Raw genomic sequence first — 110,612 nt, 5'->3', positions numbered from 1 at the left:
GGGCGTCGGCGACCGCCATCTCCTGCGGCGTCGTGACGATGACGACGCCCGCGACGGGTAGCGACTGGAGCAGGTTCAGCGAGGCGTCGCCGGTGCCCGGCGGCAGGTCGACGACGAGGTAGTCCAGCCGCCCCCACTCCACCTCGTTGACGAACTTCATCATCACGTTGTTTACCATCGGGCCGCGCAGCACCGCCGGCTGGTCGCCGTCGGGCATCAGGTGGTCGGTGCTCATCACGCGGACGCCGTCCGAGGCCGGGGGAACGATCTCCTCGTTCGGCGTGACGCCGGGTTCGTCCTCCGTCGGCAGCAGCCGGGGCACGTTCGGGCCGTGGACGTCGGCGTCGAGGATGCCGACCCGCGAGCCGCGCTCGGAGAGCCCCGCGGCGAGGTTCGCGGCGACGGTCGTCTTGCCGACGCCGCCCTTCCCGGAGGCGACGGCGATCACGTTGCGGACGCCGGGGAGCACGTCGGTCTCGTGGCCGTGCTCCTCGCGGAACTCGGCGCGGAGGTCCGGTTCCAGTCCGGCCTCCTCGATCGCCTCGCGGACCGCGTCGCCGATCTCCATCTCCGCCGGCGCGTGCGGGGCGTTGAACGCGAGCGACACCTCGGCGGTGCCGTCGCTGATCGCTACGTCGTCGACGAGGCCCATCGAGACGATGTCGTCGCCGTTCTCGGGGTCCTCTACCGCGGCGAGTCGGTCGGTGAGTTCGGCTTCGGTGAGTGTCATTGGTCTGAGTCGGGCGTCGAGTCGGTTCGGATTCGGTTCGAGCGGCGAGTCGGTTCGGATTCGGTTCGGGCGGCGAGTCGGTTCGAACGCTGTACGAGTGCCGCCGGGGCCGCGTCAGAAGAACACGGCCCCGATGATCAGCGTCGCCACGAACAGGCTCCCCCACAGCACGGTCGTGAGCCCGGCGAGGTAGCCGACGCCGAGCAGGCCGGCGAACCGGTCGCTCGGGTCGCCGAGGAACCACGCCGCGACCATCGCGTACACCGGCGCGAGGACGATCCCGAAGATCAGGTACGTCCCCGGGCCGACGAACGGGAGCGTGTACTCCGCGGACAGCGGGACCGCGGGCCACGCGGCGGGCGCGAGGGCTGCGACCGCGGCGAGGAGCGCCGGCAGGGGCGCGAGCGCGCTCATGTGTCCACCTCCTCGTGGTCCTCGATCGCGTGGAGCTCGACGACCGGGATCACCTTCGAGACGACGAGGAAGAACAGCGCGACGACGCCGATCGTGCCGAAGACCGCCGACACCTCGACCGCCGAGGGGACGTACTGGCCGGGCACCCCGTCGTAGAGCGCGAAGTGCGCGTGCTGGAGCCCCTCGACGACGAACAGCACCTTCTCGGAGAGCGTGCCGAAGAGGACGCCGACGGAGATCCCGACGAGCGCGCGCAGGTCGAACAGGTCCGGCCGCAGCGCGGTCGCGAAGGCGTACAGCATCGCGAGGACGACGAGCCCGATGGCGACCCAGTACAGCGGGGTCGATATCTTCACTTCGGTCGCGTGCTGGAGCGTCGTCGGCGCCGCGAAGATCCCCGTGATCACCTGCTGGAGCTGGAGCCACAGGAAGATCAGGCTGAAGAAGCCCAGCCACTTGGCGAGCCCTTGGAAGACGGCGCGGGGGATGAGCTCCTCCCAGCCGTACGCGTACCGGAACGCGGCCGCGACGATGATGATCCCCGCGACCGCCGAGGTCAGCGCGATGGAGAGGAACGAGGGGCCCTGGACGCCGCCGGCCCAGCCCGCCATCGACGGCAGCAGCGAGAACAGCCACGGGATCACCCCGCCGTGGAGCAGCAGCGGCGCCATGATGATGATCGCGAACGCGATCCACCAGACCATGCGCTCGACGACCTCGTCCTCTTTCTCCGTGTACCCCACGGTCAGCGCCGCGTACAGGGGTTCGAGGCGGTTCGGCAGCCTGTCGCGGAGCCGGTTCACGTCGTAGCGGATCGTCAGGGCGAGGTACGTCGCGGTCAGCACGAAGTAGGCTGTGATGATGGTCACGTCCCACATCAGCGGCGACCACTGGACGCGCGTCGGCCACGCCGGCAGGACGCTCGTCACCAGCCGGTCCGGGCGACCGACGTGGATGAGGATGAACGTCCCGGCGCAGGTTAACGCGGCGATAGTGAGCAGTTCGGCGAGGCGCGCGACGGGCTGGTAAGTGTCCATCCCGAGCAGGCGCACCGCGGCCGAGAGGATGATCCCCCCGTGGGCGATGCCGACCCACCAGATGAACGCGCCGATGTACAGCCCCCACGGCACGCCGCCGCCGGAGCCCCAGTCGGCGAGGTTCGTGACGATCAGGCCGTGCCGGAGCTGCCGGCTGTAGAAGAACAGCCAGACGCCGATCAGGCCGAGCGCGACCGCGAGCGCCGCGACGTACCGCGTCGAGAACGTCTTGATCGGCCGGACGAGCGCCTCTCGGTCGACGCCGGTCACGTCGACGCCGTCGACGCTCACGCCTCCTCACCCCCGTTCGCGGCCGCGCCCTGATCGAGGACCTCCTTGCGGTCGTCGACGAGCCCCACGTCCTCGTACGCGACCGGCCCCTCGACCTGTTCCGCGTGCGGCGACGGCTCGTTGCCGACGAACCGGACGTTCGGCTCGGTGCCGCGCTCCTCCAGCAGCTTGAACGTCGAGACGGTGTGGCCCTTCCGGTTCGGGTAGTCCGACGTGTCGTTCTCCTGTCCGTCGCGGTACTCGCGGAGGTGCCGGTTGGGGTCGCTCTCCGGGTCGTTGAGGTCGCCGAAGTGGATCGCGTTCATCGTACACGCCTCCTCGCAGGCGGTGGTGCCGACCTTCTCCTCGCCCATCTGCCCGTCCTGCCGGTCGACGCAGAACGTACACTTGCCCATCACGCCCTCCGGGGGGCGGGCGCCGACCCAGCGCCCCCGGTCGTCGATCTGGTGGTCGTCGTCGACCTCGGACTCGGGCACGTCGGGCTCGCCCCACTGGAAGTAGTTGACCCCGTACGGGCACGACACCTCGCAGTAGCGGCAGCCGATACAGATGTCGTAGTCGGTGAGCACGAGGCCGTCCTCCTCGCGGGTGTGGCGGGCGCCGACCGGGCACACCTTCGTACACGGCGAGTCGGTACAGTGCTGGCAGGTCCGGGGGAGGAAGTTCGTCTCGTCGCCCTGCCCCTCGTCCTCGAACGAGAACACGTACATCCAGTTCGCCCCCCGGGAGAGCTTGTGCTCCTGGTTACACGCGACCATACAGGCGAGACACCCGTCGCAGTTGTTGAGGTTGATCGTCATCCCCCATCGGGTCCCCTCGCCGTCGTCGCCGCCGGCGCCGGCCCCTCCGGCGCCGTCGCCGCCGGTGGTCGCGCCCGCGGTGCCGAGCCCGCCGAGCCCGAGCGCGGCCGCCGCGGCGCCCTTCTTCATCACCGACCGACGCGACTCCGCGTCGTCACCGCCGACGCTCCGTAGGGCCTCCCCGACGCCGCCGAACGCCTCTTCGACGCGCTCGACGGCGCTCACGTCCTCCTCGTCGACCTCGTCGGGGTCGGGGATATCCACCTCTCGGTCGTCGACGTCGAACTCCTCGAGGATCCGGTCGTGGTACCGCCGGTAGAACTCGACCTCGGAGAGCTCGTCCGCGGCCACCCGCTGCGCGTCGCGGGCCATCTCCGCGCCGAGGTCGGCGTCGAACCCGGTCTCCTCCAGGAGCCGCCTGTCCTCCTCGTCCACGGTCGTGTACATCGACTCGTCGTCGGTGCTCATGGTGGCTGTGGGGTCGTCTCCCCCCGGCGGTACGCGATCCGAGGGGTCAATCGTGACCCGGGTTCCAACGCCGCGGCAAGAGCGGCGAAGATGTTCGAACCGGCCCACAAGAGGGGCGGGGTCGCCGCCGAGCCGGAACTACTTTTAAAAACCTCGCCAAACGCCGGGGACATGACCGACGAACCAGACGCCGGCGGCTCCGACGTGGACGCCCCGGCCGCGGACGCCGAGAGCGAGGACCCGAACGACGCGGCCGGCTACCACGTCGAGGCCGCGTCCGAGGACGTCGCAGACGCCGTCCTCCTCCCGGGCAACCCCGAGCGGGTCGACAAGATCACCGCGCTGTGGGACGGCCACGAGGAGGTCGCGCGCCACCGCGAGTACCGCACCGCGACCGGCACGTATGACGGCGCGCCCATCTCCGTGACCTCGACCGGAATCGGCTCCCCGTCGGCCGCCATCGCCGTCGAGGAGCTGGCGCGCGTCGGCGTCGACACGTTCATCCGGGTCGGCTCCTGCGGGGCGATCCAGCCGGAGATGGACGTGGGCGACCTCGTCATCACGACCGGCGGCGTCCGGCAGGAGGGGACGAGCGACGAGTACGTCCGCGAGGACTACCCCGCGGCCGCGGACGGCGAGGTCGTCTCCGCGCTGGTCGCGGCCGCCGAGCGGCTGGGCCACGACTACCACACCGGCGTGACGATGAGCGCCGACTCCTTCTACGCCGGGCAGGGCCGCCCCGGATTCGACGGGTTCGAGGCCGCCGGCTCGGACGAGCTGGTCGCCGAGCTCCGGGACGCGAACGTGAAGAACATCGAGATGGAGGCGTCGGCGATCCTCACGGTCGCGAACGTCTACGGGCTCCGGGCGGGCGCGGTCTGCTCCGTCTACGCCAACCGCGTCACCGGCGAGTTCCGGACGGAGGGCGAGTCGCGCGCGGCCGAGACGGCGAGCCTCGCGGTGAAGCTGCTCGCGCGCATGGACGAGGTCAAGCGGGAGGCGGGCGCCGACCGCTGGCACGCCGGGCTCTCGCTGTAACGCGCCGTCCAGCCGGGGGCCGGACCGCCGATCGCGACCGTTCCAAAGCGACTTTACCCGCGGGCCGCGGAGCGACAGGCATGAGTTCACAGGTCGTGGTCGTCGGCTCCGGGTACGCCGGCGCAGGGGCGGTCAAGGCGTTCGAAGACGAGGTCGGCGAGGGCGAGGCCGATCTCACGTGGATCTCGGAACACGACTACCACCTCGTTTTACACGAGGTTCACCGAGCGATCCGCAACCCCGCCGTCGAGGACAAGATCACGATCCCCGTCGACGAGATCAAGTCGCCCGAGTCCGACTTCGTCCAGGGCCGGGTCGTCGACGTCGACACCGACGAGCGCGTCGTCGAGACCGACGACGGCACGACCGTCGACTACGACTACCTCCTCCTCGCGGTCGGCTCCACGACCGCGTTCTTCGGCATCGAGGGCCTGAAGGAGAACGCCCACCAGCTGAAGGGGCTCGACGACGCGAAGGCGATCCACGAGGACGTGCGCGAGGCGGCCGCGGACGCGACCCGCTCGGACCCCGCGCAGGTCATCGTCGGCGGCGCCGGCCTCTCCGGCATCCAGACGGCCGGCGAGATCGCCGAGTACCGCGACAAGCACCGCGCGCCGCTCGACATCAAGCTCGTCGAGGGGCTCGACGAGGTCTTCCCCGGTAACGACCCGCAGATCCAGGGCGCGCTCCGCCAGCGGCTCGAAGACGCCGACATCGACATCCTCACCGGCGACTTCATCTCGGAGGCCGACGAGGACGCGGTCTACCTCGGCGGCGGCGAGGACGAAGAGCCCGAGGAGCTCGGCTACGACGTGCTGATCTGGACCGGCGGCATTACGGGCCAGCCCGAGCTGGAGCACGTCGAGGTCGACAAGGACGACCGCTCGAACCGCGTCCACGCCGGCTCCGACTTCGCCACCAGCGACGACCGCGTGTTCGCCATCGGCGACACCGCCCTCGTCGAGCAGGGCGAGGACGACGTGGCGCCGCCGACCGCGCAGGCCGCCTGGCAGGCCGCCGAGGTCGCCGGCGCCAACCTCGCGCGCGCCGCCCGCGGCGCGCCGCTCCGCTCGTGGACCCACGAGGACAAGGGGACCGTCATCTCCGTCGGCGAGGAGGCGGTCGCCCACGACGTGATGGGCATGCCGATCAAGACGTTCGGCGGCAAGCCCGCGAAGCTGCTGAAGAAGGCCATCGCCACGCGCTGGATCGCCAAGGTCTCCTCCGCGAGCCGCGGCGTCAGCGCGTTCGGCGACATGTAAGCCCGAGCGACGCCCCACGCGCCGTCGGCTCCCGACGCTCGACCTTTCGTCGATGAATCAGTCCGCGTTCTCCGAGGATTTCTCGAACCGGTAGACGAGTCCCGCTTCTAGATCAGTGCTCGGCCGGCTCGTCGGGCGCCCGCATGTCGTCGATCCGCAGGATGAGAATGTTCGCGGTGTCGTCTTTGCCGTCGACGGTGCCGTCGATGACGAGCTTCGAGAGCGGCGTCGGGCCGACGGTGACGCTGTCGCCCTCGTGGAAGTCGCGGACCGAGCCCTGGACGTGGATCTCGGCGCGGCACAGCTCGGGGTGGTGGACGCTGGAGAGGTCGATCCCGTCGACGTTGATCCCCTCGACCTGCTCGCCCTCGTGGGAGATCGGCACGTCGGCCGGCTCGTCCATGCGCTGGATGTCGAGCGCCTCGTAGGCGTTCGAGGTGGGCTTGTAGCCGCCCTTCGGGCCGGGGACGCCCTCGACGAGCTGGAGGGCCTTGAGGCTCTGCATCTGGTTCCGGATCGTCCCGGGATTGCGGTCTACTTCCTCGGCGATCGCCTCGCCTTTCACGGCGTCCTCCTGTTCCCCGTACAGGTTGATGAGGGCCGTGAGGATGCTTTTCTGGCTCGACGTGAGCTCGATCGATGACATGGTGTCGAATACACGACGCCCCCGCTTAAATGCGATGGAATTCGCTTATAAATGATCGTGTGAAACCGCCTCGACGGCCGGGTACAGCCGGCGCTGCGTGTTCCGCGCCTACTCCCCGCGCAGCCGCTTCATGCGCACGTACGCGAGCGGACTCGACAGCGCGACGACCACGCCGACGCCGATCAGCGCGACCCCGAAGTCGACGGCGACGAACGACACCGCGGCGCCGACGAGCCCGATCGCCGTGCCGGTGAACGCGACCGCGATGGTCGCGCCGATCGGCTCGATGTCGCTGGGGTCGACCGAGTAGGAATCGGAACTGCCCATGACCGCCTCGTGGCGGCCCGGGCGCAAAACGGTGTCCGATCCGGCGAGGCGAATCGGGCGTTCGACGTCGACCTCGGAGTCGCGGCCGCGTCGATCCCCACCATTCAAGCGCCGCGGCGTCGCGTACCCGGTATGACCACGGTCAGGATCATCGGCGCGCCGACCGACTACGGGGCGAACCGACGCGGAGTCGACATGGGACCGTCGGCGATCCGGTACGGCGGGCTCGCGGACCAGCTCGCCGGCGCGGGCGTCGAGGCGGTCGACGCGGGCGACCTCCCCGTCCCGCGGGCGGAGGAGCGCGACCCGGACGCGGACGCGCCGAGCGAGGGGAAAGCGAAGTTCCTCCGCGAGACCGCCGACGTCTGCCGGGAACTCGGCGACGAGGTCGCCGCGACGCTCGCCGCCGGCGACGTGCCGCTCGCGCTCGGCGGCGACCACTCGATCGCCATCGGGAGCCTCTCCGGCTCCGCGCGCGACGCGGACATCGGCGCCGTGTGGTTCGACGCGCACGCCGACCTCAACACGCCCGCCACGACGCCGTCTGGCAACGTCCACGGGATGCCGCTGGCGGCCGCCCTCGGGATCGGCGAGTTCGCGGACGCCGAGTGGGCGACCGCGCCGGGGCTCTCGCCGGAGAACGTCGCCCTGGTCGGGCTCCGGTCGGTCGACGGGGCGGAGGCGGAGCTGCTCAGGGAGCGCGGGTTCGCGGCGTACACGATGTCGGACATCGACGAGCGCGGGATCACGGACGTGACCGAGGAGGCGCTGTCGGTCGCCTCGGCCGGCGTCGACGGGATCCACGTCAGCCTCGACCTGGACTTCCTCGACCCGAACGCGGCGCCCGGCGTCGGGACGCCCGTCCGCGGCGGCGCCACCTACCGCGAGGCGCACAGCGCGATGGAGATCGTCGACGAGACGGACGCGCTCCGGTCGATGGAGCTCGTCGAGGTGAACCCGACGCTCGACCAGCACAACGAGACGGCGGAGCTGGCGACGGAGCTCGCGGCGAGCGCGTTCGGGAAGCGGGTGCTGTAAACGGCGGCTCGGGGGACCGAGTCAGACGTTCCGGTCGAGCTCCTCGACGACGCGCTGGAGGTCCGCGGCGGCCTCGATCTCGCCTTTGATCTCCTCGCGGCGCCGGACCGCCGCGGAGTCGGCGTCGTACGCGCGGACGAACTCGGCGCGGGTGTGCTCGTCGAACGCGTGGCGGATCGCGAAGTAGCCGTCCGGGACGATCGTGCCGCACACCTTGCACTCGTGGCGCTGGTGGTCGTTCGTCTGGTGGACGATCGCCGCCTCCACGTCGTCGAAGGCGGCGTCGCAGTCGCCGATGCCGCACGTCCAGCGAGGGGCCATACCCGGAACACTCGCCCGAGGGGGATTAACGGTTTCCCAACTCGGCGGGATCCCGGGACGGGCCGCCGCCCCGCGGTCCGCCCGGCGATCGCGGCACCGTCGTCGTCGAACGATACGCCTTTGCGCGGGCGCGACGACCGTGCGACCGTGACCCGATCGCAAACGCGCGTCGACGCCCACGTCAAGGTGCTCGACGACGAGGTCGTCGCCCGCGCGAAGGCCCGCGGGATCGACGCGCTCGTGTACGCGCCGCACTTCACGCGGCTCCCGACGGTCCGCGAGCGCGCGGCCCGCTACACCGACGACGAGCTGACCGTCGTCCCCGCCCGCGAGGTGTTCACCGGCGACTGGGGGAACCGGCGGCACCTCCTAGCGCTCGGGCTCTCCGACCCGGTCCCCGACTACATCACCTTCGAGGGCGCCATGGCCGAGTTCGAGCGCCAGGACGCGGCCGTCCTCGTCCCGCACCCCGGATTCGCCACCATCTCGCTCACGCGGCCCGAGGTGGACGCGCACGCCGCCCGGATCGACGCCGTCGAGACGTACAACACGAAGCTCCTCCCCCACCAGAACGCCCGCGCCCGTCGGACCGCGAAGGAGACGGGCTGCGCCGGCTTCGGCTCGTCGTACGCGCACCTCCCCGGCACGGTCGGCGAGGCGTGGACCGCCTTCGAGGGCGACCTCGACGACGCCGCGGCGGTCGCCGAGGCGTTCCGCGAGCGCCGCCCGCGGACGGTGATCCACCGCGGCGGCGTCGGCCACCGACTCCGGGGGCTCGTCGAGTTCGCGCACCTCGGCTACGAGAACACGTGGGCGAAGCTCGACCGGATGTTCCTCTCCGGCAACGAGCCCACCCTGCCATCGAACGTCGCCTACGAGGGCCGGTTCGACGACGTGAGCGTCTACGAATAGCGCGTCGCGGTCACAGCCCGAACCCGGCCGCGGCGTCGGAGGCCGCCGAGAGGTCCAGGTCGAGGCTGACGACGTAGGTGTGAATCGCCCAGAACGCGGCCAGCTCTATCGCGGTGATGATCACGGTGACGAGGTCGGCGTACTTGCTGCTCGTCGTCACGCCGCTGGGCAGCCCGAACTCCCGGTCCGAGAGCGGGTGGAACAGCGCGATGCCCCGGCGGCTCCCGACCACGTCGAGGACGTAGTGGGTCAACACGCCGATCCAGACGTACTGGAGGTTCCCGAAGAAGATCGGGTACGCGAGGAACACCGCCAGCACGGGGAGGCTGTGGAGCGTCTTCCGGTGGCGCCCGAAGGCGGTGTCGACGTCGGGGAACAGCGCCCCCAACACGACGGGAACGGTGATCTCGGCGACGGTCGTCGCGGTCGCCGCGTCGAGCCCCGGTTCGACGATGAACCCGAGCCCGAGGGCGAGCAGCAGGCCGTTGAGGACGTGGCCGCGCTTGTTCATACCACCCGCTGTGCGTGTCGGTAGGTCAAACCACCGGATCGCGGTGGCTCAGCGGGACCGGGTCCTGCGTCCCGCGCGCCGGTCGAAAGAGCCACGGCGACCGCGTCCGACCCGACCGTATGGAGTACGAGGAGCCGAAGTTCTTCCACGTGATGCAGTACGCCGCGGCCGCCGACGGCGACGTCATCGACATGGTGAGCGGCAACCCCGACTGGGAGCCGCCCGCCGCGCTCCGGGAGGCGCTCCGCGAGTACGCCGACCTGCCGCCCGCCGACTTCCAGTACCCGCCGAGCGACGGGCTCCGCGAGCTCCGCGAGGCGATCGCCGAACGCCGCGACGTGGCCCCCGAGCGCGTGGTCGTCACTAACGGCACCGGCGAGGCGAACTACCTCGCGATGGCGCGCGCGCTCGACCGCGGCGCCGGCGACGAGGCGCTCCTGATGGACCCGGTGTACCCGTACTACCCGGGGAAGACTCACCTGCTCGGCGGCGAGCCGACGCTCGTGCCCACCGCCCGCGACGGGGGCCTCGACGTCGACGCGGTCCGCGAGGCCGCGAGCGAGGACACCGCGCTGATCGTTCTCAACACGCCGAACAACCCGACCGGCGCCGTCTACGACCTCGACGCGGTCCGCGAGGTCGTCGCGGTCGCCGAGGCGGTCGACGCCGTGGTCGTCGTCGACGAGGTGTACGGTCAGTTCGACCTCGCGGGCTCCTTCGAGTCGGCCCTGACCCTCGACTCCGAGCGCGTGATCGTCACCGGCGGCTTCTCGAAGTCGATGGCGATCACGGGGCTCCGGGTCGGATACGGCGTGTTCCCCGAGGCGCACGTCGGCGACGCGAAGACCCGCCACATGCTCGTGAACGTCACCGGGGCCCGCCCCTCGCAGTACGCGGTCTACCACGCGCTCGCCGAGACGGAGCCGTCGTACTACGCCGAGTCGCGCGACCTGCTCGCCGACCGCGTCGCGGCGTTCACCGACGCGCTCGACGCGGCGGGCGCGGAGTACAGCCGTCCGGAGGGCGCCTTCTACGTCCTCGCGCGGTTCGACGGGTTCCCCGGAACGATGGCGAACGTCAAGCGCCTGATCGACGAGGCGGGCGTCGCCGGCATGCCGGGCGAGGCGTTCGGCACCGCCCGCGACGAGTGGATCCGGTTCGCGCTGGTGACGCCGCGCGCGACCGAGGCGGCCGAGCGGCTCGCGGACTACTTCGCGGACGGCGCGCCCGCCCCGCGGTGAGCGACGGCGTACACGACTACCCGTCGCCCCCGGCGTAGCCCCCCTTCCCCGCCTCGGCCTCCCGCTCGCGGCGGTCCCGGTCGTCGTCCGCGTTCGCGGCCGACCGCTCGGACGCCGACCGCTCCGGCGTCGACTCGGACCGCCGCGCCGCGAGCGCCCAGCCGAGTGCGTACGCCGCGACCGCGGCGGCGACGCCGGCGGCGGTGCCGACGAGCCACGCGCCGGCGGCGAACGCGACGGCGGCCAGCGCCGGGCCGCCGAGGAGCGCGTACCCGAGGTTCTCGCGCACGACTCGCGGCGTCTCCATGTTCGCTGCGTCCGCTTCCCCGGAGAAGTGTCTTGTCCCGCCTCGCCGCCGCTGAACCGTTCCCACGACTCCGCCGTATTCAAATACGCGCGCGCAGACCAACGCGTATGGAGCAGATCGACGACCAGTACGCGCCCGCAGACGTCGAGTCCGCGGTCGACGAGTACTGGGACGACCACGACGCCTACGAGGCGGCGAAGGAGGCGCACGCCGACGACCCGCCGTTCTTCTTCGTGGACGGCCCGCCGTACACCTCCGGGCAGATGCACCTCGGGACGGCCTGGAACAAGACGCTGAAAGACGCCGTCATCCGGTACAAGCGGATGACCGGCCACCGCGTCACCGACCGCCCCGGCTACGACATGCACGGGCTCCCGATCGAGGTCAAAGTCGAGGAGGAGCTCGGCTTCGAGAACAAGCGGGACATCGAGGAGTACGGGATGGAGGCGTTCATCGAGAAGTGTAAGGAGTTCGCCTTGGAGAACCGGGCGGCGATGGACGAGGACTTCGAGTCCATCGGCGCGTGGATGGACTGGAAAGACCCCTACGAGACCATCTCGCCGGAGTACATGGAGGCCGCCTGGTGGGCGTTCTCCGAGGTCGCCGACAACGGCCTCGTCGAGCAGGGGAAGCGGTCCATCTCGCAGTGCCCGCGCTGCGAGACCGGCCTCGCCAACAACGAGGTGGAGTACGAGGACGTCGAGGACCCCTCCATCTACGTGAAGTTCCCGCTCGCCGACCGCGAGGGAAGCCTCGTCATCTGGACGACGACGCCGTGGACCATCCCCGCGAACACCTTCGTCGCCGTCGACGAGGATCTCACCTACAACGCCGTCCGCGCGGAGAAGGACGGCGAGAGCGAACTCATCTACGTCGCCGCCGACTGCGTCGAGGACGTGCTCGGCGAGGGGCGCTACGAGGACTACGAGGTCGAGGCCGAGCTGACGGGCGACGAGCTCGTCGGCTGGGCGTACGACCACCCGCTCGCCGACCGCGTCGCCGAGTACCCCGACTTCGAGGGCGCCGGTCAAGTGTACGCCGCCGACTACGTGGAGGCCGACCGGACCGGACTGGTCCACTCCGCGCCGGGCCACGGGGAGGAGGACTTCCACCGCGGCACGGAGCTCGGGCTCGACATCCACTGCCCCGTGAAGCCGAACGGCGAGTTCACCGAGGCGGCCGGCGAGTACGCCGGCCAGTTCGTGCGCGACGCCAACGACGACATCATCGACGACCTCGTCGCCGACGGACACATGCTCGCGCACGGCACCGTCGACCACAGCTACGGCCACTGCTGGCGGTGTGACACCGGGATCATCCAGCTGGTCACCGACCAGTGGTTCATCTCGATCACGGACGTGAAGGAAGACCTCCTCGACAACATGGAGGACTCGGAGTGGCACCCCGATTGGGCCCGCGACAACCGCTTCCGCGACTTCATCGAGGACGCGCCCGACTGGAACGTCTCCCGCCAGCGCTACTGGGGGATCCCGATCCCCATCTGGGTGCCGGAGGACGCCGACGCCGGCGACCTCGACGAGGACATGATCGTGATCGGCACCCGCGAGGAGCTCGCCGAGCGCGTCGAGGAGGACGTCGACCCCGAGTCGATCGACCTCCACCGCCCCTCCGTCGACGACCTCACCATCGTCGAGGACGGGACGACGTACCGCCGCGTCGAGGACGTGTTCGACGTGTGGCTCGACTCCTCGGTCGCCTCGTGGGGCACGCTCGGCTACCCGAGCGACGAGGCCGCGCACGACGAGCTGTGGCCCGCCGACCTCATCATCGAGGCGCACGACCAGACCCGCGGCTGGTTCTGGTCGCAGCTCGGCATGGGCACCGCCGCGGTCGGCGAGATCCCGTACGACGAGGTGCTGATGCACGGCTTCGCCAACGACGAGGACGGCCGGAAGATGTCGAAGTCGGTCGGCAACATCGTCACGCCGGAGGAGGCGATCGACCGGGCCGGACGCGACCCGCTCCGCACGTACCTGCTCAGCCACGACCAGCAGGGGGTCGACCTCGCGTTCGAGTGGGACGGGCTCGGCGAGATCCAGGGCAAGCTCAACATCCTCTGGAACGTGTTCCGGTTCCCGCTGGAGTACATGGAGCTCGACGGCTACGACCCCGCCGACGCGGACCTCGCCGACGGCGAGCTCGAACTCGTCGACGAGTGGGTGCTCTCGCGGCTCCAGTCCGTGGAGGCCGAGGTCGCAGAGGCCTGGGACGACTATCAGGTCAGCGACGCGGTCAACGCCGTCATCGAGTTCGTCACGCAGGACGTGTCGCGGTTCTACGTGAAGGCGGTCCGCGACCGCATGTGGGAGGAGGCCGACTCCGCCTCGAAGCGCGGCGCCTACGCCACGCTCGCGACCGTCCTCGACGAGGTGATCCGCCTGCTCGCGCCGATCGCGCCGTACCTCACCGAGCGGATGTACCAGCGGCTCGACGGCGCGGCGACGACGGTCCACGCGCTGTCGTACCCCGAGCCGGACGCCGACCTGCGCGACCCGGACCTCGAACGCGACGTGGCGGTCTTCCGCGACGTGGAGGAGGCGGCCGCGAACGCGCGCCAGCAGGCCGGCCGGAAGCTCCGCTGGCCCGTCCCGCGCGTCGTCGTCGAGACGGACGACGAGACCGTCGCGGCCGCGGTCGACCGGCTCGAAGCGCTGATCGCCGACCGCGTCAACGCCCGCGAGGTGGTCGTCACCGACGCGTTCGACGAGCTGGTCGAGACCGCGGAGCCGCAGATGGCGGCCATCGGCCCCGCCTTCGGCGGCGACGCCCAGAAGGTGATGGAGGCGGTCCAGGGCGCGACCCGCGCGGCGGTCGAGGGCGGCGAGGTGACCGTCGACGGCGAGCCCGTCGACCTCGACGACGAGATGGTCGAGTACGTCGCGGAGCCCCCGGAGCACGTCTCCGGCGCCGACTTCGAGGGCGGTACCGTCTACGTCGACACCTCGCTGACTCCCGACATCGAGTCCGAGGGGTACGCCCGCGACGTGATCCGCCGGGTCCAGGAGATGCGCAAGGAGCTCGACCTGGACGTGGAGGCGCGGATCCGCGTCGGCGTCGGCGTCGACGACGACCGCGTGGCCGGCTTCGTGGACGACCACGCCGACCTCATCGCCGGCGAAGTGCGCGCCGACGCCTGGCTCGACGACCCGAGCGACGCGGCGGCCGCCGAGGACGGCCTCGTCGAGGAGTGGGAGGTCGAGGACGTCACGCTCACCATCGGCGTCGACCCGGTCGCGTAGGCTCCCCGACCGAAAACGCCGCTTTGAGCGGCCGAACGCTCGGTTTCGGAGGCCTCGGCGCCCGCGCTCACCGATCCGAATCGACGCGGACGAGACCGCCGGAGGATCGCCTCCGCGACGCGAGTTACTGTGTGAACAATTCCCACCCCGAAACCTATAGGTGCGTTCTTTACTCACGGTTGAACATGGATGTCCGGGCGGCTCGGGCCGACGACGCCGAGGCCCTTCGCACCGCGGTCTCGCGGGCCCGCGAGGAGACGGTGTTCGACGACATCGGCGCACCGCTGCTCGACGTCTCCGCCGCCGGCGTCCGCGAGGCCGCCGCCGAGGCCGAGTGGTCGTTCCTGATGGAACACGACGAGGAGGGCCCCGTTGGCCTCGCCATCGCGCACCCGGACCCGGACGGCACCGAGGCGGAGCTGCTGGCGCTGTGGGTCCACCCGAACCGTGCGGGCGAGGGGATCGCGGGAGAGCTGCTGTCGCGCGTCGGCGCCGCACTCGCCGACCGCGGCGTCGAGACCCTCCGGGCGACGGTGCCGGCGGACAGACCGAGCGCGACGGAGTTCTTCGTCGCGCACGGATTCGAGGGGCGCGGGACCCGACGGAGCCCCGTCGGCGACGAGGACGTGGTGGTCGCGGCCCCGCGGACGCTCGTCTGAGGCCGCCGGCCTACTTCAGTCGTTCCTGGAGGAAGGAGGGGTGCGCCGCGGTGACGCCTTCGACGCCGAGCAACTTCTCGGAGATGACCTCGCCGAGCTCGTCGCCGTCGCCGGCGCGGACCTCGGCCATCAGCATGTGGTCGCCGGAGGAGGTGTACAGCGCCTGGACTTCCTCTAGCGACTTTAGTTCGCGCGTCGCCTCCACGTACTGTCCGGAGTCGACGTCCATCCCGACCATGGCGATCGACTGCGACGAGAGCTTCTTCGGGTCGACCTCCGCCGAGTAGCCGACGATCACGCCCCGCTCTTCGAGGCGGTCGATGTACTTCCGCACCGTCGGCTTCGAGACGTCGGCCCGTTCGGCGATCTCCCCGCAGGACGCCTGTGCGTCCTCCTCTAACACGGAGAGGATCCGCTCTTCCGTCGATACGGTACTCATACCACTCCGTTTGTCACCAATGAAAAAATACCTTGCGAATCAAAAAACGAACTCACCGCGCCGTCAACGACTGACGGCCTCGCTCAGGCGTGTTTGTCGAGGAACATGTCGTGGGAGCGCTCCCACTCGTAGTCGTCGTCCCAGTAGCGCTCGGCGAGCGGCTCCTCGGGCATCTCGCCGATCGCGCGCTTCTCCTGACCGTAGGACGGACGGTCCTCGTCGACGTAGAAGCGGCCGGTGAGGACCTCGCCGTCGTAGAGGGCCTCCTCGGTCGTGCGCATCATCTCCTGGGCCTCGACGCGGTCCGTCTTGTCGAACTCGTAGTCGTCGGAGTCGTTGACGTCGATGTACGGGACGTACTGGCGCGCGTCCTTGTTCCAGGTCGGACACTGGGTGAGGAAGTCGACGTGCGCGAACCCGTCGTGTTCGATCGCCTCGGTGATGATCTCCTTCGCCTGGTTCGGGTTGACCGCGGCCGTCCGGGCGACGTAGGAGGCGCCGGCGTTGAGCGACATCGAGAGCGGCTTGATCGGCTCCTTGGCGCTCCCGTGGGGCTGCGTCTTCGACTTGTGGCCCTTCGGGCTGGTCGGGGAGGTCTGCCCCTTCGTGAGCCCGAAGATCTCGTTGTTGAACACGATGTACGTCATGTCGTGGTTCTCCCGGGCCGTGTGGACGAAGTGGTTCCCGCCGATCCCGTAGCCGTCGCCGTCGCCGCCGGCGGCGATCACTTCGAGGTCGGGGTTCGCGAGCTTCGCGGCGCGGGCCACGGGCAGCGAGCGCCCGTGGATCGTGTGGAACCCGTACGTGTCGAGGTAGCTGTTCAGCTTGCCCGAACAGCCGATCCCGGTACACAGCAGGGTCTCCTCGGGCGTGCGCCCGACCTCCGGTAGCGCCTGCTTGAGCGCCTTCAGGACGCTGAAGTCACCGCAGCCCGGACACCACGTCGGCTGCGGCTCCACGCCGGGGGTGTACTCGTCACGGTCGATCTCTCGCTCCTCTCCGATCGCTGAAAACGTGCTCATTGGTTAGTCACCTGCGGCTGGGACGAACGTGGTCTGGTGGCCGGACGCGTCGCCGTCGCCCTCGACGATCGCGGCCTCGAACCCGTCGACGACCTCCGCCGGCTCGAACGGGTTCCCGTTGTACTTCAACAGGCTCGACAGCTTCTCGCCGTAGCGGCCGAGGTTCTTCTGGACGAGCCCGCGGAACTGTCCGGACGCCGTCATCTCGACGACGAGGACCTCGTCGACGCTCTCGACGAACGCCTCGACCTGCTCGGTCGGGAACGGGAGCATGTCGGAGACGCCGTACGACTTCACGGAGTGGCCGGCCTCGTTGAGCCGACCGACGGCTTCCTCGACGGTCCCCTGCTGGCTGCCGAACGTGAGGATGCCGTACTCGGCGTCCTCGGGGCCGGCGTACGATCCGGTGTCCTCCCCGTCGAGGTCGGCGCGGATCGCCTCCAGCTTCTGGGTCCGCCGGTCGATCTGCGCGACCCGGTTGTCCGGGGACTCGCTGATGTGGCCGGTCGGGTCGTGCTCGTTGCCGGTCGCGAGGAAGCGACCGCCCTTCTGCCCGGGCACCGACCGCGGCGAGACGCCGTCGTCCACGTCGTGCTGGAAGCGGTGGAACTTCCCGTCGCCGGAGTGCGGCTCGTCGGCGAGCGCGTCCTCCGAGAGCGTCTTCCCGAGGTCCGGGTTCGGGTCGCGGTCGAAGTGGCTCTTGGGGACGTTCGTCAGCTCGCCGCCGAGCTTCTGGTCGTACAGCAGGATCGTCGGGATCTGGTACTCGTAGGCGAGCCGGAAGGCGATCCGCGACTGCTCGTACGCCTCCTCGACGGTCCCCGGGGCCAGGACGACGCGCTGGGAGTCGCCCTGCGAGGTGTAGAGGACGTGTTCGAGGTCGGACTGCTCCGGCTTCGTCGGCATCCCGGTCGAGGGGCCGGCGCGCATGGCCTCGACGAGGACGACGGGCGTCTCCGTCATCTCCGCGAGCCCGAGCGGCTCGGACATCAGCGCGAACCCGCCGCCGGAGGAGCCGGACATCGCCTTGACGCCGGCGTGCGAGGCCCCGACCGCGAGCGCGGCCGCGGCGATCTCGTCTTCCACCTGCTCGGAGATCCCGCCGAGCTTCGGCAGGTTCTGCGTCATGATGGTGAACACCTCGGTCCACGGCGTCATCGGGTAGCCGGCGATGAACCGGCAGCCCTCGTCGATGGCGCCGTAGGAGATGGCGTCCGACCCGGACATGAGCAGCTGGGTCTCGTCGTGTTCGCCCGTCGGAACCGACACGTCCGGGGCGTCCACGTCGTACTCCTCGCGGACCTGGTCGTACGCGGTCTCGAGGATCTCCAGGTTCGGTTCGAGGATCTTCTCCGGCATCGCGTCGCGCATCAGGTCCTCGACGTGGTCGAGTTCCATGCCGGTCAACGCGCAGGTCGCGCCGACGCCGGCGGTGTTGCGCATGACCTCGCGACCCATGTCGCGGGCGAGGCCGCGGAGGTCGAGCGGGTACACGTGCCAGTCGTTCTCCTCGGCGCGCTCCTCGAAGTTCGGGATCTCGGAGGCGTCGAGGAGTCCTTCGTCGTAGACGATGACCCCGCCCTCGCGGAGCTCGTCCAGGTTCTCCGAGAGCGGCTTGATCTCCTCGTTGCCGTAGACGGCCTCCTCCTGCGGGTTACGGGCGAAGGAGTCGCCGAGCGCGAGCAGGAAGTTGTAGCCGTCGCCCCGGGATTCGACGGGGTCCGCCGACGCGCGGACCTCGGTGTAGGTGTGGCCGCCGCGGATCCGCGACGGGTAGTGCCGATGCGTGAAGACGTTGAGCCCCGATCGCATCAAGGCCTTCGCGAAGTTCTGGCTGGTGGAAGCGATCCCGTCACCGGATCCCCCCGATATCCGCCAGATGAGTTCGTCGTCAGTCATAGTGGTATGTGAGCCCGAGTGGGCCTCGTGGCCCGACGTTGTGCTGGTTCCCTCTTAGGGCTTGCTATGGAATCCCAAGGGACTATCATGAAGGTCTATTAGGGGCGCTCGGGCGCTCGCCGCCCGTCCGCCGGACCGATCCGAGCGCCTGCCCTCGGTTTCGTCGCTCCCGGCCCTTTCGCGTCCTTTTAGGCCGCCGCGCGCCGAGCGCACCCATGCTCACCTTCATCGGGCTCGGCCTCTACGACGAGCGCTCCGTCACCGTCGAGGGGCGCGAGGCGCTGCGGGCGGCCGACCGGGTCTTCGCGGAGTTCTACACCAGCCGGCTGGTCGGCGCCGACGTCGCCGACCTGGAGGCGTACCACGGCGTCGACGTCGAGGTCCGCGACCGCGCCGGCGTGGAGCGGGATCCGGAGCCCATCCTGGAGGCGGCCGCGGACGGCGACGCCGCCTTCCTCACGGCCGGCGACACGATGATCTCGACCACCCACACCGACCTCCGGCTCCGCGCCGAGGAGCGCGGCATCGACACGCGGGTGATCCACGGCGTCACCGCCCAGTCCGCGGCGTCGAGCCTGACGGGGCTCCAGAACTACCGGTTCGGGAAGGCGACGACGCTGCCGTTCCCGTACGCGCACGGCGGCGACGACGTGCCCGCGAGCGTGGTCGAGACCATCGAGGCGAACCGCGAGCGCGGGCTCCACACCGTCGTCTACCTTGACATCAAGGTCGGGACCGGCCCGAGCGGCCCCGACCCGGACCACGAGGAGTACATGACGGCCGACGTGGCCGCCGACCTGCTCGCCGAGGGGTGGGCCGACGAGCTCGCCGTCGCCGTCGCCCGTGCGGGGTCGCCCGACGCGGTCGTCGCCGCCGACCGCCTGAGCGCGCTCGCCGACCGCGAGTTCGGCGACCCGCTCCACCTGCTCGTGATCCCGGGCGACCTCCACCACGTCGAGGCGGACGCGCTGGTCGGCCTCGCGGACGCTCCCGAGGCCCTCGTCGAGGAGTGAGCAGTCGGGCGGTTCGAGGCGTCTCCCTCTCTCGCCGCTCGCCTAGCCCGCGCCCGCGTCGCCCGACGCGGACCGGTCCCTCCGACCGGATAATTGATTACCGTGCCCAGCGTTACCACGAGGCATGAACGACGTACCCGTCGATCGGCTCATGTCGACCGACCTCACCACGATCGAACGCGGCGCCCCGGCGGCCGACGCGGCGAAGCGGATGCGCGACACCGGCGTCAGTTCGATCCTCGTCGTCGAGCCCGACGGGCGGCTGGCCGGGCTGATCACCGCGACGGACTTCGTGGGGCTCGTCCGCGACAACGACCCGAAAGACCGGACGCCGGTCGAGGCGTTCATGACGACCGACGTCGTCACGGTGGGTCGCGAGGACACCGTCGCGGAGCTGGCGGCGCCGACCGCGCACGGCTACACCCACCTCCCCGTGACCGACGCGGACGGCAGACCGATCGGGATGGTGTCGACGACGGACCTCACGGCGCACCTCTCGAAGGCACGCTGACGGCCCCCTCGGAGCGTCGCGTCCCGCCGCCTTTCTGCCGTCCCGAACGGGGTCGCGCCCGCCCCGCGTTGTGCGTTCCGGAAGAGTAATGACACGCGGTACCACACGTCGTGGCATGGATCTCGACGACAGAACCCGCGTCGCGGACGTGATGTCGACGCCCCTGGAGACGATCGGAGCGGACGCCCCGATTCGGGACGCCGCCCGACGGATGCGCGACGGCGGCATCAGCGCGCTCGTCGTGACCACCGGCGGCGGCTGTATCGTCACGCAGAGCGACGTCGTCGGGGCGGTCGCCGACGGGCGCGACCCCGAGGCGACGACGGTCCGCGACGTGATGACCGAGGACGTCGAGACGGTGACGCCCGACCTCATGATGCAGGAGGTGGCCGCGATGATGACGATGTACGGCGTCAAACACCTCCCGGTCGTCGACGACGACTACGTCGGCATGGTCTCGTCGACGGACATCGCCGAACACCTCTCGTAAGGCGCGGGCCGCCCCGCGCCGGAGCGGGTCCGCCGCCGCGTTTCAGAACAGCAATAGCGGGACCCCGGCGAGCACCCCCACGGCGATCAGCAGGAGGTTCCAGAGGAACACCGGCCGGACCAGCTCCCGGGCGATGCTCGCCGCGAAGACGGTCTTGATCAGGACGCTGGCGGCGGTGCCGGCGATCACGCCCGCGACCGCCGTCTCGACCCCGATCTGTCCGGTCCCGAGCAGCGAGACCGCCGTGGTCGTCGAGGTCCCCGACGACACCAGGCCGGCGAGGAAAGAGGTCACGATGAAGCCGCTCGCGCCGAACGACTCCTCGGCGACCGCGGAGGCGAGCAGCACGAGCAGGAAGAGCGCGCCGAACGTGAGCGCGTTCCCGAGGCTGAACGGCGAGGTCAACTCGGCCTCCATCGTCGTCCGCCAGTCGCTCCGCCACACGGCGACGCCGACCCCCGCGACGGTGATCGCGCCGAGCGGGACGCCGACGACGAGCGCCGCCTCGGGGACGAAGACGGCCACCACCGCGGCGTTCCGGAACGCCATCGCCGCGTTCGCGAGGAGGATCGAGCCCACCGCGATGTCGCCGAGGTCCGCGCGCCCCTTCGCCCGCTTGGCCATCTCGGCGACGACCGCCGTCGAGTTGACGAGCCCGCCGAAGAAGCCCGTCACCGCGTAGCCGCGGCCCTGATACCGCTTGACGAGGACGTAGTTGACGAACCCGATGGCGCTGACCGCGACCACCAGCGACCAGACCAGCCGCGGCTGGACCGCCCCCCACGGGTCGACCGTCTCAGCGGGGAGGAGCGGGAAGACGACGAACGCGAGGATGGTGAACTCCACGGCGCTGCGCACCTCCTGTCTGGAGAGCCCCCACGCGAACGCGTGGAGCTCCCGTTTCAACACCAGAAGCAGCGACGACAGCACCGCCACCGTCACCGACTCGATGAACAGTCCCGCCGCGACGAGGACGCCGACGCCGTACGCGACGAGCATCGAGGCCGACGTGGTCAGCGAGAGGCCGTCCACGTCGGCCTCGACGAAGCTTCGCACCGCCAGCAGCACCGCGCTGGCGACCACCAGCACCCCGCCGACGACGAGGAGCCCCGGCTCGCCGACGAGCGAGAACACCGCCGCCGCGAGGCTGATCAGCGCGAACGTCCGGATCCCCGCCGACTTCTGTGACCACTCCCGCTCTAACCCGAGGAACATGCCAAGCGCGGTCGCTAACACCAGCTTCGCGACGTTCGTCTCCAGGTAGACGAACGGGTCGACGCCGCCGATCACTGCCGCTCACCCCGTCGCGGCCGTGTCCTCCGACGCGGACCGGGGGATCCGCCGCGCGTCGTCGCAGTCATGCTCGCCCGTACCCGCCGCCCACGTCTATAGCTTGCTATATAGCGCTATGTATTCTCCGCAGTTCTCCGGGACGTGACCGCCCCGCCGAGACCGTCGAGAGGCCGTCGGCTACCGGTTCGTCGGCTCGCGCGGGAGGTCGAGCGCCTCCGTCAGGTCGTGTTCCTCGCCGGTGATGAGGTAGAGCACGTCCTCTAAGATGACCGCCAGCTCGGGCAGTTCGCGCACCGCGAGGAAGGTGATCGCGATGAGCGCCACGACCGCCAACAGCTGGCTCATGATCCGGTCGGAGATGAGGAAGGAGACGCGGTACGGGTCGGTCGCGCCGAACATCGTCATCACGAGGTCCGGGTACCAGTGCATGTACTGGTTGCCGGACACGACCGAGATGAACGTCGTCCGGAGGATGTTCAGCCCGTAGATGAGCGGGATCGACACCGCGAGCGCGCGGAGCTTCCTCGTGAGCGGCGCCTCGACGGCGGCCACGAGCCCGCCGAAGATGGCCATGCTCCCGAGCCCCGTACACGCCAGCACGATGTGGATGACGACCGTGTGGCCGTCGTCGAGCGTCCACGAGTACGCCGCGTCGTACCCCTCGTTGCTCGCCACCGCCTCCGGCGCGTACCCGAGCAGGTCGATGAGCGCGCCGGTCTGTGACGCCACGATCTCGATGAGGACCCGGCGGGGCTCCGGGACCGCGACCCCGGCGACGGTGAACGCCGGGATGGTCTCGAACGGGAGGTAGATGAACAACATGAATGCGATGGCCCGGGTGAGGGTGAAAAGCGAGGCCCGTCCGTCGTAGAGGAGGTACCCCGCGTACACGCTGGCGGGGAAGCCGACCAAAGCGAGGATCGACTCGACGTAGCTCTGGTGTTCGAACGCGAAGTACGGCACCGTCGACAGCCAGAAGAGCCCGAACAGCGCCCACGTCGCGGCCGCAAGGACGCGCCCCGCGGCCAGTCCGCGGCTGTCGAGCGCCCACGAGATCGCGAAGAGGATCGCGACGATCCACGCGAACGTGAACGTGTCGGGGATCACGCTCAACACCGCCGGCACGCCGTGGCCGAACATATCCGTCTGGTCCGTCGTCGTCGAATAAAGCCCTTGTCGTTGCGTGCGGGACCGCCGTCAGACCGGCGGACCGATCCGCCTCGCGTCGCTCCGTTTCCGCGCTCGCCCGGGGGAGTTACCGTTCCTCGCTGTCGAGCACGCGGATCTGGTCGCCGCGGACCGTCACCGGGATCGGCACGGTCGCCTCGTACAGCTCGACTGTCACCTGGTCTTTCCCCTCGTCGATCCGCTGGACGCGCGCCTTCTCACCCTTGAACGGGCCCGCGATCAGCTCGACGATGTCGCCCTCGCCGATCCCCTCCACGTCCGGGGTCGGCGAGAGGAAGTGCTCGACCTCGGAGAAGGGGCTCTCGGCGGGGCCGTCGCCGCCCTGAATGACGCCGCGGGCGTGCGGGATCTCGTCGAGGATCCGCCCGAAGGCGGTCCCGTCGGTCGCCTCGACCATCACGTAGCTCGTGAGCTGGTCCGGGGCGATGACGGCCTGGATCTCCGGCGCCTCCTTCTCGGCGATCATGTCGGCGACCGTCCGCTCCTGGCTCGCCGTCGTCTTGACCGAGTAGATCGGCATTACGCGCCGACCCCCGGGAGGAGGCTCATGATCGCGAACATCAGGAAGCCGATGAACCCGATGAGCAGGATCCCGGCGCCGGCGATCTTCGACACCTGGAGGAACTCGTCGGTGCTCGGCGTGCTCGCCAGCTTCAGCACCCGAATGTAGCTGTTGAGGTCGTACGGAACGTCCATGTTACCCGATGATTCGAGACGAGACGGTTTTTACCTTTTGATGCGCCCCCGAAGCGGCGACGGCGCCGTCGCGGCGCGCGGCCACCGACACCCCTGCTCGGCGTGTGTCACTCCACGTAGTCGATGTCCTCGACGTCGCTCGGCGCGCCGCCCTCCGGCGGCTCGCCGTTGCTGCCGTAGATCTGCGGCGACTCGACGCCGGTGACGACGATCATCGTCCGCATCTCGCCCTCCAGCTCGTCGTCGACCGAGGTCCCCCAGATGATCCGCGCGTCGGGGTCGATCCGGTCGTAGATCTCCTCGACGACGCCCTCGGCCTCCTCGATGGACATGTCGGTGCCGCCGGTGACGTTCACGAGCGCGGAGTTCGCGCCGGAGATGTCCACGTCGAGCAGCGGCGAGCGCAGCGCGGACTTCACCGAGTCCTGCGCCTTCGAGTCGGAGTCGGACTCGCCGAGGCCGATCATCGCGACGCCGCCCTTCTCCATCACGGTGCGGACGTCGGCGAAGTCGAGGTTGACGAGCCCGGGCATCGTGATGAGCTCCGTGATCCCCTTCACCGAGCGCATCAGCACCTCGTCGGACACCTTGAACGCCTGGCGGACGGGGAGCTTCCCGACCGCGTCGAGCAGGCGGTCGTTGGGGACGACGATGACCGTGTCGCTCACGTCGCGGAGCCGTTCGAGGCCGGCCTCGGCGTTCGTCCGTCGGACCTCGCCCTCGGCGGTGAACGGCGTCGTGACGATGGCGATGGTGAGCGCCCCGGACTCGCGGGCCGCCTTCGCGACGACCGGCGCCGAGCCGGTCCCGGTGCCGCCGCCGAGCCCGGCGGTGACGAACACCATGTCGGAGCCGTCGATGGCGTCCTGGATCTCCTCTTGGGACTCGATGGCCGCCTCCTCGCCCACCTGCGGGAGGGAGCCGGCGCCGCGGCCCTGCGTCTTCTGCTGGCCCATCAGGATCTTCGTGTCGGCCTCGATGTTGACGAGGTGCTGGACGTCGGTGTTGGCCGCGACCAGCTTCGCGCCGTGGATCCCCTCCTCGGTCATGCGGTTGACCGTGTTGCCGCCGGCGCCCCCGCAGCCGACGACCGTGATGTTCGTCTGGAGGTCCTGGAGGACGTCCTGTAGCTCGTCGTCGGTCATCGTCCCCGTCTGCGGCGGCGCGCCGGCGCTCCCCCCGGCTGCGCTCTCGCCGGCTCCCCCGGCTGCGCTCTCGCCGGCTCCCCCGGCGTCGTCTGCGGGGGCCTCTTCGGCTTCGTCGATGGCGTCCTCAACGATGGAGTCCATTATGTGGTGAGGTTGCGACCCGGACGTATTTATTTTTGCCCGTTCGTCTGACGCGGGTCAGACGCCGAAATCTCCGTCGTTCGCGGCCGACCCGAGCGCGCACGGCCCGGACGGCGGCGACGACGCCCGCGGGACCGCTTATAAATTATTTCAGGGCCGCGCCGTCGATCGGGAAGCGGTCGGTACGCGCGCGCGACACCGCCTCCGGCGTCACGGTCTCGCCGTCGACCTCGACCGGCTCCCCGTCGGCCAACCGACCGAACGCGGGCCCCTCCGGGACGCCTCGTTCGGCCGCCAGCGACGGGTCGAACGCCGTCTCCCGGGCGACCACCGCCGTCCCCTCCGGCGACACCTCGACCGCGTCGTACCCGGTCTCCAGCACGTCGACCAGCCCCTCGATCAGGTCTGCGTACCCCGGCGCCTCCGAGGCCCTCGAGAACGCGACGCGCCCGGCCGCCCGCGCGCCGCCCTGCTCCGTGTCGAACGCGACGGCGACGCGCTCGACCGCCGCGCGCGCTGCGTCCGCGTCGAGCCCCTGGGCCCGCGCGAGCAGGTCCGCCGGGAGGTCCCGGACGCGGACCGCGTCGCTATCGCCGTCGACCGCTTCCGAGTCGGGGCCGAGCGCGTCGTCGACCGCGACCGCGCCGAACCGCAGGCCGTCGTCGACGGACCCGATCTCGGCCTCCAGCCGTTCGACGAGCGCGAGCGGCGCGTCGCCGACCTCGCGGACCCACGTCTCGCTCACCACTTCGTACCCGAGATCCTCGATCACCGCCGCGAGGTCGGGGCGGTCGCCGTCGATCACGGCCCGCTCGGCGCGGCTCCGCTCGAACGCGGCCTCGATCACCCGGCGGTTGGCGTCGGGCGCGCCGAGCTCCCCGAGCGCCCAGTCGGCGCCGACGTGCCCCACGGCCCACTCGGTCTCGCGAACGATCCGAGTGAACCGCGGCGCGTAGTGGCCCCCGCCGAAGCCGACGACGTGGCGGGGCCGGCTCCCGGCGTCGCCCGCGTCGGCCGCCGCGACGGCGTCGTCCGCCGTCAGGTCCGCGCCGGTCCCCCGCAGGTCGAGGACCGCCCGCGCGACCGCCCGGGCGGCGTCCGGGTCCTCCCACTCCGGCTCGTCGGACCCCAGTTCGACGAACAGCGACGGGACGGCGACGTCGGTCGGGCCGTGGTGGGTGCACTCGATGCCGACCTCGTACCCCTCGGGCGCGTGCCGCGCGAGCGCCTCCACGACGCGCTTCTCGGCGCCCGGCGCGGCCCGCGCCAGCGACTCCGGCTCGCCGCCGTACTCGGCGCCGCCGAAGTTCCCGGTGACGTGTGCGGTGAGGAGTCGCCCGGTCTCGCCGGAGTGCCTGGAGACGAACGCGAGGAACGCGGGGTCGCAGTCGAAGGCCGCGGTCGGGTCGGACAGCCGGATGTGGAGGTCGTCGAACTCGCGGAGCTCGAACCCCTCCGTCCGGTAGTAGGTCCCGCCCCCGTCGGCGTCGGGGCGCGAGCCGTCCTCGCGCGCCGTCCAGTCGCCGACCTCCAGCAGCCGCTCCCCGATGTGCGCCGAGGCGCTGTCGGCCCGGCTGACGACGATCGCTATCACGGCACCGGCTCGGCCGCCCGCGACCGAATACCCGTCGGTTCCGGTCCCTGAGTCCGTCCCGTCGCGGCCGCCCCGACCGCAACCGGGCACGCCGCGCTACGGGAGCAACAGGTACACGAAGACCCCGTACCCGACGGTGAGCACGGCGCCGTCGAGCCGGGTGATCCGCTCGCTGTACGCCATAATCGCGACGATTCCGGCCGTGAACGCGAGCAGCGCGGGGAACTCGAAGCCGCGGACGCCCGGGGCGACGCCGATGGGCGTCACCACCGCGACGGTCCCGATGACCGCGAGGATGTTGTAGATGTTCGACCCGACGACGTTGCCGACGCTGAACTCCGCCTGGCCGCGCACCGCGGCCACGACGCTGGCGGCTAGCTCCGGCAGCGACGTGCCCAGCGCCAGCACCGTGAGCCCGATGAAGATGTCGGAGAAGCCGGCGGCCGCCAGCAGCGACTCGCTGCCGTCGATCAGCCACCGGGAGCCGAGGACGAGCGCGGTGATCCCCCCGACGACCGCCGCGGCGTCGCGCAGCTCCGCGTCCGGCATGTCGTCGCGCTCGCTGTCGGAGATCGCCGACTGGTTCGCCTGAACGCGCCGCAGGACCGCGGCCGTGAACGCGGCGAGCGCCGCGAGGAGCACCGAGCCGTCGAACAGGCCGATCCGCCCGTCCCAGCCGAGCGCGACGAGCAGCAACGCGGCCAGCACCATGAACGGAACGTCCCGGCGGAACACGGTGTCGGAGACGTCGAGCGGGCGGATGAGCGCGGAGACGCCCAGCACGAGCCCGATGTTCGCGATGTTCGAGCCGACGATGGCGCCGAGCCCGATGTCGGTCGACACCGTGACGGCGCCCAGCAGCGAGACGAACAGCTCCGGGGCGGTCGTCGCGAACGCCACGACCGTGACGCCGACGGTCGACGCCTTCAGCCCCACGGCGAGCGCGAGGTCCCGCGCGCCGGTGACGAGCAGTTCGGCGCCGGCGTACAGGAGGGCGACGCCGCCGACGATCAACAGCAGTTCGAGGAGTGGCGACCCGGGCAGCACGGCTCCCGGTTCGCAACGGCGTTTCAAAAGGGTCGTGATCCCCGGTCGCTCGGGGGCGTCGTCACCGGTCGATCGCCGCTCGCCGCCCGCCCCGGTCAGGCGTGTCCGGCCCGGAACTCGCCGTGTTTCACGCCGATCGCGAACGCGAGCGCCCCGAAGACGAGCATCGACGGGACGACCATCATCAGCGTCGTCTGGAGGGGCATCATCCCCGCGCCGATGAGGCCGCCGGCGCCGACCGCGACGATCAGTACGAGGATCGCTGCCGCGCGTGGAAGGTCGAACTCCATGGGAATGGTACGTGGCGAGCGATCCTAAACGTTCTGTCTCCGACGCCCGCGTTCCGGCGCATCACGCCTCGATTATCTCGTCGTCCTCGTCGTCGGGGATCCGGATCTCCCCGTCGAGCGCGACCGTCGCCCGCCCGCCGACGCGGACGGCGTCCGCCTCAACGCGGACGCGGACCCGTCCGGGTCGGTCGAGGAAGTGCCCCTGTTCGAACCGGAGCTCGTCGGGCTCGTCCCCGTCGAAGGCGTCGACGCGGCGGAGGTACCCCCCGACCGCGCCGCTCGCGGTGCCCGTGACCGGGTCCTCCGCGATGCCCAGCGACGGGACGAACGCCCGGCCGTGGAGCGTCGAGTCGGCGTCGAGCGCGTCGAAGGTGAACGCGTACACGCCCGCGACATCGAACTCCTCGGAGAGCGCCTCGACCGCGTCGTCGTCCGGGTCCGCCTCGCCCAGTCGCTCCAGGAAGTTCACCGGGACGACGAGGAACGGCAGGCCGGTCGACGCGACCGCGACGGGGAGGTCCGCGCCCACGTCGCGCAGCGCGGCGGGGTCGACGCCGAGCGCGGCCGCCACCCGTTCGAGGTCGACGTCGACGACCTCGACGCTCGGCGCCTGCTGTCGCATCCAGACGGTGCCGTCGTCGTCGACGGAGACGGTGAGGTCGCCGACGTTCGTGCGGAGCGTGCGCTCGCCGCCGTCGATCGCCCCCTCGGCGAACAGGGCGCCGTAGGTCGCTATCGTGGCGTGGCCGCAGAGGTCGACCTCCGTGGTCGGCGAGAAGTAGCGGAGCCGGTCGTCGGCCGCGCCGTCGCCGTCGGTCAGGAACGCGGTCTCGGAGGCGCCGAGCTCGGCGGCGACCGCGGCCAGCTGGTCGTCGCTCAGCCCCTCGGCGTCGGGGACGACGCCGGCGGCGTTGCCGGCCAGCGGCTCCGCGGCGAACGCGTCGACGAGCATCGCGCGTCTGTGTTCCATGCCGGCCCATCCGCGAGTCACGGACAAAAAGCCTCCCGAGCCGGTCGCCGGGCCGGGCCTCGCGCGCCGCCGACCCTCGTCTCGCGTGTACGTCGACCCTCACCTCGCGTGTGCGTCGACCCGGCGTTTCGCGGCGCGTCCGATGTCAATCCTTTTGCCCTCGACCGCGGATGGGTGTGTATGGGCCTCTTCGACCGGCTGCGAGGGAACGACACGCCGCGGGTGGCGTTCATCGGGATCGACGGCCTCTCGTACCGGCTCGTCGCCGACAACCCGGAGACGTTCCCGGCGCTGTCGGCGATCGCGGACGAGGGCGGTGGGGGACGGATCGACAGCATCGTGCCGGCGGAGTCGAGCGCGTGCTGGCCGAGCCTGACGACGGGCAAAAACCCCGGCGAGACGGGCGTGTACGGATTCCAGGACCGCGAGGTCGGGTCCTACGACACCTACGTGCCGATGGGGCGCGACGTCCAGGCGCCCCGGGTGTGGGACCGCGCGACCGAGGCGGGGCTCGACGCGACCGTGATGAACGTCCCCGTCACGTTCCCGCCGCAGCGGACCGTCCAGCGGATGGTCTCCGGCTACCTCTCGCCCGACCTCGACGCGGCGGCCACCCCCGAGGAGCTCCGCGAGTACCTGACCGGCAGCGACTATCGGCTGTCGGTCAACGCGAAGCTCGGCCACAAGCCGGACAAGACGGCGTTCATAGAGCACGCCCGGGAGACCCTCGACGCGCGCGCCGCGGCCTTCGAGCGCTACGTCGAGCGGGACGACTGGGACCTCTTCGTCGGCGTCTTCACCGCCCCCGACCGCGTCAACCACTTCCTCTGGGGCGACTACGAGGACGGCGGGACGTACCGCGAGGACCTGCTGGCCTTCCACGCCGCGCTCGACGAGCACGTCGGGTCGATCCGCGAGGCGCTCCCGGACGACGTCACCCTCGTCGTCGGCTCCACGCACGGGTTCCGCCGCCTCCGCTACGACGTGTACTGTAACGAGTGGCTCGAACGCGAGGGGTGGCTCTCCTACGACGGCGACGACCACGAGGCGCTCGCCGACGTCACCGACGACACCCGCGCGTACTCGCTCGTCCCCGGCCGCTTCTACCTCAACGTGGAGGGCCGCGAGCCGAACGGCGTCGTCCCCGAGTCCGAGTACGAGGAGACGCGCGCCGAGCTGCGCGAGGCGCTGGAGTCGTGGACCGGCCCCGACGGCGACCCCGTCGCCGACCGCGTCGTCGACCGCGAGACGGTGTTCCGCGGCGATCACGCCGCCATCGCGCCCGACCTCGTCGTCCTCCCGAACGACGGGTTCGACCTCAAGTCGGGGTTCCGCCCACACGACGGGGTGTTCGACCCCGACGGCCCCCGGACCGGGATGCACGCCTTCGACGACGCCGCGCTGTTCGTCGACCACCCGGACGCGACGGTCGAGGACGCGGACCTCCTCGACGTCGCGCCGACCCTCCTCCGGCTCCTCGACATCGAGTACGGCCGTACCGACTTCGACGGCGCCAGCCTCGTCTGAGCCGTCGGCCTCCCGAGTCCCGCGTCTCTCTCGCCGTTCCGCTCCCGCCCTCCGGCGACCGAATTGAAGTGAGTCCGCCCCCACCGGCCGGTATGGAGCGCACCCCCGACGGGACCCCCGTCGGCGTCGACGACCCCTACGCGGTCGCCGGCGTCTGCGACCACCTCACCGACGACGGTCGGTGTCGCTTCGCGTTGACGCGGTCCGGAGACGACCCCGAGTTCGCGGCCGCCCGCCGCGCCGACGGCTACGACTGCCACGTCGGCGCCGACGGCGAGTGGCGCGCGTGCCCGCACTACCGGTCGACGACCGACGCGAAGACCTGCGCCCGGTGCGGGCTGGCGGACGTGCGCCTGGCCCACGACGACTCCCGGCCGCTCGTCGAGGAACACCACCTCTCGTACGGCGGCGACGGCTCCCACGAGATCACGGTCGGCCTGTGTCGCTGGTGCCACGCCAAGGTCCACAACTCGATCGCTCGGATCGACGACGACGCGAGCCCAGACCCCGAGGCGATCGCCGAGCGCGAGCGACGGCGGGAGACCGAGCGCTCGGCGTCGGCGTTCGAGGCGGCCAGCGAGGGGTACGATCCCGAGGAGTGAGCGAAAGTCGACCGATCCGATTCAGACGACCGTCGACCGATCCGATTCAGGCGAATGACAATTGATCCGATTCAGGCGACCGCCGAACCGATCAGGCGTCGTCGGCCGGCCGGATCAGGTTCGCCAGCGCGACGAGGAGGCCGAGGAACCACCCGAGCGGCACCGAGATGCCGATCCACATCAGCACGTAGCCCAGCCCGGGGAGCCCCCACTGCTCGCCGAACGTCTCCAGGTCGAACGCGCCCCGGAGCATCTCGTTTATGCCGCCCACCGAGAGGAACGTGTCGAGGATCCACCGCGCGAGGTCGTAGCTCGGCGGCAAGATCAGCTCCTCCAGCGTCGGCGTGACGAGCGCGGCGACGACCGGCGGCAGGAACAGCGCCGTCATGGCGAACGGGTACGCGAGCAGGACGCTGACGAACCGCCCGCCCAGCTTCGAGAAGCCGGCGGCGAGCGCGGCCGAGACGACCGCCACCGCGCTCGCGGCGCCGACCGCGATCACCGCGTCGAACGGGAGTTGGAGGTGGGTGATGACCGTCAGCGTCCCCCAGACGACGGCCGCGACGAGCACCGCGCCTGCGACGCCGATGCGGGTGACCGCCGAGTCGAGCTTCGCCGCGTAGTAGCGCGTGGCGAACCCGACGAGCAACAGCGGGTACGCGACCGCGACGAGCGGCGCGCCGAGCACCGCCCAGAGGTAGTAGCCGACCGACTGAACCGTCGTCTCGGGCTTCCACTTCCCCAGGACGGCGCTCGGGTCGAGCTGTCGGGGGAAGACCACCTCCATCCACGTCTCGTGGAGGCGAACAACGTCTAAGAAGAGCGCTTCCACCAGCCCGGTTTGTCCTCGGCGTTCCATTTGCCTCACGTCGCGCACGCCCCGACGTGAACTTTGTGCCTTCGGCCCCGGCGTTCTCGCGACCGATACCCTCGGCGATAGTCTTAAAGAACTGTGTGGACCTACGCGTTCATATGAAACGACGTGGACTGCTCGCGGCGATGGCCGCCTCGGCGTCGGTCGCGGTCGCGGGATGCGCCGGCGAGGACGGCAGCTACGAGTTCGACGCGGAACCGGCGCGCGTCCCGGAGAGCGCGTACAGCGACTCCGGATACGACGGTCAGGAGCCGGAGTCGTTCAGCATCGACCGCGAGTTCAACGCCACCGGCGTGAACGCGCGGGTGACGGCGACGACGTGGGTCGCCCGGTACGTCAACCCGACGACCCAGTCGGCGCTGTTCGTGGCGAGCACCCCGAACGCGTCGGTCGCCGGCCAGTCGGTCAATCCGCTCGTCCGGGTGGAGGGGGCCGAGCTCATCCGCCGGCTCCTCAACCAGGTCAACCAGCAGGACATCGGCGGCGGCAACGCCGACATCCAGACGGACGACATCGAGGCGCGCGGCGAGGAGACGCGGACGATCCTCGGTCAGGAGGCGACCATCTCCGTCTTCGAAACGACCGTCAGCGCGGACGTCGAGGGCTCGAACGGGCAGAGCGGGTCGGTCGAGGACATCCCCGTCCTCCTCTACCTCACGACGATCCAGCACCAGGCGGCCGACGCGGACAGCGAGGACGTGATCGCGCTGGTGGGGCTCCACCCGGTCGAGGTCGAGCAGTCCGAACAGCTGCTCGCGATGATGGAAGCGGTCGAGCACTGACCCGCTTCGGCGACCGTCCAGTCCTCGTTTTCCGTTCTGTCCGGTCCCGGACCTATCGCCCGTGAATTTCCACGAAGGTAATCCTCTCGTGACGCCGCCGTATTGCGGTTATTTCTCTGAGCGGAAGCTTTCACCTTCGTAAGTCACTTATAAGCGATCGGTCCGAGTGAGAGATCCCGCGGTGCGACAAGAGGCGCTTCGCGGAGGCGGGCCGACCACTGACGCCGCGCTGCCCCGGGGGCGATCGCTCTGGCATCCGTGGTTCGTTGGCTATGATCCGGACGCGATCGCTTCGATGGCTGTGGGCCGGTATTGTCGTTTGCTTCGTGATCGGTTCTGTTATGATTTTAATCGTCTCAGGAACACTCACTGCTTCCGGTGAATTATGGGACGTAGATGGAGCAAGCGATCTTGATATTGGAACCGAACAACAGCAGGTAATTAGTAATATTGAAGTTCTTGATTCCAATCGGCCGGTTAAAATTCACATTGGAGGTCTTGTTGAGTCTGGAGCACAATTGGATCGTAACGGGACATCGTATTGGATAAATGTTGATGGGAACATACGTAGATCGGATGTGTATGTACAAAATCCTAACAGCTCAAATGCGACAATCATTGTATCTGCTTCAGCAATCCCCAGTCCCGGACGATTTGACGTATATATCGATAATATCGATACAACCAACGTAACTCAATATGATAAGGAGGGGGCGAAAATAAATAATGTCGTCTCGTATACGGCTAAACAGAAAGAAACAGAAGCTCCTGTTGAGTTCAGTATACACTCTCCTGGTTCAATCAACTTTGAGTCCAATACATATAACAAATCCACACGGTCAGTTTCTTACGACTACTCTATCAATGACAATTTGAGTCTCAATACTTCTGTCACACTTTGGCAGAAGAAACAGAATGGGAAGATTGGCAGAAAGATCAAAACTGTTGAGACATCAAGCGATAACATCTCTCTCAAAGGCACGGATATTGAAGGTAAAACGGAACTGGTAATCGGGATTCACTCTCCACAGACAGTTCACGGTTCCGATGCGATATACGCACTGGACTCAACGACTGTTGATGTCGCTGTGCCTATTCAACTCGTGAGTGGCCCATTTTATTACAGCAAACTAACTTCTGATCCTGAACCCAACAGAACACTCCTATTTGAATTCAATACGAATATCTCCGATACTCAGGGATACATTTCTGCTAACTTCTCTGATAATAATAAAACGGGTATATCACTTGAGAACCAATCGGGAGCATATGATGTAGATGGCGAATTTTTGTATGTTTATCCATTCCGTGCGGCCAACCTATCCAATCAAGAAATCCAGCCACGTATTGATAGACTCAAAGTTAGTGACGTGGTATCTACTTCCAGTAGGGTACCATTCAATAGTCAGTTCGGATCGCCTGTGCGTGTAGATAAAATGATATCCAGCGAAGGCCAGTATACAACCAATCAAGGTTCAAATATCGCTGTTCGACTGAATGCTCAACACGATTATAATCTGGCAAAATCAAATAGTAGCTTTGTTAGAAAAATTGAATTCAACAGGACAAGTCATATTCATAAAATAAGCACAGATAATCTCAGTACAGGCTATTACTCACTGTATTCTAATTCCGGAATGAAAAATACAACCATCCGGTTACTCGATTCTTCAATCCATCTTGAAACAACTGATACAGTAAACGGATCTCAGATACCGATAGATATCGATACAAACGGAACCAGTCGTACTGTTGCCATTAGTGTCACAGGACCGAACAGCGAAAATGTACATCAAAATGAATTATTGTCAGACAATAATTCTACTATAAGAACTCATGTTTCTGTCTCTCAAGTTGGAACATACTCAGTGAGAATAAAGGGTCTGAGCACTAATACTACTGCTGCCAATACTGTAGAAATAGTTGATGATAGAAATACAACAATTAATAATGGTGTATCTGATGAAATCATCAGTGGAAGTCGTCTCGATTTAAGACTCAATTCGACCTATGAGCACTCCTCAGTGTCTCTGGTATCATCAAACAGTACCGCCACAACACTCAACCTGACAACCAACGAGACCGGCCCGACACCCGTCACGATTAATACATACGCGTCGCCGGAATCCCCGTCGAACTTCGTCACGACAGGCACCGGTATCAGCGTCGAGTCGGTCAGCGGGGACACCGGGTTGCTCACTCCCGGGACGTACGACCTCACACTCCGGTCGGAACACGGCACCGAGGTCGCCAACGACACTGTCACGGTCACCGTGAAACCCCGATCGACGAACAACCTGACGGCGTACACGACGCGGGCGGTCGACCGCGGCGACTTCGAGAACGCGACCGCGGTCCGGGAGGCGATCGCCGACGGAACGCTCACCGAGGCGACGGCCGCGACCGCGAACGACACGGTCGTGTACGCGGTGAACGCGACGGGCCTAACAGGCCTCGCGGCGACCGCGAACGGATCACTGGAGCGTGGCGCGGATCTCGACTGCCTCGACGGCCTCGAGTTTGGGGTCCAACCGACGGCCACGGACGCAGGTAACGGGTCCGACGGGAACGCGCTCGGTCGTACGCCGAACGAGTCCGCAGTCCACCTCGACCGGAACGGCCTGTACCTCGTCGTCGCCGGCGACAGCGCGTTCGGAACCGGAACGACCCCCGACCCCGGGGAGACGTTCGAGGCCGCCTTTCGGGTGGACGACGATCGACTCCGCCGGACCGCGGCGGACGACGGGCACCGCGTGACGACCGGGTTGACCTACGCCGCAGATCCGAGCGAGGGGGACGCCGGCGTCGACTCGACCGCCGACTCCACCGAGACGACCGCGTCGGTCGCGACGGCGCCGTCGGGTCAGTCCGGTGCGGCGACCGGCTCGGACACGGGTAGCGGCTCGGCCGGTGGAAGCTCGGACGGTGGGGGTTCGAGCGGTGGCGCTTCGGGCGTCGGCGGTTCGATTACCGGCGAGTCTTCGGGAACTAGTTCGGCTGGCAGTCCGAGCGGGGCCGGCGGCGCCACCGGCTCCGACGGGGCTACCGCCACCGACGCCGGTGGTCGCGGCGGACCCGACGGATCGACCGGCTCGGACCTCGGCCGGGCGACGGGGCCGCCGGGCGTCGATGTCCCGATCGCCCCCGGAACGTCCGAGATCCCGCCGGCCGCGGGGCCGGCAGAGCTCTCCGGACCTAGCAGGCTCGAACCCGGTCCAGACGGTTCCGCGGCGGCGAACTCCCGCTCCGAGAACGGACGGCCGAGCGACGGCGAGAACGGACCGTCGAGCGGCACCGAAAACGGTGATGGCGGCGGCGCGGCGTCGGCCGCCCCCGGTGGCTCGGGCGAGTTCTCGGAATCGTCCGTGTCGGGCGAACCCCCTTCGGACGAGGCCGACGCGAGCGACTTGGGCTACGACGACGCGCCGATCCGATCGACCGCGTACGACCTCCCCGGGTTCGGGCCCGTCGCGTCGCTCGCGGCGGTGGCCGGGGCGTCGCTGCTCGCCCGGCGCCGCGAGGGAGGGACGTGAGCGCGGGCGTGACCGTCGTTCTGACGAGCCGTCGGATCGCGTCGCGATCCAGTTCCGTGGTCGCCGACCGTCGGTACGTTTTTGCTCGCTGACGCCTTTCGCTCGATCATGGGCGTGACCATCACACCGCCGAAGGAGCGCGCGTGCGAACTCTGCGGGCGCGAGGAGCGATGGGACGACGAGGTGGAGGGGTGGCGGATCGCGGACGACCCCGGCAACGTCTACTGTATCCACGAGTGGGACATCAACGGCTCGTTCGTCCCCCTCCGAGAGTAATTTCGGGCTGGACGTTTCACCACTCTACTCGGATCGAGTGAAACGTTCGCGGTGTGTTCTGGGTTACTCCACCAATTATCGGGGCGAAAAACCGGCACTTCCGACCAATCCCGGTGGTGTGTCATCTGTTCACCACCCGTGATGAATAATTACCTTATATTCCCTAATGTGTGTACGATGGATCCTACCCCTATCAGGGTCATACCTTTAACTGTTCATCCGTAGGAACGCGTATGACCAAGTCACGTAGTACCACCCGGGGCGTACGCGACTCGGAGTCCTCGGGTCAGGAGGGGGGGCTCGCGGCGCCGACGGACGACCGGTCGAACTGCGGCATCGGCGGGGTCGTCGACCTCGAGGGCGCGCCGTCGCACGACACCGTCGCGGACGCGGTCGAACTGCTCGAAAACCTCGAACACCGCGGGACCACCGGCGCCGAGGAGAACACCGGCGACGGCGCGGGGATCATGGTCGCGCGACCGGACGAGTTCTTCCGCGAGGTCGTCGACGCCGACCTCCCCGAGGAGTACGCGGTCGGCTCCGTGTTCATGCCGCCGGAACCGGGCGTTCAGGCGGAGATACACGACGTCATCGCCGAGGTGTGCGCCGTCTACGGGCTGGAGGTGCTCGCGTGGCGGTCCGTGCCCACCGACAACGCCGACCTCGGCGCCACCGCGCTCGACTCCGAGCCCGAGGTGTCGCAGGTGTTCGTCGCGCCCGTCGAGGGCGCGGGGCTCGCCCAGCGGTTCACCAGCGAGGGGAACCGCCCCGACGACGCCGACCCGGACCTGCTCGGGTTCGACCGCGCGCTGTACGCGGCCCGCCGCGAGATCGAGAACGCCGTCTCGGAGGTCGACGGGGCGGGGCGCTTCTACGTCTGCTCGCTCGACCGCCAGCGCGTCGTCTACAAGGGCCTCCTCAAGGGCTCGCAGCTCGCGGACTACTACCCCGACCTGACCGACGAGCGCTTCGCGAGCCACGTCGCCTTAGTCCACGCGCGGTTCTCGACGAACACGCTCGGCGCGTGGCACCTCGCGCACCCGTACCGCAACATCGTCCACAACGGCGAGTTCAACACGATCCGGGGCAACGTCAACTGGATGCGGGCCCGCGAGAACGACCTCGAACACCCGGCGTTCGGGGCCGAACTCGACACGATCAAGCCGGTGATCGACGACCCGAACCAGTCGGACACCGCGAGCGTCGACAACGCGCTCGAACTGCTCCTCCACACCGACCGCGACCTCCCGCACGCGCTCCGGATGCTGATCCCGGAGGCGTTCCGCGGCGACGACCTGATGGACGACGACCGCGCGGACTTCTACGACTACCACGCCTCCCTCGTCGAGCCGTGGGACGGCCCCGCCCTCGTCATCGGCTTCGACGGCGAGCGCGTCGCCGGCGTCTTAGACCGCAACGGGCTCCGCCCGTGTCGCTACGAGGTGACGACGGACGACCGCCTCGTCGTCGGCAGCGAGGTCGGCGCGCTCCCGACCGAGCCCGCGGACGTGCGCCGCCGGGGCCGGCTCCAGCCTGGTGAAATCTTCGTCGCCGACCCCGAGGCGGGCCGGATCGTCCCCGACGACGAGGTGTTCGAGGAGCTCACCGACGAGAAGTACGGCGAGTGGGTCGAGGACGGCCAGGTCGCCCTCGACGCCCTCACCGACGAGGACGACGCCGCGGCCGGGATCGGCGCGGACTCGGTCGACGAGGCCGACGACGCCGACGACGGGGACGCGGAACCCACCGTCCGCGCCCACCAGGCCGCGTTCGGCTACACGACCGACTCGCTGAACCACCTCGTCGAGCCGATGGCGAAGGACGGGAAGGACCCGGTCGGCTCCATGGGCGACGACACCCCGCTCTCGGTGCTGGCCGACGTGGACCGCCCGCTGTTCACCTACTTCAAGCAGCTGTTCGCGCAGGTGTCGAACCCGCCGATCGACTACATCCGCGAGGAGCTCGTCACCTCGCTCGAGACGCGCATCGGCAACCAGCGCAACCTCCTCGACGAGACGCCGGAGCACGCAGAGCAGATCGTCGCCGACTCCCCGGTCCTGACGGACGCCGAGACGACCGCTCTCCGCGACCTGCCCGGACCGGGCGAGCGGAGCCCGGGCGACGCGGACGGGGCCGCCGACCGCCCCGACTTCACCTCCGTCGTCGTCGACGTCACCTACGACCGCGACGGGTCGCTCGTCGACGCCGTCAACCGGGTCCGCGAGGACGCCGCGGCCGCAATCGAGGACGGCGCCGACGTGGTCGTCCTCTCGGACCGCGCGGTGGGTCCGGACCGCCTGGCGGTGCCGAGCCTGCTCGCGACCGGCGCGGTCCACCACCATCTCGTCCGCAAGGGGCTCCGCAACCGCGCCGGCGTGGTCGTCGAGTCCGCCGAGCCCCACGAGGTCCACCACCTCGCGACGCTCGTCGGCTACGGCGCCGACGCCGTCGACCCGTACCTCGCGTACGCCTCCATCGCCGACGTGGTCGCCGGACCGGACGGCGCCGACGAGGACGAGGCGCTCGCCGCGTACCGCCACGCGCTGGAGGACGGCCTCCTCAAGACGATGGCGAAGATGGGCATCTCGACGATGGAGTCGTACCAGGGCGCCCAGATCTTCGAGGCGGTCGGGCTCGACTCCGAGTTCGTCGCCGAGTACTTCGAGGGGACCGAGATCCGCACCGAGGGGATCGGGATCGAGCAGATCGAAGACGACCTGCGCACGCGCCACGCGATGGCGTTCGGCGCCGACCCCGAACTGGAGACCGTCGGCGAGTACGAGCACCGCTCGTCCGGCGTGAAACACGGCTGGAACCCCCAGACGGTCGGCACGCTCCAGCAGGCCGTCCGCGGCGGCGACTACGAGCAGTACCGGGAGTTCGCGGAGCTGGTGAACGACCAGACCGAGGAGCTCCAGTCGCTCCGCGGGCTCCTGGAGTTCGACTCCGACCGCGACCCGGTCCCGGTCGAGGAGGTCGAGCCCGTCGAGTCGATCGTCGAGCGCTTCTCGACGGCCGCGATGAGCCTCGGGAGCATCTCGCCGGAGGCCCACGAGAACAACGCCATCGCGATGAACCGGCTGGGCGCGAAGTCGAACACTGGCGAGGGCGGCGAGCCGCCCGAGCGGTTCGACACCGAGAAGGAGTGTACCGTCAAGCAGGTCGCCTCCGGCCGCTTCGGCGTCACCTCCGAGTACCTCGCGAGCGCCGAGGAGCTCCAGATCAAGATGGCGCAGGGCTCGAAGCCCGGCGAGGGCGGCCACCTCCCGGGCAAGAAGGTCAACGAGATGATCGCGCACGTCCGGTGTTCCACGCCGGGCGTCGGGCTCATCTCGCCGCCGCCCCAGCACGACATCTACTCGATCGAGGACCTCAAGCAGCTCATCTTCGACCTGAAGGCCGCGAGCCCCGAGGCCGACGTGAACGTGAAGCTGGTCTCGGAGGCCGGCATCGGGACCATCGCGGCCGGCGTCGCGAAGGCGAACGCCGACGTGGTCCACGTCTCCGGTCACGACGGCGGCACCGGCGCCTCGCCGAAGACCTCGATCAAGAACGCCGGTCTGCCGTGGGAGCTCGGGCTCGCGGAGGCGAACCAGATGCTCCGCGCCACCGGGCTGCGCGACCGCATTCGCGTCTCCGCGGACGGCGGGTTGCGGACCGGCCGCGACGTGGCGGTCGCGGCCGCCTTGGGCGCCGAGGAGTACATCTTCGGCACCGCGTCGCTCGTCACCTCGGGCTGCGTGATGGCCCGGCAGTGCCACGAGAACACCTGCCCGGTCGGCGTCGCCACCCAGCGCGAGGACCTCCGCCAGCGGTTCCCCGGGCAGCCGGACCACGTCATCAACTATATGACGTTCATCGCGCAGGAGCTGCGCGAGATAATGGCCGAGCAGGGGTACACGGAGTTAGAGGAGTTCATCGGTCGCCCCGGCCTCCTGTCTCAGCGCGACACCGACCACGAGAAGGCGAAGCACCTCGACCTCTCGGCGGTCATCGCCGAGCCCGCGGGCGAGTCGCGCACCAAGGTCCGCGAGCAGGCTCACTCCGGTATCGACGACCTGCTCGACTGGGACCTCATCGAGGAGGCCGCGCCCGCCATCGAGGACGGCGCGCCGGTCGCGCTCACCCGCGACGTGCGCAACGTCGACCGCGCGGTCGGCGCCACGCTCTCGAACCGCGTCGTCTCCGAGCACGGCGGCGAGGGCCTCCCGGACGACACCATCTCCTGCCGGTTCGACGGCGAGGCCGGGCAGAGCTTCGGCGCGTTCCTCGCGCCGGGGATCACGATGGAGCTGTCGGGCGCCGCCAACGACTACGTCGGCAAGGGGCTCTCCGGCGGGCGCCTCGTGATCGACACGCCCGCCGAGGCGGCGTACGACCCGACCGAGAACGTCGTCGCCGGCAACGTCTGTCTGTACGGCGCGACCGCGGGCGAGATGTACGTCAACGGCGTCGCCGGCGAGCGCTTCGGCGTCCGCAACTCGGGCGTGAAAGCGGTCGTCGAGGGCGTCGGCGACCACGGCTGCGAGTACATGACCGGCGGCGTCGTCGCCGTCCTCGGCGACACGGGCCGCAACTTCGCGGCCGGGATGTCCGGCGGCATCGCCTACGTGTACGACCCCGACGACCGCCTCGACGACCGCGTCAACCGCGGGATGGTGTCGGTCTCCGAGACGCTGGAGGGGTCGGACGAGCGGATGCTCCGCCGGCTCGTCGAGAACCACCGCGCGTACACCGACAGCGAGCGCGCGGCCGACCTCCTCGACGACTGGGAGGCCGCGCTCGACGACTTCGTCCGCGTCTTCCCCGACGCGTACGCGGAGGTCATCGCGGAGGGCACGGGCGCCGACGTGCGCGACGAGCCGCCCGCGCCCGCCGCCGCGGTGCCGGACGCCGACGCCGACGCGACCGGTCAGGTGTCGAGCGACGACTGAGCCGCGAAAGGAGCGCCGTCCGCTATTCGAGCGTCTCCGAGTCGACCTCGCTCTCGGTCGCCCGCTCGACCGCGCGGTCGACGTGGCGCTCGCGGGCGCGCTCGACGAACTCCTCCGGCAGCTCGTCTATCTCTCCGGCCTGGACGCCCCAGAGCTTCGCGTAGAGCCCGTCCGCGGCGAGCAGTTCGTCGTGGGTGCCGCGCTCGACGACCTCGCCGTCCTCCAACACGAGGGCGGTGTCGGCGTCTGTGACCGTCGAGAGGCGGTGCGCGATGACGAAGGTGGTGCGGTCGGCGGCGAGGCGGTCGAGCGAGCGCTGGATCAGCATCTCCGTCTCGGTGTCGACGGCCGAGGTCGCCTCGTCGAGGATGAGTATCGCGGGGTCCTGGAGGACGACCCGGGCGATGGCGAGGCGCTGGCGCTGTCCCCCCGAGAGCTTCACGCCGCGCTCGCCGATCCGCGTCTCGTAGCCGTTCGGCAGCGACGAGATGAACTCGTGGGCCTCCGCGGCCTTCGCGGCCTCGACCACGCGCTCGCGGACCTCGTCCTCGTCGAGTCCTTCGGCGCCCGCCTCATCGATCCGCGTGAACCGCCCGTAGCGGATGTTCTCGGCGATGGTGCCGTCGAACAGCGTGGTGTCCTGCGCGACGTAGCCGACCGACGAGCGGAGGCTCTCGACGGTCACGTCGCGCACGTCGTGGCCGTCGACGCGGATGGCGCCGTCGGTCACGTCGTACAGCCGGAGGAGGAGCTTGAGCAGCGTCGACTTCCCGGCGCCGGTCGGGCCGACGAGGGCGACGGTGTCGCCCGGGTCGGCGGCGAACGAGACGCCGCGGAGGACCTCCTCCTCGGCGTCCTCGGGGTCGACGAGGGCGTTCTCGGGGTACGCGAAGGAGACATCGTCGTACTCGACCGCGCCCGCGACACCGCCGTGGTCGGGGCCGCCGGCCGGCGTGGCGCCGCCGTCGTTTCGAGCCCCGTCGTCGCTCCGGCCCTCGCCGCCGAGTTCGACCGCGTCGTCGGCGTCCTCGATGCGTACCGGGATGTCGCGCAGGCCGAACACGCGCTCGCAGGAGGCCTTCGCGTTCTCGTACTGATCGATGATGTTCGAGACCTCGGCGAGCGGGGCGACGAACTGCTGCGTGAGGAGGACGAAGGTGACGAACGTCCCGACGGTCAGCTCCGTGGAGAACGGGCCCGGCGGGCCGTTCGCGAGCCAGTAGCCGCCGACCGCGAAGGTGGCGGCGAAGGCAAGCCCGGCGAGCAGCTCCATCCCGGGGCGGTAGACGTAGTTGAGCCGGAGGATCGACATCGTCCGCTGGAAGTACGAGAACGAGGCGTCCTCCACGCGCTCGCTCTCGTGGGCCTCCGTGTTGGAGGTCTTCACCAGTTCGACGCCCGACAGCGCGTTTTCCAGGGCGGTGTTGAGGTCGCCGACGACGGACCGCTGGGCGGTGTACCGCGGCTCGACCGCGCGCATGAACCAGAGCGTGAAGAGGAACATCAGCGGGATCGCGGCGAGGGTGACGACGGCGAGCTCGTAGTTGTAGTAGACGAGGACCGTCGCGATCCCGACGAGCATCACGCCGAGGCGGGCGGAGTTCTGGAGGGCGTTGTCTAAGAAGACCTCCAGGTTCGAGGCGTCGTTGTTGAGGACGGACATGACCTCGCCGGTCTGCTTGTCGTCGAAGAAGGTCATGTCGAGCCGCTGCATCTGGTCGAAGGAGTCGGTGCGGACCGCGTGCATCACGCGGTGCGCGAAGTTGTTCGCCGCGATGCCGTAGACGTACGTGAACACGCCCGTCACGATGAACGACCCGAAGATGAGCAGCACGGAGAGGCGGAACTGCGCGCCGTCCCCGGTGGGGAGCCACGCGTCCGGAACGATCGGGAGCGTGTAGGGACCGGTGCCGGTGAAGACGGCGTCGATCGCGACGCCGAGGACGACCGGCGGGATCAGCCCCGCGACGCGGGCGACGATGTTGGCGACCATCCCGACCACGAGCCAGTGGGCCTCGGAGGCCCCGTACTCGCGGAACAGCCGTCCGAGGGGTCGATCCACCCGGTCGCGGTACACTTCGAAGGCGTTGCGCTCGTCGGCAGCCATGGGCGTACGAGCGCCGCGACCCCCATGTATCCGGCGGCTTCGGCGGCCCGTTCCGGGTTCCACTCGCCTCGGTTCCTGCCCACCGATTAGTTATAAATAACCGACCGAGTGCGGTGGCGCGTGCCGACGAGGGCCCGGAGGGCGCGAGTCGCACGCGCGAGGGAGTCGGTGGTCCGGAGCGAAGCGGAGGACCACCGACGAGGCTGGGGAGGTGTGAGGCGCGGTGCGGTCGCTGTTGGGTGGGACTCAAAGGGGCAGTCGCGAGGACGACGACGCGCGACGCAAGGACCGCAGGGAGCGTAGCGACCGAGGACCGCAGCGAGCGCATCGAGTCCTCGCGACTGGGGCTTTGGAGGCAGTCACGGCCGATCTCTCGTCGGCTACTTGTATATCAGCGTCCGGAGATCCGACAGCGACTGTCACGGAAAGGCCGACCAAGTACTGTCGCCGGACCGTTTAATAAGCGCCGCGCGAACCCGAGTACGTGGACGAACTCGTCGTGCGAACGGAGGTGTACGCCGACCCCGTGGAGGTGTACGAGTTCCTGCTGGACTTCCCGCAGTACGCGAACTACTCGGAGTACCTCCGCGAGGTCCGCACCGTGACCGGCGACGGCGGGCCCGGGACCCGGTACGCGCTCACGTTCGCGTGGTGGAAGATCTCCTACACCGCCCGCTCGGAGGTGACCGGCGTCGATCCGCCCGCCCGCATCGACTGGGAGATCACGAAGGACATCGACGCCGGCGGCTGCTGGCGGGTGACGCCCGCGGCGAGCGACGACGCGAGCGACGACACGAGTGACGACGCCGACCAGAGCGACGACGCCCCCTGCGAGGTCGCGCTCGAAGTCCAGTTCGACCCGGGCTCCGCCAGTTCGGACGCGCTCGATCTCCCGCGGCTGGTCTCGTTCGACTGGGTGTTGAAGAAGGCGGTCCCGCTGATCCGAGACGAGGCCGAGCAGGTCGTCGAACGGGCCGTTCAGGACTTGGAGGGATCGAGGCGGGACGTGGACCTCGACGTGTACGTCGACTCCGATCGGATCTAACCCGTTCCGGGGCGGGCCTGCCTCGCGTCGGCGAGTCGAAGGCCTTAATATATCCAGCGGGGAACGAACGGATGCGTTCGCGGGCTCGTAGATCAGTGGTAGATCATCCCCCTGGCACGGGGAAGGCCCGGGGTTCAAATCCCCGCGAGTCCATCCCGATTCCTCAGTCGTAACGGTTGTTCCCAAGCACACAGTAGAAACGCTGTTCTCCCTCCTAACCGGAGAACAGCGTTTTGACCCCCTCCCCCGAGAAAACCGATTAGCCTCGGGGTCCGAACGCGCGTCGACGCCGTCGTGCGGTCGTCGTGGGGGTGAGAGCCGATGACCGCGTCAGAGGAAGTGGTCCTCGACCCGGTCTGCTGCGAGTTCTGCGGACTTCCGATCGATGAGGGCGAACGCGACCAGTGTCCGGCTCTCGACGAGGGGGAGTGCCGCCCATGATGCGCCTCGACCGCGACTCGGGCGAGGCCAGCGAGTGCCTCAACTGCGGACGGCACGTCTCCGAGAGCTTCTGTCGCGTTCACGGTGACGAGCAGGACCGCGCGCACCGCTGTCTCGGCTGCGACTGCTTCCGCCGCGTCTCGAAGGGGAGCGCCGCCGACGTCGCCGTCGACCTCGTCGATCCACAAGACGATCCGAACCGGAACCGCGGCCAGCGTGTCGGTGCCGCCCGCACCGACGGAGGTAGCCGATGAGTGGCACCACGCGCAAGCCGTGGGAGATCACCGGCAGCGCGCCGCTCGAACCAGACGTCGGCCCCGTCGACGACGGCGGTCCCTGCGGCATCGGGCAGTGCGACCGCGATGCGACCTACCGGGTTGCGTGGCCGCACTTCGGATCCGACGAGGCGCTCTGCCCGTTCCACCTCTGCCGGTTCCGCGCTCACCACGGCGAGGTCTGGAGCCAAATGCGCGAGCTCGACGTCGAAGATCCCGACGCCCACGCGGTCCGCGGGCAGCGATTCGTCACGCTCGACGAGGTGCCCGACCAGGTCGCCGTCGACGGCGAAAAGATGAACCGGGTCGCCCTCGGCGTCGACGGCCTCGCGCTGTTCGACAGCGCCGAGCCGGACGACGGGATGGTGCTGTTCGCGACCGTTAACCGTCGCCTCGAACCCGTCGAGTCGACGAAGGTCGCCCGATCACAGGCGGGTCGCTTCGTCTTGTGGTATCGCGACCACGAGGGCGTCTACCGCTGGGATCCGGACGCGCAGGCCGCGCTCTACGGAGGTGAGCCGGCCGATGTCTGATAGATCCGCCGATGAAGTTGAACGGAGGTGCCGCTGATGGGCGCGCTCGACGACGCGGCCGACGCCGAGCGCGACGGCTACGACGACCTTCAGATGTCGTACCACGCTGTTCAACCGAACCGATGGACGTTCCGCTCGGACAAGATCCGCCGATGGGTCGAGGAGCGGCTTCAGGGGCGCGTACTGAACGCGTGCGCCGGTCGGACGAAGCTCGTCCATGACGGCGAGATCGTCCGGAACGACATCGACGAGGACCGCGACGCGGACCTCCACGTCGACGTTTGCGAGATCGGCGACGAGCTCGAGGCAGGCTCGTTCGATACGGTGGTCTACGATCCGCCGTTTTCGCAGTATCAGTCGAATCGCAGCTACGAGGGCCGCGAAGTCGGCGACGACGCGCTCGCGAAACGGCAGTTCGACGACCTGCTCGCGCCGGGCGGGCGGTTCATTCAGTTCGGGTTCACGACGACCGGGATGCCGATGTCTCTCGGATACGAGCGCCGCGAGGTTGCCGTTTTCAACACGCTCGGACGCATGAACGATTATCTCGCGGTGGTCGACGAGAAGCCCGGAGAGTCGGCGGCGGAACCGAGGTGGTTCAAGTGAGCGATCAATCCGGAGACGAAGCCGATCGCGACGCTCCGTGCCCGGACTGCGATAACGGACGCGTGACGGTCTCAGACGACCTCCACGCGACGTGCGACAACTGCGATGCCGTGGTGTTCCGGGAGGAGGTCGGTATCTGATGCTGTTCAAGGAGTACCACATCCCGATGATCCGCTCCGGGTCGAAGACCGTCACGCGCCGGGAGTGGGCCGAGAACTACCACGGCCCGAACGTCGGGACGGTAGTCGCCGCGAAAACCGACCTCTTGAAGCCGGACGAGAAGTGCGACTGCTTCATCCGGATCACCGGGAAGCGGGAAGAGTACCTCGGTGAGATCACCGAGGCGAGCGCCCGGCGCGAAGGCGACTACGACGGCGTCGAGGACTTCCGCGACGGCTACGAGGAGGTCTACGGCGAGGACTCGTGGAGCGACGACAAGCAGGTGACGGTCGTCGAGTTCGAGTACGTCGGAGAGACGCGCCCGGGCGAGGAGACCGAGCAGACGCAGCTCGTCACCGACGGCGGTCGCGAAGTAATTCCAGCCGTGGCTCCGCAAACCGACGGCTGGGCCGACTCGGGAACGCGAGAAGCGCAGGCTCATCCCGGTATTCACGGGACCTACCACCGGCACGATGTCGTCGAGTGGTGGGAACCGTCGAGTTGCGAGTACACCGCCGACTACGAGCATCCGGTCTGTCCAGTAACCGAGTGCGCCAGCGGCGACGACGGCCACGAGTGCCGGGTGATCTGCGAGCGCATCGATGTTGAGGGCGGCAGTGGCGCGTGGCGGTGCGCGCACCACGGTTACTTCCGCGTGTTCGACTACCCCGAAGAACGCGAGCAGGAGACCGAGCAGGCGACGCTCCTCGCGGACGGTGGCCGTGTTCAAGACACTGAGGGCGTTGATCGTGACCGAGCCTCGATCGCTCGCGAGCACCTCCTCGGCGCCACGGTGTGGGCCTACGGCGGCGGAGCGGCGCGCGTCCGACCGTGGACGACCCCCCGAGACGTGCGGATGCCCGGGAGGCTGGACCCATGAGCAGCGACACCCTCGCTGCCGCGAAGCGCGCCGGCGAGAACGCCGAACACGAGGTCTTCGATGTCGTCGTCGAGCTCGAACCCACCGCCGACAGCGAGCACTACGACGCAGTCGCCGAGACCGCTATCTTCCCACGCACTGACCTGCCTTTCGTCGGGATCTGTGTCGTTGAAGCCGGGACCTTCGTCGAGATCAAGAGCACGATGGCGGTCTACGGGAGCGCACAGCGACGCGGGCGCTTCAGCCTCCGCGAGACGCAGCACGAAGCGCTCCTCGACGCCGGCGGCGTCTACTTGTTCGTGGTCTGCGAGCCGCGGCCGGCCCGGCCGGCGATCGCGATGAAGGTCGTCCCCGCGACGACCGTTGACCACGTCATCGACGAGACCTCCAGCTGGAGAGAACGACACGATGGGCGCGGACGGGAGACACAGCTCGCCTGGTCGCGTGTTTTCGACGTCGACGAGGTGGAGTGATGCGCCTCGATCAGACCATCCTCCGCCGACCGATCGCACGGTGGGTCGACGGCGAGAAGGTCGCCGCGAACCCCGTCACGAAGGACGTCGTCGTCGACTCAGTCGACACGCATCTGGTCCCGCGCCGTCGGATCGACGGCGTCCATATCGACCGCGTCAGCTCGGAGACCGTGCCGGTCCGCGGCTATCGCGACGGGCGGTACGTCCTCGCGATCGCGCCGGAACACGCCTCCGTCGATGTGTTCGATCCGAGCGATCGCGACCCGGGCGAGCCCGCGCTCGACGTTACCGAGCCGTGGGTCCCGCTCGTCGCCGTGTTCGCCGGCGCCGAGTCCGGTGCCGTGGTCGTCCCCCGGAAGGAGGTGGAGCTTTGAGCGACGACTACCTCGAACCCGGGCCGCAGGGCGACCTCGACGAGCTGCTGGGCGATGCCGAGCCCGTCACCGGTGAGGACGAGGATTCGATCGAGGGCGTCGTCGATTCTGACGAGGCGCGCGAGCTTCGCGACGCCGCTAGCGAAGGGACTCGGCAGGTCCATCCCAGCAGCCCGGAGGCGACCGAGTACCGGACGTTCGACGTCGAGGGGCCGATCGAATGCGTCGAGCCGCGTGTTCACGCGTTTGGCGCTCACCTCCTGTTCTCGCAGCCCGAGACGAGTCAGAACGGTCACCCCGGCTCGTTGTCGCCGTACGACGCGATCGTCTCCCAGTACGAACCCAGCATCGCCGACGACGTCGGGTCGTTCGTCTTCGGCGACGAGCTCTGGGAGATCAACCCGGACAAGACAAAGTACTGGTCCGGCGGCATCGCTGCGCCGATGCGACCTTACGAAACGTTCAACGAGTACCAGATCGCCGTCCGGGCGCAGGACGGTCTCGGTGAGCGGAAGGCGTCGTTTCAGTTCCGGCCGTCGCTGCCGGACGCGCGAACGGCTGACGGCGAACGGATCGGGTCGATGCCGGAGGATCTTCCGTACGGGCTGCGTGTTCAGGCGAACTCCAGCAACTTAGAGCCGGACGAGGTGATCCCGCTGCTTCGTCGACTCGCGGAGGAGCTCGACATCAGCACCCACTACTTCCGCGAGGAGTGCGTTCACGAGCACTCGAACGCCTACCAGATGGAGATGTACCTCCGCCTGGACCGCGGCGCCGGCGAGCAGCACGTCGCCGGGCAGGGCGCCGTCCTCGACCAGCTCGCGCTCTTCGGTTCGAACAACCGTGGGAAGGGCGAGTACAAGTGGGACAACGAGAAGGTCGTCGGCCACCGGAACGCCGTCGCGCTCGATGAGTCGACCTGGAAGAAGCTCACGGAGAAGCCGAACGGCGTCGGGAAGCTGGTGAAGTACTACCACCCGGAGTTCGCTAGGTCCGAGGAGACGTCGTCGGCCGACGACCCGCTCTCGGATCCGAAGCTCGAGCTTCAGTGGTCGAAGGACTACTCCGACCGAGCCTCGGTGCCCTGGAGCGAGGAGGGCGCGTTCGACGTTGAGGCGCTCCGGACGGAGCTCGACGAGTCGCTCGTGAACGTCCTCCTCTGGGCAGGACTCCCGACGCGCGCCGACCCCCGCGTCTACACGGCGGATCACTACTTCGAGGCGACCGAGTCAGAGCGAGATCTCGACCTCGTGGACAACAAGATGCCTAGCGTCCGGGAGGGTGAAGAGCAGCAGGCGGTCGCGCACTTCGCTCGCGGCGATGCGACCGAGTCTGAGCGCTCCGTGCTGGCCGCGCTGACCGACGGCGGCGACGGCGCCGGCGTCGACGAGCTCGCCGAGCTGTCGGACACGTCTCGCTCAACTGTTTACCGCGCCGCCGAGAAGTTCGACGACCTCGTCGAGGTCGCGAACGCGAAGATGTCGTTCGAGGACAGCCTGATCCGCGAGAAGTTCCAGGACCTGCTGAACACCTTCGAGGACGTCACGGACTGGGTAGTCGGTGGTGTGCGCCAGCTCGCGTCGGCGGAGACGGAGATGATCGACCAGGACTCCGCGCTCGCACGCTGGGCTCGGCGCCACGGCATCTCAATCACCGAGTCCGTCGATGGGATGGTCGTCGATCTCGGCGGCCAGCCGCTTTCGCGTGTCGAGCTCGTGAAGCTCATCCGCGCAGGCGTTGACGCCGCGGAGGACACGGGCTCGATGGCGTACCGGAAGTTCATCAGCGGTGAGTTCTCCTGGACGGAGAAGGAGAAGGGACGTCGGACGGGTCAGCGCCCGATAAACCGCAACGGGGACGTTCTCTTCTCGTCGAAGCTCCCCCGCTGACCACCGACAGTTGAGTGGCAACACTATCCTGCCCCCTGTTTCTTGTCGACCTCGTTACGTTTTGAGTGATATCTGAGCCGATTTTGCTCTCGATCGCGCTCGCGATCGACGTCGACGTCGTCGTGAGCGCTGCCGCTGGTCAGTGTTCGATCCCACGGGCTGGGACGGACCCCTTAGGGAGTGTGCCTAAGGGCACCCCCTTCGGGGGAAAATACACAGCAACCGCTTTCAGAAGTTCCACCTGAAGCACTCGAAACAGGGGTTCGCCACGCGCGAAAAATTGAGCCCCTTCTCGGACCGTGTTATCTCAAACACCGCAGACAATCAACGATGCGTAGACCTCATCATCTTCATTGATTGTGACGCCAACTCCAACACCACCCCAACGTGGATTCATTATCATATCTCTATTCGGTTCTGAATTCATCCAGATCTTCACCAACATCTCCGCGGTCTCAGATGCGTCCTCGACGTATATCGTCTCATTCTCCAACTCAACAGACTCAAACACGTATGATTTTGCTACAGTTTCACCACCGGGCTCGCAACCAATTGACCCGAGGCTATTTCCGATGCTCCAGTTACCGGCGATGTTAGAAATTTCTCCAGATTCATTCATTACCTCGGTATGCCTACTTGCCAACTCATCAGCCGCTTGGAGTTCAGTAAGGTTGTTTAAATACTGTTTTGAACGCTCCGAGTTGATCCTTTGAACCATTTCATCTTCAACTTCCTCTTCAGAGATCGGTTCGGGTCCAAAATCGTAACCAGTTCCAGATTCCAAGACAGCGATTCCACCGACGATCACCAAACCGATCAATCCCAGGACGAGATAAAAGAGAATAGTCCCTTTGATTGAGCGCACAAGAAAACCTTTCAACCCCATAGCTAGCGATAATACGTCAAAGATTGTATATCTATGGTTGGATATACTTTCTAACCTCTTTCAAAGAATTCCTCCAGTTCTCTTTCTACCTCGGTTACGGAGGCAATCGGATTGTCGAAGGTACTCTCAATGAAGTTTTCCGGGACTTCCCCTTCTTCAGATTCGCCATCAGCCGAAAACTCTGGTAGGCCTCGGCGCCCTCGGCCTCTACTTCCAACCCCTCCTGGTAATGCTCTCGCTATTCGCTCACTCGCAGTAGTTGCGGTTGATCCGGCTGTGCTGGCCGAACTGGCACGCGATGCCGAGGGCGCTGCCGATCTCGGCGTCTGGCGCGGCCCCGTCCCGGTCCGGGTGCCGACACGCTGGCCGGGGCGGAGACCTGTTCTCACGCCTGGGCGCGTACCGAGACCAACACCGCTCGGAACGGCACTCGATCGCGTTCCCGTCGCAGTCCCGAGACCTTGGTTCAGGAACGCGTCCGCGGACGCTGTAGCGGTTCCTGTGGTCGTTGCGGCCTGCGTTCCGGTGACCTGGTCCGCGAGCGTCGTCGTGGCCGTCGTCGTGCCTGTTTCGGTCGCTGGCCGCGGCGTCGTGATGTCGAGGCCCGAGGCGGGCTCGATTACGCTACCGTCTGCGTCGACGAGCTGGCTGGGAGCTCGAGAGCCGCTTGCTCCCGTCGCCGCCGCGGCACCGCGAGCGGCTCCCGACGTCGACGTAGCGGTTGGCGTGACATCCACCGTGGTCCGGAGGTCTGCCGTCGGGACGTTGTTCGCACGCTGTAGACCGGCCATCTCCCGCGGAACGTTCTGCCCGACGCTCTGCGTCCGTGTCGTCGGTCGAGACGGCCCGGCCCGCGGCGGTCGATCCGGATCGATCGTCGGCCCGCGTCCGCCCGTCCCGATCGGGTCCGCGCTTCGCGGGTTGTCGACGAGGTCTTCCGTGACACGTTGCTCTCGAGTCGCTTGGTCACGGAGTATCTCCTGGCGTTGGGTGAGGTCTTCCTGTCGCAGGTCGGCTTCGAAGTCGCGACCGCTCTGCGCGTCCGAGAAGTCGACAGTATCCCGGGAACGCTGGCTTCCGATCTGCCCCTGGGCGCGGTTGGCCCGACGGAACTCCGCGAGATCGGCGTCGAGTCGTCGTGTCAGCTGACGCGCTCCCGACGCGGCGCCACGAACACCTCGGAAGCCTGCTCCACCGGCGACGCCCGTGGCGACGACTGCGGTTCCGACCTCCGCAGCTTCTTGCGGATTGTCTCGGGCCGCCTGAGCCACGTCGACAACCGCTCCGGGCGCGGCGCGCGCACCAGCCTCAGCGGCGTCGAGAACTACCTGAGCGCCTTCAGGGCCCTCATCAGCGACGAAGTCCGCCACCTGGGCGCCAGCACTGCCGAGGTTTATTAGATCGCGTCCGGCGGCAGCCGGATTCGCCAACTCCGTCGCGGTCGCGGCACTACCCCGGATGAACTCGCTATTCGCCGCTGCGGACAAGCCGCCGACTCCTGGTGCTACCGCTTGGGTACGGCTCGGATCGCTCTCGCGGATCTGGTCTGCGAATGTGTTATTGATGTCCTCGGCCTCGGTATCCAACCGGTCCGCTACACCACCGAGAACACCACTATCCGGCGAGTCAGTTCCGAACAGCGCGTCCGCACCCCTTCCGATCGCGTTCCCGACCGGGTTGTTCGCGAGCGTGCTCGCCGCCGTGCCCGTCACGGTCGCGAGCGCGCCCGGCGATGTCGAAGTGTCAGTCGATGCTGTTCCCGAACCACTCCGAGACGGGAGGTTGAAGGAAGTCGTGTCTACGTTTCCTCCCAGACCGGCCCCGACTGAGGTACTGTCCGACGGGAGAGTGTCGCGCGGAACGTCGGCCTCGGCGATCACCTGCCCGTCCTGCCGGCTCAGTTCAACGTCCTCGGCCTCGACGCCCAGCTCGTCGGCCACCTGTCTCCGCGCGGCCTCGCGGGCGACGTTCACGCCGGGGATGCCGCGGGCGGGGTCGCCCTTGAACTGCTGCTCGAACTGTCGCTCGACGTCGGCCTGCGCGACCAGTTCGCCGTCTTGCTTGGAGATCTCGACCTGCGACGGGTCGACGTCGAACTCCTCGGCCGCGTCTGAGCGGAGGTCGCTTCGCTGCTGGTCGATGACCTCCTGGGCCGCGTCGTCGGCGAGCGTCGCCTGCCCGTCCGAGATCTCGATGTCGGACGGGTCGACGTCCCGGCCGAGTTCGTCGGAGAGCTCGCTCGCGGCCTCGCGGCGCGCCTGACGCTGCTCGAATGCGCGCCGCCGCGAGCGGATCGCGGCTTGGTCGACGTCGACCTTCTCGACGCCGGCTTCGGTCACTTCGACGGCGACGTCACCGGGACGCGCGAAGCGACTCTGCCCGGCGACGTCCTGCTTGACCCGCGAGGCGATGTCCTGCCGCGCGGTCTCGGCGACGCCGACCTCGATACCGGGGCCGCTGTCCTCGACGTTGAGGTCGTCGGGTCGGATGTACTCCGAGTCCGCGGTCTGTGCCTGCCGGACATCCTGTTCGCCCTCGCCGCTGAGTGCGACCGTGTTCCGGTTTCGCCGCTGTTGGACGCGTACCTCGCCCGGGTCGGTTCCGAGGCTCTGGGCGGTCTGCTGGCGCCGCTCGGTCGCCTGCTGTCGTCTCTGCGCTCGGTTCATCTCCGCACCGTCGTTGCTGTTAGTTCCTCGTGGCATGGTCTGTTTTTGTCGAGTGGAACGGTCTCAGAGCTGTACTCAGGTCGGCCCGCGACGGCGCTCCGAAGAGCAGCAGCGCGCTCGTGACCACGAGCGCCGTCACGGCGCGTCCGTCGCCGAAGGCGGCCCACATGGGCCCGGCGAGGAGCAACGCCGTCAGCGTCGGCGCGAGCGCGACGAGCGCCTGCTGTGCCGCGCTCGCCGGCTCGAAGTCGACGTGGCACGTCGAGCCGTTCGGCTTCACGACGATCTGCGCGTCGAGGCCGACCAGCGCGGCGGCGAACGAGTGAACGCCCTCGTGGGCGATGCCGATCGGCATCGTGAGGATCTGGCCGATCATCCGGAAGGCGGGCCTCATGTACCCACCTCCAGGATGTAGCGCTGGCCGAAGGCGAAGATCCCGGCCACGACGCCGACCAGCATGATCACGAGCCCGATGCGACTGAACTGTCCGGGGAGCGCCGGGATCAGCATCGAGCCGACGAGGATGGTCCCGAGCGTCGGGGCGGCTGGCTCGAAGTCGCTCGCGATGTAGAGGCTGATGAGCAGCCCGAACGCGACGACCATCGCGAACATCTCCATGGTCCCGAACGCGGCGCCGGCGTCGCCGATCAGACACGAGAGGAGGTCGGCCTCGGCCGGACTCGAGCCGGACGTGTAGCAGCCGAGGTCGGTCGCGCCGACCGACAGGACGCTCCCGATCATGACCAGATCCTCCCGGAGCCGAACTGCGCGGCTCCGAAGATCACGACGGTCTGAAGGAACAGTCCAAGCGGGTATGCCGCCCAACGCGGCGCACCGAGGTTCTGTATCTCGATCGGGAGCAACACCACGAGCCTGACGTAGCCGAAGACGATGGAGAAGCCGCTGATGATGAAGCCGACGAGGTTGTCGCTCCCGCGTGCGTCGGGGTTGAACGATTCGTCGTCTCCTTCCTCGAGGATGTTGTCGTCGGCCTCCTCGGCGAAGCGGTCGCCGGAGCTGAGGTCGGCGGTCGGACTGCCGACACCGAAGATCGCGCCGACGCCAGACAGCTGAAAGATGAGCACGCCCGTCGCGAACGCGAAGACGAGCAGCACCGCCCACGCTGTCCTCATGGATTCCCTCCGGCTGCGGCGAAGAGGCCGCTGGCCACGAATCCCAGCCCGATGAGGACTTGGTTGATCGCGACGACACCGATGATCGAGAGCGCGAACGCGACCGAGAAGGCGACGATGCCGGCGTGACGCGGTGACAAGATGACCACGCCACCGAACGAGGCGACGATGGTGATCATCCCAAGGATGTTGAGCAGGCCGGCGTCGATGTTCCAGTCGTCCGCGAGTTCGGGGACATCGCCGACGATCCGCTCGCCGTCGATTACGATCCCGTTTCGGTCGGCCGAGTACTCGATACGGTATGAGTCACCCTCCGAGTGGTTCAGATCGGACAGCGGCACCTGTTCGCGGACCGTCTGGACCGGTCCCGAGAGCGTCGAGTTGCGGACGAGTTCACCGTTCTTGTAGATCTCGACTGTAAGCTCGTCCGTCTCTGCGGAGTCGTCGGCGAATCGGTAGTCGATGACTCCGTCCTCGTCGTTGAGCACCGCGGAGAAGGCGGTCCCGGTGTCGTCGAGGCCGGGGAAGTCGACGGAGCCCACAGTCAGCGTCTCCTGTGCCGCGCCGGCTGCGAGGTAAGACCCCAACAGCCGGGTGTTCCCGTCCTGGTTCTCGACACGGAGGCGGTACCGGTCACCGGTCGCGAGCGTCGACGCGGTCCGGCCGGTCCCACCGAACTGCTCGCCGTAGATGACCCGGTACTTGGTCGTCCCGTCGATCTCGATCGGACGCTCGATGAACAGCGTGGTCTCACCTGGATCGAACCGGCCGCTGTTGTCGTCGAGGACCCAGTCGACCTGTGAGGCGTCTGCCGACTCAGGTAGCAGGAACATCCGCTGCTGCTCGAGGATAGAGTCGATCGCGATCGACCGCTGGAAGTAGCCGTCGACATCGGTCGACGCGATAAGCGGCTCGTCGACTGGGAGACCGGTCATGTCGACCGTCCCGTTCGTGGCCGTTCGGGTGATCACCTCGCCGGACTCCCGACCGAAGAACCTAACCTCGATGTCGGATTCCTCGGTCACGAGGGTGTTCGGCGCGCTCTCGTTCCGCAGCTCCAAGACCTCGGGCGTCTGGAAGCTGAACGTCTCGCTCTCGACGACGTTTCCGTAGCTGTCCTCGACCCGGACGCTCCACTCGTTCGTTCCTGAGACCGGGTTGTCGAACGTCTCGTTGACCGTCTGGTTCTGCGTTATTGTCTGCGTGCCGAGTTCTGAGCCGTCAGACTCGTCGTAGAACGTGACCGTAAGTTCGTCACCCTCCGACGTGCCGAAGTCGGGGTCGCTGATGTCGATGCTCAATTCGACAGGCGAATTTTCTATTAAACGACCGCCAGTCGGTTGAGGATCACTCAGCGTTGGTTTATTTACATCTGATGTGATCTCAACCGTTACCTTCCTCACGTTATACGGCTCACCATCGTAAATATCCCCATTGACAACTGAGGCATTTATTCTGACACGGCCATTTTCAGACGTATATGGGAGATTAGGGCTCAAATACCGCGTCCACTGGTGACCGTTGTTTGGGTCATCAACCGTCACCAGATACTTTCCTTCTGGATAGTCGCCGTTGAATGTGATATTCTTTTGACTATCAATCGGCTCAGTGTCGACAAGCGTTCCGTTGTAGTGCCTGAGATATACTGTCGTGGCTGTGTCAATCGGTCCGTAGCCGTTAACATCGTCTGATAGTGTGACCGTTAGGCTAACTTGTTGCGTGTTCGGCGGGTAATCAGACAGACCGATCTGAACACCCCTTTCACCCTCGTTTAGCGAACCAGATGACGAATCATGAGCTGGTGTTTGTGCCGTCTCAGAGAGAACGACAGTCACACCAGATACTGCTCCAGAAAAAATAGCTAATAGAACAAGTCCGATGAGTAGCCTGCGGTTGATTGTTCGCATTAGTCTCCGACCTCCGCTCGAGCCGCGACGGTGTTCTTCGCGTCCTCGTGAGCGTCGCGAAGCTCACGATCTCGGAGACGCTCCAGGTCTTCCGGCGTCATGGTCCCCTCCGTGCCGTCTGGCGGGCGCGTTCCTGCTCGACGGGACCCCAGATCACGTACCCGATGTAGATGATGTAGTACGCGCCGATCGTGACCGGGACGACGAGGTTCAGCGTGTCCCACGTCGAACTGAACGGGCCCTCGAACTGGTTCACGATGTCGCCGAGGTAAGGCTGCGCCCAGACCCACATGATCGCCGCGAAGCCGGCGGTGATGACGCCCTCGATGGAGAACACCATCCGGCGGATCTGGCTCATCATACACCTCCGCCGAGCTCGCGCTCGACGAGCGCCGCGGCGAGTATGAGAGCGACTACACCGAGCAGGAGGAACAGGAGCAGGCTGTCCCCGACCGCCGTGGCGTACCGGTAGACGGCTGTCTCCTCGCCGCCCGGTGCCATCGCCATGATCGCCGCCTGCTCGCCGATGATCGGCTCGACGAACAGCGCGAGCAGGACCGCGACGCCGATGAGTAGGGCTCCCTTGAAGTAGTAGCCGTACACGGGCTACCCACCTCTGTCTCGGTCAGCGGACGCGATCATCAGGCCACCCCCATCAGCGTCGTCGTCGCGTCGAGCATCAGCGGGATGTTCGCGCCGCCGCTCAGGTTGGCCGCGCTCTCGCCGAAGATCGCGGCAAGGATGTTCGGACCGAATTCCCACAGGAGAACGAAGCCGAACGCCGCGAGGACGATCTTCAGCAGCAGCGACTTGTTGTCCGTCCCGGCACGTCCCGCGAGGAAGCCCCGGGTCTCCTGGTTCTTCATCTCCTCGGCGGAGGTCTTCGTCAGGTCCATCTCCTTGTACTTCCGTCCGGAGATGCGCATCCCGTCCGCGGCCGGATTGTCGGGAGACAGGTCGATGGCGAAATCGTCGAACGCCTGGTGCTGGTGCGGGTCGAGCGTGATCGGACCGGCCTGCGCGCCGCCGTCAGCCATCGCGGCCTTCCCGTCTCCGTTGGTGTTGGCCGAGATGATGTTCTGCTGGAGCGTCGCGTTCGTCACCAGCGGCTCGACGTTCTCGAGGTCGAGCGCCTCGGAGACGCGCATCTTCAGCGGGTCCGCGGTGTGCCACGCGGCCTCGTCGCTGAATATCACGTCGGCCTTTCCGAGCCGCTCGACACCGCGACCCTCGGCGCCGGGGTCCCACACCTTCTCTTCACCGACGGCCTTCCACCCCGGCTTCTCTCCGGTGTCCTCGCCCTCGTGCCACTTCGTCGCGACGGGCTCAACCTTCCCCTGCTCACGAAACACGAAGTTCACGACGTCCGCGCCCGCCGCCTTCTGGTAGCGGACGACGCAGGTCTCAATCGCGCTCTTCCAGAACTTCTCACCGATAAACGGCAAGAACTTCGTCACAGTGTACACCAGCGCCGACGCCATCGAAACGAGGAACGCGATAGACGCCCCGAGTGCGCGTCCGGAGAGTTCTCCGACACGCTCGCCGGCTGCTCTCGCCCTCGGTTCAAGGGCCTCTCGTGCGTCGGAGATCCCATCGCGCGCCGTCGAGGCGCTTTCCGCGATGCTGTCGCGGGCGGATGTCGCGCTCTCGGTGGCGTCGAAGCCGCCCGAGTCGTCGGGGTCGGCACTCCGCACTTCTCGTTCGTCGTCCGATTCGTCCAGGATGTCGTCGTCGATGAGGTCGTCGTCGAAGTCGTCGGTCATCTATCGGGTCACCCCCGTAAGCCGCTCGCGCATGCTCTTCTTCTCCTGTTCGCTGTCCTTCCGGACGTTCGTCTCCGTCGTCGCCTTGGTGAGCGCGTCGAGCCCGCGGCCGTTGACCGAGAGGCTCTTCCGCGTCGTCGCCAGCTCCAAGGCATCCCTGATGACGCGCTTCTCGTCGTGGTGTTCGATCGGCGCGTTGTACCCCTCGGCGTCGGTCCCCGCGACGCCCTGCCAGAAGGCGTGAAGCTCCGGGTTCTTCTTCAGGAGTCGGCCGGGTTCGCTCTCGGCGATGATCCGCTCCGCTTTGTTCGCGTCAAGCAGCTCGCTCTTCTCGACGAACGAGCGCTCGCGGTCGCCGAGGATCTGCGGCTTCGCGAGAACCGGTCCGACTTCCGCCTGGATCCAGTCCCAGACTGAGGTGTCCGTGTCTGGGTCCGCGATCTCGGCGTAGAAGCCCGGGTTGAACTTCCGCTGGGCAACCTCGGACTGCTGTTGCTGGATGCCGACTCGCTCGCCTTCCTGTTTGACTGCCGATGCTGTCCGGTCGTCGAGGTCCGGTCGTTCCATCTGTTTCTGACTCATGATCTGTCTGGTTCAGTCGGGTCGTTCGCGTTCGATTCCGGGGGGTAGAGACCGAGGTAGTAGAGCACGAGGACGAGCAGGCTGAACACCGCCATCCCCGTGACGAAGAGCTGGAGTTCGAGCGGCGCGCCGACCGGGACCGTCTCGCCGGTCTCGGTCAGCGTGAACACCGCGGGCGCCGTGATCGCGAGGATCCCCCACGCGGCCGAGGCCGACGCGGTCGTCAGGTAGACGCGACGCTTCGGCGCGCCGATCGCGTACGAGTACGTCGCTCCGCTCGCGAACAGCGCCAGCGCCAGCCAGAAGGCGACCCACATCAGGACCACCCCTCGTCGGCCAGCTTGAGCCCGAGAAGCCCCGCGACGAACAGCAGCAACCACGGGAGCGCGGTCGTGAACGGGACGAGGAACTCTTGGCTCGTCTCCGACTGCGCCGGCGCGTCGAGCGCGCGGTAGTCGATCTCCCCGCTCTCGCCCTCGATCGTCTCGTCACTGGCGAGCCATTCGAGCTCGCCCGTGCGGTCGTTCCAGCGGTAGTCGGTGCCGGCCTCGAGGCGCGTCCCGTTCGCGTCCCGGACTGTGACCGTCTCGCTGTACGCGTCCCCGCGCTCCGCGACCGACTGGGGCTCGTCGTAGTCGATGGTGATGCTCTCACCGGTGACGTTCGCCGCGAGCTCGCCCGCGTCGGACTGGGCGGTCGAGCCCATCGACGCGGACAGCGCCGGGACGAACAGCACCAGCATCACGGCGAGCGCCAGCAGGGAGATGGTCGAAGCGGCGGCGCGGTCGCTCACGGCCACCACCTCGGTCGATTCTCGAATTGTAGTTGTGGCCTCTGAGCGCGCATGTGTGGAAAGAAGCGACTGCCGGACCGCTAGGTCCGGAACATTCGAACTGCCGTTCCTCCGGCGAGCGCCAGCATGCCGAGGACAGCGAACGTCAGCGCTGCGCCGCCGACCGATTCAATCGTGCCGAAGACGTTACCGAACGGCCCGGTGTACGAGCCGTTCTCCGTCTCGATGATCCCGATGCTGAACAGCTGGTTCAGGAGGACGAGGCCGAGGGCGATCGCGAAGATGCCGCCGACGATCTCGTTGATCATCCCCGACATCATCTGGTCGAGTCGCTCGACTCGCGTTCCCTCGATCGCTTGCTCTGCCGCTTTGTGGCCCTCAACGCTGGCCGTCGCAGCCGTCGTTTCGGCCTGCTCGACCGCCGTCACAGCCGTCGTTTCAGTCTGCTCGACCGCCGTCGTCGCCACCGAGGCAGATGCGGAACGGACCGACATGATTAGGTCCGGAACATTCGGACGGCGGTGCCGCCGGCGAGCGCCAGCATGCCGAGGACGGCGAACGTCAGCGCCGCGCCGCCGACGCTCTCGACGGTGTCGAAAGTCCCCGAGAAGGCACCGTCGCTGGTGTTCACGATGCTGACCTGGAACAGCTGGTTCAGGAGAACGAGACCGAGGGCGATCGCGAAGATGCCGCCGACGATCTCATTGATCATCCCCGACATCATCTGGTCGAGCCGTTCGAGTCCGGCCCGCCGGACGAACTCATCGGAGGCTACGTCCGCCTGGAAGGTCACCTCTCGCTGGTAGTCCTCGAGGTTGTCGGCCACCTGCTCGGACGCGTCAGCGACGCGGTCAGTAACACTCTGCTCCGTCGGGTTGCCCGGCGACGCCGGCGGATCCGCCATCCCGGAGTTCATGGCTGTAGATGCCATGAATCGCGCTATCTGTCCGGTTGGGTTAACCGAACTGGAAAGTATGAATCTCTGTTTGAGTCGGTGTTTAAACATTAGTTTAGATTTAAATGGGGTAGACGAAACCGCCGGCTCATGGGACGAGACCCAGAGGCTGACGGCCTCCAAGCGCTCCGGCGTGACGGGGGCGGCGGAGACTCTCCGCTCAACGAGCAGGAACGGACCGTACAGAAGCTCGGATCGAGTCTGTACGTGAACCTCACCGGGTACGTTCGGGACACCCACGGCATCAGTAAGGGCGACGAACTGCGTGTCGCGACGTACTCCGACGGAATCTGGATCGGGTTCGACGATGAGTGAGCAGGCCGACGAGGGAGATCGGCGGCCGAAGCAGATCATCTACGACCACGAAATGGCCGCCCTCTCCGCCGTCCGGGAGTACCGACGGTTCAAGCTCAGTCCGATGCCGGTTCCCGACGACGTGGTCCGCGAGCTCGCCGAGCGCGCTCTCGGCTATCGGGAGGTGCTTCACAAGTATCGCGAAGAGGACTCGCTCGATCCCTCGTGGGAGGAGCGAGACATCCACTGGATCGAGCAGAAGCAGAACGAGGTCGTCACCGTCGAAGAGCCGTCGCCGCGCCGGAACGGGAACAGCCGGGCGGTCCAGAAGCCCGCCATCCTCGCGGTCGATCCCGAGCAACTCGTGCGGGTTATCCGACGTCTCGAGGACATCGCCGACGAGCTCGGATTTACCGCGACGACGTCGAAGTCGACGCACCGGACGGAGATTGACGAGGACCTCATGAAGGAGGTGGAACAATGGCGTCAAGAGAATCTCGAGGCGTAGAGAACTTCGACGGCGACGTGAAGTCGCCAGTCGACATCTGGGCAGAGTACCCCGGGTTCACCGAGTCGAAGCTCTTCCACGAGTTCCTCGCCCGGCTCACGTCGAACCGGGATATGCACGTCATCGTGACAGCCGCCGCGGAGACCGGCGTCGGAAAGACGACGCTGGCTTTCGCCCTCGCGATGCTCTGGGACATGTCCTGGTGGGACAGCGAGAAGGCGACGTTCTCTCCCCGAGAGTACGAGGTGATGTACGACGAGGTCCCGCCGGGCTCGGTGCTGCTGCTCGACGAGGTCCAGCGCGCGGCCGACTCCCGCAGAGCGACGTCGAGCGACAACGTCGAACTGAGTCAGGCGTTCGCCGAGAAGCGATACCGGCAGGTGTTCGGGATGATGACGGCGCCCTCGAAAGGCTGGGTCGACGACCGGATCGGCGGCGACAGCGCCGACTACTGGATACAGGCACAGGAGACGCCCGAGGGGCGCCCGAAGGGCGAGGCGAAGGTCTACCGACTGCGGAACAACGAGCACTACGAGAGCAACTACAAGACGCGGGTCGAGACCATCTCGTGGCCCATCCTCGACTGGCATCCCGAGTTCCAGAAGCTGGACCAGATGAAGGTCGAGCGCGACCAGGAGCGGACGGAGAACAAGTACGTCCACCGCCGCGAGGTCGAGGAGCTGAAGAAGAACTACTGGAACAAGTGCTCGAAGAAGTCGCGGTACCACCTCGTTCGGGCGATGAACCAGTGCGGGATGACCCAGAGCGAGATCGGGGAGGTCCTCAGCGCCGCCGAGCGCGACTCCGACGGAGACATCGAGGCGCTTAGCCAGCCACGGATCTCTGACCTCGTCAACGCGGACCGATTTAGCGAGGTGTACTCCTCATGAGGCCGTTGATATCCTCGGCGGTGAAATCGCATGACCGGAGCGAGAAATCATGTATTGATAGATGGTCGACGCCCTATATCTATATGTTATCGTGCGCTAAGGGGATTCTCACTTCCTCGCTGATACCCCGGGGGGTGGGTCGACGCGGAGAATCGGCCCGATCTGAACCGACATCAACCGCAGATCGAGATCGATCTGGAGGTAGCCGATGAGCCAGTCCGGCTCTCGTCTCGGTCAGCTGCGAGACGACCTCGCTGCCGACATCGAGGTCGCGCGCTCGATGTCCGTTGGTGACTGGGCCCGCGCGCTCGTCGATACGAGCCTGTCCGCCGGCCTCGTCACTCGGACCACCATCCACTCGTGCGTGTACGCGGTGAACTACGCCGAGCCCGGTGCCGAGATCTCGACATCCTTCGGTGAGAGCCCACTCCGCGCCGAGCCCTGGACGCGGTGGGACAGGCTCCAAGCCGCCTCGGTGTCGCTCGCGGTCGCCATCTGGCTCGTCGGCGAGCTCGCCCTCGAGCAGCACCCGCCGCATATCACCGCGATCGTCCTGACGCAGGCGTCCGTGCTGGCTCTCGATCCCGTGGTCGCGCTCCGAGAGGTGGTCGCGTCATGACGGCCGAAGAGGCATCGGCGTTGGATCGTATCGTTGAGGCTGACCCACCGACGGCAAGGTTGAATGACGCAGTATGGAACAGTCTCGCGGTGTCGTTCGGGGCGCTGGCCACACTGACCGCGCTGGCTGTCGGCGCCGAGACCGGGGCCTTCCCGCAGTGGGCGGAAGCCCTACCCACACTGGTCTGGGCGTTTCTGACGGTCACCTTCTTCGCTTGGATGCGCCCCGTCTCAGTGATGTTCCAGAAGTTCATGAACGTGTTCCGAGACAGGCTCGACATCGGTCACCACGCGCTCATCTTCCTCCTCTTCTGGATCGTGAGTACAACCTTCGTCACACCAACCCCCGGTTCTGAGCTTCCGAGCTTGCTGGGGACCTTCATCGGACTGGGCGGCCCGATATTCGGTGCGGCCGAGTCGGCTAACGAGATCATCGAGTACGCACTTCGGCGCCTCGGAGTCGACGTCGACAACTCGAATAGCGGCGATCAGCGGACTGTTCATGAGCGCTACGTCGACGGCGACATCGATGAGGACGAGCTCGAAAAGGAACTCGAGCAAGAACTCGAAGGGGTGGTTGAGCGTGAGTGATCAGGTGCGCGAACTCATCGCGATGACCTGGATCGCCGCTCCCCCAGCTGCGTTCTGCCTCCTTGGGTCCGCGTACTACGCGGTCACCAGCGAGGTGTGGGCAGCCGTCGGCGGGCTCGCGGCCCTGTGGCTGGTCGTGCCGCTGTTTGTCCTCGACGAGCGACGCCGGAGTGTCGGAGGTGAACCGGCGTGACGGACTCGATTCACGAGCTCTTCGCCGACCTTCGACGTGGATACCGCGCGGAGTGGGAGGCACGGACTACCTACGGGAAGTTGCTGTTTCCGGCGTGGGCGGCGTGGCAGGCGTTCGAGCTCGCATTTCTGTTCGTGTTCCTTGGCGGACTCGCGTTGTTCAAGCGGGTTGTTGACCGGATGGAGCATTACGGCCGAGAGCCGCTATTCGAGGTGTACGAGGATGAGTGACTGGCTGCGCGACTACCGCGAGGCCCTGTACGTGCTTTTTGCGGTCACGGTCGGGTTGCCAGTCGGGCTCGCCATTGAGGGCACGTCGCTGTCGGTTGTCGCGAGCGCGGTCGCGGCTGGCACGCTTGGCACCGGACTCGGGCTCGCGCTCGTGTACGCGTTTCGTGACCGCTGGTGGATGCGCGACCTGTGGGGTGTCGAGCGATGAGCAGTTCGGCGTTCGCGTTCTTCCCGGTGATCGTGGTAGGGCTCTTCTTCGGGCTGATATTCCTGATGACGCCATTTAGCAACGTGCTAAACGTGGTCACGGTTCCCCTCGGCTACGAGTTCTCTAGCTGCCCGTACTGTCCGGAGTTCACTATCGAGAAGATCACCTACCACGAGTGTGCGAAGTGCGGGGAAGAGCACGGCCGGGGTGTCAGCGGGGCCGCCGCCTACCGTGACGGTCAGAAGTACCGGTTCTGTTCAAACGATTGTCTCGGGGAATGGGATGGTCCGGAAGAGTAGTTCGGCGTCGGAGTCGGTCAAGAAGCTCGGCCTCCGTGGCGTCAGGGTGGTCGGGCGGGTCGCAGCACTCGCGTTCGCGATCGGCTTCTTTGTCGTGCTGCCTGTCTCCGCGATAATCGAGGGGCGCTGGGTGGCGTTGTTTCTGTGGATACTCCTGATAACGCTGATGTGGATCGGGAACACCGTCGCGCCGCGTGAGATATAGTTGTCCGCGAAGCACCGACTTGCGGACACTCTCGTTTCACGTTTCTATACAAGCGTGAAGCGCGTCTAGCTCTTTGCTGCTGGTGCCTCTGATCTTTCTGGGAAACATCTGGGACATGGTTCATATCCCATCTTCTCAAGTTCATCCGGGTCACTGGTCTTGGAGTCGTTGAAAGGGACGACCGCCATCAGGGGCGAATCACAGTTCTGTTCGTGGTAGAGTTCCTGACTGAGTTTCAGGCCCATATCGGTTTATCGCCGACTACACACTTAGTTTTCATTGTGTACACATGGATCAAAGGCACACGCGTGGGCCTACAACCAGTCCACCTTCTCACGCGCTCGGCGCTGCGCCGCCGGGGAGTAGGTCCCGTTGTAGTGTTCGAGGAAGGTCTCCAAGTCCTCCCACCCGCCCCAGTCGAGAACGAGTAGAGGGTCTACCTCCGCGTCCGCGAGCGCGCTGGCCCACGTTCGGCGGAGGTCGTGCGTACTGAGGAACTGCCAGCCGATGTCATCCTCCTGCTCGGCGAGCTGCTCGCGGGCGTCCTGGAGCCAGCGCCGTAGCGACCGCGTCGACGAGACAGACAGGACCGGTTCGTCACTCGGCGCGTCGCGGACGTCGCCGATCGTCTGGATCCGCATCGCGAGGTCGCTCGGCGCCGGCGTCTCGCGGAACTTGTCGCCCTTCCCCTCCCAGACGCGAACCACCCAGCCGGCGTCGGTCTCGACAACATCCTGCGGGCTGACGTCGAGGATCTCAGCCGAGCGCAACCCGCACCGCGCGCCGAGCGCGAACGCGATCGTCTGCTCGGTGTCGTCGGCCACCGCTTCGAGCTTCTCGACCTCGGCCTCGGAGAGCCAGACCTTCTTCCCGTCTTCTTCCTCGTGGGGCTGTAGATTCATGCGTCCGGCTGGCGCGTCAACCGGACAAAAAGGTACGGGTCGGGTGGGGTTCCCGGCGTGATCGGGGCAGGTTCGAGGCCGATCGTGTCCGACTCTCCACCAGTTCCCGGACGTCGACCACTTTCACCGTGGACGGATCGATTACTAAAGTGATACTGGACAACTGCGAATCATGATCCAAAACGCCCGTGTTCTCAAGGAGAACTGGGTCCCTCAGGAACTTCACCACCGAGAGGGGCACCTCCAGCATCTCTCTGCTCAGTTGAAGCCGCTCGCGCACGGTCTCGGCGCGGAAACCGTGATGATCACCGGCTCCAGCGGCACCGGTAAGACGACGATCGCGAACTACATCGTCCGGCAGCTGGACCAAGAGGTCCTCGGTATCCGCTGGGGATACGTGAACTGTATCTCGGAAACCTCGATGTCGGCGATCGTCTACTCGCTCGTTCGCGACGCCGGTCGTGCGAATGACCTCAGGAAGAAGGGCACGCCGACGTCGACCATGTTCGATCGGCTCCGTGACCTCGACGACCACTTTGTCGGCATCGTCGATGAGGTCGACGTCCTTGACGACGAGCAGACCATCCAGGCGCTCTGGGAGATCCCGAACGTGACCCTCGTGCTGATTTGCGTCGACGAAGACGACTTCTTCGCCGATCTGGACTCGCGCGTTGCCTCCCGGATCCGCGGTGCGACGAAGGTCGTCCTAGAACGGTACCACCACGACGAACTCGTGGACATCCTCTGGAGCCGGATCGACGCCGCCCTCGCGACGGGTGTCGTCGACGAGGAGGCCGTCGAGACGATCGCCGACATCGCCGCCGGCGACGCCCGCCACGCAATCACGTTGCTCCGCCGGTCAGTCCGGGATGCCGTCGAGCACGGCGACGAGACCCTGACCGTCGACAACGTCCAGCCGGTCCGCGAGGAGGCTCGCGAGGAGATTCACGAGCGCCACGTCGACACGCTCGGGACGCACCAGCGGCACCTCTACGAGATCATTAAGGAGGCCGGCGAGATCCGCGCCTCGGAACTACACCGGCGCTACGAGGTGCGCGTCGCCGACCCTCGTGTGAAGAGTACGCGGCGGAAGTACCTACAATCGCTGGAGCACTACGAGCTGATCGAGTCGACCGGATCGACTCGCGATCGTCGGTACCGATACAGCGAGCCCTGACTTTCGATATTCCGATAATCGCAGGACGGCCCCGCTTTCGATATATTCGATATTCCGCCGTGTAGCAGAACCTTGGCAGCTCCTTGTGGCCGATATCGGCGTTTCAGTTCCTCATTCGATACGCTCCCCGGTTCCGCTTTTACCGAATCCTGTGTCGGCATCGCTGTATGAGTCGAGCACCACAGAAGCCGCGCGACGCGAAGGACCTCATCCAGATCGACCCTGAAGACGACGATGTCGATCCCGTCACTGTGATCATCTTCGACGACCCGGACAGCCGGATCGTCGTCGACGCCAGCGACCACACGTGGGAGTTTGCGATCAACGACGAGATCGCCTACTCACGCTGGGAGATCAGCGAGCTCCCCGAATGGATCGAGCCGACGCTCTCGCGGATCGGGATCCGTGCCGTTCGGAGCGGAGAGGAGGGTGCGTGACTGAGAACCTACTCGTCGACGGCGTCCTCGATCAGCGCTTCGAAGTCGTCGACCTCGCCGTACTCCTCCCGGTGGGCGAGCGCGGCCTCTCCGAGCGGCGTGATCTCGTAGAGGCCGGCATTCTCGTTAGGACCGACACGGCGGACCAGTCCGTAGTCGGCAAGCTGAGAGAGTCTTTCGAGCGTGTACGGACTGGATGCGTCGACGAGCATGTGGAGGTTCGCACCCAGATTCCGCCCCTCCGTGAGCTCATCGAGCAGGGCGAAGTCCAGGGGTCGGAGGAGCATTTCCCGAGTTATCTCGCCGTCAGCAACTTGATTCTGTATGGTGGACACTGGTATCAACTCACCTATATCGTGTTATCAACAGCTTACTGGATATACCTTATGACCAATAAGGTTATAGGGATAGCATATAGACACGATAGGTACGGAAGCACTCTCGCGGACTCGTCGCTCGCCGATGGGTCCCCTCGCAGAACAAATGCGGACCCCGTGTACCAGCACGGGTCCGCGTGGGCTTCCGTGAGCAGGCACGAAAGCCATGTCAGCAAACCCGTCCGGGACCCTTGAAACTCCCGGCACAGACCACGGCGGTATCGTTCTCACTGGCGACAGCGACGCTTGTCCGGGCTGCGGCCAGCCCCTCCCGAGTCACGGCTACACGTTCTCGGGACCGGGCGGTCGCGCCACGCTGTCCCCGTGCGGCCTCGACGTCAGCGGCGTTCCGCTCGAACAGCTGCTCGACGCGATCGGCCGAGACACCCCGCGGTTCCAGACTACCGATTCATGAGTTCCGACTCCACGACGCCGACGACCGACCCCGAGACGCACCGTATCCATCATACCGACCTGACGATGTTCCAGATCGACATCCTCGCCGTCTGCGCGCGGCTCGAAGTCGCGCTCGATCGCGACGTCCACGGCCTCGCGATCAAGGACGGCCTCTCGGACGTTCGCGACGAAAAGATCAAACACGGCCGTCTTTACCCGAACCTCGACGACCTCGCCGGGAAGGGGCTGATCGAGAAGGGGAAGATCGACGACCGGACGAACTCCTACCGCGTCACGCAGGAGGGGTTCCGCGTTCTCGACGGACGCCGCGACCACCTCGCGCGAGCGATCGATGGAGGTGCGTGATGTCGGAGAACGCGCACGCTGGCACCGTCGCGGAGCAGCTGGCGATGGCCGAAGCCGAGGGCGAGGAACCGAACGTCATCGAGGTCCCGATCACTCTCCACCGGAACGACCTCGGACTTCACGCGTGGGTCGACGAGAGCGCGGTCGGCGACGAGATCGCGAACGAGATCGACGTCGAGGAGATCGAACGCCGGCTGTTCAATCGGCTCCCGGAAGTGCTGCTCCAGAACGCCGAGGAGCGTCTGGAACCGGAGTGGAGCCGTCGTGAGGACGCGCCGCGCGTCGCGGTCGCGGAGTACTACCCGGACATCGAGCAGCTCGGCGGTGTCGCGCTCTCGATGGAGGACCGGCTCCAGTGGGCGATGATCCCGCGGGTCGATGGAGGTGAGTCGGCGTGAGCGAGGAGGATCCTCTCGACGGGGTTGGGATCTGTGAAACCGAGATCGTTCACGAGGAGAACCTACATCACGGGATCAACAGCGTCCCGGATTCCTTCTTCGGGTCGGACAGGCTCTGCGACGACTACGATATCGTCGAAATTGAGGTAGTCGAACGCGAAGGTGATGTCAACGACTTCATCGTCCACTGGGAAGGTGAGGTGACGAAGCGCCTCCCACGTTACTGGGATAGGGCCACGGAGCCTCGAACGGAGCGCGAAAAACGCCAGCAGCGACGCGAGGAGTGGGGACGTAAGGCGATATCCGCACTTGCGACGGTCTTCCCGCTCGGAATCGGATTCGCAGTTGCTGTTGGTGTGAGTCGGCGTCTTGGTTCAATCACGATCAACGGTGAAACCGTCGCGTTAGCGCCGTCTGTTTCGGATCTGTTCGCCGTGGCACTGATCGTCGTCGTCGCGCTGTTGTTCGTGAAACAAGTTCCGCGTCTGATCGCGGAAGCGTACAAGTCCGGTCAAATCTGATGGGCAGTAGAAACATCGAGCGCCGCGTCGTCGACGCCGAGCGCCCACTTACCGGGGTAACGTACGGGCCGACGGTCGACGACGACGGCTACGTCCTCACGCTGATCACCGCGGACGGCCCGCTCGAAGTCGAGTTCGATGCGGACGCGATGTACCTGCTCTGGACGGAGGTCCGCGGGACGCCATGGCCGGACGCTCAGACGCCGACCGAGCAGGACCTCTTGGTGAAGCGGCTCGTCGAGCTCGCGAACGGCGCCGACGAGGAGATGCTGAAAAGCGCGATCCGCGCGCTCGGGGGTGAACGGTGAGCGACCTTGAACCGATCACGCCGCGGGAAGCGGTCCGCCTCTACCTCGCAGATCGCGAGATGGAGTTGTCGGAGAAGAGCTTGGAGAACCACCGCTACCGACTGGACTCGTGGCTCGAGTTCTGCGACGAGAAAGACATCGAGAACATGAACGAGGTGACCGGCCGGACTATCCACGAGTTCCGCGTCTGGCGCCAGAGCGGAGAAGGTGACAAGTACGACGCGGTGTCGAAGCCGACGCTGAAGGGAAACCTCGCGACGCTTCGCGTGTTCCTGGAGTTCTGCGATAGCATCGACGCCGTCGAGGACGGCCTCCGCGAGCGCGTCCGGATGCCGAAGCTGACCTCGGAGGAGATCTCCCGCGACGAGCAGCTGTCCGAGGAGAACGCCGAGCAGATGCTGGAGTACTTGGAGGAGTTCAGGTACGCGAGCCGAGAGCATGCGATACTCTCGATCCTCTGGCACACCGGCATCCGGCTTGGAACGCTCCGCGCCTTCGACGTGGACGACCTCGACACCGAGGAACGGTGCCTCGACGTCCGCCACCGCCCCGAGCAGGAGACGCCGCTCAAGAACGGCCACGCCGCCGAGCGGTCCATCGCGCTCGGCGAGTACGATGTCGAGGTCCTCCACGACTACATCGAGCACAACCGGCCGGACGTGAAGGACGACTACGGCCGCCGGCCGCTCTTCACGAGCGTCCACGGTCGGCTGTCCGAGTCGCCGATTCGGCTGACGGTCTACCGCTGGACCCAGCCGTGTCGGTGGGCCGAGTGCCCGCACGATGAGGACCCGAACACCTGCGAGTGGCGGAACCGGGAGTCGCTCTCGAAGTGTCCGTCGTCGAGGTCGCCTCACGGCGTGCGGCGTGGAGCGATCACGAAGCACCTCCGCGACGGGACGCCCGAGGAGGTGGTCAGCGACCGGATGAACAGTTCCCTCGATGTCATCGAGGAGCACTACGACGAGCGCTCCGAGCGCGAGAAGATGCGGCTTCGCCGCGACCTGATCCGAGACCTATGAACGCAATCACCCAGAATCCCACCACGGAACCGGGGCTCGTCGGGGAGCGTCTCTCCCCGCGAGTCCACTCCTGCGCTCACTTCGTTCGCTTAGTCGTTCCCTCGCGTGGTCCCACTCGCTCACTGCGTTCGCTCGCGGGACCCCCGCGAGTCCGTGTTTCTGCGCCGCGAGCAAAACGTCGCGGTCGGTGTAATCCGTACTGAGGGGTCGAACCCTCACTCACACGCATCGAACGAAGAGACCTCTTCCCGTTCACCACACGCTGCCCCGGTACTCCAGCCGTAGGTGGTCGGCCGTCTCCGGCGGGATCCCCATCTCCTCGAACATCCGTCGGAAGGTCGCGCGAACGGCCTCTTCCTCGAAGGACCGGGAGGCGCGCGTCTGCGCGTCGACCTCGATCCCGCCGTGATAATCGAGGTGGACGCGGTAGGTGTCCCCATCGACCTCGTGCGTGACGGTCGCCCGAGAGAGGACGAAGTCGATCGCTCCCAGTCGCGCTTCGCCCGCGTAGTACTCCCGAGTGTGCTGACCGGAGCCCGGGACGGAACGCTCGGTGACCGTCGTCGCGCGAGCGGTCAACTCGTCGTACGTCGCGCGGAACGCGACCGGTTCCTCGATCCGGATCTCCGGGGCGCCCGCCCCGGGCTCGTCGGGCTCGGCGTCACGGACGTTCGTTCGGAGGTCCTCGACGTACCCCGCCGCGGTCGCCTCGTCCATCTCGAACAGCGTCGTGAACCGATCGACGAGCCACTCCTCCGGCGGGAGGTCGTCGACGGTGAACGCGCCGCGGTTGCCGTCCGCGAAGACGGTCACGACGGTGACGCCCTCGTCGGCGTAGAAGGTTGCCCACAGCCGCGTCGCCTCCGAGCGGTCGAACGTGACCCTGAACGCCTCGTACTCCGGGCCGAGGTCGGCGTCGAGCTCGTCGATCCCCGCCGGGTGGAAACCGCTCGATCCGACGCGCTCGACCGCGTACCCGGCCGCGTCGGCTCGGTCCAAGGCGTCTTCGTACGCGAGGTCCGACACGGTGACGCCGTCCGAGGAGTACGACGCCACGTCGGACCCGATCAGGACGCCCGCGAAGACCGCGTACGCGGCGGCGACGACGACGGCCCCGACGAGCGCGACCGCGGCCCAGCGGCGTAATTCCATACGCGCCGATACATCTCAGCGTCGTATAGCCCTGCCGACGGTTCCCTCGCAGCGGTGACGACCGCCGCGGTGCCGGCCCGCAGCCTCCCGCGTAACGCGGTCGAGCGGGCCGCGGCTACTGCTCCGCCGCCGACACCCGCACCACCTGCTTCCCGATGTTGTCGCCGGAGAACAGGCCGAGGAAGGCGTCGGGCGCGTTCTCCAGGCCCTCCACGACCGTCTCGCGGTGTTCGAGGTCGCCGCTCGCGACCCACCCCGCGAGGCGCTCGCTCGCCTCGCCGAACCGGGTCGCGAAGTCGCCGACGAGCAGGCCCTGGACCCTCGCGCGCACGGAGATGAGCTGCGGGAGCTTCCGCGGCCCGGTCGGGACCGTCTCGTCGTTGTAGTGGGCGATCTGGCCGCAGACCGCGACGCGCGCGTCGAGGTTCAGCTTCGTGAACACGGCGTCGGTGATGGGACCGCCGACGTTGTCGAAGTACACGTCGACGCCGTCCGGCGCCGCCTCGTCGAGCGCGGCCCGGTAGTCGTCCGTCGTCTTGTAGTTGATCGCGGCGTCGAAGCCGAGGTCGTCGGTGAGCCAGTCGGTCTTCTCGTCGCTGCCCGCGAAGCCGACCACCCGACAGCCGTTCAGCTTCGCGATCTGGCCGACGACGGAGCCGACGGCGCCGGCCGCGCCGGAGACGACGACCGTGTCGCCGGGCTTCGGCTCGCCCACGTCGAGGAGGCCGAAGTAGGCGGTCCGGCCGGGCATCCCGAGGACGCCGAGGTACGCCTCGGGGTCGGCGACGGCCGGGTCGACCGGCGCGACGTCGTCGGCGTCGAGCGTCGCGTAGTCGGCCCAGCGCCCCTCGCCGGTCACGAGGTCGCCCGCGTCGTACGCGTCGCTCTCCGTTTCGACCACTTCGCCGACGACGCCGCCCTTGAGCGCGTCGCCCACGTCCCACGGCTCGGCGTACGACTCGGCGTCGCGCATCCGGCCGCGCATGTACGGGTCGACGGAGAGGTACCGAACGCGGACGAGGAGCTCGCCCGGGTCGGGGTCGGGGACCTCGGTCTCGCGCAGTTCGAAGCTGTCTTGGTCGGGCTCGCCGGTCGGCCGCTCGGCGAGAAGCCACTCGCGGTTGGTGTCCGTCACGGTCGCCGTTGGGGGATGGAACGCAATAGGGTTTGGACCCCAGCAGCCGGCGTGGGGATCCGAAACTCGCAGCCAGCGCGGCGGTCGAGGAGTCGCGGCGGGGGACCGTCGCTCACGGGAATCCGCGAGCGACCGCCGGGCGACTCACGCGACCGCGACGCCGTTGCGCGCGAGGTAGTTGCTGGCGGCCTTGATCTCGACCGGGCTCCCGATGATCCGGTACTGGTCGGACCCCTCCACGACGGTGACGGTGAAGCGGGATTCGAGACACTCCCGGTGCCCGTCGAGCGCGCGGCGCGGGAGGACGATCTGCGTACTGTCGCGAAGGCTCGACGGATCTGGCATTCGGCGTGTGAGTGGGTTATTCGTCTCCGATATAACCGTGTCGAAGTATCGGCGGCCCAACCACTCGCGGCGGCGGCGAACGGCCGGCTCGCGCGGGGCTGACGGTCGATCCGATCCCCCACTGCGGGCCGGCGACCCGAAGGAACACCTTTAACGAGCCGACCGGCCGAGGAACGGGTAATGGGACTGGAGGAGGAGATCGAAGACCTCCGCGAGGAGATCGCCAACACGCCCTACAACAAGGCCACGGAGGCCCACATCGGGCGGCTGAAGGCGAAGCTCGCGGAGAAAAAGGAGAAGCTGGAGAACCAGTCCTCCGCCGGCGGCGGCCACGGCTACGCAGTCGAGAAGCACGGCGACGCCACCGTCGCCCTGGTCGGGTTCCCGAGCGTCGGCAAGTCCACCCTCATCAACGCCCTCACGAACGCCGACAGCGAGGTCGGCTCCTACGAGTTCACGACCCTCGACGTCAACCCCGGCATGCTGCAGTACCGCGGCGCGAACATCCAGATCCTCGACGTGCCGGGCCTGATCGAGGGCGCCGCGGGCGGCCGCGGCGGCGGGAAGGAGGTGCTCTCGGTGGTCCGGACCGCGGACCTGGTCGTGTTCATGCTCTCGGTCTTCGAGATCGAGCAGTACGACCGGCTCCGCGAGGAGCTGTACAACACGAACATCCGCCTCGACACCGAGCCCCCGAACATCAACATCCGGAAGACGCACAAGGACGGGCTCGGCGTGACGATGAGCGACGAGGTGAGCCTCGACGAGGAGACGGTCAAGCAGGTCCTCCGCGAGTACGGCTACGTCAACGCGAAGGTGACGATTCCCCACGACCTCACCATCGACGAGCTGGTCGACGCCGTGATGGACAACCGCGAGTACCTCCCCTCGATGGTCTCGGTCAACAAGGCGGACCTCATCGACAAGAGCTACCTCCCGACCGTGAAAGCGGAGCTGCGCGAGCGCGACCTCGACCCCGACGACGTGGTGTTCATCTCCGCGCAGGAGGGGCTCGGCCTCGACGGGCTGAAGGAGCGCCTCTGGGAGGAGCTGGGCGTCATCCGGATCTACATGGACAAGCCGGGCCGCGGCGTCGACTACGAGGAGCCGCTCATCCTGTTCGAGGGCGACACCGTCGGCGACGCCTGCGAGAAGCTCGGCGGCGAGTTCGACGAGCGGTTCAAGTTCGCGCGCGTGACCGGCGAGAGCGCGAAACACGACGACCAGCAGGTCGGGAAGGGGCACGAACTGGCCGACGAGGACGTGCTCCGGATCGTCGCGCGGAAGTAGCCCCGCGCGCTCGCCCCGCCCGACCGAAAGGCGCTTTTCGCGGGGCCGCGACCCTCGGGTATGCTCACGGTCGCGCTCGCGGGCAAGCCGAACGCCGGCAAGTCCACCTTCTACACCGCCGCCACGATGGCCGACGTCGACGTCGCGAACTACCCGTTCACGACCGTCGACCCGAACCGAGGCGTGACCTACGTCCGCACCGAGTGCCCCTGCCTCGACCGCGAGGAGCGCTGCGGGGCGGAGAACTGCCGCGACGGGAAGCGGTACGTCCCGATCGAGCTCCTCGACGTCGCCGGCCTCGTTCCCGGCGCCCACGAGGGGAAGGGGCTCGGCAACCAGTTCCTCGACGAGCTGACGAACGCGGACGTGGTGTTGAACGTCGTCGACGCCTCCGGCGCCACGAACGCCGAGGGCGACCCGGTGGAGGTCGGGAGCCACGACCCCCTCGACGACGTGGACTTCATCGAGGAGGAGATGGACCTGTGGCTCGCCGGCATCGTCGACCGCAACTGGGAGGGCGTCGAGCGGCAGTCCCGCGCGCCGGACTTCGACCTCGAAGCGGCGCTGTCGGACATGCTCACGGGGTTCGGCGCGACCGAGCGCGACGTGACCGCGGTCCTGCGCGGGCTGGAGTACCCGGACGACCCGAAGGCGTGGACCGACGACGACCGCGAGGCGCTCGCGCGGGCGGTCCGCCGCCGCACCAAGCCCATCGTCGTCGTCGCGAACAAGGTCGACGCGGCGCCCGACGGCGCGGTCGAGCGCATCCGCGAGGGGACCGACAAGCCCGTGATCCCGGCGACCGCCGACGGCGAACTCGCCCTGCGCCGCGCCGCGGAGGCCGGGATCGTCGACTACGATCCGGGCGACGAGGCGTTCGCCATCACCGGCGAGGTCTCCGACGACCAGCGCGCCGGCCTCGACGCGCTCCGCGAGTCGATGGCGGCCCATGGCGGGACGGGGGTCCAGACCGCGCTGAACGCGGCCGTCTACGACCTGCTCGACCGGATCACGGCCTACCCGGTCCAGGACGCCGGCAAGTGGACGGACGGGACGGGCAACGTCCTCCCCGACGCCTTCCTGCTGCCCGCGGGCTCGACTCCGCGCGACCTCGCGTACGCGGTCCACTCCGACATCGGCGAGGGATACCTCCACGCGGTCGACGCGCGCGCCTCGCGCCGGATCGGCGAGGGCCACGAGCTGACCGAGGGCGACGTGGTCAAGATCGTCTCGACGGCCGGGCCGTAGCGACCTCGGGGAGCGAGCGTCATCGGCCGGGGGCGTCGCCGGTGGTGGGCGCCGCCCGCTGATCACTCCAGCGAGCGCGCGTACGTCACCTGCTTGGGCTCGAAGCCCGCGTCGCGGTAGAACCGCCGCGCGCCGTCGTTGCCCCACTCGCAGGAGACGGTGAGGTAGTCGCGATCCTCCTCGCGGGCCATCGCCTCCACCCGCTCGAGGACCGCGCTGCCGTGCCCCTCGTTCCGGCGGCCCGGGTCGATTTCGAGGTTCACCACGTCGAGGTACCGCCCCCGTTCCCGGGAGGGGCGCTCGCCCGCTTCGAGGGTGACGAACCCGACCGTCTCGCCGTCGACGACCACGAGGTAGTCGGTCACGGAGGGGTCGTCGAGGTGCGCGCGGAACCCGTCGTCGGGGACCGCCTCCGCGTCCGGATAGACGATTTCGTTCAGCGTCGAGTGCGACTCCATCGCCGTCGCGAGGTCGTACCATCGCTCGACGAGCGCGTCGAGGTCGTCCTCGTCGGCTGCCACGAGCTCCATGTCGATCCGCGACGGCGGACGGTCACTTCAGCGTTCGTCCGGTGTGCGTCGCCGTCCCGGTCGGGGCGCGGGGGCGGTCTCCGCCGTGCGACCGACAGGCACATGCGGGTCGCCCGAGACGGGCCGGTAGAGAGCGGCATGCTCGGGCTCGAACACGACTTCCGGATCGTCGACACCCGCGCGACCCTCGACCCCGACGAGTCGTCGGTCGCCACCCACGGGCGCGACATCTCGCCGGAGCGCCTGGAACGCGAGATGCTCCAGGCCGGGATCGTCCGCGCGGTCGCGAGCCCCGGGCAACGCGCCGCCGGGCGGAGCTACCTCCGCGCGAACAACGCCGTCGCCCGCCTCTCCATCGACCGCCCGTTCGTCGCGTTCGCCCGCCTCAACGGCCCCCGCGACCCCGGGACCGGCCCGGTGTCGGCCGTCCGGAACCTGCGGGCCGAGCGCGACGACCACCACACCCGCCCCGACGACGTCGAGCAGTACTCCTACGACGACCGCTTCCACGGATTCACGCTGGCGCCCCACGTCGACGGCCTCCCCAACGAGGACGTGCTGACCCGCCTCGAGGACGCCGACCTCCCCCTGTTCGTCCACGCGGGCCGGGAGTTCCCGCCCGAGGCGGTCGAGACGGAGCTGCTCGACTACGACCTCCCGGTCGTGCTGGGTAGCTTCGGCGGGTACCCGCTGGACGCCGACCTGATGAACGAGACGCTCGACCTGCTCGACGAGTACGACCGACTCCACGTCGACACGAGCGCGGTCCGGTACCGCGAGGTGCTCGAACGCGGCGTCTTGGAACACCCCGACCGCGTCCTCTTCGGCTCCGGCGCGCCGGACGTCCACCCGAACGTCGGCGTGATGGAGGTGCTCACGCTCGACGTCTCCGAGGACCTGATGCGGCGCGTGCTGGCGAAGAACCCCGCCCGCCTCGTCCCCGCGCTCGCCGAGGGCGCCGACGTGTGACCCGGAGCGCCCCCGCCGCCCGCGGATCGATCCGCGCCGCCGAAGCGACGCGCACTTGTCGCGCCGCCGCCGACCGACGGACATGAGCGACGCAGACGCCCGGAGCGAGCCCGTCGCGGGCGACCCCGACGCGGGCGCCGACGAACCGTACGTCGAGGTCGTGCGCGCGGTCGGTCACGAGCACGTCACCGCCGAGCACGCGAGCACGTTCGAGTTCACGACCGACGACTGGCTCACGCCGGCGGGCGACTGTATCGTCGGCGTCGAGGCGGACCGGGCCCCGCGGGACTTCTCGGCCGAGTTCCGCGAGGCCTGCCGGGACGCGGACGCGACGATCACGGCCACCGTCGCGGCCGGGGAGCCGGGCGCCGAGGCGGTCGACCTCGCGGACCCCGCTCACGTCGACCGGGTCGTCGGCCGCGGCGACCCCGGGCTCGCCCTGCTCGACGAGCGCTCCATGGTCGGACGCACGAGCGACTACACCGACGACGAGCGGACGGTCCTCGTCGACGGCGACGGCGCCGCGGCCGACCTCGACCGCGACCTCGTCGCCGCGCTCGCCGACGGCGCCCCCGCGGCGCTGCGGCTGGCGGTCGAGCCGGCGTGAGCGGCCGCTCCGAGTCGGACGCCGCGAGCGGTCAGGACCGATCGGCGGCGTCGATGATGTCGAGGACGGGGAACGGATCGGTCCGGTCGAACGAGGCGAAGACGGCCTCGTAGCGGGCCGAGGGGAACACGAACACGACGACGTTCTCGAAGAACAGCGTCTGGGCCTCGATCGACTCGTCGATCAGCTGCTTGAAATCGTCGCTGGAGACCTGATTCGCCATTATCAGCCGGTAGGCGGACTCCAGATCCTGGTCCGAGTACAGGGACGCGAGGTCGTCCCGGACGTACTCGATGGTGAAATCGAGGGACCCGAGGTGGGCTATCACCCGGGCCTCCGCGCCGTCGACCGCGCGGAGGCTCTCGACGAGGTCGGACATACCGGTGAAGCGTCCTTCGTCGTAGTAAAACTGGTCATTCGGGGCCGAAACCGTTCAGATCGGGAGTTCCGCGTCCGCGCCGACGACCCGGTCCGGCTCCGCGGGCGCGCGCCAGTCGGTCGTCCGTTCGAGGAGTTGGACGACCATGCGGCCGGTCACGCCCCAGACGGTGTAGCCGCCGACGTGGAAGAAGTGCACGCGGTGATCGCCGTACTCCGGGTGGCCGACCCGGCGCTCCGACTCGTAGTTCGCCGGGTCTGTGAGCGCGTCGACCGGGAGGATCGCCACCTCGGCGACCTCAGACTCGTCCGGGACGTACTCGCGGTCGGGGGCGACGCCGACGAACGGGCGGACCGCGTACTTGCTCGACGTGCGGGTGTCGTCGAGGCGCCCGACGACGTCGACCTCCGTCGGTCGCATCCCGACCTCCTCGTCGGCCTCGCGCAGCGCGGTGTCGGTCAGCGTCCGGTCGATCGGCTCGCGGCCGCCCCCGGGGAAGCTCATCTGCCCGGGGTGCTCGCCGAGGTGCGCGGCGCGCTTGGTGAAGAGGAGGTGGGCGTCGCCGTCCCGCGCGATCACCGGCGCCAGCACGGCCGCCTCCCGGCGCCCGGCGAGCGACTGCGGCGCGTGTCGACGCAGCCCCGACAGGTCCATGGACGAGGTAGGCGACGCGACGCGGTTAACGTTTCCGCGAATTCCGACCGCGTCGGACGGGAACGTATCGCGCGGAGGCCGGGGCGACGCGCCGACCCCGGCTCAGATCGCCGGTATCTGACGGACGAGCGTCGCCACGAGCGCCGACAGCACGACGATCATCGCCGCGAGCAGGACGGTCCGCTTCGTCGGGTACATCGTGTTCGCGGGAGGGGCGGGGCGACCAAGTACCCCGCCGACCCTCGTCCCGAGTTTAGCCGAATTTGGCGACGCGCCGGGCCGAAGGGGCTCCGTACCGACGTACCCCGCGGATGGGCGACGGCGGTCGGGTTCGGACCTTTTAAGCCCGAGACACCCGCTTTCGAGAGTAATGAGCGACGACGACCAGGAGCTCGGTATCACCGAGTCCAAGACGCACAACACCGGCGAGTGGTACGCCGAGGTCGTACGGAAGGCGGGGCTCGCGGACTACGGCCCCGAGGGGATGAGCGGGTTCATCGTCACCCGCCCGCGGGCGTACGCCGTCTGGGAGCGCCTCCAGGGCTTCCTCGACGCGAAGTTCAAGGACACCGGCGTCCAGAACGCCTACTTCCCGCTGTTCATCCCCGAGTCGTACCTCGAACGCGAGAAGGACATCGTCGAGGGGTTCGACCCCGAGGTGGCGTGGGTCGACGAGGCCGGCAACAAGGAGCTCGAAGAGCGGCTGGCGGTCCGCCCCACCTCCGAGTCGATCATCACGCCGTACATCAGCCAGTGGGTCCGGAGCCACCGCGACCTCCCGCTGCGCGTGAACCAGTGGTGCTCGGTGGTGCGGTGGGAGGCGACCGAGACGAAGCCGTTCTTCCGCACGAAGGAGTTCCTCTGGCAGGAGGGCCACACCGCGCACGCGACCCGCGAGGACGCGTGGGACGAGACGATGACGCGGCTCGACCAGTACGAGTCCGTCTACGAGGACCTGCTCGCGCTGCCGGTCCTGAAGGGACAGAAGCCGGACCACGACAAGTTCCCCGGCGCGGACACGACGACGACCGTCGAGGCGCTGATGCCCGACGGGAAGTCGGTCCAGGCCGGCACCTCTCACCACCTCGGCCAGTCGTTCGCCGAGGCGTTCGACATCACCTACTCGGACGAGGACGAGGAGGAACGAGTCGCCCACACCACCTCGTGGGGGCTCTCGTGGCGCGCGCTGGGCGCGCTGATCATGACCCACTCCGACGAGCAGGGGCTCGTCCTCCCCCACACCGTCGCCCCCACGCAGGTCGTCATCGTCCCCATCTGGCAGGAGGACACGAAAGACGACGTGCTGGCGTACGCAGAGGGCGTGGCCGACGACCTCGACGAGGCGGGGATCCGGGTCGAGCTTGACGACCGCGACGAGCGCAACCCCGGGTTCAAGTTCAACGAACACGAGCTCAACGGGATCCCGCTCCGGATCGAGATCGGGCCCCACGAGGTCGACGACGAGGAGCTCACCCTGGTCCACCGGCCCGACGGCGAGAGCGTCGAGGTCGACCGCGACGGGGTCGCCGAGACCGTCCGCGACCAGTTCGACGAGATATACGCCAAGCTGTACGCGACCGCCGAGGAGACCCTCGACGACGGCGTGCGCGAGGCCGACGACCGCGCCGACATCCTCGGCACGCTCGGCCAGCACGGCGGCTACGTGAAGGCCCCGTGGTGCGGCGACGAGGCCTGCGAGGAGCCGATCAAGGAGCCGATGGCCGCCGAGATCGTGATGGTGCCGTTCGAGGACGACGACCCCCTCGCCGACGGGGGGCACGACGAGACGTGCGCGATGTGCGACGCCGACGCCGAGCGGACCGCCTACTTCGCGAAGACGTACTGAGCCGCGGCGGTGCCGGCGCCGCCCGCGGTGTCTCGCTCGCGCGGTGACGGCGATCCGGTCCGGACCCGGTGCCCCTGCGGGAGCGACCACCCGGCGACGCGAAGTTCCTTCGGGATCTTCCTGTCCCTCTCAAGTCGTGCGATTAATCCGCGTTGATCCGACTTAACGGAGTTCCGGGTATATAGGGACGGAGTGCGTACGCGCTGGTGATGAACCGATGGATTGCCGGCCTCGTCGTCGCGGCCGTCGCCGCCGCGGTGATCGCGGGGGCCGCCGCCGCCGCGCCGGCGGGAGCGGTGACCGCACAGACCGACGCGCCGAACGGGAGCGGTGCGGACTCCGGCGCCGAGAACGGGACGGTCGACCTGAGTCCCGGCGAGCAGCTCGCCGGCGTCGTCGGCGTACAGGGCGCCGAGATCGAGGGCGAGGTGGAGTCGCGCGCCTTCGAGGTCGGGCTCCGCGAGGCGGCGAGCAACGAGAGCCGCGCCGCCGTCGTGGCGGAGCGCCTGAACCGGACCGAGGAGCGCCTCGCGGAGCTGGAGCAGCGACAGGAGGAGCTGCGGGAGCGCCGCGCGGCCGGCGAGTTGAGTCAGGGGGAGTACGCCGCGCGGATGGCGACGACGACCGCGCGGATCGAGACGCTCTCTCGCGGGCTGAACCGGAGCGCGAGCGCGGCCGCCGAGCTCCCGGCCGCCGTCCGCAGCGAGGCGGGCGTCGACGGCGAGCGACTGACGGCGCTGCGCGAGCGCGCGCGCGAGCTCAGCGGCCCCGAGGTCGCCGCCATCGCCCGCGGCGTGGCCGGCGAGGGCGTCGGCGGGCCGGTGGCGCCCGGGCGGCGCGGCCCGCCGGCGAACGGCACCGAACGCGGCCCGCCGGGCGACGCCGGTCCGCCCGGTGCCGACGCCCCGGGCGGGACCTCGGGAAACGGCTCGATGGGGGCACCGGGAGCGGGACCCGGGAACGGTTCAACCGGAGCGCCGGGAGCGGGACCCGGGAACGGCTCGGTCGGCGGTCCCGGTGACGGGTCAGCCGGCCCGCCGGACTCGGGGAACGCGACCGGCTCGGGCCCCGGCGGGTCCGGGAACGCGACCGACGGCGGCTCCGGCAACGCGTCGACCGGCCCGCCGGACGGCTCCGGCACCGGATCCGGGAGCGAGGGCGGTCCGGGTGACGGCGGTCCGAGCGGCGGCGGGCCCGGCGGCAACGGGACGGGCGGCGGCGCGGACGCGCCGTCGGTCGGCGCCGCGGTCGCCGCCCCGACGGTCGCCGAGAGTCCCTCGCGCCTCGATGCGTGAGCGGCGTCGCGCCGTGAGCGCGCACTTCCCCGCCCGGCGCCGGGCGACGGGGCGACCCGGTTCCGGATGGGAAGGAATTTACCGACAGTCCGAATGACTTAGCCCGTGCAGCGACTGCCGATCCTCCTCGCAGTCCTCGCCCTCCTCGGAGCCGTCGGTCTCGCGCTCGGCGCCGGCGGCGCCGGCGCGGTCCCGTTCGAGGGCGGGTTCGCCCAGATGGACGTCGAACCGGACGACGTGTCGATGGAGGTCGCCGTCCAGCCGGACGGGGACGCGCGGTGGACCGTCGAGTACCGGATCCGACTCGGCACCGACGAGGAGGAACAGGCGTTCGAACAGCTCCGCGCGGACGTGGAGAACGACACGGAGGCGTACACGACTCGGTTCCGCGACCGAATGGTCTCGACCGCGGAGACCGCCGAGTCGGCGACGGGCCGCAACATGACCGTGTCGAACGCGACGGTGACCGCCGAGCGGCGCGAGCTCCCGCAGGCGTACGGCGTGTTGACCTACCGGTTCGAGTGGACGAACTTCGCGGCCGTCGACGGCGACCGGCTCCGCGTCGGCGACGCCGTCGACGGGCTGTTCCTCGACGACGCCTCGTCGCTGATCGTCTCGTGGCCGGAGGGGTACCGCCTCGGCGAGACGACGCCCGAGCCGAGCGAGGTACGGGAGCGGTCGGTGGTCTGGAACGGGCCCGTCGACTTCTCCGCCGGCCAGCCGCGCGTCTCGGTCGCGCCCGCTGGGCCGCTCTCGGGGGTGCCGACCGCCGGCATCGCCGCGCTCCTCGGGGCGCTCGTCGTCGCCGGCGCCGCCGTCGCCTACCGCCGCCGGGACGCCGGGGCCGCGGCGCCCGCCGGGGGCGGAGACGCCGAGACCGAGGCGACCGGCGACGCGCCGGCGGACGACTCGGGAGCGGCGACGGCGGCCGCCGCCAGCGACTCGGCGGCGGAACCGACGACCGGCGACGACGACGGCGACGCGTCGGAGCCGGACTCGGACGAGCCCCGGCCCGTCGACGACGACCTGTTGAGCAACGAGGAACAGGTGCTCCGACTGATCGAGTCGGAGGGCGGACGGATGAAACAGAAGCAGGTGGCCGAGCGGTTGGACTGGACCGCCGCGAAGACGAGCCAGGTGGTGACGGGGCTGCGCGACGAGGGCGACCTCGACGGCTTCCGCCTGGGCCGCGAGAACGTCCTCTCGCTGCCCGACTACGACCCGGAGGGAGACGCGGACGGAGCCGACGAGGACGGCGGGAACGGCGGCGACGAGGAGCGCGACGGGGAAGACGCGAGCGACGAGGGCGACGCTACCGGCGACTGACCGCGCCGTCAACGGCCCGGAGACGGCCCAGTTCGGCCACGCTCACAGGTCCCGCGAGCGACCGATGTGAAGCAGTTCACCCCCGCACTCGCACTCGCCGGGGGAGCCGGTCCGACGGCCGCATTTGAAACACTCGTACACTTCTTCGCTGTCGCAGTCGTATTCTGGTCGCATGTACGCTCATAGAACTCCGTGATAGATAACCACACACCTAATATTATTTCTAGAATATAAATGGTTCTCCGAGAAGGGGTGACCGAACGATCGGAACGGCTCGATCGGATCCGAGAACCGCGCTCGCGCCAGCGATCCGGTCCCGTCGCTCACCGGCTCGGCGTCGCACCGTCAGAAGAGCCGGAGGAGGGATTGTGAACCACGGTCGTTCCGCTTCGCTTCACTCCCTGGTTCAAATCTCGCCCGCGGCTCTTCGACTCCACTCCGTTCCGTCAGAAGAGCCGGAGGAGGGATTTGAACCCTCGACCTATTCCTTACGAAGGAATCGCTCTGCCAGCTGAGCTACTCCGGCGCGCATTCGATAATTCCCGGACGGAAAAATAAGGGTTCCGAAACGGGGACGGGACGGCGATCCGACGCGCCGACTCCGGCGACGGAATCGGCGAATTGTTCCGGTAGTAATCTGACAATCGTCTCGTGATAGCTCGTATTCTATCTTGATACCCACAAGAAACCGACATAGTTCACAAGTGTATAAGGAAAAAGACTAAATACGTGTTCGGGTTTGAATTCAGACGTGATGACACCGCCCGCGTGCCGAGACGGCGGGGATCGAATCCCTCGGCGGTGCGTGCCCGGTCGAAGCCCGTACCGGGCGGCGATAGTCACGTCGGTCGCCGGCCCCACGGCGACTCGACGCGGCCGTCATCCCCAGCAGCGTCCCGTCGCGGCTTCCGTGTGAAACGCGTCTCCGACGCGCCAAGCGCAAAATCGCCTCTGGTCCCCGACCGCCGCCGCGACCGCTTGTCATGTGACGGGCCCCGGCCGCGTCGCCCCGACCCCCCTCGGGGCGACGCGGCGTTCTCGCTGTCTCGACTCCCTCGCGAGCGACCGGACCGGCCGGGGCGCTCGAGCGGGGGCGACTCTCCTCACGCGAACAGCCGCCGCGCGCGACGGACTCCCGCGGAGAGCCCGGCGTACCCGGCGCCGACGACGCCCGCGAGCCGCAGTTCCGCGGGCGCGACGCCGAGGCGGTGCGAGAGCGGCCCCGGCCGCGCGTCGGCGCCCGCGACCGCGACCGTGCGACCGCGGACCCTGACCTCGGCGGTGAGGCCGCCCCGGACCAGCTCCGCGGCCGCGAGGGTAGAGACGGACTCCGCCGGCAGCCGCCGGGCGATGCGGAGGGCGTCGCCGACGCTGTCGACCTCGACGAACAGTCGGCGTCCGGTCGCGCGGACCGCGGCGTCGACCCCGTCGACCGAGAGCGTCAGGTCCTCGGTCTCGACCGAGAGGCGCCGCCCGGACTCACTCCCGCTCACTCGTGGTGACCCGGACGCCGCCGTCGACGCGCCACTCGGCGTGCTCGGCGTCGTCGCCGGTCCCGCTCGGCACCTCGACGGTCAGGTCCTCGAACTGGTAGTGTATCTCCGCGTTCCGACCCGTGAGTCGGTCGTACAGTCCGATCGCCAGGTCGGGCCACGTGGTCGTCTCGTCGATGCGCTCCGCGGGGTCTTCGGCGTCGCTCATACGTAATATACGATAGTGAGTGACACGCATAAGTGAGCGGCCTGACGTGTCTGTGCCCGTCCCGCGGCGGAGCCCGCCCCGGGGCTCAGTCGGCGACGCGGGTCAGTCGAACGTCGAGACACACGTTGTACTCGTGTGGCGCGTACGACCGGACGACCCGCTCGGTCTCGACGTCGACGGCGTAGGCGTCGCCCGCGGCCGCCTCCATCGCGCGACGCCCCGGGCCGAACGGGTCGTCCTCGTGCTGGATGTCGTAGTAGTGGACCGCGCAGTCGTCGCCCGCGAGCGCGACCGCAGTGTCGAGGAACTCGTCCGCGGAGTGCGGGAGGTTCATCACGAGCCGGTCGGCGGTGTCGGCGTACGAGCCGGCGAGGTCGCGGACGTCGCCCGCGACGGCCGTCACCCGATCCGCGACGCCGTTGCGCTCGGCGTTCTCCCGGAGGTACTCGACGGCGCGCTCGTTGAGGTCGCACGCGACCACGTCGGCGCCGCGGGCGGCCATGGGGACGGCGTACGGTCCCACGCCGGCGAACATGTCTATCGCCGACTCGCCGGGCTCCACCTGCTCGACCACGCGGTGCCGCTCGGTCGCGAGCCGCGGCGAGAAGTACACTTCCGCGACGTCGAGCGCGAACTCGTGGCCGTACTCGCGGTGGACCGTCTCGGTGCCGTTCCCGGCCAGCACGTCCCACTGACGGACCCGCAGTTCGCCCTCGATCGGCGACGCGCGGTTGAGGACCGTGTCGCAGGGGAGATCGGCGGCCATGACCGCCTCTGCGATCTCGCGGGCGCGCTCGTCGTCGTCCTCGTCGACGATGACGATGTCGCCGAGCCGCTCGATCGAGGGCTCGTAGCCGAGGATCTCCGCGGGCGTCGTGGGTCGGTCCCGGGCCGCCGCGTCGCGCTCCACGATCCGGTCAGCGAGGTCGGCAGGGACCCGATCGCGGTCCGCGACGGGGATGTAGATCGTGTCGCCGTCGACGGCGATCTGGTGGTCGCCGTCGAGGGCATCGGCGTCGGCGAGCCGGCTCCGGACTGTCTCGCCGCGCTCGCGGTCGACCGCGACGCAGGGGACGCTCATCGTCGGAGGGACGCGTGCGAGCGAATAAACGGTGACGCTTCGCGGGCGGCTCACTCCCCGTCCGCGGTCGCGGCCGCGACCGCGTCGAGCAGGTCCGCGCCGTCGGCGTCGGCGGCGACCGGGACGACCCGGTCGGCGGCCGCCGCCACCTCGGCGTTCGGGCCGCGTACCGCGTCGGGGTCACCCGACCCCTCCGCCCCGACGGCGAGCGTCGCGTCCGCGTCGGCCGCGAGGTCCTTGGCCGCCGCGACCGCCGCCGCGGACGGGGCCTCGAACGGCGGCGCCGTCACGGCGGTCGCGTCCGCGTCCGCGGCGGCGCCGGCGACCGCGTCCCCTGCCGGAACGACGCCGACGGAGGGCTCGTGGCCCGCGGCCGCCAGCCGGGCGACGGCGCGCGCCGCCGGGCGCCCCGTGCCGATCACGTGGACGCGCCGGGGCTCGACGTCGCTGTGGGGGAACGCCGTCACCGCGGGCGCCCCGGTCGCCGGGTCGCGGCCGACGAACGCCTCCGCGTCGAAGGCGGCGCCGACGGTCGACGCGGACAGCACCGACTCCGGGGGGCCGGCGGCCCGGACCCCGCCGTTCGCGAGGACGACGACCTCGTCGCAGTACCGGGCCGCGGCGTCGAGGTCGTGGATCGCGGCGATCGCCCCGCGGTCGCCGTCGTCGACGAACGCGCGGACCAGTTCGAGCGTCTCGACCGCGTGGTTCACGTCGAGGCTGGCGGTCGGCTCGTCCAGGAGGAGGAGCGGGGCCGCCTGCGCCAACGCGCGGGCGAGCAGGACGCGCTGGCGCTCGCCGCCGGAGACCTCGGTGATCGAGCGGTCCGCGAAGCGCTTCACGTCGGCCGCGGCCATCGCGGCGTCGACCGCCTCGTCGTCCGCGACGCCGTGCGCGTCGAAGCGGCCGAGGTGCGGGGTCCGCCCCATCTCGACGACGTGGCGCACGCGGAAGTCGAACGCGAGGTTCGTCGCCTGCGGGACGGTCGCGACCCGGCGCCCGACCTCCTTGGCCGACAGCGACGCCGCCGGGTCGCCCCCGATCTCGACGGTCCCCGCGTCCGGCTCGACGGCCCCGGTCACCGCGCGCAACACCGTCGTCTTGCCGGCGCCGTTGGGGCCGACGAGGCCGACGAGCGAGCCGGGCTCGACGCGGAGGTCGACCCCGGAGACGACGTCGAGGTCGCCGAACGAGACGGCCACGTCCGCGACCGACAGCAGCGGGTCGTCGCCGAACGACCGCGCGGTGTCCGGGAGCGACGCCGGTCCCGCGAGCGAGGCCGACACGTCGCGCGCGGCGGCGGCCGATCGGGCCTCGGCCGCCGCTGCGTCCGTCTCCCCCGCCTCCCCCTCCGCCGCCTCGCCGTCCGCGTGGCGGTCCGCGCTCACAGCTCCGTCACCTCCCGGGTCACGAGCAGGTAGACGAAGAAGGGCGCCCCGACCGCGGCGGTGATGATCCCGACGGGGTACTCGGCTGGGGCGGAGCGCGCGAGCGTGTCGGCCGCGACGAGGAAGGTGCCGCCGGAAAGCGCCGCGGTCGGGAGCAGCACCCGGTGGTCGGGGCCGACGACGAGCCGGAGCATGTGGGGCACGATGAGGCCGACGAACCCGATCACGCCGGCGAACGCGACGCCCGCGGCCGTGACCAGCGCCGACGCCGCGAGCAGGACGCGCTTGGTGCGCTCGACGGCGATGCCGAGCCCCCGGGCCTCCTCCTCGCCGAGCAGGAGGACGTTGAGGTCGCGGGCGTACGCGAGCAGCACGGCGAAAAGCGGCGGCACGACGACGGCGGTGAGGGCGACCTCGCTCCACGCGGCGCCGGAGAGGTGCCCCATCAGCCACGCGACGATCTGTCGGAGCGACTCGCCGGCTTGGAGCTGGAGGTACGAGACGACCGCGCCGAGGAACGTCTGAACCGCGACGCCGGCCAAGAGGAGGGTGGCGACGGGCGTTCGGCCGCCCCGGGTCGCGATGGCGTACACGCCGAAGGCGGCGACGAGCGCGCCGACGAACGCGAAGAGGCTCGTCCCGGCGCCGCGCGAGAGCGCGACCTCGACCGGGCCGAGGAGAGGGAGGGCGACCGTCGTCGAGAGCGCCACGGGGAAGACGATGAACGCGACCGCGCCGACCGCCGCGCCCGAGGAGACGCCGATTATCGAGGGGTCGGCCATCGGGTTGCGGAAGAAGCCCTGCATCACCGTGCCGGCGGCCGCGAGCGCGAACCCGACGAGCGCGGCCAGCAGGATCCGCGGGAGCCGCACGCCAACCACGATCTGCTGGTGGACCGAGTCGACGGGGAACGCGAACGGGGACGTGAACGCGAGGTCGACGCCCGGGAGCGTGAGCGGTCCGACGCCCGGGACCGGCAGCGGGCCGACGCCGCTGGCGCTCGTCTCGATCCCCGCGGGCACCGCGAGCGCGTTCAACACCGACTTCACGACGGTCTCGGGCGGGATGGAGATGGGACCGATCGCGGCGCTGACGACGACGGCGACCGCGAGGAGCGCGGCTACCGTCGCCGACCAGTACGCCGACCGAACCCAGGGTCGCATACGTACTCCAACACAACTTGTAGTAGGTAAATACTTATTGGACGAGTCCGGTCATCGATGCGATGCGAGACAGCTTCGCGATCGCGATGGCGATGCTGGTGGCGACCGCCCTGATCGGCGGCGTCGCCGGGACGGCGACGGGCGCACAGCCGACGATATCGACCGACGGACCGGCCGCGGGCGCGCAGCCGGTGGTCGGCGCCGCGGCGACGGGCGCGGGGCCCGCACAGACGGACGGCGCCTGCGGCTTCCCGTACAACGCGACCGACGCCACCGGCGAGACGATCACCTTGGAGGAGCGCCCCGACCGGATCACGACGATCAACCCGTCGGCGGCGCAGACGCTGTGGGAGCTGGGCGCGCAGGACCGCGTCGTCGGCGTGAGCCAGTTCGCCTTCTACCTCGACGGCGCCGAGGAGCGCGCGAACGTCTCCGCCTCGTTCGGCGCGAGCGTCGAGCGCGTCGTCGACACCGAGCCGGACCTCGTGCTGGCGCCGAACTCCTCGGCGGCAGACGTGGAGCCGCTCCGCGAGCAGGGGCTGACCGTCTACCACTTCCCGGCGGCGACCTCGATAGACGACATCGCCGAGAAGACGGAGACGATCGGTCGGCTCGTGGGCGCGTGCGAGGCCGCGAGCGAGACCAACGCGGAGATGTACGACGCGGTCGAGGCGGCCGAGGAGCGGACCAGCGGCGTCGAGCGGCCGACCGCCCTCTACCCCCTCGGCGGCGGCTACGTGGCGGCGAACAACACCTTCATCGACGCGATCATGAACGCGGGCGGGACCGACAACGCCGCCGCGGAGTACGAGGCGTACCCCCAGCTCTCCGACGAGGTAATCTTGGAAACGGACCCCGAACTCATCATCGTCACCGACCCCGAGGCCGCGATCCTCGACCAGGAGCCGTACGCCAGCACGACCGCGGGCGCCAAGGACAGCTACGTGGTGTTGAACGTGAACTACCTCAACCAGCCGGCGCCGCGCAGCGTGATCGAGTCGACGACGACGCTGTCGAACGCCGTGGTCGAACTCCAGAGCGACGGCAGCGAGTCGACGGACGGCGCCGAGGGCGGCTCGTCTGACGGGAACGGCTCCGACGGCACCGATTCCTCGGGCGACGGCTCCGGAGACGGCGACGCGTCCGACGGCGACGGCTCGACGACCGGCGATTCGACCGGAAGCGACGGCGGCGACGGGGAGAGCGCCGGTGACACGGGCGCCGAGTCGCCCGGGTTCGGCGTCGTCGCGGCCGCGCTCGCGCTGCTCGCGACCGGCCTGCTCGCGCGGCGCGAGTGACGGGCGAGGAGCGCGCGAACCGCACCGAGCGCTGACCGGCGGTTCCTTCTAGATCCCCTGTCCCATCAGGTGGCTGCGGAGCACGTCGGGCGTCTTCAGCCCGGCGTCGCTGTTGAGCAGCACGACGGTCTCGTCGCCGTCGAAGAAGCCCTCCTCGGCGAGCGCCCACGCGCCGGCGGGGGCCGCGCCGCCCGTCGCGCCCATCTCGACGACCTCGTTCTGCGCCACGGCGACCGCGCTCGCGAGGATGTCGTCGTCGTCGACGCCGACCGCGGTCCCGCCGCTCTCGGTGACCGCCGCGACGGCCGCGGCGCCGCCGGCGGGGTCCGGGATCTCCAGTTCGCCGCAGATGGTGTCGGGCGTCCCCCACGGCTCCGGCTCGTCGAGGCCGCGCTCGACGGCGGCCGCGATCGGGGCGCAGCCCGCCGCCTGCGCCGCGACGACCTTCGGGGTACCGTCGATCGCGCCTATCCGGTCGAGCTCAGCGAACCCCTTGTACACGCCGGCGACGACCTCGCCGGAGCCGGTCGGGACGACGACGACGTCCGGGGCGTCGCCGAGGTCGGCGACGAGCTCGAACGCGACCGTCTTGGCGCCCTCGTGGCGGTAGGGGGTGACGAACTCGCCGAGGTCGGTGTACTCGGTCTCCAGCTGCTCGTCGACCGCCTCGGCGGCGTCCGGGAAGCGCCCGCCGACCACGCGCATCTCCCCGCCGTGGACGTTCGCCATCGACTTGTTCGAGAACGCGCAGCGGGAGGGGACGAACGCGTACGAGCGCAGGTCCGCCCGGCCCGCGTACGCCGCCATCGACTGCCCGGCGTTGCCGGGGCTCGCGCAGACGAGCGGCTCCACGTCGGCGCCGTCGGCCGCCCGCCTCGCGACCGCCGTCATCGCGAGCGAGAGCCCGCGGTCGAGGACGGTCCCCGTCGGGTTCCGCCCCTCGTCTTTGACGTACACCGCCTCCACGTCCAGCTCGTCCGCGAGCCGGTCGGTCGCCACGAGCGGCGTGGCGCCCTCGCCGGCGGTGAGCGCCGCCTCGGCCGGGAACGGGAGCAGCGCGTCGAACCGCCAGTGGCCGCGGGCGGTCGCGGGCGCGGCCCGGGCGTCGCCGCTCCCCCCGCGGGCGGCGGGGTCGAACAGGTCGTCCGGGCCGACCGCGTCGTAGTCGTAGACGGGGTCGAGGCCGCGCGCCCGCTCGTCGCCGTCGATCGCCGCCGCGTCGGCGGTCTCGTGGACGCGTCCCGACGCCCGACTCTCCAGCCCGCGAAACGCCGGCGTGGTCTCGGAATAAGCCATACCGATCCTTGCGGCGGCGGCGACTAATCGCTTCGCACTCGGGGGCGATTACTCGGGGGTGAACCGGACCGTCGCCGTCCGGTCGGCCCGCTCGCGGCGGTCGCGGACGGTCTCGACCAGCCGCCGCACGCGGTCCGGCTCCGTCTCGAGCGCCTCGGCGGTCGCCTCTCGGTCCATGTCGAACCAGCCGTACAGCACGACGATCCGCGCCTCGTGGGGCGGGAACAGCGACGCGGCGACGAGGTCGCCCGCGAGCGCGCCCACGTCGACCCGCTGGAACCCGTTCCCGAACCGCCGGTAGAGGTCGGGGTCGAGCTCGCCGAGCGGCACCCGGCTGCGCTCCTCGTCGGCGGGAACGTCGACCCGGTTCAGGAAGTCGGAGGGGAACGTGCCGAACTTCGGGTTCTCCGCCTCGTCGACGTAGCCGAAGGTCCGGTCCGGTCGGTCGATCGGCGTCGCGACCGCGCCGTAGTGGAGCCAGCGGTCGTCGGACCCGCTCACGGCACCCTCCCCGTCGATGCGGTCGCCGCGCGGCGAGCGGTTCTCAGCGGGCGAGACGTCCGGGTCGCCGCCGAGCCCGTCTCGGGGACGGCGAGACCGCCTCCGAACGGCGCCTCGGGGCACATACCGTCCGATCCGCGCAGGGGGTTTTCAAACCGATCCCGGGGTTATCACTCGTGATTCCAGCCAGTTCGGAGCGACGCCCGCGACCCGAACCCGCCGCCGCTTATAATCCCGCGACCCGATACCCCGAGTATGAACGGAGACGCCAGGGTCGTCGGCGGCGGGCTCGCGGGGCTCGTCGCGGCGGCGCGGCTCGCCGAGGCGGGCGCGGACGTGACGCTGTACGAGCGACGGCCCGATGTCGGCGGGCGCGTGCGGACGGAGACGGTCGACGGGTTCACGCTTGACCGGGGCTTCCAGGTCCTCTTCTCCAGCTACCCCGCGGTCGCGCGCGAACTCGGACCGGACGGGCTCGACGACCTCGACCTGCGGAGGTTCGCGCCCGGCGCGACGATCTGTCGGCCCGGCTCGCGCTCGGTCCTCGGCGACCCGCTCCGCGACCCGCGGTCCGCGGTCCCCTCGCTTTTGAACGACGAGGTCTCCGTCTCCGACAAGCTCCGGACGCTCGCGCTCCGGTACGACCTCGCTAACCGCGACGAGGACGACTTCTTCGCCGGCCCCGACGCCTCGATCCGCGAGTACCTCCGCGACTGGGGGTTCGCCGACGATTACGTCGAGAACTTCGTCGAGCCGTTCTACGGCGGGATCACCCTCGACCGCACGCTGTCGACCTCGAAGCACGTGTTCGAGTACACGTTCCGCGCGATGGGCCGCGGGTCGATCGGCGTCCCCGCCGAGGGGATGGCCGCGCTCCCCGCCGCGCTCGCCGACCGCGCCCGCGAGGCGGGCGTCGAGATCCGGACCGGCGAGGACGTGGAGGCGGTCAGAATCGCCGGACAGGGCCGGATCCCGTTCCGGAGCGGTGCGGCCGACGCCGAGGGCGCCACCGTCGAGCTCGCGGACGGGTCGACCCGCGAGGCGGACGCGGTCGTCGTCGCGACCTCGCCGCCCGAGGCGCGGCGGCTCACCGGCGTCGAGTCGGTCCCGACAGAGGGCGTGCCGAACACGACCGGCTGGTACGCGCTCCCCGCGGGCGAGTCGTTCGAGACGGGGAAACGGATCCTGCTCAACGCCGCGGACGAGTCGCCGAACGCCGTGGTCCCGATGTCGGAGGTCGCGCCCGAGTACGCCCCGGGCGACCGCGCGCTGCTCGCCGCGACGTTCCTCGGCGAGGAGGCCTTGGAGCGCGACAACGAGGCCCTCCGCGCGGACGTGCGTGACGCGCTGGAGGCGTGGATCCCGGACCGCGAGTTCGAGGGGTTGGAGACGCTCGACGTCCACCGGATCCGGTTCGCCCAGTTCGCGCAGCCTCCGGGTGTCCACGCGGACCTCCCCGACGCCGACGACCCGGAGGGGCCGGTGACGCTCGCCGGTGACTACACCGAGTGGTCGTCGATCCAGGGCGCGCTGGAGAGCGGGCGGGCTGCGGCCGCGGCGGCGGCGGAGCACCTGTAGGCGGTTCCGGCACCGTCGCCCCGGCGGCCCGCCTACCGCGGTTCCGCCACCGGGGCGTGCCCGACGCGGCTCACGGCAGCGCGCCGGACCGCCGTCCCCGAACGATTCCGTACCCGACGAGCGCGGCGAGGACGGCCACCCCCACCGCGATCTCCCTCGCGTACCGGAATCCGATCCCGAACTGGAGGAGCGCGTTCGTCGCCAGCAGGAGGAGGATCGCGTCGAGGCGGGTCCGGAGGGCGGCGTCGTTCATGCGGACGGAACTCGGCGGCCGACCGATAGTGCTGGCGGTCCGCGGACCGACCGTCCTCGCCGTCTCACTCCTCCCGCAGGAACGCGCCCTCGCCGTGCTCCTCGACGGCGGCGAGGAGGTCGTCGCGCTGGCGGCGTATCTCGGGCGGGAGGTCGGCGTACGCGTGGTCGAACATCTCGCTCGGGTCGGGCGCGACGGACTCCGCGAAGTCGATGGCGTCGGCGACGACCTCGTCGGCCTCGTCGCGTATCGCCGCGACGCCCTCGTCGTCGATCCGCCCGGTCTCGCGGAGGAACGCCTCCGTGCGGTCGAGCGGGTCGAGCGCGCGCCACGGGTCCACGTCGTCGGGGTCGCGGTAGGCGCTCGGGTCGTCGGCGGTCGTGTGCGCGCCGAAGCGGTACTCGACGAACTCGATGAGGACGGGGCGCGACTCGTCGCCGTCGGCGTCGTCCGTCCCGCCTCGCGCGCGCTCGGCGGCCTCCCGCGTGACCGCGTAGCTCGCGAGCGGGTCCATCCCGTCGACGCGGACGCCGTCGAACCCGTAGGCGGTCGCCTTTTGGGCGAACGTGTCGCTCGCGGTCTGTCGCGACTCGGGGATCGAGATGGCCCAGCCGTTGTTGTGACAGCAGAACAGCGTCGGCGTGTCGAAGACGCCCGCGAAGTTCATCGCCTCGTGGAAGTCGCCCTCGCTGGTCGCGCCGTCGCCGAAGTGCGCGGCCACGACGCGGTCCTCGTCGCGGTGGTCGAACGCCCACGCGGCGCCGACCGCGTGCGGGAGGTGGGCCGCGATGCCGATGTTCAGCGGGAAGACGTTGCCCGCCGCGATCGCCTCCGTCCCGGACTCGTGGCCCATCCAGTAGGGGAGGTACTCGCCGAGGAGGTCGCGGACGACGACCGCGCCGTGCTCGCGGTACTGGTAGCTGATCAGGTCGTCGGCCGCGAGCGCGTGCGTCGAGCCGACCGCCGACCCCTCCTGGCCCGCGCAGGGCGCGTACGTCCCGATGCGGCCCTGCCGCTGAAGACTTACCGCGCGCTCGTCGAACCGGCGGGTGACGACCAGGTCGCGGTAGATCGCGCGGAACTCCTCGTCCGAGAGGTCCGGGACCGTCGCGTCCGGCAGGGGGCTGCCGTCCGGCCCGAGCACGCGGTAGAGGTCCTCGTCGGCGAGGGGGTCGGTCGCGTCGCCGCCGTCGGACGCGCCGGCGCCGTTCTCGTCCATGCGCGATCGGTGTGCGCCCACGTCACAAGGAGTTAGCGGTCGCGGCGGCGCGTCACCCACCCGCGTACCGCCGACGGACGAAGATCATCGGCGGGCCGATCAGCGTTCCGGCGAGCGTCGTCAGCGCGAACACGAGGCCGACGAGGAGCGGCGCGGGGCCGGCGGCCAGCAGGTCGACGCTCCAGACGACGAGGAACCACGCGGTCCAGACGACCCCGGTGAGGAGGGCCGTGAGCGCCCCGTACCCGATCCCGGCGGGATACGTGTACGTCGCCCGGCGCTCGACGAGGGCCCACCAGACCACGCCGCCGACGAGGAGCGCCGGCGCCGCGAGGAGCGGCACCGGGAACGACTCGGGGAGCCCGACCACCTGCGCGAAGACGCGCAGGACGGTCGACAGGACCAGCGCCGTGACCGCGCCGCAGCCGAACGCGTAGACGCCGGCGAGGACCGACCACCGCCGCGAGGCACCGGGCTCGGACGCGGACGAGATCGGAGAGGCCATACTCGAATGTCACGGAGGCGAAGTAAAGTCCTTCCCGTGGGTGAAGCGTCGACTTGTGCCTTCCCGGCGGCGCGTCCGCGCCGCCGCTCACGCGACCCCGATCGCGAGTTCGAACGGGTACGCCCCGTGTTCGCTCGGCGTCTGTCCGGGCACGTTCCACGAGACGTTGAACAGGCCGCGGCTCACGTACGTCCCCGCGGGGAGGTCCGCCGGGACGGCGTACGTCGCGACCATCTCCTCGCCCGCGTCGAGCGACTCCAGCGCCTGTCCGTCGCTGCCGCTCGGGCGCGGCCCCTCGACGCCCTCGGTCTCGACGATTTCCAGCAAGCGGCGCTCGCCGTCGTGGAAGGTCCAGAGCGCGCTCGGCAGCGCGCCCCGGCTCGTGAACGTGTACGGCCCCTCGGCCTCGCCGGCGGCGTTCTCCGGGGCCGGCGCGACCGTCAGCGCGAACTCGCGGGGCGCGTCCTCGGCCGCCGCGACCGCGACCGACACCGGGACGCGGTCGTACAGCGGCTCGCCGACGATGACGCTGTACACGGTCCCGTTTATCCGGTAGTACACCGGCTCGTCGTGCTCGGCGGCGAACGCCGCGTAGGCGTCCGGCACGTCGTCGGCGAAGAGCTGGCTCCGGTCCGGCGTCGGCAGCGCGGGGGCGCGGTGCTCCGACGCCAGCGCGCGCTCGAAGAAGGTCACCAGTTCGGGGTCGAGCACCGACTCGTCGACGACCGGCCGGTCCCACATGTCCCCGTCGGTCAGCTCCCGGGCCGTGATCGCGTACGGCGGATCCTCGTGCTCGACGGCCGTGCGGATCCGGGAGACGCCCCTCCCGTCTTCGAGGTAGTCGTACTCGTCGAGGAAGTCGTCGACCGGCTCGGGGCGGACGCACCGTCGGTACTCGCCGCGGGCCACGTTCGGACCGTACGCCGTCAGGGCGTTCACGAACGTCTCGACGGCCGCGGCGCCGAGGTCGTCGCCCTGACCCGCCTCGCGGAGGACGCGGTCCTCGTCGTATCCCTCTGCCGTCGCGTCCGCGAGCGCCGCGGTGAACGTCGGGAGCGACGGGTCGAACGCGTAGCGCGTCCCGTCGATCTCGACGTACGGCTTCAGTTCGCCGCGGTCGTAGACGCGGAACCCGTCGACCGCGGCCAACAGCGCGTCGCTCGGGTCGTCGGTCTCGAACCCGCCGTCGCGCGCCGCGGCCAGCGGCTCGCGCAGCGCGTCGGGGATCTCCGACTGCGGGACCACGTGGTTGGGGTCGATTCCGCGGGTCGGCGACGGCTCGTAGGCGGTGACGACGTGGGGGACCGTCCGCAGTTCGACGTCGAGCGATCCGGTCGAACCGTCGTCGTCGTCCGTTCCGTCCGTTCCGTTCGTCGCCGGCCCCGTGCCGGTCTCGCCGACGCACCCCGAGAGGGCGACGGCTGAGCCGCCGAGGGCCGAGAGGAGGGCTCTGCGGTCCATGCTCGGGAGCTTCGAGACGAATAACAAAAATCTTCGGTGGGTCGCGGCCCGCGGCGCGGCCAGTTGACCGGCTCAGGGCGTGATGACGGCGCGGCCGTCGATCTCGCGGTGTTCGAGCTTCTCGGCGACCGCGTTGACCTCGCCGAGGTCGTACCGGCTGGTGTGGAGGTCCACGTCGCCCTGCTCGACGAGCGCGACGAGCTCCTGGAGCTCGGCGTACCGGCCGACGATGTTGCCGACGAAGGAGAACTCGCCGTTCACCAGCGCCTGCGACGGCTCGTGGACGTGGCCGCCGTAGCCGATAATGTGGTGGTCGCCGCCGGCGGCGGTGATCTCGGGGGCGTAGGCGGTCGTCACGTCCTCGCCGACGAAGTCGAGGACCTGCGCCGCGCCGGTGCCGTCCGTGATCCCCTCGATTTCGGCCGCCACGTCCTCCTCGCTCGGGTTGATCAGGTAGTCGGCGCCGTAGCTGTCCGCGAGGTTGAGCGCCGACTCCTTGAGGTCGACCGCGGTGATCCGGGCCGCGCTCATCGCGTCGAGGCACTGGAGGCCGATGTGGCCGAGCCCGCCGACGCCGATGACGACCGCGTGGTCGCCCGGGTTCAGGTCGCCGACCGCCTTCTTCGCGGCGTGGTACGCGGTGATCCCCGCGTCGGCGTGGGGCGCGATGTCGATCGGTTCGACGCCCGACGGGAGCGGGATCACCGAGCGCTCGCTGGTGTGGAGGTACTCGGCGAAGCCGCCGTCGGTCGTGAGCCCGTTGAACGCGTCGTTCTCGCAGTACATCGTCTCGCCGAGCCGACAGGGGCGACACGTCCCGCAGGTCTGGACCGGGTGGCAGATCACCGGGTCGCCCGGCGAGACGAGGTCGACGTTGTCCCCCGTCTCGACCACGGTGCCGGCGTTCTCGTGCCCGAGGGTCATGGGCAGCTCCTGCGGGACGTACTCGGCCCACATCCCCTCGATGATGTGGTTGTCCGTCTGACACCACCCCGCCCCCTCGACCTCGACGATCACGTCGTCCGGACCGCTCGCCGTCGGGCGGTCGACCTCGTCGATCGTCAGTCCCTCGCTCATGTCGTCCGTGTACTCGTGGAGTCTCGCGGCTTCCATGCGTGAGAAACTCACGCGGAATTCACATAAACGTTCGTCGCAGACCTCGCGGGCGCAGCGGTGTCGCACGTCGATCCACCCGGCAAGGGGTCACAGCAGCCGGTCGAACTCGCCGAGCGGCGGGAACCGAAGCGCGCTCTCTGCGCCGTCAGCGGCGTCGGCGTCGGGGTCGTACACGACCGGCGCGAGCGCGGCCGCGTCGGTGACGAGCGGGGAGTCGAGCCCGGACCGGACCGCGTCGTTGACCGGGACGCCCGCCGCCAGGCGCGTGAACGCGGGCACCACGAGGAGGTCGGCGCCGCGGTAGGTCCCGGAGCCGGCGAGGAAACAGGGGCGCCGGTCGCCCTCGATCTCGATCGTCGGGTGGACGTGGCCGATCACGTAGCGGTTGGGGGGCGTCGACGCGCGGTCGGCCGCGGGCGCCTCGTGACCGTGGCGGACGACGGTGCGCGGCGGGCCGGCGGGGTCGCCGTCGGAGCCGTCGCCCCCGGTCAGGACCAGTTCCTCGCTGACCGGTCCGTCCCACGCGTCGGCGAGCGCGGCGTCGTGGTTGCCGGCGACGAGTTCGAGGGTCGCGCCGCTCGCCTCGCAGCGGTCGCGGAGCGCGTTCAGGGTCCCGCGGGCCCTGTCGGTCACCCGGTCGAAGGTGTGGACCGCGTCGCCCGCGACAACGACCGTTCCGGGGTCGAACCGGTCGAGCAACGCGTCGAGGCGGTCGACGAGGTCCCTGCGCTCGCCGAGGGGGAGCGAGACGGCCGAGGCCTCCCCGCGGCCGACGTGGAGGTCGGCGACGACGAGCGCGTCGTGGGCGCGGAGGTAGACCGCTCGCTCCGCGAACGCGGCGTCGGCGAACGCGGTCGGGCCCGCGGCGCCGGGGCGTCGGTCGGTCACCGGCCGTACCCGGTCGAGGGCTCGCGGCGCGCGCCGCCGCGGTCCGCCGGCCCGCCGTCGGCGTGGTTGCGGGCGGTCGCGTACGCCTCGCGGACGCGGCGGAACGACTCCTCGTCGCCGCCCTGATCGGGATGGGTCTCCTTGACGCGCTCGCGGTAGGCGCCCTTCACCGCGTCGAGGTCGGCGTCGCGGTCGAGGCCCAGCTCGTCGAAGGCGTCGCCGACGGGGTCGGGCCGGCCGGCGGCCCCGGTCGCGGCCCCGAACCGGTCGCCGCCGAAGCGCCCGGCGCGCCCCGCGCTCGACCCGGCGGACTCGCCGGTCGCCCAGTCGGGCTCGTCGACGTCGAACGGGAGCCGGCGACCGAGCCCGCGGCCCGGCATCTCGTGCTCGCAGAGGACGGTGTAGACGCCCTCGCCCTCCAGCCGGAAGTAGTCGTGCGCGTCGAAGGTGATGGCGACGCCGCGCTTGGGGAGGTAGAAGGGGACCGTCACCTCGTCGATCGCGTGGTCCTCGGCGAAGCGCTCGCCCGCCGCCTCCAGGTACGTCCGGATCTCGCGGCGGCGGCGCTCGTCGCCCGCGGCGCCGCGGCGCCCCGTCGACGCGGCCGGGGCCGGCGCGAACCGGTCCCCGAGGTAGAACGCGAGCGCGACGAGCGCGGTGGCGACGACCCCGAGGCCGACCCCCCAGAGGACCCACCGCGGCACCAGCGTCGTGAGATCGGCGAACACACCCGCCGTAGCGGCTCCGCGGTAATCAACCTCCCGCCGGGGCGGCGGCTACGGGGCGGGAGCGGTGCGCGCGGTGCGGTGAGAAGAGCGGTTCCGTGAGGCCGACTCAGATCATGCCCTTCGACTCGAGCCCGTCGAGGATGTCGTCGACGAGCTCCTCGGCGGTGTCGTAGGGGAACTCCTGTTCGCTGCCGAGCTTCGCGGCCATCTCCATCGCGGTGAAGCTCACGTCGCCGGCCTCGAACTTCGTCGCCGGGCCGTCCGGCAGCGCCGGGACGAGGTCCATCTGGTTCTGGACGGGGAAGTCGGCGCCGCCGAAGGCCTCTAAGAACTGTTCGCGGAGTTCCGCTTTCACGTCGCTCATACTCATCCCATCCCGCGAGCGCCCGCAAAAGGGTTGCGGAACAACGATAAACATATTTACGGTTGAATACCCGTCGCCGAAGGGCGACGGTCGTGCCGGATCCTGCGGACCTTTGTCGCTGGCGCGGCCACGTGCCGACATGCCACGCGAGTTCGACTTCGAGTTCGACCTGCTCCGAGAGCTGACCGAGGCCCGCGGCGTGCCCGGCTACGAGGACGACGTGCGCGAGATCGTCCGCCGCGAGTTCGCCGAGAGCGTCGACCGCGTCCGGACGGACGCGATGGGCAACGTCGTCGGCACGGTCGAGGGCGACTCGGACTACTCGGTCGCCGTCGCCGCCCACATGGACGAGATCGGGTTCATGGTCCGTCACGTCACCGACGAGGGGTTCGTCCAGGTCGACCCGCTCGGCGGGTTCGACGCCCGGGTGCTGCGCGCGCAGCGCGTCACCGTCCACGGCGACGAGGACCTGACGGGCGTCATCGGCTCGGTCCCGCCGCACACGCTCACGGAGGAGCAACGGGAGAAGGACGACGAGGTGAAAGACGTCTTCATCGACCTCGGCCGCGACGCCGAGGCGGTGGAGGAGGCGGTGAGCGTCGGCGACCTCGTCACCCTCGACCAGACCACGACGCGGATGGGCGACCGGGTCACCGGGAAGGCGCTCGACGACCGGATCTGCGTGTTCGCGATGCTGGAGGCCGCCCGGCGGATCGAGGACCCGGACGTGACGATTCACTTCGCGGCGACGGTCCAGGAGGAGGTCGGCCTTCGGGGCGCGCGGGCGCTCGGCGTCGACATCGACCCGGACCTCGCGGTCGCCCTAGACGTGACCGTCGCCAACGACGTGCCGCAGGTCGGCGACCCCGCGGACGCCGTCACCGAACTCGGCGAGGGGACGGCGGTGAAGCTGAAGGACTCCTCGGTGATCACCAGCCCGAAGGTCCACGCCCGGCTCACCGAGGTGGCCGAAGGCGAGGGGATCGACCACCAGCACGAGGTGCTACCCGCGGGCGGCACCGACACCGCGGGGTTCCAGAACACGGCGGGCGCGAAGCCCGTCGGTGCCGTCTCGATCCCGACGCGGTACCTCCACACCGTCACGGAGACCGCGGACGGCGGCGACGTCGAGGCGACGATCGACCTGCTGACGGCCTTCTTGGAGTCCGAGACCGGCGAGCACGATTACACCCTGTAAGCCCGCTGGGCGCCGCGCCGGCGCGGGTCAGTCGTCGCTCGGGACGGCCGGCCCCGGGTCGCTTGCCGCGCGGTGGGCCCCCCGCGCCTGCCACGCGAAGCCGACCGTCGCGAACGCGATGAACCCGGCCGCGAGCAGGAACCCGGTCTCCGTGCTCGTCCCGTCCATCGTGACGCCGACCAGCACCGGCCCGACGACCTGGCCGACCTTCCACGAGACGGACCGGAGGCTCATCGCGCTGGCGACGGAGTCGTACGCCTCGCCCTCGCTGACGAACAGCGACATGCTCGCCGGGAGGCGTATCGAGTCGGCGATCCCGAGGAGGGAGTAGGCGCCGAACAGCGCGAAGAAGGCCCCGCCGAGCGTCTGCGAGTCGCCGAGGTACGAGACGGTGACGGGCGAGAGGGTCCCCTCGAAGTACGCCGCGAGCGGGATGGTCGCGGTGCCGACGCCGTACAGGAGCGCGCCGACGGCGACGAACAGGTACGTGCGCTCGTAGCGGTCGGTGAGGTCGCCGACGAACCCCTGCGTGAGCGCCTTCGTCAGCTTCCCGCCCGCCATGATCCAGCCGATGGCGAACGCCGAGATGCCGAACGTCGTCCGCGCGTAGATGGGGAGGAAGATGATCACCGCCATCTTCCCGACGCTGAACGTGAACCGGAAGAAGACCAAGGCGCGCAGCAATGGGAGCCCGAGCAGCGACCGGAACGTCTCGATCCCCCCCGCGTCCTCGGGATCCTTCCGCCCGCCGGGGTTGTCGCGGAGGAACGCGAACACCAAGGCGAACGCGGCGAGCGTGACGAGCGTCAAGACGAGGTACGTCTCGGAGAACCCGTAGGCGTACAGGAGGTAGCCGCCGACGAGGTCGCCCGCGAGCGACGAGAAGGAGGCGAACTGGTTGTACGAGCCCAGCCACCGCCCCTGCTCGTCGTCCGGGCTGATCTCGCCGATCACGGTCGCGCCCGTGATCCAGAGGACGCTCGCGCCGAGGCCCTGGACCATCCGCACGAGGATGATGTGGACGGAGCTGTCGACCAGCGCGAAGCCGACGAAGACGGCGACGTTGATCAGGAAGCCGCCGAGCAGCCACCGCTTCGCGTTCCCGGTGTCGACCTTCCGCCCCAGCGGCAGGACGATGACCAACTGGACGATCGCGAACGCGGTGCCGAACAGCCCCTCGATGAACCCGGTGGTGCCGAAGAGGTCGGCGTACAGCGCCAGGGCGATGAGGATCGTCGAGTACGCCTGGCTGCGCGCGAACGCGGTCCCGGCGAGCGCCGCGAACTCGCGGTCCCCGAGCAGCCGTACCGAGTTGCCGAACTTCGCCACGGTCGTCTCTGTTTCGAGCCAAGGGGATCCCGAGAAAAAAGCGCCGTCGATCCGGCGGTCCGCGTGGGGTTGTCGGTTCGACGGGACGACGGGGGTCGACCGCACCGGGGCGGACCGCGTTCCCGAACGGAAACAACGACCGGTTACTTCTTACGGAAGTGTAGGCAATTCCGATCACGTCACACATGCGTCGCCGACAGTACCTGCGGGCGCTCGGCCTCGGCGGTGCTGCCTCGCTGGCCGGTTGTACGACCCGGGCCCAGACGCCCTCCGGCGACCGCGGCACGGTGACGCTCGCGACCGCCACGACGGCGTACGACAGCGGGCTGCTCCCCGTCCTGAACCGGGGGTACGCCGACCGGTTCGGGGCGCGGGTGGAGTCGGTGGTTCGGGGGACGGGCGCCTCGCTCCGGACCGCCCGGGACGGCGACTGCGACGCCGTGCTCGTCCACGCCCGCCCGCTGGAAGACGAGTTCCTCCGGGAGGGACACGGCGTCAACCGGCGGCGGGTGATGGTTAACGACTTCCTGGTCGTCGGGCCGCCCGACGACCCCGCGGGCGTCGCAGGAGGCGATCCGGTGGCGGCGCTTGAAGCCGTCGCCGACGCGGGAGCGACGTTCCTCTCGCGCGGCGACCGCTCGGGGACGCACATCCGCGAACGACGGATCTGGGACGAGGCGGGCGTCGACCCCGGCGGCGAGTGGTACCTCGAAACCGGCCAGGGGATGGGCGACACGCTGATCGCCGCCCGGCAGTCGGGCGCGTACACGCTCGTCGACCGCGGCACCTTCCTCGCCGTGGGCGGCGACGGCGCCCTCGCGCGGCACGTCGACCGCGGCATCGACGACCCGCCGCCGCTCCTCCGGAACGAGTACGCCGTCATCCCGGTCAACCCCGCGCGACACGACGCGGCGTACGCGCTCGCCATGTCCTACGTCGGCTACCTCACCGGCCCCGGACAGTCGCGGATCGAGGAGTTCCGGGTCGACGGGGAGCGGGCGTTCCGGCCGCTCGCCCGCTCGGCCGACCCCGCGTTCGACCAGTACGTCCCGAGCGACTGGGACGGGTAGCGTGGAGCCAGAGGATTGAGGTGCCACGGCGGAGTATCCGAGCGCGCATGCCTCCCCGCTCGCGTCGCTCCCTCCTCGCGGCGGTTACGACCGGACTCGCCGGCGGTATCGCCGGCTGTAACGCCCGGATAGGCGGATCGTCGGCGTCGCCCCCTCCGACCCGACTCACCGACATCGACCCGCTCTACGTCGCTGACGGCGTGCCGCTGCCGGACGGCGCGGACCTACTTACCGTCGAGGACCCGACGGGCGGCCGGCTCGCACTGTTTCCGGCGAGGAACCCGGATCTGGACGAGGCGCTTGCCGCGCTGCGGGGCGCCACGCCGGTCGCGGTCGTCGGTCGCAACGCGCAGGCAACGCTCGCGGACATCTGCGCCGGCGACGGTCGCGCCTACGGCCTCGCTGGTGAGAGTTGGGATCCGACGACGCCCGTCGCCGCCGTAGTCCCGTACGGTGAGGTCCTCGCCACGCATGTCTTCGAAGGCGTCGGCGTGCCGGGCGGTCTCCCGGACGCGCTCGACCGCATCTTGAACCCGCCCCACGCAGCCTGCGAGGTAGATCCGGAGCTGCCGGGGTACCCGAACGGGTTCGACGACCGAGGGCGGGCGCTCGGCACCGCGTACGTCCACGGCCGCAACGAGGCGGGACGCTTCACCCGCCGGGACGACCTTCGGATCGCCCCCGGCCCGGACCGCACGCGGGTGGTGCTCTCGATGCGGGGAACAATTCAGGACCGAGGGGATGTCGACAGCAGTGGTGACCGCTACGACGTCGACCGAATTCGGCTGGTCGCGTCGTTCGACGACCCGCTCCACGCGACCGCGCCGCCGACGGGCGAGACCGACGGACTGACGGTTCGACGCGAGGAGGACGGGAGCGACGACGCGGTCGACCACAGGTTCGAGTCCACCAGCGACCGCACGCGCCGTGGCTTCACCGCCTGCCAGCGCTCGCTTTTGACTCCGACCGGGACGCCCGATCCGTTCTCGTACGTCGCCAACGCTCGGTTCAGGTGGCGCGACGCGCGGCTCCTCCGCGAGGACGACCACTGGCATCACCACACGCCGGGGCAGGCCGTTTGGTACCCCGACGGCGGTCCACAGAGTTGAGGCGGCGCAGCGTCGGCGAAGCCTAGTCGTGCCGGAAGCAGCGCGACCCGGTGAACGCCATCGCCATGTCGCGCTCGTCGGCCGCGGCGATCACGTCCTCGTCGTTGACGGAGCCGCCGGGCTGGATGACGGCCTCGATGCCGGCGTCGGCCGCCTCCTCGATCGCGTCCGGGAACGGGAAGAAGGCGTCCGAGGCCATCACGGCGCCCTCGGCGGATTTCCCTTCCGCGTCCTTCTCGGCTTTCATCGCCGCGAGCGTCACGGCGTCGACGCGGGAGACCTGCCCCATGCCGACGCCGACCGTCTCCGTGCCGGTCGCGAAGAGGATGCCGTTCGACTTCACGTGTTTCAGCGTCTTCCACGCGAACAGCATCGTCTCGACCTGCTCGTCGGTCGGCTCGCGCTCGGTGACGACCTCCAGGTCGTCGGCGGTCGGCGACTGGCGGTCGCGCTCTTGGACGAGGCGCCCGCCGACGATGGGCTTCTCCGTGAACCGCTCGGAGAAGCGCTCGTCGCCCTCGCCGAGCGGGCCCACGTCGAGCACCCGGAGGTTTTTCTTCTCGCGGAGCACGTCGAGCGCGCTGTCGGTGTAGCCGGGCGCGACGACGACCTCCTTGAACGAGTCGGCGACGGCGGTCGCCGTGTCGGCGTCGCACTCGCGGTTCAGCGCGACGATGCCGCCGAACGCCGACTTCGCGTCGGTGCGCAGTGCGCGGTCGTACGCGTCGGAGAGGTCCGACCCGACCGCGCAGCCGGCGGGGTTCGTGTGCTTGATCACGGCGGCCGCCGGCTCGTCGAACTCCTTGACGAGGTCGAGCGCGGCGTCGGCGTCGTTGTAGTTGTTGTACCCCATCCCCTTCGCGCCGGGGTTCAGCTGGTCGGCCTCGACGACGCTCGCCTCCTCGCAGCCGTCGTCGACGTAGAGGGCGGCGTCCTGGTGCGGGTTCTCGCCGTAGCGCAGCGAGGCGGACCGCTCCTCGGAGACGAACCGCCGCTCCGGGAAGTCGCCGCCCACGTCGCCGTCGACCGCGACGCCGACCGGCTCGCCGTCGGCGTCCCGCTCGACCGTCACGCGGTCCTCGGCGAACCAGCGGACCGCCCGCGGGTACGCCGTGAACTCGGCCTCGCGGAGGACGCGCGCCTTCAGCGAGTCGGCGTCGTCGTCCTCGTACACCGGGATCGGCTCCTGGGTGACGACCGGGCCGGCGTCGACCTCCTCGGTGACGACGTGGACCGTACACCCGGTCGTCCGGACCCCGGCGTCGAGGACCTGCTCGTGGGCGTCCGCGCCGGGGAACGACGGGAGCAGCGACGGGTGGACGTTCAGCGTCGTCGGGACGGCGTCGAGGAACTCGTCGGTGAGCACGCGCATGTAGCCGTCCAGGCAGACGAGGTCGACGTCGTAGTCCGAGAGCCGCTCGACGATCCGGCGCTCGTGCGACTCGCGCGACTCCCCGTTCTCGCGCCCGACGACCTCGGTCGGGATCCGGCGCTCGGTCGCGGCGCCCAACACGGGCGCCTGCTCGCGGTTCGTCAGGACGACCGACAGCTCCGCCCCGCCAGGCGCGGCGTCGGCGATGTGTCTGAGGTTCCGTCCCCGGTTGCTCGCGAGTCCCGCGATCTTCATACGCGAACGTCCGACCGATCGGGTATATCGATTGCGGTCCGCGCCGCGTGTGTGTACACGATCGGGGATCGGAGAGTGGTTTTGTGGCGGTTCGAGGCGGATTCAGATCCACGTCCGTGCGACACCCTATCGACACGCTTTTGCTGGCTCCGGGGGCAGTCGCGGGCATGACCGACGATGCCATCTCGGGGCTGTCACGGTCGGACCCGCTCGCGGCCGTCTCCCCGCTCGACGGCCGCTACGCCGGCCGAACGGCGCCGCTGTCTCCGTACGCGAGCGAGGCCGCGCTGATGCGCGCCCGGACCCGCGTCGAGGTCGAGTACCTGCTCGCGCTGGGCGCGCTCTCGGCGACGCCGATCGGCTTCGACGAGGCGACCGAGGCGGCGCTCCGCGGAATCTACCGGGAGTTCTCCGCCGAGGACGCCCGCCTGATCAAGGACTTGGAGACCGAGGGCGCGGAGGGGTACGACGCGACCAACCACGACGTGAAGGCGGTCGAGTACTTCCTCCGCGTCCGGCTGGCCGAGGTCGCGGAGGGCCCCGACGCGCCCCTCGACGACGCCGAGTCGCTGTACCCGTGGATCCACTTCGGGCTCACCAGCGAGGACGTGAACAACCTCGCGCACCGGCTCCTCGTCAAGGACGCGGTGAGCGAGGTGATCGTCCCCGCCGTCCGCGAGGTGCGCGACGCCCTCGCCGATCTGGCCCGCGAACACCGCGACACGCCGATGCTGGCGCGCACCCACGGCCAGCCCGCGACGCCGACCACCTTCGGCAAGGAGATGGCCGTGTACGCCGCCCGGCTGGGCCGCGCGCTCGGGCGGGTCGTCGTCGCGAACGGGGACCTCTCGGGGAAGCTCGCCGGCGCCTCGGGCACCTTCGCGGCCCACGACGCCGCCTATCCCGACGTCGACTGGCGGGCGTTCTCCGCGTCGTTCGTGCGCGGGCTCGACCTCGAACACACCGCGCTCGCAACGCAGGTGAACCCCTGCGACGACCTCGCGGCGCTTTTCGACGCGCTCCGCGGCGTCAACAACGTCCTCCTCGATTTAGACCTCGACGCGTGGCTGTACGTCTCCGACCGCTACCTCGGGCAGGAGGCCGTCGAGGGCGAGACGGGCTCGTCGACGATGCCGCACAAGGTGAACCCGATCGACTTCGAGAACAGCGAGGGGAACCTCTCGAAGGCGAACTCGGACCTCACCTTCCTCGCCGACTACGTGACCGCCTCCCGGCTCCAGCGCGACCTCTCGGACTCCACCGTCAAGCGCAACGTCGGCGCCGCGCTCGCGCACTGCCTGATCGGCTACTCGAAGGCCGCCGACGGGCTCGGCAAGGTCGTCCCGAACGAGGCGGTCATGCGCGAGGAGCTGGACGCGACCCCCGAGGTGATCGGCGAGGCGGTCCAGACGATACTGCGCCGCGAGGGCGACACCGAGGCCTACGAGCGCGTGAAGGCGCTCTCGCGCGGTCGGTCGGTGACGCTCGACGACTTCCGCGAGCTGTTCGACGACCTCGACGTCGACGAGTCGGTCCGCGCGGAGCTGAACGCGCTGACGCCCGCCGGCTACACGGGCGTCGCCGACGCGCTCGCGGACGAACTCGACGACGGGGACGACGAGGACGACGGGTCCGCCTAGCGACGGCACAAGACGTTTACTCCTCGGCCGAGCAGGGGGGACCGATGCCCTCCGAAACCGACGACACGAAGTACTCCGTCTTCGGCGGCGACGAATCGACGGACGAGAGCGAGCGCGGCGACGGCGGGTCGCCCACCGGCCGCGGCGAGGCGGCGACCGGCGACCGACCGCAGTCCCTCGGCGGCGGCGAGGACGGCTGCCCGAAGTGCGGCGGCACCGAGACGGAGACCGACGAGATAGCCACCAGCGGGACGGGACTGACCAAGATGTTCGACGTCCAGAACCGGCGGTTCGTGGTCGTCTCCTGCGCCGACTGCGGCTACTCCGAGCTGTACAAGGGCCAGTCGTCCGGCAACGCGATCGACTTCTTCCTCGGCTGAGCCGGCTCCCCGCGGCGGGCCGACCGCCGTCGAGCGATCGATTTTTGTCGGACGGCGAACCAGTCGGGATATGGTCTCCCTCCGACCGCTGGCAGCCCTCCCGGTCGTCGGCGTCGTCGCCGACGGCCGCACGTATCGCCGCCTGCTGTACCTGCTGATCGCGGTCCCGCTGTGGTTCGTCTACACCGGGTTCGTCACCTTCGCGCTCGCGTTCGGGATCGTCTTCTCGGTCATCCTCGTCGGGGTCGGCGTCCTGATCGCGGCCGTCGTCGCCTCGCGGATCGCCGCCGGGCTCGAACGGTGGCTGGCGAACCGCCTGCTCGGCACCGACTTGGTCGCGGCGGACGACCTCCCCGCCGCCGCGGACGGCGGGTCGTCCGGCGCGGTCGCGACCGTTCGGGCGTACCTGTCGGCGCCGTCGACCTGGCGGGGGCTCGGGTTCGTCTCGCTGAAGTTCTGGGTCACAGTCCTGGCGTTCGCGCCGCTCGCCGTCCTCTCGCGGTCGCTCGCGCTCGTCGCCGCCCCGGCCCGGTACCCCTACGCGCCGCAGTTCGGCGAGGTGAACGGCGAGCCGGCGGTGTGGGCGATCGACACGGCGCCGGAGGCCGCCCTGGCGGCGGGCGTCGGGGTCGTGGGCCTGCTTGTCGGCCTCCACCTGACGAACCTGATCGCGGGCGGCGCCCGGCTGATGGCCGTCGCGCTGCTCGGGGAGAGCGACGAGTCGGACGACGGGGACGACGGCGACCGCCTCACGGTCGATCGCGGCGACGGGGTTCTCGACGAAGCCGACGGCGGCCCCGACGAGACTCACGACGAACCCGGCGACGACCGCGAAGCGGAGTTGGACGAGGGTCTCGACGCTGACGCCGACGGCTTCGAGTTCGACGCGGACACCGCCGACCCCGATCCGGACGACCGCGACTGACCCGCCCGGAGCGCTTATTCGCCTCCGAGCGTCAGGACGGGTATGGCTCCGACGCTCGTGAGCGCGGCCGTGGGGGCGCTGCTCGCGGCCGCGCTGCTGGGCGGCGCGTTCGACCGGCGGGCGGTCGCGGTCGTCGTCGCGGCCGCGGTCGTCCCCTCCCTCGACGCTGCCGCGAGCCTCGTCGTCCCGGGCGCGACGAACGCCCTCCTCCACGCCGTCTGGGCGCCGCTGCTCGTCGGCGCGGCGGTCCACTGGGACACGTCGCTGCGCCCGGCGTCGGCGCTCCGCGACCGGTTCGGTCGCCGCGGCGTGCGGGTCGCGTGGGTCGCGCTCGCGTCGTTCGTCGTCGCCGGGATCGGGTCCGCGCTGTTCGCCGGCGAGGGGGCGGCGCTCCTGTACCCGCTGGAGGACGCGCGCTACGTCGTCCGCGGGCGGCTCGTGCTCTCGACGCAGGAGGGGGTCGTCCAGACGTTCCTCGCGTCCGGCGGCGACGGGTCCGGCGTCCTGCCGCTCCGGACCGCCGGCGGCGCGGTCGCGGACCCCGTCGCCTCGTGGGTCAACCCCGACGGGCGCCCCGGCCTCGACCCGGCCGCCGACCGCGAGTTCCGGTTCATTGACGGCGGGTGGCAGCTGGTCGTCGTCGCCGCGGCGGCCGCGACGCTCGCGGTCCGCTTCCGGCGCGGCGGTGCGGCGACGGGCGGCCCGGAGGTGGCCCGCTGAATGCCCTCCACGGTCGTCCACGCCGGGTTCGCGCTGCTGCTCGCGGCCGGGCTGCTCGGCGCGTACTACGACCGGCGGGCGCTCGCGGTCCTGCTCGTCGTCCTCGTCCTCCCGGAGGCGGACAGCTTCCTCGGGGTGATCATGGAGGGCGCGCACCGCACCGTCGGGCACAACTTCGTCCTCCCCGGCGTCGCCGCGCTGGCGCTGTACTACGACACGCGCGTCCGGGAGCGGTCGCTGGTCCGCGAGCGGCTCTCGGCGCGGTGGGTCGCCGTCGCGTGGGTCGCCCTCTTCGTCCACGCCTTCGCGCACGTCGCGATCGACTGGACCCACCTCGACGGGGTCAACGCCTTCTGGCCG

General features: G+C 69.1%; 122 protein-coding genes and 2 tRNA genes (2 of these 124 cut by a window edge). 59 read left to right on the top strand and 65 right to left on the bottom strand.

Features of this window, described 5'->3' with window-relative positions:
- The 4 genes from HPS36_RS02355 to HPS36_RS02340 form a co-directional block, all read right to left on the bottom strand.
- Positions 1–730 carry the 5' portion of an Mrp/NBP35 family ATP-binding protein gene (locus HPS36_RS02355; protein ID WP_173228367.1) on the bottom strand. 395 nt of this gene lie to the left of the window's left edge, so the window shows 730 of its 1,125 coding nt (coding positions 1–730); it begins with the start codon at positions 728–730; the stop codon falls past the left edge of the window.
- Between the two features lie 114 nt (positions 731–844).
- Complete coding sequence (locus tag HPS36_RS02350) at positions 845–1,144, bottom strand: hypothetical protein (protein WP_173228366.1); 300 nt, start codon at positions 1,142–1,144, stop codon at positions 845–847.
- On the bottom strand, positions 1,141–2,472 hold the full coding sequence (gene nrfD, locus HPS36_RS02345) for an NrfD/PsrC family molybdoenzyme membrane anchor subunit (protein WP_222595375.1): 1,332 nt from the start codon (positions 2,470–2,472) through the stop codon (positions 1,141–1,143). Before nrfD ends, HPS36_RS02350 begins: the two co-directional genes overlap by 4 nt.
- Positions 2,469–3,740 carry a 4Fe-4S ferredoxin N-terminal domain-containing protein gene (locus HPS36_RS02340; protein ID WP_173228365.1) on the bottom strand — a complete coding sequence of 424 codons (1,272 nt, stop codon included), beginning with the start codon at positions 3,738–3,740 and terminating at the stop codon, positions 2,469–2,471. The genes nrfD and HPS36_RS02340 overlap by 4 nt, the downstream gene beginning before the upstream one ends.
- 171 nt (positions 3,741–3,911) lie before the next feature.
- On the opposite strand from HPS36_RS02340, the gene HPS36_RS02335 reads away from it, so the two are divergent.
- Both HPS36_RS02335 and HPS36_RS02330 read left to right on the top strand, forming a co-directional pair.
- Complete coding sequence (locus HPS36_RS02335; RefSeq protein ID WP_173228364.1) at positions 3,912–4,778, top strand: nucleoside phosphorylase; 867 nt, start codon at positions 3,912–3,914, stop codon at positions 4,776–4,778.
- Positions 4,779–4,858: 80 nt separating this feature from the next.
- Positions 4,859–6,040 carry an NAD(P)/FAD-dependent oxidoreductase gene (locus HPS36_RS02330; RefSeq protein WP_121561900.1) on the top strand — a complete coding sequence of 394 codons (1,182 nt, stop codon included), beginning with the start codon at positions 4,859–4,861 and terminating at the stop codon, positions 6,038–6,040.
- 112 nt (positions 6,041–6,152) lie between these two features.
- On the opposite strand, the gene HPS36_RS02325 is transcribed toward HPS36_RS02330, so the two are convergent.
- Positions 6,153–6,686 (bottom strand): Rrf2 family transcriptional regulator, encoded by a 534-nt coding sequence (locus tag HPS36_RS02325; protein ID WP_121561901.1) that lies wholly within the window; start codon positions 6,684–6,686, stop codon positions 6,153–6,155.
- A gap of 108 nt (positions 6,687–6,794) precedes the next feature.
- Positions 6,795–7,013, bottom strand: a complete 219-nt coding sequence (locus HPS36_RS02320; RefSeq protein WP_173228363.1) for a hypothetical protein — start codon at positions 7,011–7,013, stop codon at positions 6,795–6,797.
- Between the two features lie 132 nt (positions 7,014–7,145).
- Here HPS36_RS02320 and rocF point away from each other — a divergent pair, with 132 nt between their 5' ends.
- On the top strand, positions 7,146–8,051 hold the full coding sequence (gene rocF / locus HPS36_RS02315; RefSeq protein WP_173228362.1) for an arginase: 906 nt from the start codon (positions 7,146–7,148) through the stop codon (positions 8,049–8,051).
- Between the two features lie 21 nt (positions 8,052–8,072).
- On the opposite strand, the gene HPS36_RS02310 is transcribed toward rocF, so the two are convergent.
- Positions 8,073–8,372, bottom strand: a complete 300-nt coding sequence (locus tag HPS36_RS02310; protein ID WP_053771534.1) for a DUF7565 family protein — start codon at positions 8,370–8,372, stop codon at positions 8,073–8,075.
- Positions 8,373–8,492: 120 nt separating this feature from the next.
- Between HPS36_RS02310 and HPS36_RS02305 the strand changes: the two genes are divergently transcribed.
- Positions 8,493–9,284, top strand: coding sequence for a PHP domain-containing protein (locus HPS36_RS02305; protein ID WP_173228361.1), 792 nt, complete (start codon positions 8,493–8,495; stop codon positions 9,282–9,284).
- 10 nt (positions 9,285–9,294) lie between these two features.
- Here the strand turns inward: HPS36_RS02305 and HPS36_RS02300 are convergent, their stop codons facing one another.
- Positions 9,295–9,795 (bottom strand): metal-dependent hydrolase, encoded by a 501-nt coding sequence (locus HPS36_RS02300; protein ID WP_173228360.1) that lies wholly within the window; start codon positions 9,793–9,795, stop codon positions 9,295–9,297.
- A gap of 119 nt (positions 9,796–9,914) precedes the next feature.
- Here HPS36_RS02300 and HPS36_RS02295 point away from each other — a divergent pair, with 119 nt between their 5' ends.
- Positions 9,915–11,036 (top strand): pyridoxal phosphate-dependent aminotransferase, encoded by a 1,122-nt coding sequence (locus tag HPS36_RS02295; protein WP_173228359.1) that lies wholly within the window; start codon positions 9,915–9,917, stop codon positions 11,034–11,036.
- A gap of 16 nt (positions 11,037–11,052) precedes the next feature.
- On the opposite strand, the gene HPS36_RS02290 is transcribed toward HPS36_RS02295, so the two are convergent.
- Entirely contained in the window at positions 11,053–11,343 is a 291-nt protein-coding gene (locus HPS36_RS02290) for a hypothetical protein (RefSeq protein WP_173228358.1), read from the bottom strand.
- A gap of 107 nt (positions 11,344–11,450) precedes the next feature.
- On the opposite strand from HPS36_RS02290, the gene ileS reads away from it, so the two are divergent.
- Together ileS and HPS36_RS02280 are read left to right on the top strand one after the other, a co-directional pair.
- Positions 11,451–14,603 (top strand): isoleucine--tRNA ligase, encoded by a 3,153-nt coding sequence (gene ileS / locus HPS36_RS02285; RefSeq protein WP_173228357.1) that lies wholly within the window; start codon positions 11,451–11,453, stop codon positions 14,601–14,603.
- A 185-nt stretch (positions 14,604–14,788) separates the two neighbouring features.
- Positions 14,789–15,262 carry a GNAT family N-acetyltransferase gene (locus HPS36_RS02280; protein WP_173228356.1) on the top strand — a complete coding sequence of 158 codons (474 nt, stop codon included), beginning with the start codon at positions 14,789–14,791 and terminating at the stop codon, positions 15,260–15,262.
- A gap of 10 nt (positions 15,263–15,272) precedes the next feature.
- Here HPS36_RS02280 and lrpA1 read toward each other — a convergent pair whose 3' ends face one another.
- From lrpA1 to HPS36_RS02265, 3 genes are all read right to left on the bottom strand, one after another.
- The gene (lrpA1, locus tag HPS36_RS02275) at positions 15,273–15,701 is read right to left on the bottom strand and encodes an HTH-type transcriptional regulator LrpA1 (protein WP_121561912.1); all 429 of its coding nucleotides are present in this window, start codon (positions 15,699–15,701) and stop codon (positions 15,273–15,275) included.
- Positions 15,702–15,784: 83 nt separating this feature from the next.
- Positions 15,785–16,723, bottom strand: coding sequence for a thiamine pyrophosphate-dependent enzyme (locus HPS36_RS02270; protein WP_173228355.1), 939 nt, complete (start codon positions 16,721–16,723; stop codon positions 15,785–15,787).
- Between the two features lie 3 nt (positions 16,724–16,726).
- Positions 16,727–18,622 carry a 2-oxoacid:acceptor oxidoreductase subunit alpha gene (locus HPS36_RS02265; protein WP_053771524.1) on the bottom strand — a complete coding sequence of 632 codons (1,896 nt, stop codon included), beginning with the start codon at positions 18,620–18,622 and terminating at the stop codon, positions 16,727–16,729.
- A gap of 215 nt (positions 18,623–18,837) precedes the next feature.
- On the opposite strand from HPS36_RS02265, the gene dph5 reads away from it, so the two are divergent.
- The 3 genes from dph5 (at position 18,838) to HPS36_RS02250 (ending at position 20,636) form a co-directional block, all read left to right on the top strand.
- Positions 18,838–19,635 carry a diphthine synthase gene (gene dph5 / locus HPS36_RS02260; RefSeq protein WP_173228354.1) on the top strand — a complete coding sequence of 266 codons (798 nt, stop codon included), beginning with the start codon at positions 18,838–18,840 and terminating at the stop codon, positions 19,633–19,635.
- A gap of 124 nt (positions 19,636–19,759) precedes the next feature.
- The gene (locus tag HPS36_RS02255) at positions 19,760–20,146 is read left to right on the top strand and encodes a CBS domain-containing protein (RefSeq protein ID WP_173228353.1); all 387 of its coding nucleotides are present in this window, start codon (positions 19,760–19,762) and stop codon (positions 20,144–20,146) included.
- A 115-nt stretch (positions 20,147–20,261) separates the two neighbouring features.
- On the top strand, positions 20,262–20,636 hold the full coding sequence (locus tag HPS36_RS02250) for a CBS domain-containing protein (RefSeq protein WP_121561917.1): 375 nt from the start codon (positions 20,262–20,264) through the stop codon (positions 20,634–20,636).
- A 42-nt stretch (positions 20,637–20,678) separates the two neighbouring features.
- On the opposite strand, the gene HPS36_RS02245 is transcribed toward HPS36_RS02250, so the two are convergent.
- From HPS36_RS02245 to HPS36_RS02205, 9 genes are all read right to left on the bottom strand, one after another.
- The gene (locus HPS36_RS02245; RefSeq protein WP_173228352.1) at positions 20,679–21,926 is read right to left on the bottom strand and encodes an MgtC/SapB family protein; all 1,248 of its coding nucleotides are present in this window, start codon (positions 21,924–21,926) and stop codon (positions 20,679–20,681) included.
- 180 nt (positions 21,927–22,106) lie between these two features.
- Positions 22,107–23,069: an archaeosortase A gene (gene artA, locus HPS36_RS02240; RefSeq protein WP_137717667.1), complete on the bottom strand. Its 963-nt coding sequence runs from the start codon at positions 23,067–23,069 to the stop codon at positions 22,107–22,109.
- A gap of 115 nt (positions 23,070–23,184) precedes the next feature.
- The gene (locus HPS36_RS02235; RefSeq protein ID WP_004598345.1) at positions 23,185–23,637 is read right to left on the bottom strand and encodes a transcription elongation factor Spt5; all 453 of its coding nucleotides are present in this window, start codon (positions 23,635–23,637) and stop codon (positions 23,185–23,187) included.
- Positions 23,637–23,813 (bottom strand): protein translocase SEC61 complex subunit gamma, encoded by a 177-nt coding sequence (locus HPS36_RS02230; protein ID WP_006628863.1) that lies wholly within the window; start codon positions 23,811–23,813, stop codon positions 23,637–23,639. The genes HPS36_RS02235 and HPS36_RS02230 overlap by 1 nt, the downstream gene beginning before the upstream one ends.
- 107 nt (positions 23,814–23,920) lie before the next feature.
- Positions 23,921–25,102 (bottom strand): cell division protein FtsZ, encoded by a 1,182-nt coding sequence (ftsZ, locus tag HPS36_RS02225; protein WP_173228351.1) that lies wholly within the window; start codon positions 25,100–25,102, stop codon positions 23,921–23,923.
- A 145-nt stretch (positions 25,103–25,247) separates the two neighbouring features.
- Complete coding sequence (locus HPS36_RS02220) at positions 25,248–26,696, bottom strand: D-aminoacyl-tRNA deacylase (protein ID WP_173228350.1); 1,449 nt, start codon at positions 26,694–26,696, stop codon at positions 25,248–25,250.
- A 96-nt stretch (positions 26,697–26,792) separates the two neighbouring features.
- Complete coding sequence (locus HPS36_RS02215; RefSeq protein WP_173228349.1) at positions 26,793–27,743, bottom strand: calcium/sodium antiporter; 951 nt, start codon at positions 27,741–27,743, stop codon at positions 26,793–26,795.
- A 95-nt stretch (positions 27,744–27,838) separates the two neighbouring features.
- Complete coding sequence (locus HPS36_RS02210; RefSeq protein ID WP_121561922.1) at positions 27,839–28,033, bottom strand: DUF7333 family protein; 195 nt, start codon at positions 28,031–28,033, stop codon at positions 27,839–27,841.
- Positions 28,034–28,094: 61 nt separating this feature from the next.
- Entirely contained in the window at positions 28,095–29,003 is a 909-nt protein-coding gene (locus HPS36_RS02205) for a PhzF family phenazine biosynthesis protein (RefSeq protein ID WP_173228348.1), read from the bottom strand.
- A gap of 180 nt (positions 29,004–29,183) precedes the next feature.
- On the opposite strand from HPS36_RS02205, the gene HPS36_RS02200 reads away from it, so the two are divergent.
- Positions 29,184–30,530, top strand: coding sequence for an alkaline phosphatase family protein (locus HPS36_RS02200; RefSeq protein WP_173228347.1), 1,347 nt, complete (start codon positions 29,184–29,186; stop codon positions 30,528–30,530).
- Between the two features lie 92 nt (positions 30,531–30,622).
- Positions 30,623–31,132, top strand: coding sequence for a DUF7097 family protein (locus HPS36_RS02195; RefSeq protein ID WP_137717661.1), 510 nt, complete (start codon positions 30,623–30,625; stop codon positions 31,130–31,132).
- Positions 31,133–31,223: 91 nt separating this feature from the next.
- On the opposite strand, the gene HPS36_RS02190 is transcribed toward HPS36_RS02195, so the two are convergent.
- Positions 31,224–31,964 carry a hypothetical protein gene (locus tag HPS36_RS02190; protein ID WP_053771511.1) on the bottom strand — a complete coding sequence of 247 codons (741 nt, stop codon included), beginning with the start codon at positions 31,962–31,964 and terminating at the stop codon, positions 31,224–31,226.
- Positions 31,965–32,104: 140 nt separating this feature from the next.
- Here HPS36_RS02190 and HPS36_RS02185 point away from each other — a divergent pair, with 140 nt between their 5' ends.
- The 4 genes from HPS36_RS02185 to gltB all read left to right on the top strand — a co-directional run bounded on the left by HPS36_RS02185 (position 32,105) and on the right by gltB (position 41,531).
- The gene (locus HPS36_RS02185; protein ID WP_137717660.1) at positions 32,105–32,788 is read left to right on the top strand and encodes a DUF6517 family protein; all 684 of its coding nucleotides are present in this window, start codon (positions 32,105–32,107) and stop codon (positions 32,786–32,788) included.
- Between the two features lie 272 nt (positions 32,789–33,060).
- Positions 33,061–36,321, top strand: coding sequence for a PGF-CTERM sorting domain-containing protein (locus tag HPS36_RS17030; RefSeq protein ID WP_321169535.1), 3,261 nt, complete (start codon positions 33,061–33,063; stop codon positions 36,319–36,321).
- A 108-nt stretch (positions 36,322–36,429) separates the two neighbouring features.
- The gene (locus HPS36_RS02175; protein ID WP_167551913.1) at positions 36,430–36,597 is read left to right on the top strand and encodes an HEWD family protein; all 168 of its coding nucleotides are present in this window, start codon (positions 36,430–36,432) and stop codon (positions 36,595–36,597) included.
- Between the two features lie 233 nt (positions 36,598–36,830).
- Positions 36,831–41,531: a glutamate synthase large subunit gene (gene gltB / locus HPS36_RS02170; RefSeq protein WP_173228346.1), complete on the top strand. Its 4,701-nt coding sequence runs from the start codon at positions 36,831–36,833 to the stop codon at positions 41,529–41,531.
- 22 nt (positions 41,532–41,553) lie between these two features.
- On the opposite strand, the gene HPS36_RS02165 is transcribed toward gltB, so the two are convergent.
- Complete coding sequence (locus HPS36_RS02165) at positions 41,554–43,638, bottom strand: ABC transporter ATP-binding protein (protein ID WP_173228345.1); 2,085 nt, start codon at positions 43,636–43,638, stop codon at positions 41,554–41,556.
- A 484-nt stretch (positions 43,639–44,122) separates the two neighbouring features.
- Here HPS36_RS02165 and HPS36_RS02160 point away from each other — a divergent pair, with 484 nt between their 5' ends.
- The 9 genes from HPS36_RS02160 (at position 44,123) to HPS36_RS02120 (ending at position 50,313) form a co-directional block, all read left to right on the top strand.
- Complete coding sequence (locus tag HPS36_RS02160) at positions 44,123–44,683, top strand: SRPBCC family protein (protein WP_173228344.1); 561 nt, start codon at positions 44,123–44,125, stop codon at positions 44,681–44,683.
- Positions 44,684–44,764: 81 nt separating this feature from the next.
- A tRNA-Ala gene (locus HPS36_RS02155) sits at positions 44,765–44,836 on the top strand.
- A 284-nt stretch (positions 44,837–45,120) separates the two neighbouring features.
- On the top strand, positions 45,121–45,378 hold the full coding sequence (locus HPS36_RS02150) for a DUF7563 family protein (protein ID WP_173228343.1): 258 nt from the start codon (positions 45,121–45,123) through the stop codon (positions 45,376–45,378).
- Positions 45,375–45,932 carry a hypothetical protein gene (locus tag HPS36_RS02145; RefSeq protein WP_173228342.1) on the top strand — a complete coding sequence of 186 codons (558 nt, stop codon included), beginning with the start codon at positions 45,375–45,377 and terminating at the stop codon, positions 45,930–45,932. The genes HPS36_RS02150 and HPS36_RS02145 overlap by 4 nt, the downstream gene beginning before the upstream one ends.
- Positions 45,933–45,968: 36 nt before the next feature.
- Complete coding sequence (locus tag HPS36_RS02140; protein WP_173228341.1) at positions 45,969–46,538, top strand: SAM-dependent methyltransferase; 570 nt, start codon at positions 45,969–45,971, stop codon at positions 46,536–46,538.
- A gap of 139 nt (positions 46,539–46,677) precedes the next feature.
- A complete protein-coding gene (locus HPS36_RS02135) occupies positions 46,678–47,577 on the top strand; it encodes an ASCH domain-containing protein (RefSeq protein ID WP_173228340.1) in 900 nt (299 codons plus the stop codon).
- Entirely contained in the window at positions 47,574–48,050 is a 477-nt protein-coding gene (locus HPS36_RS02130; RefSeq protein WP_173228339.1) for a hypothetical protein, read from the top strand. The genes HPS36_RS02135 and HPS36_RS02130 overlap by 4 nt, the downstream gene beginning before the upstream one ends.
- Positions 48,050–48,424 (top strand): hypothetical protein, encoded by a 375-nt coding sequence (locus tag HPS36_RS02125; RefSeq protein ID WP_173228338.1) that lies wholly within the window; start codon positions 48,050–48,052, stop codon positions 48,422–48,424. The genes HPS36_RS02130 and HPS36_RS02125 overlap by 1 nt, the downstream gene beginning before the upstream one ends.
- The gene (locus tag HPS36_RS02120; RefSeq protein ID WP_173228337.1) at positions 48,421–50,313 is read left to right on the top strand and encodes a DUF7845 domain-containing protein; all 1,893 of its coding nucleotides are present in this window, start codon (positions 48,421–48,423) and stop codon (positions 50,311–50,313) included. The genes HPS36_RS02125 and HPS36_RS02120 overlap by 4 nt, the downstream gene beginning before the upstream one ends.
- A 307-nt stretch (positions 50,314–50,620) precedes the next feature.
- On the opposite strand, the gene HPS36_RS02115 is transcribed toward HPS36_RS02120, so the two are convergent.
- The 14 genes from HPS36_RS02115 to HPS36_RS02050 form a co-directional block, all read right to left on the bottom strand.
- On the bottom strand, positions 50,621–51,121 hold the full coding sequence (locus HPS36_RS02115; protein WP_173228336.1) for a CAP domain-containing protein: 501 nt from the start codon (positions 51,119–51,121) through the stop codon (positions 50,621–50,623).
- 128 nt (positions 51,122–51,249) lie between these two features.
- Positions 51,250–53,865, bottom strand: a complete 2,616-nt coding sequence (locus HPS36_RS02110) for a hypothetical protein (RefSeq protein WP_173228335.1) — start codon at positions 53,863–53,865, stop codon at positions 51,250–51,252.
- A 19-nt stretch (positions 53,866–53,884) separates the two neighbouring features.
- Complete coding sequence (locus HPS36_RS02105; RefSeq protein WP_173228334.1) at positions 53,885–54,259, bottom strand: hypothetical protein; 375 nt, start codon at positions 54,257–54,259, stop codon at positions 53,885–53,887.
- Entirely contained in the window at positions 54,256–54,606 is a 351-nt protein-coding gene (locus HPS36_RS02100; protein ID WP_173228333.1) for a hypothetical protein, read from the bottom strand. The genes HPS36_RS02105 and HPS36_RS02100 overlap by 4 nt, the downstream gene beginning before the upstream one ends.
- The gene (locus HPS36_RS02095; protein ID WP_173228332.1) at positions 54,603–54,998 is read right to left on the bottom strand and encodes a hypothetical protein; all 396 of its coding nucleotides are present in this window, start codon (positions 54,996–54,998) and stop codon (positions 54,603–54,605) included. The genes HPS36_RS02100 and HPS36_RS02095 overlap by 4 nt, the downstream gene beginning before the upstream one ends.
- Positions 54,995–56,905 (bottom strand): hypothetical protein, encoded by a 1,911-nt coding sequence (locus HPS36_RS02090; protein ID WP_173228331.1) that lies wholly within the window; start codon positions 56,903–56,905, stop codon positions 54,995–54,997. The genes HPS36_RS02095 and HPS36_RS02090 overlap by 4 nt, the downstream gene beginning before the upstream one ends.
- 97 nt (positions 56,906–57,002) lie before the next feature.
- Complete coding sequence (locus tag HPS36_RS02085) at positions 57,003–57,263, bottom strand: hypothetical protein (protein ID WP_173228330.1); 261 nt, start codon at positions 57,261–57,263, stop codon at positions 57,003–57,005.
- Positions 57,263–57,508, bottom strand: coding sequence for a hypothetical protein (locus HPS36_RS02080; protein ID WP_173228329.1), 246 nt, complete (start codon positions 57,506–57,508; stop codon positions 57,263–57,265). Before HPS36_RS02080 ends, HPS36_RS02085 begins: the two co-directional genes overlap by 1 nt.
- 38 nt (positions 57,509–57,546) lie before the next feature.
- Complete coding sequence (locus tag HPS36_RS02075) at positions 57,547–58,668, bottom strand: hypothetical protein (RefSeq protein ID WP_173228328.1); 1,122 nt, start codon at positions 58,666–58,668, stop codon at positions 57,547–57,549.
- A complete protein-coding gene (locus tag HPS36_RS02070) occupies positions 58,669–59,250 on the bottom strand; it encodes a hypothetical protein (protein WP_173228327.1) in 582 nt (193 codons plus the stop codon).
- Complete coding sequence (locus HPS36_RS02065) at positions 59,247–59,567, bottom strand: hypothetical protein (protein WP_173228326.1); 321 nt, start codon at positions 59,565–59,567, stop codon at positions 59,247–59,249. Before HPS36_RS02065 ends, HPS36_RS02070 begins: the two co-directional genes overlap by 4 nt.
- A complete protein-coding gene (locus HPS36_RS02060; RefSeq protein WP_173228325.1) occupies positions 59,567–60,043 on the bottom strand; it encodes a hypothetical protein in 477 nt (158 codons plus the stop codon). Before HPS36_RS02060 ends, HPS36_RS02065 begins: the two co-directional genes overlap by 1 nt.
- 80 nt (positions 60,044–60,123) lie before the next feature.
- Positions 60,124–60,510, bottom strand: a complete 387-nt coding sequence (locus HPS36_RS02055; RefSeq protein WP_173228324.1) for a hypothetical protein — start codon at positions 60,508–60,510, stop codon at positions 60,124–60,126.
- Positions 60,511–60,539: 29 nt separating this feature from the next.
- On the bottom strand, positions 60,540–60,974 hold the full coding sequence (locus HPS36_RS02050; protein ID WP_173228323.1) for a hypothetical protein: 435 nt from the start codon (positions 60,972–60,974) through the stop codon (positions 60,540–60,542).
- Between the two features lie 114 nt (positions 60,975–61,088).
- Here HPS36_RS02050 and HPS36_RS02045 point away from each other — a divergent pair, with 114 nt between their 5' ends.
- The 10 genes from HPS36_RS02045 to HPS36_RS02000 all read left to right on the top strand — a co-directional run bounded on the left by HPS36_RS02045 (position 61,089) and on the right by HPS36_RS02000 (position 65,034).
- Entirely contained in the window at positions 61,089–61,313 is a 225-nt protein-coding gene (locus HPS36_RS02045) for a hypothetical protein (protein ID WP_173228322.1), read from the top strand.
- Positions 61,306–61,800, top strand: a complete 495-nt coding sequence (locus HPS36_RS02040; protein ID WP_173228321.1) for a hypothetical protein — start codon at positions 61,306–61,308, stop codon at positions 61,798–61,800. Before HPS36_RS02045 ends, HPS36_RS02040 begins: the two co-directional genes overlap by 8 nt.
- Positions 61,773–62,690 carry a hypothetical protein gene (locus tag HPS36_RS02035; RefSeq protein WP_173228320.1) on the top strand — a complete coding sequence of 306 codons (918 nt, stop codon included), beginning with the start codon at positions 61,773–61,775 and terminating at the stop codon, positions 62,688–62,690. Before HPS36_RS02040 ends, HPS36_RS02035 begins: the two co-directional genes overlap by 28 nt.
- 208 nt (positions 62,691–62,898) lie before the next feature.
- Positions 62,899–63,309, top strand: a complete 411-nt coding sequence (locus HPS36_RS02030) for a hypothetical protein (protein ID WP_173228319.1) — start codon at positions 62,899–62,901, stop codon at positions 63,307–63,309.
- Entirely contained in the window at positions 63,306–63,899 is a 594-nt protein-coding gene (locus tag HPS36_RS02025) for a hypothetical protein (RefSeq protein WP_173228318.1), read from the top strand. The genes HPS36_RS02030 and HPS36_RS02025 overlap by 4 nt, the downstream gene beginning before the upstream one ends.
- The gene (locus tag HPS36_RS02020; protein WP_173228317.1) at positions 63,892–64,092 is read left to right on the top strand and encodes a hypothetical protein; all 201 of its coding nucleotides are present in this window, start codon (positions 63,892–63,894) and stop codon (positions 64,090–64,092) included. Before HPS36_RS02025 ends, HPS36_RS02020 begins: the two co-directional genes overlap by 8 nt.
- A complete protein-coding gene (locus tag HPS36_RS02015; protein ID WP_173228316.1) occupies positions 64,089–64,322 on the top strand; it encodes a hypothetical protein in 234 nt (77 codons plus the stop codon). The genes HPS36_RS02020 and HPS36_RS02015 overlap by 4 nt, the downstream gene beginning before the upstream one ends.
- Positions 64,315–64,530 carry a hypothetical protein gene (locus HPS36_RS02010; RefSeq protein WP_173228315.1) on the top strand — a complete coding sequence of 72 codons (216 nt, stop codon included), beginning with the start codon at positions 64,315–64,317 and terminating at the stop codon, positions 64,528–64,530. The genes HPS36_RS02015 and HPS36_RS02010 overlap by 8 nt, the downstream gene beginning before the upstream one ends.
- On the top strand, positions 64,527–64,829 hold the full coding sequence (locus HPS36_RS02005; protein WP_173228314.1) for an eL24 family ribosomal protein: 303 nt from the start codon (positions 64,527–64,529) through the stop codon (positions 64,827–64,829). The genes HPS36_RS02010 and HPS36_RS02005 overlap by 4 nt, the downstream gene beginning before the upstream one ends.
- Entirely contained in the window at positions 64,813–65,034 is a 222-nt protein-coding gene (locus HPS36_RS02000; protein WP_173228313.1) for a hypothetical protein, read from the top strand. The genes HPS36_RS02005 and HPS36_RS02000 overlap by 17 nt, the downstream gene beginning before the upstream one ends.
- Positions 65,035–65,099: 65 nt before the next feature.
- Here the strand turns inward: HPS36_RS02000 and HPS36_RS01995 are convergent, their stop codons facing one another.
- Both HPS36_RS01995 and HPS36_RS01990 read right to left on the bottom strand, forming a co-directional pair.
- Positions 65,100–65,279, bottom strand: a complete 180-nt coding sequence (locus HPS36_RS01995) for a hypothetical protein (protein WP_173228312.1) — start codon at positions 65,277–65,279, stop codon at positions 65,100–65,102.
- A 69-nt stretch (positions 65,280–65,348) separates the two neighbouring features.
- The gene (locus HPS36_RS01990; RefSeq protein ID WP_173228311.1) at positions 65,349–65,936 is read right to left on the bottom strand and encodes a tyrosine-type recombinase/integrase; all 588 of its coding nucleotides are present in this window, start codon (positions 65,934–65,936) and stop codon (positions 65,349–65,351) included.
- Positions 65,937–66,108: 172 nt separating this feature from the next.
- Here HPS36_RS01990 and HPS36_RS01985 point away from each other — a divergent pair, with 172 nt between their 5' ends.
- Positions 66,109–67,113: a Cdc6/Cdc18 family protein gene (locus HPS36_RS01985; RefSeq protein ID WP_173228310.1), complete on the top strand. Its 1,005-nt coding sequence runs from the start codon at positions 66,109–66,111 to the stop codon at positions 67,111–67,113.
- Positions 67,114–67,280: 167 nt separating this feature from the next.
- Entirely contained in the window at positions 67,281–67,550 is a 270-nt protein-coding gene (locus HPS36_RS01980; protein ID WP_173228309.1) for a hypothetical protein, read from the top strand.
- Positions 67,551–67,558: 8 nt separating this feature from the next.
- Here the strand turns inward: HPS36_RS01980 and HPS36_RS01975 are convergent, their stop codons facing one another.
- Complete coding sequence (locus tag HPS36_RS01975; RefSeq protein ID WP_235681726.1) at positions 67,559–67,885, bottom strand: hypothetical protein; 327 nt, start codon at positions 67,883–67,885, stop codon at positions 67,559–67,561.
- 453 nt (positions 67,886–68,338) lie between these two features.
- On the opposite strand from HPS36_RS01975, the gene HPS36_RS01970 reads away from it, so the two are divergent.
- From HPS36_RS01970 to HPS36_RS01950, 5 genes are read left to right on the top strand one after another with little or no spacing between them, the layout of a single operon-like run.
- Complete coding sequence (locus HPS36_RS01970) at positions 68,339–68,689, top strand: helix-turn-helix transcriptional regulator (protein ID WP_173228308.1); 351 nt, start codon at positions 68,339–68,341, stop codon at positions 68,687–68,689.
- On the top strand, positions 68,689–69,087 hold the full coding sequence (locus HPS36_RS01965) for a hypothetical protein (protein ID WP_173228307.1): 399 nt from the start codon (positions 68,689–68,691) through the stop codon (positions 69,085–69,087). The genes HPS36_RS01970 and HPS36_RS01965 overlap by 1 nt, the downstream gene beginning before the upstream one ends.
- Positions 69,084–69,608 carry a hypothetical protein gene (locus HPS36_RS01960; protein WP_173228306.1) on the top strand — a complete coding sequence of 175 codons (525 nt, stop codon included), beginning with the start codon at positions 69,084–69,086 and terminating at the stop codon, positions 69,606–69,608. Before HPS36_RS01965 ends, HPS36_RS01960 begins: the two co-directional genes overlap by 4 nt.
- Positions 69,608–69,916, top strand: coding sequence for a hypothetical protein (locus tag HPS36_RS01955; protein WP_173228305.1), 309 nt, complete (start codon positions 69,608–69,610; stop codon positions 69,914–69,916). Before HPS36_RS01960 ends, HPS36_RS01955 begins: the two co-directional genes overlap by 1 nt.
- Positions 69,913–70,938: a tyrosine-type recombinase/integrase gene (locus HPS36_RS01950; protein ID WP_173228304.1), complete on the top strand. Its 1,026-nt coding sequence runs from the start codon at positions 69,913–69,915 to the stop codon at positions 70,936–70,938. Before HPS36_RS01955 ends, HPS36_RS01950 begins: the two co-directional genes overlap by 4 nt.
- Before the next feature lie 252 nt (positions 70,939–71,190).
- Here the strand turns inward: HPS36_RS01950 and HPS36_RS01945 are convergent, their stop codons facing one another.
- From HPS36_RS01945 to HPS36_RS01935, 3 genes are all read right to left on the bottom strand, one after another.
- Positions 71,191–72,090: a hypothetical protein gene (locus HPS36_RS01945; RefSeq protein WP_173228303.1), complete on the bottom strand. Its 900-nt coding sequence runs from the start codon at positions 72,088–72,090 to the stop codon at positions 71,191–71,193.
- Positions 72,091–72,205: 115 nt separating this feature from the next.
- A complete protein-coding gene (locus HPS36_RS01940) occupies positions 72,206–73,225 on the bottom strand; it encodes an NADP-dependent oxidoreductase (protein WP_173228302.1) in 1,020 nt (339 codons plus the stop codon).
- Positions 73,226–73,369: 144 nt separating this feature from the next.
- Positions 73,370–73,570 carry a VNG_1110C family protein gene (locus HPS36_RS01935; protein WP_053772351.1) on the bottom strand — a complete coding sequence of 67 codons (201 nt, stop codon included), beginning with the start codon at positions 73,568–73,570 and terminating at the stop codon, positions 73,370–73,372.
- A 180-nt stretch (positions 73,571–73,750) separates the two neighbouring features.
- Between HPS36_RS01935 and HPS36_RS01930 the strand changes: the two genes are divergently transcribed.
- Positions 73,751–74,860 (top strand): OBG GTPase family GTP-binding protein, encoded by a 1,110-nt coding sequence (locus HPS36_RS01930; protein ID WP_173228301.1) that lies wholly within the window; start codon positions 73,751–73,753, stop codon positions 74,858–74,860.
- Positions 74,861–74,920: 60 nt separating this feature from the next.
- On the top strand, positions 74,921–76,108 hold the full coding sequence (locus HPS36_RS01925; RefSeq protein WP_173228300.1) for a redox-regulated ATPase YchF: 1,188 nt from the start codon (positions 74,921–74,923) through the stop codon (positions 76,106–76,108).
- A 62-nt stretch (positions 76,109–76,170) separates the two neighbouring features.
- Here the strand turns inward: HPS36_RS01925 and HPS36_RS01920 are convergent, their stop codons facing one another.
- Positions 76,171–76,638 (bottom strand): GNAT family N-acetyltransferase, encoded by a 468-nt coding sequence (locus tag HPS36_RS01920; RefSeq protein ID WP_137717652.1) that lies wholly within the window; start codon positions 76,636–76,638, stop codon positions 76,171–76,173.
- A gap of 138 nt (positions 76,639–76,776) precedes the next feature.
- Between HPS36_RS01920 and HPS36_RS01915 the strand changes: the two genes are divergently transcribed.
- Together HPS36_RS01915 and HPS36_RS01910 are read left to right on the top strand one after the other, a co-directional pair.
- Positions 76,777–77,607 (top strand): amidohydrolase family protein, encoded by an 831-nt coding sequence (locus HPS36_RS01915; protein WP_173230769.1) that lies wholly within the window; start codon positions 76,777–76,779, stop codon positions 77,605–77,607.
- A gap of 82 nt (positions 77,608–77,689) precedes the next feature.
- Positions 77,690–78,214: a DUF371 domain-containing protein gene (locus HPS36_RS01910; protein ID WP_173228299.1), complete on the top strand. Its 525-nt coding sequence runs from the start codon at positions 77,690–77,692 to the stop codon at positions 78,212–78,214.
- 31 nt (positions 78,215–78,245) lie between these two features.
- Here the strand turns inward: HPS36_RS01910 and HPS36_RS01905 are convergent, their stop codons facing one another.
- Positions 78,246–78,593, bottom strand: a complete 348-nt coding sequence (locus HPS36_RS01905) for a hypothetical protein (RefSeq protein ID WP_173228298.1) — start codon at positions 78,591–78,593, stop codon at positions 78,246–78,248.
- 54 nt (positions 78,594–78,647) lie between these two features.
- On the bottom strand, positions 78,648–79,247 hold the full coding sequence (locus HPS36_RS01900) for an NUDIX hydrolase (protein ID WP_173228297.1): 600 nt from the start codon (positions 79,245–79,247) through the stop codon (positions 78,648–78,650).
- A gap of 370 nt (positions 79,248–79,617) precedes the next feature.
- Here HPS36_RS01900 and proS point away from each other — a divergent pair, with 370 nt between their 5' ends.
- The 3 genes from proS to HPS36_RS01885 all read left to right on the top strand — a co-directional run bounded on the left by proS (position 79,618) and on the right by HPS36_RS01885 (position 83,714).
- Positions 79,618–81,093, top strand: a complete 1,476-nt coding sequence (proS, locus tag HPS36_RS01895; RefSeq protein ID WP_173228296.1) for a proline--tRNA ligase — start codon at positions 79,618–79,620, stop codon at positions 81,091–81,093.
- Between the two features lie 209 nt (positions 81,094–81,302).
- Entirely contained in the window at positions 81,303–82,388 is a 1,086-nt protein-coding gene (locus HPS36_RS01890; protein WP_173228295.1) for a hypothetical protein, read from the top strand.
- Positions 82,389–82,493: 105 nt separating this feature from the next.
- Entirely contained in the window at positions 82,494–83,714 is a 1,221-nt protein-coding gene (locus HPS36_RS01885; protein WP_173228294.1) for a helix-turn-helix transcriptional regulator, read from the top strand.
- Positions 83,715–83,756: 42 nt separating this feature from the next.
- Here HPS36_RS01885 and HPS36_RS01880 read toward each other — a convergent pair whose 3' ends face one another.
- From HPS36_RS01880 to btuC, 7 genes are all read right to left on the bottom strand, one after another.
- Positions 83,757–83,888 (bottom strand): rubrerythrin-like domain-containing protein, encoded by a 132-nt coding sequence (locus HPS36_RS01880; protein ID WP_137717928.1) that lies wholly within the window; start codon positions 83,886–83,888, stop codon positions 83,757–83,759.
- 279 nt (positions 83,889–84,167) lie between these two features.
- Positions 84,168–84,240 (bottom strand) — tRNA-Thr (locus HPS36_RS01875).
- A gap of 577 nt (positions 84,241–84,817) precedes the next feature.
- A complete protein-coding gene (locus HPS36_RS01870; RefSeq protein WP_137717929.1) occupies positions 84,818–85,207 on the bottom strand; it encodes a peptide ABC transporter ATP-binding protein in 390 nt (129 codons plus the stop codon).
- Entirely contained in the window at positions 85,194–85,415 is a 222-nt protein-coding gene (locus HPS36_RS01865) for a hypothetical protein (protein ID WP_121561944.1), read from the bottom strand. Before HPS36_RS01865 ends, HPS36_RS01870 begins: the two co-directional genes overlap by 14 nt.
- Before the next feature lie 85 nt (positions 85,416–85,500).
- Positions 85,501–86,496 (bottom strand): class I SAM-dependent methyltransferase, encoded by a 996-nt coding sequence (locus HPS36_RS01860; protein WP_173228293.1) that lies wholly within the window; start codon positions 86,494–86,496, stop codon positions 85,501–85,503.
- Between the two features lie 50 nt (positions 86,497–86,546).
- Entirely contained in the window at positions 86,547–87,782 is a 1,236-nt protein-coding gene (locus HPS36_RS01855) for an ATP-binding cassette domain-containing protein (protein WP_173230768.1), read from the bottom strand.
- Positions 87,783–87,880: 98 nt separating this feature from the next.
- Positions 87,881–89,047: a vitamin B12 ABC transporter permease BtuC gene (gene btuC, locus HPS36_RS01850; RefSeq protein WP_173228292.1), complete on the bottom strand. Its 1,167-nt coding sequence runs from the start codon at positions 89,045–89,047 to the stop codon at positions 87,881–87,883.
- A gap of 62 nt (positions 89,048–89,109) precedes the next feature.
- On the opposite strand from btuC, the gene HPS36_RS01845 reads away from it, so the two are divergent.
- Complete coding sequence (locus HPS36_RS01845; protein WP_173228291.1) at positions 89,110–90,345, top strand: PGF-CTERM-anchored ABC transporter substrate-binding protein; 1,236 nt, start codon at positions 89,110–89,112, stop codon at positions 90,343–90,345.
- Positions 90,346–90,393: 48 nt separating this feature from the next.
- On the opposite strand, the gene HPS36_RS01840 is transcribed toward HPS36_RS01845, so the two are convergent.
- A complete protein-coding gene (locus tag HPS36_RS01840; protein WP_173228290.1) occupies positions 90,394–91,641 on the bottom strand; it encodes a pyridoxal-phosphate dependent enzyme in 1,248 nt (415 codons plus the stop codon).
- A 48-nt stretch (positions 91,642–91,689) separates the two neighbouring features.
- A complete protein-coding gene (locus HPS36_RS01835; RefSeq protein WP_173228289.1) occupies positions 91,690–92,142 on the bottom strand; it encodes a hypothetical protein in 453 nt (150 codons plus the stop codon).
- 255 nt (positions 92,143–92,397) lie between these two features.
- Between HPS36_RS01835 and HPS36_RS01830 the strand changes: the two genes are divergently transcribed.
- Complete coding sequence (locus HPS36_RS01830; RefSeq protein ID WP_173228288.1) at positions 92,398–93,720, top strand: NAD(P)/FAD-dependent oxidoreductase; 1,323 nt, start codon at positions 92,398–92,400, stop codon at positions 93,718–93,720.
- A 70-nt stretch (positions 93,721–93,790) separates the two neighbouring features.
- On the opposite strand, the gene HPS36_RS01825 is transcribed toward HPS36_RS01830, so the two are convergent.
- The 8 genes from HPS36_RS01825 to HPS36_RS01790 all read right to left on the bottom strand — a co-directional run bounded on the left by HPS36_RS01825 (position 93,791) and on the right by HPS36_RS01790 (position 100,254).
- Positions 93,791–93,973, bottom strand: coding sequence for a hypothetical protein (locus HPS36_RS01825; protein ID WP_173228287.1), 183 nt, complete (start codon positions 93,971–93,973; stop codon positions 93,791–93,793).
- Between the two features lie 64 nt (positions 93,974–94,037).
- A complete protein-coding gene (locus HPS36_RS01820; protein WP_173228286.1) occupies positions 94,038–95,192 on the bottom strand; it encodes a thiamine pyrophosphate-dependent dehydrogenase E1 component subunit alpha in 1,155 nt (384 codons plus the stop codon).
- Positions 95,193–95,244: 52 nt separating this feature from the next.
- Positions 95,245–95,697: a hypothetical protein gene (locus HPS36_RS01815; protein ID WP_173228285.1), complete on the bottom strand. Its 453-nt coding sequence runs from the start codon at positions 95,695–95,697 to the stop codon at positions 95,245–95,247.
- Positions 95,698–95,784: 87 nt separating this feature from the next.
- Positions 95,785–97,158, bottom strand: coding sequence for a hypothetical protein (locus tag HPS36_RS01810; protein ID WP_173228284.1), 1,374 nt, complete (start codon positions 97,156–97,158; stop codon positions 95,785–95,787).
- 72 nt (positions 97,159–97,230) lie between these two features.
- Positions 97,231–98,271, bottom strand: coding sequence for an NAD(P)-dependent alcohol dehydrogenase (locus tag HPS36_RS01805; RefSeq protein WP_173228283.1), 1,041 nt, complete (start codon positions 98,269–98,271; stop codon positions 97,231–97,233).
- Positions 98,272–98,361: 90 nt separating this feature from the next.
- Positions 98,362–99,162, bottom strand: a complete 801-nt coding sequence (locus HPS36_RS01800) for a metallophosphoesterase (RefSeq protein WP_173228282.1) — start codon at positions 99,160–99,162, stop codon at positions 98,362–98,364.
- A complete protein-coding gene (locus HPS36_RS01795; RefSeq protein WP_173228281.1) occupies positions 99,159–99,890 on the bottom strand; it encodes a J domain-containing protein in 732 nt (243 codons plus the stop codon). The genes HPS36_RS01800 and HPS36_RS01795 overlap by 4 nt, the downstream gene beginning before the upstream one ends.
- A gap of 106 nt (positions 99,891–99,996) precedes the next feature.
- Positions 99,997–100,254: an MTH865 family protein gene (locus tag HPS36_RS01790; RefSeq protein WP_053772327.1), complete on the bottom strand. Its 258-nt coding sequence runs from the start codon at positions 100,252–100,254 to the stop codon at positions 99,997–99,999.
- 139 nt (positions 100,255–100,393) lie between these two features.
- Here HPS36_RS01790 and HPS36_RS01785 point away from each other — a divergent pair, with 139 nt between their 5' ends.
- Positions 100,394–101,452, top strand: a complete 1,059-nt coding sequence (locus HPS36_RS01785; protein WP_137715434.1) for a M42 family metallopeptidase — start codon at positions 100,394–100,396, stop codon at positions 101,450–101,452.
- A 27-nt stretch (positions 101,453–101,479) separates the two neighbouring features.
- Here HPS36_RS01785 and HPS36_RS01780 read toward each other — a convergent pair whose 3' ends face one another.
- Entirely contained in the window at positions 101,480–102,781 is a 1,302-nt protein-coding gene (locus HPS36_RS01780; protein WP_173228280.1) for an MFS transporter, read from the bottom strand.
- Positions 102,782–102,966: 185 nt separating this feature from the next.
- On the opposite strand from HPS36_RS01780, the gene HPS36_RS01775 reads away from it, so the two are divergent.
- Both HPS36_RS01775 and HPS36_RS01770 read left to right on the top strand, forming a co-directional pair.
- The gene (locus HPS36_RS01775; RefSeq protein WP_173228279.1) at positions 102,967–103,851 is read left to right on the top strand and encodes a substrate-binding domain-containing protein; all 885 of its coding nucleotides are present in this window, start codon (positions 102,967–102,969) and stop codon (positions 103,849–103,851) included.
- Positions 103,852–103,898: 47 nt separating this feature from the next.
- A complete protein-coding gene (locus HPS36_RS01770; protein ID WP_173228278.1) occupies positions 103,899–104,960 on the top strand; it encodes a hypothetical protein in 1,062 nt (353 codons plus the stop codon).
- A gap of 22 nt (positions 104,961–104,982) precedes the next feature.
- On the opposite strand, the gene purH is transcribed toward HPS36_RS01770, so the two are convergent.
- Complete coding sequence (gene purH / locus HPS36_RS01765; protein ID WP_173228277.1) at positions 104,983–106,587, bottom strand: bifunctional phosphoribosylaminoimidazolecarboxamide formyltransferase/IMP cyclohydrolase; 1,605 nt, start codon at positions 106,585–106,587, stop codon at positions 104,983–104,985.
- A gap of 167 nt (positions 106,588–106,754) precedes the next feature.
- Here purH and purB point away from each other — a divergent pair, with 167 nt between their 5' ends.
- The 5 genes from purB to HPS36_RS01740 all read left to right on the top strand — a co-directional run.
- Positions 106,755–108,227, top strand: a complete 1,473-nt coding sequence (gene purB / locus HPS36_RS01760; RefSeq protein WP_173228276.1) for an adenylosuccinate lyase — start codon at positions 106,755–106,757, stop codon at positions 108,225–108,227.
- Between the two features lie 44 nt (positions 108,228–108,271).
- On the top strand, positions 108,272–108,607 hold the full coding sequence (locus HPS36_RS01755) for a zinc ribbon domain-containing protein (protein WP_173228275.1): 336 nt from the start codon (positions 108,272–108,274) through the stop codon (positions 108,605–108,607).
- Positions 108,608–108,677: 70 nt separating this feature from the next.
- Positions 108,678–109,532, top strand: a complete 855-nt coding sequence (locus HPS36_RS01750; RefSeq protein ID WP_173228274.1) for a sensor domain-containing protein — start codon at positions 108,678–108,680, stop codon at positions 109,530–109,532.
- Positions 109,533–109,574: 42 nt separating this feature from the next.
- Complete coding sequence (locus HPS36_RS01745) at positions 109,575–110,252, top strand: hypothetical protein (protein WP_173228273.1); 678 nt, start codon at positions 109,575–109,577, stop codon at positions 110,250–110,252.
- Positions 110,253–110,612, top strand: the 5' portion of a protein-coding gene (locus HPS36_RS01740; protein ID WP_173228272.1) for a metal-dependent hydrolase. 318 nt of this gene lie beyond the right edge of the window; the window shows 360 of its 678 coding nt (coding positions 1–360); it begins with the start codon at positions 110,253–110,255; its stop codon lies beyond the right edge, outside the window.

The organism is Halorubrum salinarum (genome assembly GCF_013267195.1).
Classification (GTDB): Archaea; Halobacteriota; Halobacteria; order Halobacteriales; family Haloferacaceae; genus Halorubrum; species Halorubrum salinarum.
The sequence above is the reverse complement of the archived record's forward strand: the minus strand, read 5'-3'. Positions and strand labels throughout refer to the sequence as shown.

Coding starts and splice junctions, on each gene's coding strand:
- HPS36_RS02100 (WP_173228333.1), bottom strand. CDS start 54,606: ATGATCGGGAGCGTCCTGTCGGTCGGCGCGACCGACCTCGGCTGCTAC.
- purB (WP_173228276.1), top strand. CDS start 106,755: ATGACCGACGATGCCATCTCGGGGCTGTCACGGTCGGACCCGCTCGCG.
- HPS36_RS01840 (WP_173228290.1), bottom strand. CDS start 91,641: ATGGCTTATTCCGAGACCACGCCGGCGTTTCGCGGGCTGGAGAGTCGG.
- HPS36_RS01985 (WP_173228310.1), top strand. CDS start 66,109: ATGATCCAAAACGCCCGTGTTCTCAAGGAGAACTGGGTCCCTCAGGAA.
- HPS36_RS02050 (WP_173228323.1), bottom strand. CDS start 60,974: ATGGCATCTACAGCCATGAACTCCGGGATGGCGGATCCGCCGGCGTCG.
- HPS36_RS02330 (WP_121561900.1), top strand. CDS start 4,859: ATGAGTTCACAGGTCGTGGTCGTCGGCTCCGGGTACGCCGGCGCAGGG.
- HPS36_RS02185 (WP_137717660.1), top strand. CDS start 32,105: ATGAAACGACGTGGACTGCTCGCGGCGATGGCCGCCTCGGCGTCGGTC.
- HPS36_RS02035 (WP_173228320.1), top strand. CDS start 61,773: ATGGCGTCAAGAGAATCTCGAGGCGTAGAGAACTTCGACGGCGACGTG.
- HPS36_RS02135 (WP_173228340.1), top strand. CDS start 46,678: ATGCTGTTCAAGGAGTACCACATCCCGATGATCCGCTCCGGGTCGAAG.
- HPS36_RS02295 (WP_173228359.1), top strand. CDS start 9,915: ATGGAGTACGAGGAGCCGAAGTTCTTCCACGTGATGCAGTACGCCGCG.
- HPS36_RS02090 (WP_173228331.1), bottom strand. CDS start 56,905: ATGCGAACAATCAACCGCAGGCTACTCATCGGACTTGTTCTATTAGCT.
- HPS36_RS17030 (WP_321169535.1), top strand. CDS start 33,061: ATGATCCGGACGCGATCGCTTCGATGGCTGTGGGCCGGTATTGTCGTT.
- HPS36_RS02255 (WP_173228353.1), top strand. CDS start 19,760: ATGAACGACGTACCCGTCGATCGGCTCATGTCGACCGACCTCACCACG.
- HPS36_RS02340 (WP_173228365.1), bottom strand. CDS start 3,740: ATGAGCACCGACGACGAGTCGATGTACACGACCGTGGACGAGGAGGAC.
- HPS36_RS01965 (WP_173228307.1), top strand. CDS start 68,689: ATGTCGGAGAACGCGCACGCTGGCACCGTCGCGGAGCAGCTGGCGATG.
- HPS36_RS02110 (WP_173228335.1), bottom strand. CDS start 53,865: ATGAACCGAGCGCAGAGACGACAGCAGGCGACCGAGCGGCGCCAGCAG.
- HPS36_RS02095 (WP_173228332.1), bottom strand. CDS start 54,998: ATGAGGACAGCGTGGGCGGTGCTGCTCGTCTTCGCGTTCGCGACGGGC.
- HPS36_RS01945 (WP_173228303.1), bottom strand. CDS start 72,090: ATGGAATTACGCCGCTGGGCCGCGGTCGCGCTCGTCGGGGCCGTCGTC.
- HPS36_RS02175 (WP_167551913.1), top strand. CDS start 36,430: ATGGGCGTGACCATCACACCGCCGAAGGAGCGCGCGTGCGAACTCTGC.
- btuC (WP_173228292.1), bottom strand. CDS start 89,047: ATGCGACCCTGGGTTCGGTCGGCGTACTGGTCGGCGACGGTAGCCGCG.
- HPS36_RS01980 (WP_173228309.1), top strand. CDS start 67,281: ATGAGTCGAGCACCACAGAAGCCGCGCGACGCGAAGGACCTCATCCAG.
- HPS36_RS02140 (WP_173228341.1), top strand. CDS start 45,969: ATGGGCGCGCTCGACGACGCGGCCGACGCCGAGCGCGACGGCTACGAC.
- HPS36_RS01785 (WP_137715434.1), top strand. CDS start 100,394: ATGCCACGCGAGTTCGACTTCGAGTTCGACCTGCTCCGAGAGCTGACC.
- HPS36_RS02290 (WP_173228358.1), bottom strand. CDS start 11,343: ATGGAGACGCCGCGAGTCGTGCGCGAGAACCTCGGGTACGCGCTCCTC.
- HPS36_RS02065 (WP_173228326.1), bottom strand. CDS start 59,567: ATGTGGGTCGCCTTCTGGCTGGCGCTGGCGCTGTTCGCGAGCGGAGCG.
- HPS36_RS02310 (WP_053771534.1), bottom strand. CDS start 8,372: ATGGCCCCTCGCTGGACGTGCGGCATCGGCGACTGCGACGCCGCCTTC.
- HPS36_RS01845 (WP_173228291.1), top strand. CDS start 89,110: ATGCGAGACAGCTTCGCGATCGCGATGGCGATGCTGGTGGCGACCGCC.
- ileS (WP_173228357.1), top strand. CDS start 11,451: ATGGAGCAGATCGACGACCAGTACGCGCCCGCAGACGTCGAGTCCGCG.
- lrpA1 (WP_121561912.1), bottom strand. CDS start 15,701: ATGAGTACCGTATCGACGGAAGAGCGGATCCTCTCCGTGTTAGAGGAG.
- HPS36_RS02195 (WP_137717661.1), top strand. CDS start 30,623: ATGGAGCGCACCCCCGACGGGACCCCCGTCGGCGTCGACGACCCCTAC.
- ftsZ (WP_173228351.1), bottom strand. CDS start 25,102: ATGGACTCCATCGTTGAGGACGCCATCGACGAAGCCGAAGAGGCCCCC.
- HPS36_RS01820 (WP_173228286.1), bottom strand. CDS start 95,192: ATGGACGAGAACGGCGCCGGCGCGTCCGACGGCGGCGACGCGACCGAC.
- HPS36_RS01810 (WP_173228284.1), bottom strand. CDS start 97,158: ATGGACCGCAGAGCCCTCCTCTCGGCCCTCGGCGGCTCAGCCGTCGCC.
- HPS36_RS01970 (WP_173228308.1), top strand. CDS start 68,339: ATGAGTTCCGACTCCACGACGCCGACGACCGACCCCGAGACGCACCGT.
- HPS36_RS01995 (WP_173228312.1), bottom strand. CDS start 65,279: ATGGGCCTGAAACTCAGTCAGGAACTCTACCACGAACAGAACTGTGAT.
- HPS36_RS02105 (WP_173228334.1), bottom strand. CDS start 54,259: ATGAGGCCCGCCTTCCGGATGATCGGCCAGATCCTCACGATGCCGATC.
- HPS36_RS01865 (WP_121561944.1), bottom strand. CDS start 85,415: ATGAGCGACGCCGAAGACCCCGCGGAGCGCATCGACGAGACGACCACG.
- HPS36_RS01955 (WP_173228305.1), top strand. CDS start 69,608: ATGGGCAGTAGAAACATCGAGCGCCGCGTCGTCGACGCCGAGCGCCCA.
- HPS36_RS01830 (WP_173228288.1), top strand. CDS start 92,398: ATGAACGGAGACGCCAGGGTCGTCGGCGGCGGGCTCGCGGGGCTCGTC.
- HPS36_RS01890 (WP_173228295.1), top strand. CDS start 81,303: ATGAACCGATGGATTGCCGGCCTCGTCGTCGCGGCCGTCGCCGCCGCG.
- HPS36_RS02150 (WP_173228343.1), top strand. CDS start 45,121: ATGATGCGCCTCGACCGCGACTCGGGCGAGGCCAGCGAGTGCCTCAAC.
- HPS36_RS01815 (WP_173228285.1), bottom strand. CDS start 95,697: ATGGCCTCTCCGATCTCGTCCGCGTCCGAGCCCGGTGCCTCGCGGCGG.
- gltB (WP_173228346.1), top strand. CDS start 36,831: ATGACCAAGTCACGTAGTACCACCCGGGGCGTACGCGACTCGGAGTCC.
- HPS36_RS01880 (WP_137717928.1), bottom strand. CDS start 83,888: ATGCGACCAGAATACGACTGCGACAGCGAAGAAGTGTACGAGTGTTTC.
- HPS36_RS01790 (WP_053772327.1), bottom strand. CDS start 100,254: ATGAGCGACGTGAAAGCGGAACTCCGCGAACAGTTCTTAGAGGCCTTC.
- HPS36_RS01990 (WP_173228311.1), bottom strand. CDS start 65,936: ATGAATCTACAGCCCCACGAGGAAGAAGACGGGAAGAAGGTCTGGCTC.
- HPS36_RS02270 (WP_173228355.1), bottom strand. CDS start 16,723: ATGAGCACGTTTTCAGCGATCGGAGAGGAGCGAGAGATCGACCGTGAC.
- HPS36_RS01805 (WP_173228283.1), bottom strand. CDS start 98,271: ATGGAAGCCGCGAGACTCCACGAGTACACGGACGACATGAGCGAGGGA.
- HPS36_RS02010 (WP_173228315.1), top strand. CDS start 64,315: ATGAGTGACTGGCTGCGCGACTACCGCGAGGCCCTGTACGTGCTTTTT.
- HPS36_RS02325 (WP_121561901.1), bottom strand. CDS start 6,686: ATGTCATCGATCGAGCTCACGTCGAGCCAGAAAAGCATCCTCACGGCC.
- HPS36_RS02075 (WP_173228328.1), bottom strand. CDS start 58,668: ATGACCGACGACTTCGACGACGACCTCATCGACGACGACATCCTGGAC.
- HPS36_RS02265 (WP_053771524.1), bottom strand. CDS start 18,622: ATGACTGACGACGAACTCATCTGGCGGATATCGGGGGGATCCGGTGAC.
- HPS36_RS02085 (WP_173228330.1), bottom strand. CDS start 57,263: ATGAGCCAGATCCGCCGGATGGTGTTCTCCATCGAGGGCGTCATCACC.
- HPS36_RS02250 (WP_121561917.1), top strand. CDS start 20,262: ATGGATCTCGACGACAGAACCCGCGTCGCGGACGTGATGTCGACGCCC.
- HPS36_RS02230 (WP_006628863.1), bottom strand. CDS start 23,813: ATGGACGTTCCGTACGACCTCAACAGCTACATTCGGGTGCTGAAGCTG.
- HPS36_RS02070 (WP_173228327.1), bottom strand. CDS start 59,250: ATGAGTCAGAAACAGATGGAACGACCGGACCTCGACGACCGGACAGCA.
- HPS36_RS02040 (WP_173228321.1), top strand. CDS start 61,306: ATGAGTGAGCAGGCCGACGAGGGAGATCGGCGGCCGAAGCAGATCATC.
- artA (WP_137717667.1), bottom strand. CDS start 23,069: ATGTTCGGCCACGGCGTGCCGGCGGTGTTGAGCGTGATCCCCGACACG.
- HPS36_RS01925 (WP_173228300.1), top strand. CDS start 74,921: ATGCTCACGGTCGCGCTCGCGGGCAAGCCGAACGCCGGCAAGTCCACC.
- HPS36_RS02205 (WP_173228348.1), bottom strand. CDS start 29,003: ATGGAACACAGACGCGCGATGCTCGTCGACGCGTTCGCCGCGGAGCCG.
- HPS36_RS02235 (WP_004598345.1), bottom strand. CDS start 23,637: ATGCCGATCTACTCGGTCAAGACGACGGCGAGCCAGGAGCGGACGGTC.
- HPS36_RS02025 (WP_173228318.1), top strand. CDS start 63,306: ATGACGGCCGAAGAGGCATCGGCGTTGGATCGTATCGTTGAGGCTGAC.
- HPS36_RS01930 (WP_173228301.1), top strand. CDS start 73,751: ATGGGACTGGAGGAGGAGATCGAAGACCTCCGCGAGGAGATCGCCAAC.
- HPS36_RS01920 (WP_137717652.1), bottom strand. CDS start 76,638: ATGGAGCTCGTGGCAGCCGACGAGGACGACCTCGACGCGCTCGTCGAG.
- HPS36_RS01900 (WP_173228297.1), bottom strand. CDS start 79,247: ATGGACCTGTCGGGGCTGCGTCGACACGCGCCGCAGTCGCTCGCCGGG.
- HPS36_RS02350 (WP_173228366.1), bottom strand. CDS start 1,144: ATGAGCGCGCTCGCGCCCCTGCCGGCGCTCCTCGCCGCGGTCGCAGCC.
- HPS36_RS02125 (WP_173228338.1), top strand. CDS start 48,050: ATGCGCCTCGATCAGACCATCCTCCGCCGACCGATCGCACGGTGGGTC.
- HPS36_RS01825 (WP_173228287.1), bottom strand. CDS start 93,973: ATGAACGACGCCGCCCTCCGGACCCGCCTCGACGCGATCCTCCTCCTG.
- HPS36_RS01915 (WP_173230769.1), top strand. CDS start 76,777: ATGCTCGGGCTCGAACACGACTTCCGGATCGTCGACACCCGCGCGACC.
- HPS36_RS01750 (WP_173228274.1), top strand. CDS start 108,678: ATGGTCTCCCTCCGACCGCTGGCAGCCCTCCCGGTCGTCGGCGTCGTC.
- dph5 (WP_173228354.1), top strand. CDS start 18,838: ATGCTCACCTTCATCGGGCTCGGCCTCTACGACGAGCGCTCCGTCACC.
- HPS36_RS02005 (WP_173228314.1), top strand. CDS start 64,527: ATGAGCAGTTCGGCGTTCGCGTTCTTCCCGGTGATCGTGGTAGGGCTC.
- HPS36_RS01775 (WP_173228279.1), top strand. CDS start 102,967: ATGCGTCGCCGACAGTACCTGCGGGCGCTCGGCCTCGGCGGTGCTGCC.
- HPS36_RS02045 (WP_173228322.1), top strand. CDS start 61,089: ATGGGACGAGACCCAGAGGCTGACGGCCTCCAAGCGCTCCGGCGTGAC.
- HPS36_RS01755 (WP_173228275.1), top strand. CDS start 108,272: ATGCCCTCCGAAACCGACGACACGAAGTACTCCGTCTTCGGCGGCGAC.
- rocF (WP_173228362.1), top strand. CDS start 7,146: ATGACCACGGTCAGGATCATCGGCGCGCCGACCGACTACGGGGCGAAC.
- HPS36_RS01860 (WP_173228293.1), bottom strand. CDS start 86,496: ATGAGCGTCCCCTGCGTCGCGGTCGACCGCGAGCGCGGCGAGACAGTC.
- proS (WP_173228296.1), top strand. CDS start 79,618: ATGAGCGACGACGACCAGGAGCTCGGTATCACCGAGTCCAAGACGCAC.
- HPS36_RS02165 (WP_173228345.1), bottom strand. CDS start 43,638: ATGGCTGCCGACGAGCGCAACGCCTTCGAAGTGTACCGCGACCGGGTG.
- HPS36_RS02030 (WP_173228319.1), top strand. CDS start 62,899: ATGAGCCAGTCCGGCTCTCGTCTCGGTCAGCTGCGAGACGACCTCGCT.
- HPS36_RS02210 (WP_121561922.1), bottom strand. CDS start 28,033: ATGGAGTTCGACCTTCCACGCGCGGCAGCGATCCTCGTACTGATCGTC.
- HPS36_RS01935 (WP_053772351.1), bottom strand. CDS start 73,570: ATGCCAGATCCGTCGAGCCTTCGCGACAGTACGCAGATCGTCCTCCCG.
- HPS36_RS02320 (WP_173228363.1), bottom strand. CDS start 7,013: ATGGGCAGTTCCGATTCCTACTCGGTCGACCCCAGCGACATCGAGCCG.
- HPS36_RS02300 (WP_173228360.1), bottom strand. CDS start 9,795: ATGAACAAGCGCGGCCACGTCCTCAACGGCCTGCTGCTCGCCCTCGGG.
- HPS36_RS01770 (WP_173228278.1), top strand. CDS start 103,899: ATGCCTCCCCGCTCGCGTCGCTCCCTCCTCGCGGCGGTTACGACCGGA.
- HPS36_RS02335 (WP_173228364.1), top strand. CDS start 3,912: ATGACCGACGAACCAGACGCCGGCGGCTCCGACGTGGACGCCCCGGCC.
- HPS36_RS01745 (WP_173228273.1), top strand. CDS start 109,575: ATGGCTCCGACGCTCGTGAGCGCGGCCGTGGGGGCGCTGCTCGCGGCC.
- HPS36_RS02000 (WP_173228313.1), top strand. CDS start 64,813: ATGGTCCGGAAGAGTAGTTCGGCGTCGGAGTCGGTCAAGAAGCTCGGC.
- HPS36_RS01905 (WP_173228298.1), bottom strand. CDS start 78,593: ATGTCCGACCTCGTCGAGAGCCTCCGCGCGGTCGACGGCGCGGAGGCC.
- HPS36_RS02145 (WP_173228342.1), top strand. CDS start 45,375: ATGAGTGGCACCACGCGCAAGCCGTGGGAGATCACCGGCAGCGCGCCG.
- HPS36_RS02130 (WP_173228339.1), top strand. CDS start 47,574: ATGAGCAGCGACACCCTCGCTGCCGCGAAGCGCGCCGGCGAGAACGCC.
- purH (WP_173228277.1), bottom strand. CDS start 106,587: ATGAAGATCGCGGGACTCGCGAGCAACCGGGGACGGAACCTCAGACAC.
- HPS36_RS02280 (WP_173228356.1), top strand. CDS start 14,789: ATGGATGTCCGGGCGGCTCGGGCCGACGACGCCGAGGCCCTTCGCACC.
- HPS36_RS02200 (WP_173228347.1), top strand. CDS start 29,184: ATGGGCCTCTTCGACCGGCTGCGAGGGAACGACACGCCGCGGGTGGCG.
- HPS36_RS01910 (WP_173228299.1), top strand. CDS start 77,690: ATGAGCGACGCAGACGCCCGGAGCGAGCCCGTCGCGGGCGACCCCGAC.